This is a genomic window from Rugamonas rubra, from assembly GCF_900114705.1.
GTDB lineage: Bacteria > Pseudomonadota > Gammaproteobacteria > Burkholderiales > Burkholderiaceae_D > Rugamonas > Rugamonas rubra.
In genome coordinates this window covers 337,733-428,045 of record NZ_FOTW01000006.1, presented here as the reverse complement: position 1 = coordinate 428,045, position 90,313 = coordinate 337,733, and the positions used below count along the sequence as shown (strand labels likewise).

Annotated in this window: 65 protein-coding genes and 1 pseudogene (1 of these 66 only partly in view); 35 read left to right on the top strand and 31 right to left on the bottom strand. The window is 68.6% G+C overall.

Going from position 1 to position 90,313, the window contains the following annotated elements:
• Nucleotides 1-380, top strand: a 380-nt coding sequence (locus tag BM252_RS06305; protein ID WP_139236318.1) for a transposase, incomplete at its 5' end; no start/stop codon positions are given.
• A gap of 692 nt (nucleotides 381-1,072) precedes the next feature.
• Nucleotides 1,073-1,232, top strand: a pseudogene (locus BM252_RS31605) (IS630 family transposase); the annotation flags it as partial.
• Nucleotides 1,233-1,481: 249 nt separating this feature from the next.
• Here the strand turns inward: BM252_RS31605 and BM252_RS06300 are convergent.
• Nucleotides 1,482-2,630, bottom strand: coding sequence for a branched-chain amino acid ABC transporter substrate-binding protein (locus BM252_RS06300; RefSeq protein ID WP_093385112.1), 1,149 nt, complete (start codon nucleotides 2,628-2,630; stop codon nucleotides 1,482-1,484).
• Nucleotides 2,631-2,948: 318 nt separating this feature from the next.
• On the opposite strand from BM252_RS06300, the gene BM252_RS06295 reads away from it, so the two are divergent.
• From BM252_RS06295 to BM252_RS06280, 4 genes are all read left to right on the top strand, one after another.
• On the top strand, nucleotides 2,949-3,296 hold the full coding sequence (locus BM252_RS06295; RefSeq protein WP_093385110.1) for a hypothetical protein: 348 nt from the start codon (nucleotides 2,949-2,951) through the stop codon (nucleotides 3,294-3,296).
• 133 nt (nucleotides 3,297-3,429) lie between these two features.
• On the top strand, nucleotides 3,430-5,061 hold the full coding sequence (locus BM252_RS06290) for an MFS transporter (RefSeq protein ID WP_245774114.1): 1,632 nt from the start codon (nucleotides 3,430-3,432) through the stop codon (nucleotides 5,059-5,061).
• Entirely contained in the window at nucleotides 5,058-6,368 is a 1,311-nt protein-coding gene (locus BM252_RS06285; protein WP_093385105.1) for an HlyD family secretion protein, read from the top strand. The genes BM252_RS06290 and BM252_RS06285 overlap by 4 nt, the downstream gene beginning before the upstream one ends.
• On the top strand, nucleotides 6,365-7,876 hold the full coding sequence (locus tag BM252_RS06280; protein WP_245774113.1) for an efflux transporter outer membrane subunit: 1,512 nt from the start codon (nucleotides 6,365-6,367) through the stop codon (nucleotides 7,874-7,876). Before BM252_RS06285 ends, BM252_RS06280 begins: the two co-directional genes overlap by 4 nt.
• A gap of 157 nt (nucleotides 7,877-8,033) precedes the next feature.
• On the opposite strand, the gene BM252_RS06275 is transcribed toward BM252_RS06280, so the two are convergent.
• Genes BM252_RS06275 through BM252_RS06255 form a run of 5 tightly spaced genes read right to left on the bottom strand, consistent with a single transcriptional unit; the run spans nucleotide 8,034 to nucleotide 15,153 of the window.
• Nucleotides 8,034-8,498, bottom strand: coding sequence for an AraC family transcriptional regulator (locus BM252_RS06275; RefSeq protein WP_093385102.1), 465 nt, complete (start codon nucleotides 8,496-8,498; stop codon nucleotides 8,034-8,036).
• A 25-nt stretch (nucleotides 8,499-8,523) separates the two neighbouring features.
• Nucleotides 8,524-11,688 carry an efflux RND transporter permease subunit gene (locus BM252_RS06270; RefSeq protein WP_093385100.1) on the bottom strand — a complete coding sequence of 1,055 codons (3,165 nt, stop codon included), beginning with the start codon at nucleotides 11,686-11,688 and terminating at the stop codon, nucleotides 8,524-8,526.
• 9 nt (nucleotides 11,689-11,697) lie between these two features.
• On the bottom strand, nucleotides 11,698-12,867 hold the full coding sequence (locus BM252_RS06265; protein WP_093385097.1) for an efflux RND transporter periplasmic adaptor subunit: 1,170 nt from the start codon (nucleotides 12,865-12,867) through the stop codon (nucleotides 11,698-11,700).
• A gap of 47 nt (nucleotides 12,868-12,914) precedes the next feature.
• A complete protein-coding gene (locus tag BM252_RS06260) occupies nucleotides 12,915-14,435 on the bottom strand; it encodes an efflux transporter outer membrane subunit (RefSeq protein WP_093385095.1) in 1,521 nt (506 codons plus the stop codon).
• Between the two features lies 1 nt (nucleotide 14,436).
• Complete coding sequence (locus BM252_RS06255; RefSeq protein ID WP_093385092.1) at nucleotides 14,437-15,153, bottom strand: CerR family C-terminal domain-containing protein; 717 nt, start codon at nucleotides 15,151-15,153, stop codon at nucleotides 14,437-14,439.
• 253 nt (nucleotides 15,154-15,406) lie between these two features.
• Here BM252_RS06255 and BM252_RS06250 point away from each other — a divergent pair, with 253 nt between their 5' ends.
• Together BM252_RS06250 and BM252_RS06245 are read left to right on the top strand one after the other, a co-directional pair.
• A complete protein-coding gene (locus tag BM252_RS06250; protein ID WP_093385090.1) occupies nucleotides 15,407-17,029 on the top strand; it encodes a lipase family alpha/beta hydrolase in 1,623 nt (540 codons plus the stop codon).
• Nucleotides 17,026-18,360 (top strand): T6SS immunity protein Tli4 family protein, encoded by a 1,335-nt coding sequence (locus tag BM252_RS06245; RefSeq protein WP_174900436.1) that lies wholly within the window; start codon nucleotides 17,026-17,028, stop codon nucleotides 18,358-18,360. Before BM252_RS06250 ends, BM252_RS06245 begins: the two co-directional genes overlap by 4 nt.
• Before the next feature lie 333 nt (nucleotides 18,361-18,693).
• Here BM252_RS06245 and BM252_RS31390 read toward each other — a convergent pair whose 3' ends face one another.
• The 4 genes from BM252_RS31390 to BM252_RS06225 all read right to left on the bottom strand — a co-directional run bounded on the left by BM252_RS31390 (nucleotide 18,694) and on the right by BM252_RS06225 (nucleotide 22,396).
• Nucleotides 18,694-19,530 carry a response regulator gene (locus tag BM252_RS31390; protein WP_093385085.1) on the bottom strand — a complete coding sequence of 279 codons (837 nt, stop codon included), beginning with the start codon at nucleotides 19,528-19,530 and terminating at the stop codon, nucleotides 18,694-18,696.
• A gap of 56 nt (nucleotides 19,531-19,586) precedes the next feature.
• Entirely contained in the window at nucleotides 19,587-20,939 is a 1,353-nt protein-coding gene (locus BM252_RS06235; RefSeq protein WP_093385082.1) for a hybrid sensor histidine kinase/response regulator, read from the bottom strand.
• Between the two features lie 130 nt (nucleotides 20,940-21,069).
• Nucleotides 21,070-21,825 (bottom strand): 2OG-Fe dioxygenase family protein, encoded by a 756-nt coding sequence (locus BM252_RS06230; RefSeq protein WP_093385080.1) that lies wholly within the window; start codon nucleotides 21,823-21,825, stop codon nucleotides 21,070-21,072.
• 82 nt (nucleotides 21,826-21,907) lie between these two features.
• Nucleotides 21,908-22,396, bottom strand: a complete 489-nt coding sequence (locus tag BM252_RS06225) for a MarR family winged helix-turn-helix transcriptional regulator (RefSeq protein WP_093385196.1) — start codon at nucleotides 22,394-22,396, stop codon at nucleotides 21,908-21,910.
• Between the two features lie 164 nt (nucleotides 22,397-22,560).
• Between BM252_RS06225 and BM252_RS06220 the strand changes: the two genes are divergently transcribed.
• Both BM252_RS06220 and BM252_RS06215 read left to right on the top strand, forming a co-directional pair.
• Nucleotides 22,561-23,658, top strand: coding sequence for an HD-GYP domain-containing protein (locus BM252_RS06220; RefSeq protein WP_093385077.1), 1,098 nt, complete (start codon nucleotides 22,561-22,563; stop codon nucleotides 23,656-23,658).
• Between the two features lie 10 nt (nucleotides 23,659-23,668).
• Nucleotides 23,669-25,666, top strand: coding sequence for a CHASE domain-containing protein (locus BM252_RS06215; RefSeq protein ID WP_174900435.1), 1,998 nt, complete (start codon nucleotides 23,669-23,671; stop codon nucleotides 25,664-25,666).
• 64 nt (nucleotides 25,667-25,730) lie between these two features.
• On the opposite strand, the gene BM252_RS06210 is transcribed toward BM252_RS06215, so the two are convergent.
• Both BM252_RS06210 and BM252_RS06205 read right to left on the bottom strand, forming a co-directional pair.
• Nucleotides 25,731-26,558 carry a sugar phosphate isomerase/epimerase family protein gene (locus BM252_RS06210; protein WP_093385075.1) on the bottom strand — a complete coding sequence of 276 codons (828 nt, stop codon included), beginning with the start codon at nucleotides 26,556-26,558 and terminating at the stop codon, nucleotides 25,731-25,733.
• 7 nt (nucleotides 26,559-26,565) lie between these two features.
• Nucleotides 26,566-27,405: a phytanoyl-CoA dioxygenase family protein gene (locus BM252_RS06205; RefSeq protein WP_093385072.1), complete on the bottom strand. Its 840-nt coding sequence runs from the start codon at nucleotides 27,403-27,405 to the stop codon at nucleotides 26,566-26,568.
• Between the two features lie 116 nt (nucleotides 27,406-27,521).
• Between BM252_RS06205 and BM252_RS06200 the strand changes: the two genes are divergently transcribed.
• The gene (locus BM252_RS06200) at nucleotides 27,522-28,448 is read left to right on the top strand and encodes a LysR family transcriptional regulator (RefSeq protein ID WP_245774112.1); all 927 of its coding nucleotides are present in this window, start codon (nucleotides 27,522-27,524) and stop codon (nucleotides 28,446-28,448) included.
• A gap of 1 nt (nucleotide 28,449) precedes the next feature.
• Here the strand turns inward: BM252_RS06200 and BM252_RS06195 are convergent, their stop codons facing one another.
• Nucleotides 28,450-29,547 carry a M29 family metallopeptidase gene (locus BM252_RS06195; protein ID WP_245774111.1) on the bottom strand — a complete coding sequence of 366 codons (1,098 nt, stop codon included), beginning with the start codon at nucleotides 29,545-29,547 and terminating at the stop codon, nucleotides 28,450-28,452.
• A gap of 303 nt (nucleotides 29,548-29,850) precedes the next feature.
• Here BM252_RS06195 and BM252_RS06190 point away from each other — a divergent pair, with 303 nt between their 5' ends.
• The 10 genes from BM252_RS06190 (at nucleotide 29,851) to BM252_RS30880 (ending at nucleotide 41,480) form a co-directional block, all read left to right on the top strand.
• Nucleotides 29,851-30,300, top strand: coding sequence for a hypothetical protein (locus tag BM252_RS06190; protein WP_093385067.1), 450 nt, complete (start codon nucleotides 29,851-29,853; stop codon nucleotides 30,298-30,300).
• Nucleotides 30,301-30,495: 195 nt separating this feature from the next.
• On the top strand, nucleotides 30,496-30,966 hold the full coding sequence (locus BM252_RS06185) for a cache domain-containing protein (protein WP_093385065.1): 471 nt from the start codon (nucleotides 30,496-30,498) through the stop codon (nucleotides 30,964-30,966).
• A 28-nt stretch (nucleotides 30,967-30,994) separates the two neighbouring features.
• Entirely contained in the window at nucleotides 30,995-31,795 is an 801-nt protein-coding gene (locus BM252_RS06180; protein ID WP_093385062.1) for an AraC family transcriptional regulator, read from the top strand.
• A gap of 89 nt (nucleotides 31,796-31,884) precedes the next feature.
• Nucleotides 31,885-32,028, top strand: coding sequence for a hypothetical protein (locus BM252_RS30885; RefSeq protein WP_174900434.1), 144 nt, complete (start codon nucleotides 31,885-31,887; stop codon nucleotides 32,026-32,028).
• Complete coding sequence (locus BM252_RS06175) at nucleotides 32,025-32,636, top strand: LysE family translocator (RefSeq protein ID WP_093385060.1); 612 nt, start codon at nucleotides 32,025-32,027, stop codon at nucleotides 32,634-32,636. The genes BM252_RS30885 and BM252_RS06175 overlap by 4 nt, the downstream gene beginning before the upstream one ends.
• Nucleotides 32,637-32,856: 220 nt before the next feature.
• Nucleotides 32,857-34,380 carry a hypothetical protein gene (locus tag BM252_RS06170; protein ID WP_093385057.1) on the top strand — a complete coding sequence of 508 codons (1,524 nt, stop codon included), beginning with the start codon at nucleotides 32,857-32,859 and terminating at the stop codon, nucleotides 34,378-34,380.
• Entirely contained in the window at nucleotides 34,377-35,885 is a 1,509-nt protein-coding gene (locus BM252_RS06165) for a hypothetical protein (protein ID WP_245774110.1), read from the top strand. The genes BM252_RS06170 and BM252_RS06165 overlap by 4 nt, the downstream gene beginning before the upstream one ends.
• An 18-nt stretch (nucleotides 35,886-35,903) precedes the next feature.
• On the top strand, nucleotides 35,904-36,431 hold the full coding sequence (locus BM252_RS06160; RefSeq protein ID WP_093385055.1) for a hypothetical protein: 528 nt from the start codon (nucleotides 35,904-35,906) through the stop codon (nucleotides 36,429-36,431).
• 18 nt (nucleotides 36,432-36,449) lie between these two features.
• The gene (locus BM252_RS06155) at nucleotides 36,450-40,133 is read left to right on the top strand and encodes a tubulin-like doman-containing protein (RefSeq protein WP_093385052.1); all 3,684 of its coding nucleotides are present in this window, start codon (nucleotides 36,450-36,452) and stop codon (nucleotides 40,131-40,133) included.
• Nucleotides 40,134-40,487: 354 nt separating this feature from the next.
• Entirely contained in the window at nucleotides 40,488-41,480 is a 993-nt protein-coding gene (locus BM252_RS30880; protein ID WP_174900433.1) for a hypothetical protein, read from the top strand.
• A gap of 13 nt (nucleotides 41,481-41,493) precedes the next feature.
• On the opposite strand, the gene BM252_RS06145 is transcribed toward BM252_RS30880, so the two are convergent.
• From BM252_RS06145 to BM252_RS06135, 3 genes are read right to left on the bottom strand one after another with little or no spacing between them, the layout of a single operon-like run.
• On the bottom strand, nucleotides 41,494-42,888 hold the full coding sequence (locus BM252_RS06145) for a hypothetical protein (protein ID WP_093385049.1): 1,395 nt from the start codon (nucleotides 42,886-42,888) through the stop codon (nucleotides 41,494-41,496).
• The gene (locus tag BM252_RS06140; RefSeq protein WP_093385047.1) at nucleotides 42,885-43,730 is read right to left on the bottom strand and encodes an ABC transporter ATP-binding protein; all 846 of its coding nucleotides are present in this window, start codon (nucleotides 43,728-43,730) and stop codon (nucleotides 42,885-42,887) included. The genes BM252_RS06145 and BM252_RS06140 overlap by 4 nt, the downstream gene beginning before the upstream one ends.
• The gene (locus tag BM252_RS06135; protein ID WP_093385044.1) at nucleotides 43,717-44,118 is read right to left on the bottom strand and encodes a GntR family transcriptional regulator; all 402 of its coding nucleotides are present in this window, start codon (nucleotides 44,116-44,118) and stop codon (nucleotides 43,717-43,719) included. The genes BM252_RS06140 and BM252_RS06135 overlap by 14 nt, the downstream gene beginning before the upstream one ends.
• Before the next feature lie 254 nt (nucleotides 44,119-44,372).
• Between BM252_RS06135 and BM252_RS06130 the strand changes: the two genes are divergently transcribed.
• Together BM252_RS06130 and BM252_RS06125 are read left to right on the top strand one after the other, a co-directional pair.
• Nucleotides 44,373-45,314, top strand: a complete 942-nt coding sequence (locus tag BM252_RS06130; protein WP_093385041.1) for an ABC transporter ATP-binding protein — start codon at nucleotides 44,373-44,375, stop codon at nucleotides 45,312-45,314.
• 10 nt (nucleotides 45,315-45,324) lie between these two features.
• Nucleotides 45,325-48,915: a M1 family aminopeptidase gene (locus BM252_RS06125; RefSeq protein WP_093385038.1), complete on the top strand. Its 3,591-nt coding sequence runs from the start codon at nucleotides 45,325-45,327 to the stop codon at nucleotides 48,913-48,915.
• A gap of 207 nt (nucleotides 48,916-49,122) precedes the next feature.
• On the opposite strand, the gene BM252_RS06120 is transcribed toward BM252_RS06125, so the two are convergent.
• Together BM252_RS06120 and BM252_RS06115 are read right to left on the bottom strand one after the other, a co-directional pair.
• A complete protein-coding gene (locus BM252_RS06120; RefSeq protein WP_139236314.1) occupies nucleotides 49,123-49,857 on the bottom strand; it encodes a hypothetical protein in 735 nt (244 codons plus the stop codon).
• A 61-nt stretch (nucleotides 49,858-49,918) separates the two neighbouring features.
• Complete coding sequence (locus tag BM252_RS06115; protein ID WP_093385033.1) at nucleotides 49,919-52,153, bottom strand: molybdopterin-dependent oxidoreductase; 2,235 nt, start codon at nucleotides 52,151-52,153, stop codon at nucleotides 49,919-49,921.
• Between the two features lie 159 nt (nucleotides 52,154-52,312).
• Here BM252_RS06115 and BM252_RS06110 point away from each other — a divergent pair, with 159 nt between their 5' ends.
• Nucleotides 52,313-52,693, top strand: coding sequence for an apolipophorin (locus BM252_RS06110; RefSeq protein ID WP_093385030.1), 381 nt, complete (start codon nucleotides 52,313-52,315; stop codon nucleotides 52,691-52,693).
• 117 nt (nucleotides 52,694-52,810) lie between these two features.
• On the opposite strand, the gene BM252_RS06105 is transcribed toward BM252_RS06110, so the two are convergent.
• The 4 genes from BM252_RS06105 to BM252_RS06090 form a co-directional block, all read right to left on the bottom strand.
• Nucleotides 52,811-54,904 (bottom strand): GGDEF domain-containing protein, encoded by a 2,094-nt coding sequence (locus BM252_RS06105; protein WP_342742461.1) that lies wholly within the window; start codon nucleotides 54,902-54,904, stop codon nucleotides 52,811-52,813.
• 256 nt (nucleotides 54,905-55,160) lie between these two features.
• Nucleotides 55,161-56,957, bottom strand: a complete 1,797-nt coding sequence (locus tag BM252_RS06100) for an ABC transporter ATP-binding protein (protein ID WP_093385183.1) — start codon at nucleotides 56,955-56,957, stop codon at nucleotides 55,161-55,163.
• The gene (locus BM252_RS06095; protein ID WP_093385028.1) at nucleotides 56,947-58,698 is read right to left on the bottom strand and encodes an ABC transporter transmembrane domain-containing protein; all 1,752 of its coding nucleotides are present in this window, start codon (nucleotides 58,696-58,698) and stop codon (nucleotides 56,947-56,949) included. The genes BM252_RS06100 and BM252_RS06095 overlap by 11 nt, the downstream gene beginning before the upstream one ends.
• Nucleotides 58,699-58,884: 186 nt before the next feature.
• On the bottom strand, nucleotides 58,885-59,583 hold the full coding sequence (locus tag BM252_RS06090) for a phasin family protein (RefSeq protein ID WP_093385025.1): 699 nt from the start codon (nucleotides 59,581-59,583) through the stop codon (nucleotides 58,885-58,887).
• 341 nt (nucleotides 59,584-59,924) lie between these two features.
• Here BM252_RS06090 and BM252_RS06085 point away from each other — a divergent pair, with 341 nt between their 5' ends.
• The 6 genes from BM252_RS06085 to BM252_RS06065 all read left to right on the top strand — a co-directional run bounded on the left by BM252_RS06085 (nucleotide 59,925) and on the right by BM252_RS06065 (nucleotide 65,331).
• Entirely contained in the window at nucleotides 59,925-60,173 is a 249-nt protein-coding gene (locus tag BM252_RS06085; protein ID WP_093385022.1) for a DUF2164 domain-containing protein, read from the top strand.
• Nucleotides 60,174-60,198: 25 nt separating this feature from the next.
• Nucleotides 60,199-61,479, top strand: a complete 1,281-nt coding sequence (locus BM252_RS06080) for an amidohydrolase family protein (RefSeq protein WP_093385020.1) — start codon at nucleotides 60,199-60,201, stop codon at nucleotides 61,477-61,479.
• A gap of 22 nt (nucleotides 61,480-61,501) precedes the next feature.
• Nucleotides 61,502-62,026, top strand: a complete 525-nt coding sequence (locus BM252_RS06075) for a GNAT family N-acetyltransferase (protein WP_093385017.1) — start codon at nucleotides 61,502-61,504, stop codon at nucleotides 62,024-62,026.
• A 40-nt stretch (nucleotides 62,027-62,066) separates the two neighbouring features.
• Complete coding sequence (locus BM252_RS30875) at nucleotides 62,067-62,234, top strand: hypothetical protein (protein ID WP_174900432.1); 168 nt, start codon at nucleotides 62,067-62,069, stop codon at nucleotides 62,232-62,234.
• Between the two features lie 41 nt (nucleotides 62,235-62,275).
• Nucleotides 62,276-63,925, top strand: coding sequence for a methyl-accepting chemotaxis protein (locus BM252_RS06070; RefSeq protein WP_093385014.1), 1,650 nt, complete (start codon nucleotides 62,276-62,278; stop codon nucleotides 63,923-63,925).
• A gap of 302 nt (nucleotides 63,926-64,227) precedes the next feature.
• Entirely contained in the window at nucleotides 64,228-65,331 is a 1,104-nt protein-coding gene (locus BM252_RS06065; protein ID WP_093385012.1) for an EAL domain-containing protein, read from the top strand.
• On the opposite strand, the gene BM252_RS06060 is transcribed toward BM252_RS06065, so the two are convergent.
• The gene (locus tag BM252_RS06060; RefSeq protein ID WP_093385009.1) at nucleotides 65,252-67,102 is read right to left on the bottom strand and encodes a glycoside hydrolase family 13 protein; all 1,851 of its coding nucleotides are present in this window, start codon (nucleotides 67,100-67,102) and stop codon (nucleotides 65,252-65,254) included. The two genes, BM252_RS06065 and BM252_RS06060, sit on opposite strands and share 80 nt — an antisense overlap.
• A gap of 565 nt (nucleotides 67,103-67,667) precedes the next feature.
• Here BM252_RS06060 and BM252_RS06055 point away from each other — a divergent pair.
• A complete protein-coding gene (locus BM252_RS06055; RefSeq protein ID WP_093385007.1) occupies nucleotides 67,668-70,388 on the top strand; it encodes a TonB-dependent receptor in 2,721 nt (906 codons plus the stop codon).
• Between the two features lie 139 nt (nucleotides 70,389-70,527).
• Here the strand turns inward: BM252_RS06055 and BM252_RS06050 are convergent, their stop codons facing one another.
• From BM252_RS06050 to BM252_RS06040, 3 genes are all read right to left on the bottom strand, one after another.
• Nucleotides 70,528-70,809 carry a helix-turn-helix domain-containing protein gene (locus BM252_RS06050; protein ID WP_093385004.1) on the bottom strand — a complete coding sequence of 94 codons (282 nt, stop codon included), beginning with the start codon at nucleotides 70,807-70,809 and terminating at the stop codon, nucleotides 70,528-70,530.
• Nucleotides 70,810-70,973: 164 nt separating this feature from the next.
• Nucleotides 70,974-72,791 carry a M2 family metallopeptidase gene (locus tag BM252_RS06045; RefSeq protein ID WP_245774109.1) on the bottom strand — a complete coding sequence of 606 codons (1,818 nt, stop codon included), beginning with the start codon at nucleotides 72,789-72,791 and terminating at the stop codon, nucleotides 70,974-70,976.
• Between the two features lie 114 nt (nucleotides 72,792-72,905).
• Entirely contained in the window at nucleotides 72,906-75,326 is a 2,421-nt protein-coding gene (locus BM252_RS06040; RefSeq protein WP_093384998.1) for a glycoside hydrolase family 31 protein, read from the bottom strand.
• Nucleotides 75,327-75,574: 248 nt separating this feature from the next.
• Here BM252_RS06040 and BM252_RS06035 point away from each other — a divergent pair, with 248 nt between their 5' ends.
• From BM252_RS06035 to BM252_RS06025, 3 genes are all read left to right on the top strand, one after another.
• Nucleotides 75,575-76,876 carry an MFS transporter gene (locus BM252_RS06035; RefSeq protein WP_245774108.1) on the top strand — a complete coding sequence of 434 codons (1,302 nt, stop codon included), beginning with the start codon at nucleotides 75,575-75,577 and terminating at the stop codon, nucleotides 76,874-76,876.
• Between the two features lie 207 nt (nucleotides 76,877-77,083).
• Entirely contained in the window at nucleotides 77,084-78,715 is a 1,632-nt protein-coding gene (locus BM252_RS06030) for an alpha-D-glucose phosphate-specific phosphoglucomutase (protein WP_093384993.1), read from the top strand.
• Between the two features lie 27 nt (nucleotides 78,716-78,742).
• The gene (locus tag BM252_RS06025) at nucleotides 78,743-80,449 is read left to right on the top strand and encodes an alpha-amylase family glycosyl hydrolase (RefSeq protein WP_245774107.1); all 1,707 of its coding nucleotides are present in this window, start codon (nucleotides 78,743-78,745) and stop codon (nucleotides 80,447-80,449) included.
• A 91-nt stretch (nucleotides 80,450-80,540) separates the two neighbouring features.
• On the opposite strand, the gene BM252_RS30870 is transcribed toward BM252_RS06025, so the two are convergent.
• From BM252_RS30870 to BM252_RS06000, 5 genes are all read right to left on the bottom strand, one after another.
• Nucleotides 80,541-81,215 (bottom strand): PKD domain-containing protein, encoded by a 675-nt coding sequence (locus BM252_RS30870; protein WP_174900431.1) that lies wholly within the window; start codon nucleotides 81,213-81,215, stop codon nucleotides 80,541-80,543.
• A 72-nt stretch (nucleotides 81,216-81,287) separates the two neighbouring features.
• On the bottom strand, nucleotides 81,288-84,038 hold the full coding sequence (locus BM252_RS06015) for an alpha-1,6-glucosidase domain-containing protein (protein WP_093384988.1): 2,751 nt from the start codon (nucleotides 84,036-84,038) through the stop codon (nucleotides 81,288-81,290).
• Between the two features lie 133 nt (nucleotides 84,039-84,171).
• Nucleotides 84,172-86,397 (bottom strand): DUF262 domain-containing protein, encoded by a 2,226-nt coding sequence (locus BM252_RS06010; RefSeq protein ID WP_093384985.1) that lies wholly within the window; start codon nucleotides 86,395-86,397, stop codon nucleotides 84,172-84,174.
• A complete protein-coding gene (locus tag BM252_RS06005; RefSeq protein WP_093385181.1) occupies nucleotides 86,394-87,770 on the bottom strand; it encodes a sigma-54-dependent transcriptional regulator in 1,377 nt (458 codons plus the stop codon). Before BM252_RS06005 ends, BM252_RS06010 begins: the two co-directional genes overlap by 4 nt.
• Complete coding sequence (locus BM252_RS06000; RefSeq protein ID WP_093384983.1) at nucleotides 87,751-89,556, bottom strand: sensor histidine kinase; 1,806 nt, start codon at nucleotides 89,554-89,556, stop codon at nucleotides 87,751-87,753. The genes BM252_RS06005 and BM252_RS06000 overlap by 20 nt, the downstream gene beginning before the upstream one ends.
• A gap of 376 nt (nucleotides 89,557-89,932) precedes the next feature.
• Here BM252_RS06000 and BM252_RS05995 point away from each other — a divergent pair, with 376 nt between their 5' ends.
• A protein-coding gene (locus tag BM252_RS05995) for a sugar ABC transporter substrate-binding protein (protein ID WP_245774122.1) crosses the window boundary here: on the top strand, nucleotides 89,933-90,313 show its start. It continues 531 nt past the right edge of the window; 381 of the gene's 912 nt are visible here — the first part of the coding sequence; the start codon lies at nucleotides 89,933-89,935; its stop codon lies off the right edge, out of view.

Sequence of the window (90,313 nt, the reverse complement as noted above, 5' to 3'; positions counted from 1 at the left end):
AGGCCCTGACGCCCTGGGCGCGCCTGGCTGTGGCGCCGGGAAGCTGCGTCTTGTCCGACGGGCTGCTGGGTTTCGAAGTGCTCGAAAAGCTGGGCTATACGCATAAGGTGGTGCTGGCGCCGCGCGGTAAGGCGGGCACGGAGATCGAGCCGTTCAAATGGCTCAACGTCTTGTTGGGGAACCTGAAAACGGCCCTGTCCGGGACGCACCACGCGTTTAAATTCGCGAAGTATGCCCGGCGATACCTCGCCGAGGTCCAGTATCGCTTCAACCGCCGCGCCGACATGGCCGCCATGGTGCCGCGATTGGCGGTCGCGCTGGCACAGACGAGGCCGTGCCCGAAATGGATGGTGCTGGGAAAGGCTGACGTAAGAACATAATCAGGTGGCTATAAGTTAGCTCATTCAAATATTTTAGAAGTTATCAGACCTTATGTTCATCTAGATAAGGTCGTTGAACTATTAGGTCAGCCACATCAATGGGAAGAAGATCGCGCCGGTTATCGATTTGCAAACGCACTCTTGCAAGTAAATTATCTTGAAAATTCAGTTCGCAGTGTATGTTTAGTGCTGCTTCGCCATCGCTGGCCTAATAGGTTTAGTATTTTCCCAATTCCCCTTTCGTTAGGTGCATCTACATTTGCGGATGCGTGTGCACATGATGTTAGTGATGGTAGACTGGCCCTTAGGTTGAATTTCAGTTCGAAGTTTTACTGTCTTTGGAGTGAGCAGTACTTTGGAAACCCTGGCCGATATTTTTACTATTCATTTGCATTGCTGGAAGCCGACACTTTTCCTGTTACGATCATGCCGAAATGCGACTATACGAACCACGAGCTAGGACATGTTGAGCAAGGTGCAATTCTTAATGACGTTAAAGTGAAATTTAATGCGGTAAGTATTTCTAGATGTGAAGGTGAGTATTTCTGTTTTGATTTTACTTTATTCAGATGAAATATTTTAATGGTAAAAATAATTAAGTAATTTTCTCGGAAATATATAAATCACGGTTTTCTACTAGGTGAATTGCTAACCTTCTAGAAAGTAATTCCAGCCCGTAATATAATGCATGCATGAAATGCAAACGAACTTCTCACGGCCGCAAACTGGATCACCACACGCTCCAGGTGTTGCGCCAACAAGGGGGGGGAAGCTGTGCGCGAAGGCTAGGCGGTCGCCGACCTAGCCAACGCTTTCGGTCTGAACATTCGCACGGTGTTTGACTGGTTGGCGATTCGAGGTGGCCTACTGCTGTTCGCATGAGATTCAGGAACGGCTTTTCTTTTTGCGGCTGAGAAGTGGCACGCCTGTGCTCGACGCGGATTGTTGCTGACGGGCAAGCTTATGGGGCGATCATGTCGACTGTCCTCCCGCCAACCGGTCGTCCCCGTCCCGCCATCGAGTACCGGCCCGCGCAGTGTCCGTTTAAGATCGATCGACGGAAGCCCGCGCTTGCCTCTCTTCGGATAGCGCGGTCCGCGCCTAGTAGCTGCTCAGCGGCAGCGGCTGGCCGTTCTTGAAGGTGAAGATGGTCACCGGCGACTGCTTCATGTCGCCCTTGGCGTCGAAGGAGTAGGTGCCGGCCACGCCCTGGTAGGCGCCGGCGCTGACGGCCGGGCCGACCTTGGCCGGGTCGGTCGAGTTGGCCTTCTGCATGGCCTGGGCGTACATCAGCGTGGCGTCGTAGTAGGAGGCGGCATAGACGTCGGCGTCCTGCTTGAAGCGGGCCTTGAACTTGGCCTTGAAGGCAGGGCCGGCGCTGGCCTTGTCGAGCAGGGCGCCGCCCTGCGAGCACAGCACGTTGTCGCCGGCGGCGTCGCCGGCCAGCTTGCCCATCTCGGCGGTGCAGATGGTGTCGCCGCCGAGCAGCTTGGCGTGGATGCCCAGCTGGCGCATCTGGCGCGCCATCGGCGCGGCCTGCGGCGCGTAGCCGCCGAAGAAGATGGCGTCGGGCTGCTTGGTCTTGAGCTTGGTGAGGATGGCGCTGAAGTCGAAGGCCTTGTCGGTGGTGAACTCGTGGCCGGCGATCTGCATGCCGGAGGCCTTGGCCTGCTTCTTGAACTCCTCGGCCACGCCCTGGCCGAAGGCGGTGCGGTCGTCGATCACGGCGACGTTCTTGAACTTGAGCTCCTTGGCGGCGTACAGCGCCATCTTCGAGCCGAGCTGGGTGTCGCTGGCGTTGATGCGGAACAGGCCGGCGTAGCCCTGCTGGGTCACCTTGGGGTTGGTGGCCACGGTGGCGAGCAGCACGCCGGCGTCGTTGTAGGCGCGCGAGGCGGGGATGGCGACGCCCGAGTTGTACGGCCCGACGACGAACTTGACGCCCTTGTCGATCAGCTTCTGCGCCGCCGCCATGCCGCTCTTGGGATCGCCCTGGTCGTCCTCGGAGAGCAGCTCGAAGCGCAGCTTTTTGCCGCCGACGGTGATCGGCTTGGCGTTGAGCTCCTCGACGGCCAGCCGCACGCCGTTCTCGTTGTCCTTGCCGGAGAAGGCCTGGGCGCCGGACAGCGGGCCGCTGTGGCCGATCTTGACGAGCAGGTCCTGCGCGCCGGCGGCGCCGGCCGCGCCCAGCAGCGCCAGGGCGGCGGCGCTGTGCTTGACGATGTGCTTGAGGATGGGCTTGAGAGTCATTCGGTCTCCGATATGTGGTGGCCGCCCCGGCCGTGCGTGGCGGGGCGTGCCCTGAATTATCGCTAAAAATGAAAAATATTAATGTGTGACTTGGGCCGCGACGGGGTGTATTTTTCGCCCCTTCGGGCCGCAAACGGCGGCGCGGCGGAATAATATTCGGTTTCGCGCCGGCGCCCCGGCCACGCCAGGGCTGGCGGAACGCCGCAGGCGGGGTGGGCTGCGCCATTTGGTTCGCTGGCGCACGGTAGGCGGGCGGCGGCGGGTCTATTGTAGGCGCTGCAGTTCCCCTATTCCGTTCAACCACATTAGGAAACCACCATGGGCAACCATCTGGAAAACAAAATCGGCGCTAGCCGCGACGGCGTCACGCAAATCGGCAAGGACCTGCGGGCGGACGCCCACAGCGTCATCGACAAGGTGGCCGAGCAGGTGCCGCCGCTGACCAACCGCCTGGCCGAGCGCGCCCACGGCGGCGTCGACGCGGTGGCCGACCGGGCCGACGGCGCGGCCGACGCGGTGGCCGCGCGCAGCCGCCAGCTGGCCGACTCGTACAAGCGCTTCGCCGAGAGCGGCCGCGGCTACGTGCGCAGCAGTCCGGTCGCCTCGGTGCTGCTGGCGGCGGCGGCCGGCTACGGCCTCTCCAAGCTGTTCGGCCCGCGCAAATAAGGCGGCGCCGGGCGCCCCGTTTAGTGGTGTTTTTAGCAGCACCGGCGTGCTATGCTGGCGCCGTTAGCGCTAACCTACACCACCACGCATGAACGAGTACGCCCCTAGGACCTGGCTTCCGCATGAACGGCCTATGCTGCCGGGCTCGCCATCGACGCCGCTGCACTCGGACCGGCGCCGCTACGCCTACCTGGTCGTCGGCCTGATCGTCGCCCTCACCGGCGGCCTGGGCAACGCGCTGGTGACGGTCAACCTGCCGTATCTCCAGGGCTCGCTGGGCGTCTACTCGACCGAGATCGCCTGGCTGCCGGCCGCCTACGTGATGGCCAACGTGTCGATGAACCTGCTGCTGGTGAAGTTCCGCCAGCAGTACGGCCTGCGCCTGTTCACCGAGCTGTTCCTGGTGCTGTACGCGCTGGCCACGCTGGCCCACCTGTTCGTCCACGGCCTGGGCTCGGCCATCGCCGTGCGCGCCGCCAGCGGCATGAGCGGCGCGGCGCTGACGGTGCTCGGCCTGTACTACACGCTGCAGGCCTTCCCGGCGCGGCACCGGCTCAAGGCGGTGGTGCTGGGGGTCGGCTTCGCCCAGTTGACCATGCCGCTGGCGCGGCTGTTCTCGTCCGAGCTGCTCGAGCTGGGCGAGTGGCGCGGCCTGTACTTCTTCGAACTGGGCCTGGCCCTGCTGGCGCTGGGCTGCGTGCTGCTGCTCAAGCTGCCGCCGGGCGACCGCGTCAAGGCCTTTGAAAAACTCGACTTCCTCACCTTCGCCCTGTTCGCCCCCGGCGTGGCCCTGCTGTCGGCCGTGCTGGCGCTGGGCCGCAGCGTCTGGTGGCTGGAGGCGCCGTGGCTGGGCTACAGCCTGGCCGGCGCCATCGTGTTGATCTGCGCCGCGCTGCTGGTCGAGCACAACCGCGCCGCGCCGCTGCTCAACACGCGCTGGCTTAGCAACGGCAACATGCTGCGGCTGGCGCTGTCGGTGCTGCTGATCCGCATCGTGCTGTCCGAGGCCACCGGCACCGTCGGCTTCCTGCAGGCGCTGGGCCTGAACAACGACCAGATGCAGACCCTGTGGCTGTGGGTGCTGCTCGGCAGCGTGGCCGGCCTGGCCGCCAGCGCGCTGACCATCACGCCGGCGCGCATCCCCGCCTCGCTGATGTTCTCGCTACTGTTGATGGCCGTCGGCGCGGCGATGGACTCGCGCGCCAGCAACCTGACGCGGCCGGCGCAGATGTACCTCAGCCAGTTCCTGCTGGCCTTCGGCGGCGCCTTCTTCCTCGGCCCCACCTTCGTCTCCGGCTTCGGCGCGGTGATCGCCGCGCCGAGTAACCTGATCAGCTTCTCGCTGATGTTCACCATCTCGCAGAACATCGGCGGCCTGCTCGGTTCGGCCCTGGTCGGCACCTTCCAGGTGCTGCGCGAGAAGTACCACTCGAGCCAGCTGGTCGAGCACCTGACCCTGCTCGACCCGCAGGTGGCGGCGCGCATCCAGGCCGGCGGCGCCGCGCTCGGCGGCGTCCTCGGCGACCCGGCCGCGCGCAACGCCAAGGGCGTGGCGGCGCTGGGCGCGGCGGCCAGCCGCGAGGCCAACATCCTGGCCTACAACGACGTCTTCATGGCCATTGCCGTGCTGGCGCTGCTGACCATGGCCTGGCTGGCGGCGCGCTACCTGTGGCACATCTGCACCGTTTGCAAGGCGGTGCCGGCGGCGCAAAACGCGCAGACCGGCATGGCCAACGTTTCGCTTAACAATTCTGGAGCCACATGAGCAACAACACCCCCGACACGTCCGCCAGCCCAACACCGGCCGCCGCCCCGACAGCGGCCGCCGCCCCGACGCCGTCCGCCGCCGCCCCGGCCGCAGCACCTGCCGCCGCTCAGGCCGCTCCTGCTGCCACCGCCGCCGCTGCGGCGCCGGCGCAGCCGGAGCGGCGCAACCAGATCATCAGCGCCATCGCCTTCGCGGCGGTGGCGCTGATCGGCGTGCTGGTGGTGCTGTACGCCTGGCGCCTGCCGCCGTTCAGCAGCGCCGTCGTCTCGACCGAGAACGCGCTGGTGCGCGGCCAGGTCACGCTGGTCGGCACCCAGTTGTCCGGCTACGTGGTCGAGGTCAGGGTGCAGGACTTCCAGCAGGTCAAACAGGGCGAGCTGCTGGTGCGGTTGGACGACCGCATCTACCAGCAGCGCTACGAGCAGGCCCAGGCCCAATTGGCGGCGCAGCAGGCCGCGTTGGCCAACTGGGAGCAGGCGCGCCGCAGTGCCGAGGCGGGCGTGGCGCTGAACCAGGCCACGCTGGCCAACGCCGAGGCGCAGGCGCGCAAGGCGGCGGCCGACCTGGGCCGGGTCAACCAGCTGGCCGCCGACGGTTCGCTGTCGCTGCGCGAGCAGGACGGCTCGAGGGCGGCCGGCGCGCAAAGCGTGGCGGCGGTGGCGCAGGCGCGCGCCAGCCTGGACATCGCCCGCCAATCGGTGCAGACGGTGACGGTCAACAAGCTGTCGCTGGAGGCGGCGGTGGCCAACGCCCAGGCCGCGCTGAAGGCGGCCAAGGTCGACCTGGACAACACCCGCATCAGCGCGCCGGCCGACGGCCAGCTGGGCCAGGTGATGGTGCGCCAGGGCGCCTACGTCAACACCGGCGCGCAGTTGATGGGCCTGGTGCCGCGCCAGCTGTGGGTCATCGCCAATTTGAAGGAGACCCAGATGGCCAATGTGCAGGTGGGGCAGGGCGCCACCTTCAAGGTCGACGCCCTCGACGGCGCCACGCTGACCGGCCAGGTCGAGCGCATCTCGCCGGCCACCGGCTCCGAGTTCGCCGTGCTGCCGGCCGATAACGCCACCGGAAACTACGTCAAGATCGCCCAGCGCATCCCGGTGCGCATCCGCATCGACGCCGGCCAGGCGCCGGCGCGCCGGCTGCGGCCGGGCATGTCGGTGGTGGTCAGCATCGACACCTCGGCGGTGCTGAACGACGCCGATCCCGACGACGTCGCCAGCGGCGCGCCGGCGGCGGCGGCGTCCGCGCGTGCGCGCGCCTCCGCGCCCGCATCGGCCGCGCAGGGCGGAGCCAAGCCGTGAGCGCGCGCGGCATCATGCGCGAGCTTGTGGGCGGCACTCTGCGCACGGCGTTGTCGCTCGCGCTGCGGCCAGCGAGCGGCGCCGGCATGGCGTCCACACCGCAGTTGCCGACCGCCGGCATGGCGCTGACGCGGCGGCCGGCCAGCGTGCTGGCGGCGCTGGCGCTGCTGTCCGGTTGCGCCGCCACGGTGGCGCCGCCGCCAGCGGCCAGCCTGCAAACGCCGGCCGCCTGGCGCGGCGCGGTCGGTCCGCTGGCCACCGCGCCGGCGCCCGAGCGGCAGTGGTGGCAGAGCTTCGGCGATCCAGCGCTGAGCGCGCTGGTGGAGACGGCGCTGGCGCACAACGGCGACCTGCGCGTCGCCCGCGCCCGCGTGGCCGAGTACCGCGCCCGCGTCGGCGTGGCCGGCGCCGCCCAGCGTCCGGCCGTCAGCGTCAACAGCGCGCCGACCCGCGTGCGCCAGTTGGCCTACAACGGCGTGCCGTATGTGACCAACGTCTACCAGGCCGAGTTCCAGGCCAGCTACGAGATCGACGTATGGGGCCGCCTGGCGGCGCAGACCGACGCCGCCGCCGCCGGCTACCACGCCGAGCAGGCCAACGCCGACGCGGCGGCGCTGGCCGTGGCCGCCAGCGTGGCCAGCGGCTACCTCAACCTGCGCGGCCTGGACGCCCAGCTCGAGCTGACCGAGGCCACGCTCAAGCTGCGCGGGCAGTCGCGCGCGCTGGCGCAGCGCCAGTTCGAGGTGGGCTACAGTTCGCGGCTGGAGTGGTTGCAGGCGCAGGCCGAGTACCAGGCGGCGGCCGAACAGGTGCCGCAGCTGAAGCGGCAGATCTTCGAGTTGGAGAACGCGCTGTCGATTCTGAGCGGTGGCAATCCCGGCGCGGTGGCGCGCGGCGCCGCGCTGGCCGAGTTGAACCCGCCGCCGGTGCCGGCCGGGCTGCCGTCCGACCTGTTGCGGCGCCGGCCCGACATCGCCCGCGCCGAGCGCAACCTGGTGGCGCTCAACGCCAGCCTGGCCGCCACGCGCGACCAGCTGCTGCCCTCGTTCAAGCTGACGGCGGTGGGCGGCGTGCAGTCGCTCAAGCTGCACGATTTCCTCAACGCGCCGACGGCGCTGTGGCATTTTACGGGCTTGGTGGCGGCGCCGCTGTTCGACGGCGGCCGCGTGCAGGCGCAGACCGACGCGGCGGCGGCGCAGCGCGACCAGGCCGTCTACGCCTACGAGAACGCGGTGCGCGCCGCCTTCGCCGAGACGGAGAACGGGCTGGGCGCGGTGCGGCGTTTGCGCGAGCAGGCGCTGGAGAACGACGCGCGCCGCGCCACGGCGGCCGAGACGCTGCGCATCGCGCACAACCGCTACCGCAACGGCTACGCTTCTTATCTTGAGGAGCTCGACGCGCAGCGCACGCTGTACAGCGCCGACGTCGGCCGGCTGCAGTTGCGCACGCGGATACTGGTGGCCTCGGTCGACCTGTACCGCGCCATGGGGGGCGGCTGGGCGCCGTAGTGATGCGTTGTGGTTTGGATGTGAAAACGCCGCGATGATCGCGGCGTTTCTGTTTTGCTTGCTGGGATTCAGCGGCCGGCAGCGACTAGGGTCAGACCCTAGGGTCTGACCCTTGATTTTTGCCTCGGGGTTCGGTCCCGGCGCGGCGCGCTTCAGCCTATTTGACCGGGATGCACAGCTCGCATTCAAACACGCCGGTGTCCGGCTCCATCGCGTAGTCGGCCGGATAGCGCTCGAAGCAGGGGCGGGCGTCCATCTGCAAGCCGCTGGCCGGCAGCCACTGGCCGAAGAGCTCGCCCCAGGCGGCGGGCATCTGGTCGCCGGTGCCCTTGAAGGCGGCCACCGCGCAGCGGCCGCCGGGCAGCTCGGCCAGGCGGGCCGGCGCCTGCGGCTGGTAGCCCGGCTCGATCTCGACGCAGGCGTCGTAGCGGCACTCCTCCGGCGCCGTGGTGGCCGGGTCGTCGACGGCGACGCCGTAGGTGGTGCGGCCCTGCAGGCCGGCGGCCTGCTGCCACGGCGCGAACACCTCCATCCAGAAGTCGCCGATGGCGGCGCCATACGGCCCCTTGTAGCGCAGGTAGGCCACCGGCACCGCCGGAATATCGATTACTTTCACATCCATGCTGCTGGTCCTTTCAAGTGCTGCTTCAGGGTTGGTCCAGATTGGCGACGGCGGCCGGCTTGGCCGGCTTGGCCACGATGTGCGGCACCGGGTGCGGCACCGGGTGCGGCGCGTGCGGATGGCGGCGCAGCTTGTCGCGCAGGCGCTTGAGCAGGTGCTCGAGGTCGTCGATGTAGGTGAACACGGCCGGCACCACCAGCAAGCTGAGCAGCGTCGAGGTGATCAGGCCGCCGATCACGGTGATCGCCATCGGCGAGCGGAAGCTCGGGTCGGCGCCCCAGCCCAGCGCCAGCGGCATCATGCCGGCGCCCATCGCGATGGTGGTCATCATGATCGGCCGGCTGCGCTTGTGGCAGGCGTCGACCAGGGCGTCGAAGCGGCTCATGCCGGCCTGGCGTGCCAGGATGGCGTAGTCGACCAGCAGGATCGAATTCTTGGTGACGATCCCCATCAGCATGATCAGGCCGATCATCGACGGCATCGACAGGGCGCGGCCGGTGATCAGCAGCGCCACGAAGGCGCCGCCGATCGACAGCGGCAGCGCCGCCAGGATCGTCACCGGCTGCATGAAGTCCTTGAACAACAGCACCAGCACGCAGTAGATGCAGATCACGCCGATCAGCATGGCCAGGCCGAAGCTGGCGAACAGCGCCACCATCTCCTGGGCGTCGCCCAGCTCGGCGATCTTGACCGACGGCGGCAGCGCCTTCATGGCCGGCAGCGCGCGCGCCTCGTCGTTGACCTCGCCCAGCGTGCGCTTGCCCAGCTCGACGCTGAGGGTGACGTTGCGGCTGCGGTTGAGCCGGTCGATCTGCGCCGGGCCGCTCTCCATGCTGATGCTGGCGACGTTGGCCAGCATGACCGGGCCGTTCTTGCCCGGCACGGTGAGGCGGCCGATGGCGTCGAGGTCGGCGCGCACGGCGTCGGGCAGTTTGACGCGGATCGGCACTTGGCGTTCCGGCAGGTTCATCTTGGTCAGGTCGGTGTCGTAGTCGCCGGCGGTGGCCACGCGCACGGTCTGGCCGATGGCCGCCGCCGTCACGCCCAGGTCGGCCGCCTTGGCGAAGTCGGGCCGCACGATGATCTCCGGGCGCACCAGCGAGGCGCTCGAGCTGACGTTGCCGATGCCCTTCATGCCGCGCATCTCGCGCTCGACCTTCTGCGCCGCCTCGACCAGGGCGACCGGGTCCTCGCTGCGCAGCACCAGTTGCATCTTGACGCCGTTGTCGGCGGCGCCGACGGTGAAGCGGGCGCCCGGCACGTCGTCGAGCTTGTGGCGGATCTGCGCCTCCAGGTCGGCCATCGACTCCTTGCGCTCGGTGCGGTGCACCGTGGTCAGGGTCAGCACGGCGCGGCGCGCCTCGGCCGCCGCGCCGGGGGCGAAGGCGTCGCCGCTGGAGCCGCCGCCGATCGAGCTGAACACGCCGGTGATGCCCTTCACCTGCATCGCCGCGACGCGGGCGCGCTCGGCCACGACGCGCGTCTCGGCCAGCGTCGAGCCGGGCGGCAGCTCGAGGTTGATCTGCGTCTGGCTGCGGTCGGCGGCCGGCACGAAGCCGGTCGGCAGCAGCGGCACCAGCAGGATCGAGCCGACGAAGAAGCAGGCCGAGGCGATGCCGGTGACCAGCCGGTGCGTCAGGCACCAGCGCATCACGCGGATATAGCGCTGCATCATCCAGCCGTCCTTCTCCTCGCCGTGCTTGGCCGGCTTGAGGATGTAGGCGGCCATCATCGGCGTCAGCAGGCGGGCCACCACCAGCGAGGCCAGCACGGCCAGCACGGCGGTCCAGCCGAACTGCTTGAAGAACAGGCCGGGCACGCCGCCCATGAAGGCGGTGGGCAGGAACACGGCGACCAGGGCGAAGGTGGTGGCGATGACGGCCATGCCGATCTCGTCGGCCGCCTCCATCGCCGCCTCCATCGGCGTCTTGCCCATGCGCAGGTGGCGCGAGATGTTTTCGATCTCGACGATGGCGTCGTCGACCAGCACGCCCACCACCAGCGCCAGCGACAGCAGCGTGACGGTGTTGAGGGTGTAGCCGAACCAGTAGATGCCGAGGAAGGCCGGCATCACCGACAGCGGCAGCGCGGCGGCCGCCACCAGCGTGGCGCGCCAGTCGCGCAGGAACCACCAGACCACCAGCACGGCCAGCAGCGCGCCCTCGTACAGCAGCTCCATCGAGCCGTGGAAGTTCTCCTCGACCGGGAAGGCGTTGTCGATGCTCTGCTTGAGCACCACGTTGGGGTGGGCCTGCTGCAGCTCGGCGATGGCGGCGCGCGCCCCTTCGGCCACGGCCACCTCGCTGGCGCCCTTGGTGCGGAAGATCTCGAAGCCGACCACGTTCTTGCCGTCCTGCTCGGCCAGCGAGCGCGGCTCGGAGACCGTGTCGCTCACCGTGGCCACCTGGTCGAGGCGGACGTGGCGGCCGTCCGGCAGCGGCAGGTCGATCTGCGCCAGCTCGGCGGCCGTCTTGACGGTGGCGATGGTGCGCACCGATTGCTCGGCGCCGCTGACGTCGCCGCGCCCGCCGGGCGCCTCCTTCTGCACCTGGCGCAGCTGGCGCGAGACGTCCAGCGCCGACACCTTGAGCGCCGCCATGCGGGCGTCGTCGAGCTCGACGCGGATCTCGCGGAACACGCCGCCGACCCGTTTCACGGCGCCCACGCCGGGCACCGACAGCAGCCGCTTGGCGACGCTGTTGTCGACGAACCAGCTCAGTTCCTGCTGGTCGAGCGGGCGGCCGTGGCCCTGCGCGGCGGCCGCCGTGAAGGTCAGGATGACGCGGCCGGCGGTGGAGGCCTTGGTCACGGTCGGGTCGCGCAGCTCGGCCGGCATGTCGGCCTTGACGCGGGCGACGGCGTCGCGCACGTCGTTGACCGCCTCGGCGATCGGCTTCTCGAGGATGAATTCGACGGTGATGGTGGCCACGCCGTCGAGCACGTTGGTGTAGATGTTCTTGATGCCCTGCAGGGTGGCGACCGAGTCCTCGATCTTGCGCGCCACCTCGGTCTCCAGCTGGGCCGGGGCGGTGCCCTCGAGCACGGCGGTGACGGTGACGATGGGGAGTTCGATGTCGGGGAAGTCCTGCACCGGGTTGCTGCGGTAGGCCAGCAGGCCGGCCAGGGTCAGCAGGGCGAACAGCATGATCGCCGGGATCGGGTTCTTGATCGAGAGGGAGGAGAAGTTCATGACCGTTCCTTACTTGGCCGGCTTGACGGTGGCGGTGGCGGCGGCCGCGACGGCCTGCGGCGCGGCGACGTTGCGCACCAGGTCGCCGTCGTTGAGGAAGCCGGCGCCGCTGACCACCACGGCCATGTCCGGCTTGACGCCGTCGAGCACCTCGATGCGCTCGGCCAGGCGGCGGCCCGCCTTGACCTTCAGCTGGCTGACGTGCTGGTCGGCGTTGAGGCGGAACACATAGGAAAAGCCGTCGCGCACGACGATGGCCTGCTGCGGCACGGTCAGCGCCTCGGAGGTGCCCAGCTCGAACTGGCCGCTGGCGAACATGCCGGCCTTGAACGGCGCGGCCTCATTGAGCGCGCCGGCCGGCAGGTCGACATAGACCAGCGCCGAGCGGGTCTGCGGGTCGACGGTCGGCGCGATCATGCGCACCTTGCCGCTCAGGACGGCGCCGTTGGCGGCGGTGACCACGGCGCCGGTGCCGGCGTGGATCTGCCGCAGGTCGGCGGCGACCACCTCGGCGCGCCACTCCAGGCGGCCCTGGCGGATCATGCGGAACAACTCGGTGCCGGCGCCGACCACGGCGCCGACGGTGGCGCTGCGCGCCGAGATGACGCCGGCGTCCGGCGCCAGCACCTGGGTGTAGCGCAGGCGCAGCTGCTGGGTGGCCAGCGCCGCCTTGGCCGAGGCGATGCGGGCGTTGGCGGTCTGCTCGGCGGTCAAATACTGGCTGATCTGCTGGGCGCTGAGCGCGCCGCTGCTTTGCAGCGAGCGGGCGCGCACCGCGTTGGCGGCCGCCTCGGCGGCGTTGGCCTCGGCCTCCTGCAGGCCGGCGCGGGCCTGGGCCAGGTCGGCGTTGACGGCGTCGGCCGAGAACACGGCCAGCACCTGGCCGGCCTTGACCTGGTCGCCGACGTTGACCTTGACCTCGGTCAGGCGCAGGCCGTTCGACTCGCTGCCGACGCTGGCCTCCTGCCAGGCGGCGACGTTGCCGTTGGCGGCCAGCTTGATCGGCAGGCGCGAAGCCTGCGGCCGCGCGGTGGTGACGGTCAGCGCGGCTTTTTGCGGCGCGGCCTGTTTGTCGTCGGCGGCGTTGGAGGCCGGCGGGAACAGGGCGAAGCCGATGCCGGCGATGCCGCAGACGGCCAGCAGGGCGCCGGCCAGGGGTTTGATTGGGTAGCTTTTCATGGGGTATCCGTCGTGGTTCGGTGCGGCTGTCGGTTATCGGTTATCGGTTATCGGGTGGCGGCGGTGGTGGCGGAGGCGGTGGCCGTGCCGCCGGTTTGGCTAGTGGCGGGGTTCCAGCCGCCGCCGGCGGCGCGGTACAGCGCCACCCAGGCGCTGCTGCGCTCGCGCTGCAGGCTGACCACGGTGTCCTCGGCGGCCAGGCGGCTGCGCCGCGCGTCCTCCAGTTCGAACAGGCTGGCCAGGCCGTTCTTGTAGCGCTCCTCGACGGCGACGAAGTTGGCGCGGTAGCCGTCCAGTGCGGTGCGGGCGTCGCCGGCGCGGGCGCCGCTGCTGTCCAGATTGACCAGCGCCTCCTCGACCTCGCGCACGGCCTGGCGCACGCTGGCGCGGTAGGCGGCCACCGCGCTGTCGTAGCGGGCGGCGGCGGCCACCACGTTGGCGCGGCGGCGGCCGCCGTCGAAGATTGGCAGGCTCAGCGCCAGCGGGCCGATGCTCCAGGTGTCGGCCTTGGTGTTCTGGCCGTCGCTGCGGAAGTTGGCGACGCCGACGGCGCCGCTCAGCGTCAGGCGCGGATAGCGCTGCGCCTGGGCGCCGTCGACCTCGGCGCTGGCGGCGGCCACCTCGCGCTCGGCGTTGAACACGTCGGGCCGCTGGGCCAGCGTTTGCGCCGGCAGCGCGGCGATGGCCAGCGCCGGGCCGGCGCCGCCGGTTGACGCCGCGCCGTTGCTCGGCGTGGCGGCGTTGGCGGCGGCCGTGCCCGAGGCGGCGGCCCAGCGCGGCGCGCCGTCGGCCAGGCGCTGGCGCAGCTCGGGCTCGGCGATGCCGCTCAGCGCCACCAGGGCCTTGACGCCCAGCTCGCAACTGGCGCGCTGGGCGGTGGCGCGGCTGCTGCCGTCGGCCGCGCTGGCGCGCGCCAGCGCGGCGCTGGCGGGCGACTGGAAGCCGGCCTTGGCCGACAGCTCGGTCAGGCGCGCCGTGTCGGCGCGCGAGGCGGCGTCCTGGCGCGCCACGGCCAGCAGCTGCTCGCAGGCGCGCTGGCCGTAGTACTGGTTGGCCACCTCGGCGGCCACCGAGACGCGGGCGTCGTGCCAGCCGGCGCCGGCGCCGTCGAGGCGGGCCTGGGCGGCGTCGCGCGCGGCGCGGCCGGCGCCGAACAGGTCGATCTCCCACGAGGCCTGCAACGCCGCCTGCGAGGTGGTGCCGAGCGGGATGGCCGACTGCTGGCTGCTGCGGCCGACGCTGGCGGCGCCGTCCAGCGTGGGCGCCAGCGCGGCGCCGCTGGCGACGCGCTCGGCGCGCGCCTGGGCGATGCGCGCGGCGGCGGTGGCCACCGTCGGGCTGACCTGCTGGGCGGCGTCGATCAGCTGCACCAGCAGGGCGTCGTCCTGGCGCCGCCACCAGTCGCTCAGTTCGGCCACGTTGCCGTGGTGCGGCAGCGGCGCCTGCCACTCTGGCGGCGCGAGCGCCGCGACCTGCGGCGGCGTGGCCTGGCTGGCGCAGGCGCTGAGGGCGCCGGCGGCGGCCAGCAGGGCGGTGGTGCGCAGCCCGGCGGTGCGGAGTCGTGTCATGTTAGTCCTTGCTTGGAGTGGCGGATTGCGGGGTGGGGTGGAGCAGCTCGCGTTCGGCCTCGACCATCGCGCGGGCGTAGCGCACCAGGCGCCGCTCCCACTGCTCGATGGCGTCGGCGCCGGTCAGCAGGCGCGGCGTGACGCGCTCGATGATGTCGCGCCCGACCATCAGCTGGATCGCCATGGCGGCGATGGCGTGGGCCAGCCGGTGCGTGTCGTCGTCGGGCGCGGCCAGGCCGAGGTGGCGGCACAGCACGCCGACCAGCGCCAGGTGCTCCGGCTTGATGCTGTTGTCGATCTCGGCCAGCCACAGGCCGGTCGGCTCGATCATCTCGCGGCACCACAGGCGCAGCATCAGCTCGGCCTCGTCGCCCTGCTGAAGCGGCGCCAGCATCTGCCGGTAGAAGCCCTGCAGCGACTCGGTCAGCGTGAAGTGCGGCTGGTCGAACATGGCGATGCTGTCGCCCGGGTCGGTGCAGGCCTCGGCGAAGGTGGCGCTGTACAGGCCGGCCTTGTCGCCGAAGTAGTAGCTGATCGCCGCCACGTTGGCGCCGGCCGCCAGCGCGATCTCGCGCGTCGAGGTCTTGGCGTAGCCCTGTTCGGCGAACAGGCGCATGGCGGCCAGCAGCAGGCGCTCGCGCGACTGCTCGCCGTCGGCGCGCGGCTTGCGGACGTCGTCGGGCGCTCGGGGTAAATCCGGGGTTATTTTGTCAATCATGCGGGGATTTAAACACATATCTCAAACAAACGGTATAAGTAAATCGTTTGTTTAACTTGTGCATGGAAAGATGCTTGCCGCAAACCAACTCTCGGGCAGGCCGCGCTTGCTGTTGTGTGAGTATTTCGTGATTTGTCGCAAGTGCCGCTTTGGGATCGTCGCAAATACTTGTCGATGATTCACGGCTCGGGAAAGTACCGCACCACATGCGTCCCTAGCCATTCCGCATGAACACACCACGGAGACATTCCTTATGAGTGAACCGACGCGGCGCCTGCCCAATCCCACCGTGGACAGCGACGGCACCCTGCGCACCAAGAGCATGACCACGCCCAAGAGCTGCAAGATCATCGGCGCGGTCGCGGACTCCATCCAATTCGTGATTCCCGTCATCGTCGTGCCGGGTGTGATGGGGAGCAATCTGCGCGCCACGACCAACCCGTCGCGGCCGCAGAACAAGGAGGTCAAAGCGGGAGCGCCGGTCTGGCGCCCGCCCAACAATCTACCTGAACTGCAAAACCAGGCTGCCACATGGGTAAACTACAAACCTGGACAGCGTCAACAGATGCTTGATGCAGCCACGCTGGAAGTCGACGACAGTGGCCATGTTCCTGTCTACGAGGACGCCCAGCGGTTCGGCATCAATGAAAGCCACATGCGCGACCGTAAGTGGGGCGAGATCCATTCGATGAGCTACGGACTCTTGCTATACACCTTGGAACGGCACTTGAATTCGACATTCATCGATGACCACAGCGGGAAACAGACCTTCAGGGAGCACTGGTCGGCGATCAACCGCTTCGACCGCAAGCGTTGGAACGCGCCCGACATGGCCCCCTTGACGAAGCAGGAACTGGAGAAGCTTGCCCACTACCAGTACCCCGTCTACGCCTTCGGCTACAACTGGCTCGAATCGAACGAACAGTCCGCAGATCATCTCAAAACACGCATCGAGGAAATTTTACGCTACTGGACCGCTTGCAAGCACACCTGCAAACAGGTCATTCTGGTCACCCACTCGATGGGGGGGCTGGTGGCGCGCGCCTGCGCCCGCAAGATACCGGACAGTATTGTCGGCATCGTGCATGGCGTGATGCCGACGCTGGGCGCGCCACTGTCCTATCGCCGCATAGCCTGCGGCACTGAAAAGGGCGGACTCCGCTATTTCTCAGAGATAGCCGGCAATTCCACTGAAGCGACCACCCCGGTCATGGCGGTCTCGCCGGGAGCGTTGGAGCTGTTGCCGAACCACCTTTATCCAAAACCCTGGCTGTTCGTCTCGATCAAACGCGGCGGTCAAGCGGTCGAAAACATCCTATCCCTACCGATGGGAAATACCTACGACCTGTACCGGGACATGACGTCATGGTACCGACTGATCGATCCGACGATTGCCGATCCGGCTGGGAAATATGACGACAAGGATGGAGGCCTGACGCTTGCTATCACACAAGCCATAGGTCAGGCCGAAAAGTTCCATACCACAGTGCTCGGCACTTACTACCATCCAAACAGCTATGCGTTTTACGGCAACGACGCCGGCTACCCCTCATACGCAGCATGTCGCTGGACGGCAAACGTTACAACGGGCGAGGTGGGCGCCGACGCGCTTCGGAAGGCGAAAACCATAGGGCACACGCTTACCGGCGGTCGAAGCGTTATGGTCGATGGCAGGGGAAGCATGTACTTCGAGCTAGCAACACCAGACGCTCAAGGCGACGGCACCGTGCCAAGCAAGTCAGGCGCCGAGCCTCGCGGGAAGGTTTTGGGTGCATTCGCCACAGAGCGCTTCAGCCACCAAGGTTGCTACAACGACGAGGCCATGCTGAACCTGACGCAGCACCTTATCGTCAAGATCGTACAGGCCGCGAAATGATATTCCTTCAACGATATCTATCAACTACGGCGCTGGCGTTATTGCTCTTAGCTACCAACGATAGCGTGAGGGCTGAAACGAAGGCAAACGGCAAGCAGCACTCCGAGGAGGCGAAACACATGCTTGAAAAAATGAAGACAATGTGCGTCGGACGGTTTCTGATCGATGTGCCGGAAGTGGCCGAGACATCGTTCCGGCCAGCCTTCCTGTCTGGGTGGGATATCTCCTCCATCCCGGACCAAACCGATCAAGAGTTCACCGACTGGATGAACGAGAAGGAGGCTGCACTCAAGATTGCCAAAGGCAAAGATGGTGAGCCCAATCGATATACGATAGAAGCAGTCACCGTCGCCGGATTTTCAGGGAAATTCTTCATCTCTGGTCGATATTGGCATACGTGGAACGAGGGGGAGAAGAAGATCACTGCTGAGTCGGCTGAAATTCTTGCCCTGGTTCGCAGTGGAGGAGTCAGTTTTTCTCTTTTCGCCACTGAGCGAGGACCAGAGCAAACTAGTAAGCTTGCACAAATCATCAGTCAGATCAGACCATTGGCGGATGGCGAGATTCCATCCGAGCCTGGCTTTTGCGTCGAACGCGGCATCATCCGCGAACCGCTGACAGCCAAGCAGCGCGAAAGAGTCACGATGTTTGTCGGCTTCAACGACCACCGCGACATTTCGATCGCATTCGACACCGAGGCCGGCCTGAAAGGCGATCTTCCGTTGCTGGAGCGGTCCGCGCAAAACAGCGTCAGGCTCGCCAATCCCAGCGCCTTCCACCTCCTCCGCCGACGCGTCAGAAATATCGGCGCCATCGAAGGGCAGGAGTATCTTGAGCGAGTGCGCGAAATCAACGGTGTGGAGAGCCACAGCTTGACGTGGGAATCGATCAACTACGATAGGAATGACGTCTACAAGCCGGAACTTATGCTGAAGTTGGCTGATGGCTTCGGTAGGCCCGGCGAACAACTCAACGCCAGCCTTTCCGACAAGGCGGTGCTGGAGTTGTGGGACAAAATGCTGTCGAGTCTGCGCGTGCGGCCGACCACTATTCCCAAGCCCGTCGTCCCCGAACCACCGCCACCGGCCACGCAAGCCTACGCGGGAACGGCCTGCCCGCAAACCGGCTGGTGGCGCTGTTTTGACGGCGACGACAAGGTCAAGGTGTTCCGCGGCCGTACCCAGTACTACCGGAAGGGAGAGGGCATGGATCAGGCCACGCTGCTGTTGCCTCGCACGCTGTGGCAGGTCGTCAAGCGCGAGCAACCGACCTTTCAAAGCGAACTCCCGACGTTGTGGAAACTGGTAGAAAAGAAGGAGATCCAAAAATGAGGGTCGCCGTCCACAATAGCGGTGGCGCAGTACCCAATCGTTCAAGCAACGGGCAACTGTCGAAGACGATAGCCGGTCCTGTCGATTGCAACCTTAGCGTTAATGTTTGTTTTGCCGGCCGTGGCGGCGACATCGTTCCATCCCGCCTTTTTGTGATTTTCTTGGATTGCCGGGGAAGAACCCAAAAAAATGCCCGCGTACCTTGCGGCGCGGGCTGAATCCAATGTTCGGGGAACGTTTGGAGGAGACAGGTTCAATATAGGCCGATTTATATTGCACCGCAATACGGTAAAACTACTATGACGAAGCGGCCATGATGGCAGGATTGCAAACTTATTCTTTCGCCGCGCCGGCGCCGGAGGCCGCCAGGCAGGCGGCGACCACCTCGATCAGCAGCGGCGGATCGAGCGGATGGTTGAGCAGGTGTGCCGGCGCCGGATGGTGCTCCAGCAGCGCCGCGATGCCCTGGCCGGCGTCCGGCCGCAGCACGATCAGCGGCAGCGCGGCGTGGGCGCGCAGCAGCGGCGCCAGGAAGCCGCGGGCGGCGGCGTCGACCGGGTCGTAGTCGCACAGCAGCAGGTCGAAGGGGCCGCGCGCCGCCGCCGCCGTGGCGGCGGAGTCGACCACCGTCAGCGTGTGGCCGACATGGCCGAGGATGGTGGCCAGCAGGCCGTGGTTGAGCGGCGCCGTGTCGAGCAGCAGCAGGCGGGCGGCGCCGGCGGGCGGCGCGGGCGAAGCCACGGCCGGCGCCAAACCGGCCGGCGTGGCCGTGCCGGCCGGCGCGGCCGGCACGGCGGTGCGCAGCTCCTGCGGCAGGTGGGCTTGCAGCGCCGCCAGCAGCAGCTCCGGCTCGCAGCTCTTGCTCAGGCAGCCGTCGAAGCCGGCCAGCCGGGTGGTCTCGCCCAGTTCGCCGGGCGCCAGCGCGCTCGAGGCCAGCACCGGGATGGCGCGCGTGGCCGGATGGGCGCGCAGGGCCAGCAGCACGCCGTAGCCGTCCAGGCCGGGCAGTTGGATGTCGCACAGGATCAGGTCGGGCCGCTCGGCGCGTGCCAGCGCCAGGCCCTGTTCGCCGTCGACCGCCGCCAGCGGCTGGTGGCCGAACGCCGCCAGCAGGTAGACCAACAGCTCGCGGTTGGGTTGGTTGTCCTCGATGATCAGGATGCGTGCCATGCTCTTGCTCCTTCGTCCCGCCGGCGCGCCGGCGCGCGTGTTCGCTTGCCTAGTGCCTAGTGGCGGCTCTTGAGCGCCAGGGTGAAGGTGCTGCCGTGGCCGAAGTCGCTGCGGAAGAACAGCGTGCCGCCGATCAGGTTGGCCAGGTTCTGGCACAGGTACAGGCCCAGGCCGGCGCCCTCGACATGCCGGGTCGAGGTCGAGTCGAGCTGGGAGAAGGCCTGGAACAGCTTGGCCTGGTCCTCCTCGCGGATGCCGGCGCCGCTGTCGGCGACGGCGAACTCGGTGACCAGCTGGCCCTCCTCCTCGCGCTGGCCCAGGCTCAGGCGCACCGCGCCGCGCTCGGTGAACTTGATGGCGTTGTTGGCCAGGTTGATCAGGATCTGGGTCAGCGCGCGGCGGTCGGTGTCGACGCTGATCGGCTGCGCCGCCAGCTCGACCTCGAGCGCCAGGCCCTTCTGCGCCGCCAGCGGGCGCAGCGTGTCGGCCACCTCGGCCACCAGCTCCTGGCAGCGCACCGGCTCGACCAGCAGGGTCACCTTGCCGGCCTCGATGCGGGCCACGTCGAGGATGTCGTTGATCAGCGAGAGCAGGTGGCGGGCGCTGCCGCGGATGGTGTTGAGCTGCTTGTCCTGCTCGACGGTGAGCGGGCCGGGCAGCTTCATCAGCAGCGCGCCGGTGAAGCCGATGATGGCGTTGAGCGGGGTGCGCAGCTCGTGCGACATGTTGGCGATGAAGGCCGACTTCATCCGGCTGGCCTCGGCCAGCTCGAGGTTCTTCAGGGCGATCTCGCGGTTGATGGTCTCGAGCTCGCCGGCGTGGTGGGCCAGCCGCATGTTCAGTTCGATCACCTGGCGCTCGCGCGCCTGCAGCTCGCTGTTGACCTGCACCGCCTGCTCGTAGGTGGAGATCAGCAGGTCGAGGATCTGCTGGCGCTCGGCGTTGATGAAGTGCTTCTGCTCGCCCAGCACCAGGGCGATGCCGACCTCCATGTTCTGCCCCTGGCGCAGCTTCTGGTTCATCAGCATGTGGCCGATGCGGTTGAGCAGGTAGTCCTCGGCGTAGGGCTTGCGGATGAAGTTGTCGGCGCCGCACTCGATGCCGCGGATGATGTCCTTCGGGTCGTTGAGCGAGGTGACCAGGATCACCGGGATGTGGCGCAGCGCGGCGTCGGCCTTGATCGAGCGGCACAGCTCGTAGCCGTCCATCTCCGGCATGACGATGTCCGACAGCACCAGCTGCGGCGGGCGGGCGCGGATCGCCTCGAGCGCCAGGCGGCCGTTGCCGGCCACCCGGGCGCCGTAGCGCATCGACTGGAGCAGGCGGCGCAGGCGCTCGGCCTGGGTCGGGCTGTCCTCGACGATGAGGATCTCGATCTCGTCGGGTCGGATGTCGTAACTGCTGTCCACGGGCCGTCTCCTGGAAAGCCGGCGGGCCGCGGCCGTGCGCCGCCAACACCCCCCCGCGTCTTGCTCAATGAGTTCTCCGACTATAGCGGATTTGCCCGCCGGCGGGTGGGTTTTTGTTGCCGTGCGGATTCTAGCGCGCGCTCTCGTCCTGGCCCTGGAAGGCGCCGGCGCGGTAGGTCAGCACCAGCGTGTCGCGGTGGCCGTGCGCGCCGAGCGGCTGGATCGGCGTCGACTCGTGGATCACGCTGGCGTCGTCGAGCAACAACAGGCTCCACGGCTCGCTCAGCGTGAAGCGTTTGCCGTTCGGCCCGGCCGCCTCGAAGATGCGCGTCTCGCCGCCCTTGATGGCGTGGCGGCCGACCAGCAGCACGGCGACGAAGTCGACGCCGTCGCGGTGGGCGCCCTCCGGCGTGGGCCGGCCGATGCCGTCGGTGGTGTCGATGCGGAACTGGTGCGCCTCGATGTACCAGGGGCGGGCGGCGCCGCCGCGCGCCGCCGTGCACAGCGCGCCGACGCCGGCCAGCAGGGCGCTCCAGGCCGGCCGCGCCACGGTCTCGGCCAGCACCGGCTCGAACAGCCGGTGCATGCCGCCGTGCAGGGCGTTGTATTCGAGCGGCTGCCAGTGGGCGCGGTGGGGCACCTGGCGCAGCGCGCCCGTTTCGTCCTGGACGAAGCAGGCGTGGCGGCGGCGGCGGTAGCGGCCGCCGTCCTTCAGGTAGTTGTCCGGCGCCAGCTGGTCCCAGCTGGGCTCGAGCGCGGCCAGCGCGGCGGCCGGGCAGCCGGCCAGCGCGGCCAGGTCGTGCGGGCGCAGCAGCGCGTAGCCGTCGCCGCGCAGGGCCGCGCTGACGTGGTCGGGGGAGGTGAAGATCGGTGCGGAGGTGCTCATCGTGGCCGGGGTGCGTGGGTGGTCCGGCTATTCTACGACGCGGCGGCCATCTTTGCCGAGCCCGCCACGCGGCGGCGCCCGGTCAGACCGCCTGCACCAGGCTGGCGCGCAGCGCGTTGAGCTCCTCGCGCAGCGCCACCACCTGCGGCAGGCTGCACTTGGTGGCGCCGATGATCGCCTCGGGCAGCTTGGCCGCCTCGGTGCGCATGGCGTCGCCCTGCGCGCTCAGCGAGATGATCACCTGGCGCTCGTCGCTGGCGGCGCGGGCGCGGGTGATCAGCTCGGCCGCCTCCATGCGCTTGAGCAGCGGCGTCAGGGTGGCCGAGTCGAGGAACAGGCGCTCGCCGACCTCGGACACGGTCAGGCCGTCGCGCTGCCACAGCACCATCATCACCAGGTACTGCGAATAGGTCAGGCCCAGCGGGCGCAGCAGCTTGCGGTACAGCTTGCTCATCGCCAGCGAGGTCGAATATAGCGCGAAGCACAACTGGCCGTCGAGCTGGGGCACCTGGCGCAGCGGGTGGGCGGTATCGAGGGCGGGCGCGGGATTGCTTGGGGACGAGGGGGACATGGCGGGCGTGGGCTGGGCGGGGTTCATTTTCCGCAGTATAGGTAGCGTGCTATTGAGTTGCAAGCTATTTCCACGAAAAAATGTTTTGCGTGCAAGAACGCTAGCGTATGATGATTGTCGGAAACTCGCACAGCCCAGCACCGCACCGCCCGGAGAAGTCGTCTATGAATCCCCCCAGCAAGGCCTTGATCCTGATCGTCGACCCGCTGCCCGAACAACTGGTGCGGCTGGGCGCGCTGTTGCAGGAGCGCTACGACGTGCGCCTGGCCGACAACGGCGCCGACGGCCTGCGCCTGGCCGGCCAGCTGCCCCGGCCCGACCTGGCGCTGCTCGACGCCGGCCCGGCCGGCGCCGACGGCGCCGCGCTGTGCCGCCAGCTCAAGGCCAGCCCGGACACCGCCGCCATCCCGCTGCTGGTGCTGCACGCCGCCGGCCAGGAGGACGCCGAGCGCGCCAGCTTCGCCGCCGGCGCCGCCGACGTGATCCGCCGCCCGCTGCTGGCCGAGACGCTGCGGGCGCGCGTCGCCGGCCAGCTCGAGCTGGCCCAGGCGCGCCGCCTGCTGCGCCACCAGGGCACGCTGCTCGAGCACCTGGTCGAGGAGCGCACGCGCGAGCTGGGGCAGACGCTCGACGCGGTGGTCTGGGCCATGGCCTCGCTGGCCGAGACGCGCGACTACGAGACGGCCAACCACATCCGCCGGGTGCAGCACTACGTCGCCGCGCTGGCGCGCCAGCTGCAGGGGCAGCGCCGCTTCGCCGGGGAGCTCAGCGACGCCAACATCGCGCTGCTGTACAAGGCCGCGCCGCTGCACGACATCGGCAAGGTGGCCATCCCCGACGCCATCCTGCTCAAGCCGGGCCGCCTCAGCGACGAGGAGTTCGCCGTCATGAAGCTGCACACGGTGTACGGCCGCGACGCCATCGCCGGCGTCGAGCAGCACCTCGGCCACAGCAACACCTTCCTGCGCTACGCCCGCGAGATCGCCTACTCGCACCAGGAGAAGTTCGACGGCTCGGGCTATCCGCAGGGCCTGAGCGGCGACGCCATCCCCATCTCGGCGCGGCTGATGGCGGTGGCCGACGTCTACGACGCGCTGATCTCCAAGCGCGTCTACAAGCCCGCCTTCACCCACGAGACGGCGCTCGAGCTGATCCGCCAGGGCAGCGGCGAGCACTTCGACCCCGACGTGGTCGACGCCATGCTCACCGTGGAGGAGGAGTTCATGGCCATCGCGGCGCGCTTCGCCGAGCCGGTCCACTAGGGCGCGCGGCATGGCGGACGCAGCGGCCCCCAGCCCCGGCAAGCACGCGCCGGCCATGCGCGCCTACGGCTACCTGGCCTTCATCGTCGGCCTCTGCCTCACCGTCTGGGTCTGCCTGTACGTGGCCGACGCGCAGCAGCAGCAGATCGCCCTGCGCTTCCAGCGCGACTGCGACAAGGTGCAGCGCGACACCGAGGTGCGCCTGCAGACCTATTTCGACATGCTGCTCAGCATCAAGGGCATGTACGCGCTGGAGGACCGCATCGAGCGCGGCCAGTTCCGGCGCTTCATCGGCCAGCTCGACCTGGCCCAGCGCTACCCCGGCTTCCAGGCCATCCAGTTCGTCCGCCGCGTGGCGCCGGACGGCCTGGCCGGCTTCGTCGAGGCGGTGCGGCAGGACCGCAGCGACGGCGGCGACGGTTTTCCGCAGTTCCGCGTCCACCCGGCCAACGCGCGCGGCGAGCACTACGTGATCGAATACACCGAGCCGCTGAAGGGCAACGAGAACGCCTTCGGCCTCGACCTGGCGGCGCTGCCGCCGCACCTGCGCGCGCTGCGGCTGGGCGCCGACAGCGGCGCCATCGTCGCCACCGAGCGCATCACCCTGGTGCAGGACGCCAGCGGCCAGCCCGGCTTCGTCGCCCGCGCGCCGGTCTACCGCAACGGCGCGGCGCTGCACACGGTCGAGCAGCGCCGCGCCGCGCTGGTCGGCTTCGTCGCCATCGTCTTCCGCGTCAACACGCTGATGCGCGAGGTGGTCGAGCCGGCGCTGCTGCAGCACCTGCGGGTGCGCGTCAACGACGCCGGCTACCTGCGCGACGGCGGCGCCGCCCCGGCCAGCCAGGACAACCTGATGTTCGACAGCGCCGGCCAGCTGGGCGCGAAGGCGACGGCGTCGGCGCCGGCCGCGCCGGGCCTGAGCACGCGGCTCGAGCTGAGCATGGGCGAGCGGCGCTGGGTGCTGCGCTTCGAGGGGCGCGGCGGGCCGCGCTACAGCCGCGACCCGGCCGCCGTCGGCCTGATCGCCGTGGCCGGCTTCATCATCAGCACCCTGATCGCCGCGCTGCTGGTGGCCTGGCAGCGCCGGCGCGAGCTGAGCGGCCAGCTGGGGCAGGCGTTGGACGAGCAGCGCGCCCTGCAGGAGAGCCTGATCACGGCCGAGAAGATGGCCTCGCTGGGGGCGCTGGTGGCCGGCATCGCGCACGAGTTGAACACGCCGATCGGCAACAGCCTGCTGACCGCCACCGCGCTGAGCGACATGGCCGTCGAGTTCGAGCGCAAGCTGAGCGGCGAAGGCGGCGTCAAGCGCTCGGTGCTGCAGGCCCACCTGGGCGACGTGCGCCAGGCCTGCGCCATCATGGCCGGCTCGCTGGCCCGCGCCGCCGAGCTGATCACCTCGTTCAAGCAGGTGGCGGTCGACCAGGCCAGCGGCCAGCGGCGCCGCTTCCGCCTCGACGAGCTGCTGCACGACACCCTGGCCACCTACGCGGTGCAGCTGCGCCGCGCCAACTGCACGGTGCGGCTCGACGTGGCGCCGGAGTTGGAGTTCGACTCGTATCCGGGCAGCCTGGGGCAGGTGCTCAGCAACCTGCTCAACAACGCGCTGCTGCACGGCTTCGAGGGACGCGCCAGCGGCCTCATCACCATCAGCGCGCGGCGCGAGGAGGGCGGCATGGTGCGCTTGGCGCTGCGCGACGACGGCCGCGGCATGACGGCCGAGACGCTGCGCCGCGTGTTCGACCCCTTCTTCACCACCAAGATGGGGCAGGGCGGCTCCGGGCTGGGCATGAACATCGTCTACAACATCGTCGGCGCCGTGTTGAAGGGGAAGATCAGCATAGACTCGGCGCCGGGCGCGGGCACCACCGTGGTGCTGACCCTGCCGCTGGCGCTGCCGGCCGCCGTCCAGCCGTCCCCCCCGCCGGGGTCAGCCCCGCCGGGGGCCGCCGCCGCCGGGGTCAGCGCCGCCGGGGTCAGTGCCGACATTCGGACACGGACTCAGCAGTAATGAGGCTCGGTGGCATGGGAAATGGTTGAGGTCGTGTCCGAATGTCGGCACTGACCCCGCTTGCTCAGGCGCGGTCGCGGCCGTAGCGGGCGCGCAGCAGCTGCAGCATCGCCACGTTGAGCTCCCAGGCGTTGGAGACCTCCTGGCCGTTGTAGGGTAGCGTCTGGGTGTAGGGCACCGGGCCGAACTCGGGCGTCAGCGTGATCCGCTCGGCGCCGGCGGCGTGGCGCAGCGCCACCACCTCGTCCCACCAGTGCAGGTGCCGCGCCAGCGCCTGCTGCGCCTCGGGGGCGCGGAAGTCGGCCACCTGCGGCCCCTGCGCGTGGCCGACGCGGGCGTGGATGTGGCGCACCCGTGGCAGCACCGCCGCCAGCGTCTCCGGCTGGTCCTCCAGCAGCGACTCGCAGGCGCAGCACCAGTGCGACAGGTCGGCCGTCAGGCGCAGCCCGGGCAGCCGCTCCAGGTAGGGCAGCAGCAGCATCGGGTGGCCGCTGAAGCGGCTGCGGTGGATCTCGTGCAGCACCGTCACGCCGTACTGGGCGCCGATGGCGTCGGCCAGCTCGATCAGTTCGCGGTTCTGCGCCGGCGTGAAGTAGTCCTTGCCGGTGTGCGAGTTGACCAGCAGCGGCCGCGCCGAGCAGGCGTTGTGCAGCAGCTCGGCCAGCGCGCCGCGCTGCGCCTCGAAGCCGGGGTGGAACACGGTCTCCCACTGCTGGGCGATCAGGCCCAGGCCGGCGCCGGCGATGCGCTGCAGCCAGTCGGCGCGCGCCACCGGCTCCTGCGGCAGCGACATCTCGATGCCGTCGAAGCCGGCCTCCAGCACGCGCTCGATGAAGGCCTGCGGCGCCAGTTCGTTGCTGCCCCAGTGCGGGGCGAAGATCAGGATTTGCATGGCGGCCTTAGATGAAGCCGCGCGCCGGGAAGGCGGCGTCGCGCTGGATCCAGTTGCGCGCCGAGTAGGCGGTGGCGCCGTCGGTGGCGTGCAGCGTGTAGGCGTGGCGCGACACCGGCGAGCGGTTCGGCGCGCTGTAGTGCGGCAGCAGGCCGTGGAAGCAGACCAGGCTGCCGGCCTTGCATTCGAGCGGCACGGCGGTGCTGTCGTCCGGCCAGGGCGTGCCGTCGAGCTTTTCCACCGCCACCTGGTCGCCGTGGCGCACGAAGCGCTCGCGCAGCGGGCCGCGATGGCCGCCCGGCTCGGCCCACAGGCAGCCGTTGTCCAGGGTGGCGTCCTCCAGCGCGAACCAAAAGGTGGTGACGCTGATCGGCGTGGTGTCGAAGTAGGTGGCGTCCTGGTGCCAGCGCACCTCGCCGCCAATGCCGGGCTGCTTGAAGATGTACATCGACTGCCAGACGCGGGCGTCGGCCAGGCCCAGGTCGCGCGCCACGGCGGCCAGCCGGGCGTCGGCCGAAAAGGCGCGGAACACCGGGTCGAGGTCGTGCATGGCGTGGCCGATCTTGTTGATCGACAGCGACTTGTCCTGTTTCAGCTGGCCGTCGGCGCCGAAGGCCTCCTCCTCGAAGAAGCAGCGGATGGTGTTGTCGGAGCCGAGGAAGTAGTCGTCGGTACTTTTTTCCTGCTCGCGCGTGGTGAAGATGCCGGCCGCCTCGGTCGGATCGAATTGGTTGACAATCTGCGCGGCGCGGGCGCGCAGCAGGGCGATCTCGTCCAGGCTCTTGAAGCCGGGCAGCACCAGGTAGCCGTCGCGTTGATAGTCTTGTTTTTGTTGGTCGGTCAGCATGGCGGCTCCAGGGGGCGGGTGGGGAAGGGGGCAGGTGGCCATTGTAAGACGCCGCGCCGGGCCGGACAATCGCCAAACGGTTGACACATTGTCGCAAAATTGGCGACAATCGCCGCATGGACCAACTACGCGCAATGGAGATTTTCGTCGAGGTGGCGCGCTTGCGCAGCTTCAGCGCGGCCGGCCGCCGCCTGGGGCTGACCCGCGCCATGGTCAGCAAGCAGGTGATGCAGCTGGAGGAGAAGCTGCAGGCGCGCCTGCTGCACCGCTCGACCCGCGAGGTCAGCCTGACCGACGCCGGCCTGGCCTATCTGGAGCCGTGCATGGCGACGGTGGCGCAGGCGCAGGAGGCGGCGCGGGTGCTGACGCACGCCGGCACCGAGCTGGCCGGGCCGCTGCGCATCCAGGCGCCGTCCAGCTTCGGCAGCGCCTGGCTGGCCGACGCGCTGGCCCGCTTCAGCCTGCCGCATCCGCAGTTGACGCCGCAGCTGTGCGTCGACGACGCCCTGCTCGACCCGATCGAGCACGGCTTCGACCTGACCATCCGCGTCGGCGGCATCCCCAACAGCCGGGCGCTGTCGATGCGCACGCTGGCGCCGTGCCGCGCGGTGTTGTGCGCCAGCCCGGCCTACCTGGCCAAGTGGGGCCATCCACAGACGCCGCAGGAGTTGCAGCGCCACCGCTGCCTGCACTTCAGCCACCTGACCGACGGCCCGCGCTGGCACTTTACGCGCGGCGAGGAGAAGCACACCGTGCGTGTCACGCCGGCCTTCACCGCCAACAACGGCCTGGTGCTGCAGCAGGCCGCCGAGCGCGGCCTGGGTATCGTCTACAACACCAGCTTCCTGGCCTGGCGCGCCCTGCTCGACGGCACGCTGGTGCCGGTGCTGGGCGACTGGCAGCTGCCGTTGAACCATCTGAGCGCGCTGTATCCGGCCAGCCGCCAGCCCTCGCCCAAGGTGCGCGCGCTGATCGATTTCCTGGTGGCCGAGTACCAGCCGCTGCCGCCGTGGGAGCGCGCGCTGCAGGCCGCCGGCTTGTAGTCTACTGCGCGACCTGCCAGGCGCCGTCCTGGTAGACCCGCTCGTCGTCGAGATACACCGCCTCGGTGACGGCGAACACGTCGACGTGGTAGCGGGTGTCCTTGCGCTTGAACTGCGGCTTGGCGTAGATGCCGTGCTTGGCGCCCAGCGACAGGTGGATGCCGCACATGCGCTCGTAGGTGCCGATGTCGTCGACCAGCCGGCTGCGCGAGAACGCGCGGTTCATGCCGAAGCCCAGTTCGCGCAACCAGACCTCGCCCTCGTGGGCGCGGATGATGGCCAGCATGTTGTCGAACTCCGCCGTGCTGTTCTCGGCGCCGGCGACGCGGCCCTTTTCGACGATCAGGGTGATCGGCGCGGCCGGCCGGTTGACGTGGAAGGAGGTGTCGCCGAAGATGAAGATGCGTACCCGGCCGTTGACGGCCTCCAAATCCTGCGCCTCGGTGAACACCTCGCCCAGCGGGAACTGGCCGCCGACGTTGTTCATACCGCTGTAGTCGCCGATGTTCAGCTTGGCCGACTCGAACGGCGAGCCGAACACCAGCTGCTCGCCGCCGCTGTCGACCCGGCCCGACCGGGCGCGGTCGATGCGCGCCTTCAGCGCGTGGCCGACGCCACGGTAGTAGGCCGGGTCGTAGGCCAGCGAGTCGATGTAGTACTCGCCCTGGGCGCCCGGCATGCGCGACAGGTGGACGTGCTCGATCACCTTCAGGCCGCGCTTGAACAGCTCGATGCGGATGCGGAAGGCCTCCAGCCGGAAGCTGGTCGACTGGATCAGCACCACCAGGTCGGACGGCGCCATGGCGGCGAAGGCGGCCAGCACCGCTTCCGGCGTGACGCTGTCGAAGTCGACGAAGGTCGCCTCCGGCGCGGCGCGGCGGTAGGCCTCGGTCAGCGCCAGGTTCAGGTCGCAGCGGGTGTCGTAGACGATCAGCGCGGCATGGCCGGGGCCGTGCTCGACGGCCAGCGCCAGCAGGTCGGCGACGTGGCGCGCGGCGCGCGCGACCTCGCTGTCGGCGATGGCGCCGTAGCGGCCGGCCGGCGGGGCGGCGGAAGATTCGGCGGAAAGGGCGGCGGCGGCGGTGGCGGTCTGGCTCATGGGCGGATTCGGGCAAAAGGGGGCGGCAAAATGGCGGCGCGGCCGGCGCCGCAGGGCGCGCCGGACCAGCCCGCCATTATACGGCCCGCAACAGACGGCTTCCATGTCTGTGCTTTCTCCTTGTACAGGGCAGGGGTGCGATGTAGAATTCAATCAAATATAGCCTAAGGGCAACTTGACCCGGGTCAGACGCCCGGCCGCCACCTTGGACCAAAGCAATTCCGCCGCGCGCCCACGCGGCCCCGTCGCCGGGGCACGCCGGGGCGCGTTGACGTCAAAAACCGATAAGAATGGGATGCTTCGATGAGTTTAATGCTCGGACAGGATTTACCACTGGGCCGGCCCGATGCCGACAGCAGCCGTTCGGCGCTGTTCGTCCCCAGCCAGAGTATCAAGGAAGAGCTGCTGCAGACCATCCGCAAGGGCGCCGCCGTGGTCGGCTTCGGCAACCACGACCGCACGCTGACGATCTACTTCGAGAGCAACCGCTTCAACGATCCGGCGCTGGCCAGCTGGGCGCAAAAGGCGCGCAAGGCCTACGACCGCCTGGCCGAGAACCTGCCGACGGTGTCGAAGATGGTGTGCGACCCGGAGAACTTCGAGCAGGTCGGCTACATCAACGGCAAGTCGATCAACGTGCGCCGCATGCCCTCGCTGCTGCGCTGGCTGGAATACTCCGACGCGCTCGACAGCGCGCCGGCCGAGGAGGTGGTGTTGTGGACGCCGCCGCCGCCGCCGAAAAAGATCGGCTGATCGGCACACACGCGCCCGGCCGCGCGCCGCGCGCCCGCGGCGCTGTTGTGCCGAGAAGTAATATTTTTCCGGAGAAATGAAATCGCCGCCTGCGCCATGGTATGGTGGAAAGTAGCGGCGCGCCACGCGCCGCCTCGCGGCGACCACACGGTCAGCAGACCGGAGCGCCCCCATTTCATCCTGGAGACACGCACCATGAAAAACCTGATTCGATTCCTCGGCCTGACCCTGTTCGCACTGAGCCTTGGCGGCGGCGCCGCCATGGCCGAGGACGCGCCCAAGCGCGGCACCGCCGACGAGGCCGTGGCGATGGTCAAGAAGGCCGGCGCCTTCCTGCAAAAGAACGGCAAGGACAAGGCGGTGGCCGCCTTCAACGATCCGAAGGGCGAGTTCATCGCCGGCGACCTGTACGTCTTCATGTTCGACAAGGAGGGCGTGGCGCTGGCGCACGGCCAGAACGCCAAGATGGTCAACAAGAACCTGATGGAGCTGAGCGCCGGCGGCGTCTTCCCGATCAAGGAGTTCCTCAAGCTCGGCAACAGCCCGGCCGGCAAGGGCTGGGTCACCTACGTCTGGCCCAACTCGATCAGCAAGAAGCTGGAAGAGAAGAACACCTACGTCGAGAAGGTCGGCGAGTACGTGATCGGCGTCGGCATCTATAAATAAGCGAAGAACCCCGGCGGCCGGCGGCGCGATGGACGGCAAACGAGTCAGCTTGTTGCGCAGCCAAACTCCGGGCATCGAAGCGGTGGCGGCGGACACCACGCTCACCTTCGGCCGCCACACCCACGAGCAGTTCGGCGTCGGCCTGATCCTGCGCGGCGCGCAGAAATCGGCCAGCGGCCGTGGCGTCGTCGAGGCCGGCGCCGGCGACATCGTCACCGTCAACCCCGCCGAGGTGCACGACGGCGCGCCGATCGGCGACGCCGGCCGGGCCTGGCGCATGCTCTACCTGGCGCCGGCCATCGTCGCCGAGCTGGCCGCCGACATCGGCCTTCCCCCCAGTTGCGAATTCACCGCGCCCACCTTCAGCGAGCGCCGCATGGTGCCGCTGTTCGGCCGCCTGTTCCGCGCCGTCACCGCGCCCGACGCCGGCCGCGACGGCTTGGCCACCGAGCAGGCCTTGCTGCTCATGCTGGGCGCCGTGCTGCAGCCCCGCCGCGGCGGCCTGCCGGCGGTGCCTGCCGGCATCGCCTCGGCCCGGGCCATGATCGACGACGATCCCCTCGCCGCGCCGACGCTGGCGCAGCTGGCCAGGGAGGCCGGCCTGAGCCGCTTCCAATTCCTGCGCGGCTTCGCCCGCGCCACCGGCCTGACGCCGCACGCCTACCTGGTGCAGCGGCGCCTCCACCGGGCGCGCCAGTTGATCGGCAGCGGCGTGCGGCTGGCCGACGCGGCCGCCGCCAGCGGCTTCGCCGACCAGAGCCACATGACGCGGTTGTTCGTGCGCAGCTTCGGCATGGCGCCGGGCAGCTACGCCAAGGCGCTAGCCTAGCCTGAGGCGCCGGCCTGCAATTTCATTCAAGACGGCGGCATCCCGGGCGGCGAGGATGGGGGCTCATCCCCCCAACCGAAGGAGCCACCTTGAGATCCCCCAACACCCACAGCGCCAGCATCCGCATCGCCCCCAGCGACAGCGTGCGCAGCGCCGCCGGCCGCGCCGGCGGCCAGCCCGGCACGGCGCAACCGCCGCGCGCCGGCAAGACCGCCGGAGGGCCGGCCCGATGACCCTCGAGTTCCTGCTCACCTCGCTCGTCGTCGTCGCCTCGCCCGGCGCCGGCGTGCTGCTCACCGTGGCCACCGGTCTGTCGTCCGGCGCGCGCGCGGCCCTGTACGCGGCCGTCGGCTGCACGCTCGGCATCCTGCCGCACATGCTGGCGGCGATCACCGGGCTGGCCGTGCTCCTGCACAGCAACCACACCGCCTTCGCGGCGATCAAGTACGCCGGCGCGGTCTACCTGCTCTACCTGGCCTGGAGCACGCTCAAGGCGCACGGCCCCTTGAGCATCGAGGCGGACGGCCCGGCGCGCTCCGCCGGCGCGGTGGTGTGGCAGGCGATCTGGGTGAACATGCTCAACCCCAAGCTGTCGATATTCTTCCTCGCCTTCCTGCCGCAATTCGTGCCCGACGGCGCGGCGCGGCCCACCGAACTCATGCTGGAGCTGTCGGCCGTCTTCATGGCGATGACCTTGGTCGTCTTCGCCGGCTACGGCGTCTTCGCGGCGCGCGTGCGCGAGCACGTGCTGTCGCGCGCCCCCATTCTGACCTGGTTGCGGCGCGGTTTCGCCGCCGCCTTCATCGGCCTGGGGATCAAGCTGCTGCTCGTGCAACGCTAGTCAGCACCCACGCCTTCGCACCCGGCCGCCACGCCGCAGCCGGGGGCAAAGCCGGCGTCGCGCCGGATCGCAAAGAAGCCCGCTTTTTTGTCCCGTCCCCTTGGCCACTTGCGCTATTATTCGATGGGCAACTGCCGCCGGCCCCCGTGCGCAGCGACAGTGCCGGCACGAAAACTTTGTAATCATCCGACAACGGAGTGGCTCCGGATTGAGTAGCGACATGGCATATCGATGGGAAACGGCGGACAGCGTCTGGCTGGAACGGCAGGACGGCCAGTTTGAACTGGCCGACAGCAGGGACCTGGGGCCGCTCGACTCGAGCGCGCAGGCGCCCGGCCGCCTGGCCGATCTGGCGCAGCTGCTCGGCGCCGCGCTGCCGGCGGCCTGCGCCCACGCCGCCGTCTACCCCGAGGGCTTCGCCTTCTGCCCGCAGTGCGGCCAGGCCTTGCGCCCGGCCGCGCCGGCGGGCGCCGGCGCGCGCCAGCCGGCCTGGTGGGGCGCCAGCAGCAAGGCGCTGGCGGCCGCCGACTCTCCGCTGCCGCGCCATGTGCCGCACGGCCTGCCGATCAGCGCGTTGCCGCTGGCCGCCAGCCTGGAGGCGCGGCCGGCCGAGCCGGCCGTCGGCCAGGCCGAGCGCAAGCTGCCGACGCCGCCGAACGCGCTGTGCGTGTTCGCCGCCGCCCATTTCGGCTTCGCCGCGCCGCGCCTGCTGGCGCTGGCCTACAGCCGCAACGTGCTGCAGTACTGGGACCCGCTGGCGGCGCGCTGGCTGGTGCTGGCGCCGCAGCGGGACGCCGCCGACCTGTCCTTCATCCGCTCCGACTACGCCTGGCTGCCGCTGTCGTCGAGCGCCGCCGCGCCGGCGCGGCGGGGCGACGTCGCCGTGGTGCCGTCGGCGCAGGGCCTGCTGCGCCTGCGCATCAACCCGTTCAACGAGAGTTATAGCACCGAGCTGCTGTACGCCGCCACCCTGGTCGCGGCGCCCGGCGCGGTGGGCCGGCAGATCGCCTGCCTGCTCGAGGGGCCGGCCGGCGTGCAGCTGTGGAGCGCGCTGCCGGACGGCGCCGATCCGGAGCTACAGGACTGCGCCGGCGGCGCCGCGCCGCTGGCCGGCTGGTCGCGCCCCTTCAGCTACGACGGCAAACTGATCTGGCTGCACGCCGAGGGCCACCTGGTCTGGCTGCCCGGCACCGATCCGCAGTGGCTGGCCTGGCCGCAGGGCTGGCAGCCGCGCCTGCAGTTCGGCGGCCCGGTGAAGAGCCGCCACGGCCTGCTGTGGCTGATCGGCCACGACGGCCACAGCTACTGCTTCCTCGAACTGGGCCGCGCCGGCGGGCAGATCGAGCGCATCGGCGGTGCCCGCCTCGGCTTCGGCACGCTGCTGTTCCGCCGTGGCCACCAGGTCAAGGACGAGCCCTGGGAGCCCGAGCACGTCGAGGACCAGACCAAGGGTGAGGCGCTGGTGCTGCCGCTGCTGGAGAACGTCAGCAGCACGCGCAGCCAACCCTGCGGGCTGGTGCTGCGCATCGAGCACTACCCCGGCACGGCCGAGGCGGCGCTCGACGGCGACGTGCTGCCGCGCACCTTCATCGAATGGGTCGGCCAGCGCAACGTCATCCTCGACGAGGTGGCGCGCCTGAGCCATCCGGGCGACTGCGTGCCCTTCGTCTACGACGGCTGCCTGTGGTTGCACCATCCGAAGTGGAACGAGATGCGCGGCTGGCATTTGAAGGCGCCGGCGTGACGCGGGCCTTCGCTGGCGCCGGCCTGCTGCTGTCCGTCGCTCTGGCGGCGTTGGCGTCCGCCGCGCCGGCCGCGCCGGCGCCGACCGCGCACGTCTTCCTGGTGCAGAACTCCGGTTGGATGGACCCGTTCTACAGCGACCCGGCCTCGCAGTACAAGGCGCTGGTGGCCGAGGTGGTGCTGGCCGTCACCCAGCCGGGCGACGCGCTGGTGCTGGCCGCCTTCAACCAGAGCCTGCCCGGCGCGCCGTCGCCGCGCGCGCTGCTGGCCGCCAAGGTCGAGGCCGAGCCGCCCCGGCGTCAGGTGGCGCAGGCGCTGGCCGCGCTGCAGACGGCGCACAAGCCGGGCAGCGCCGCGCTGGCCGACACCGACTTGGGCGAGGCCGTCGGCGCCGCCATCGACACCGCCCTGGCGCGCCAGCCCGGCCTGGTCTGGCTGTTCACCAACAACAAGAACAGCCCGAACAACGACCAGGCCACGGCGCAGCGCAACCGCGAGTTCTACCAGCTGATCCACCACGGCGCGGCGATCCGCACCGCGCTGGCCTTCCCGTTGAAGATGCCGGTGCACGCCGGCCGCTACAGCGCCAACGGCCTGATGGTATACGTGTTCGCCATCCACGAGCAGGGCGCGCGCCAGCTCGACGCGCTGCTGCGCTCGGGCCGGCTGCAACGGGTCGTCACCGAGCCGCCGGCGCGCCTCAAGCCGCTCGACCGCGACACCGTGCGCCTGGCCCCGGTCAAGGTGGACAACGCGCCCGGCGTGGCCTTCTCGATGACGCCGGACGGCTCGCTGCGCGCCGACATCGACGCCGGCGCCACCGCGCCGCGCGCCAAGATCGCCTGGCGGCTGGAGAACACCATCTACCCCTACACGATCAGCAGCGCCACGCTGGCGGCCCGTTCGCGCCTGGCCGGCGAGGACAAACCGATCAGCCTGGGCACCGACAGCGTGCGCGCGCTGGCGCCCGGCCAGGGCCAGCCGCTGGCGTCCGAGATGCAGCTGCCGGTGGCCCAGCTGCCGGGCAGCTGGTCGCTGGCCGCCTTCAAGTCGGCCGGCTCGGCGTACGTGATGCCGGGCCAGATCGAGGTACAGCTCAGCGAGCAGAAACTGGAACTGTCGCAGGCCTTCCGCCAGCGCATGGCGGCGCTGTTCCCCGGCGACCCGCTGCCCGACATCTTCACCCCGCCCCGCCAGGTGCAGGGTTCGCGCGCCGTGCTGCCGCTGGACGTGCGCGTCCACTTCGGCCTCGGCCCGCTGCTGGCGCTGGGCGGCGCCATGCTGGCGTTGCTGGCCGGCGTGGCCGCCGCCGTGCTGGGCCTGACGCGCATGCGCAAGGTGGCGCTGACGGTGGAGGGCGAGCCGCGCACCATGCACAGCAAGGCTGGCATGCAGACACCGATTTTCGACAAGGCCGGCAACAAGGTGGCCGAGTTGCGCACGACCCTATTCGGCCACACATTGACGCAGTTGCGCGACGGCGCGCAGGTGCGCCTGGGCCATTGAACACATCAGGAAAAGAACATGCAAAACACTCAGCAAGGCAGCACGGAGCAACCGATCCTTCTGGCGCAGGCCAACACCGACCCCGGCTTCAAGGTGCCTGGCGCCAGCGCGCCGGCCTCGGCTTCGGCCGCGTCGTCGGCGGCCGGCAAGCCGGTCGACATCACCACGCCGTCGCCGGCCGCCGGCACGAATGGCACGAGCGGCACCAACGCCAACGGCATCGAGGTGGCGCCGGTGCAGGGCGCGCCCGCCACCGACACCTCGGCGCGCGACCAGCTGATCGCCGGCGCCGTCTTCTTGGTGCTGCTGCTGGTGTTCTTCTTTGCCCGCAACGCCTTCAGCAACCACCTGGTGCGCCGCCGCGTGGCGCCGTCCTCGGCCGACACCTCCGGCTGGCTGCTGTTCTGCGGCCTCGGCTTCGTCAGCGCCGCCGTCGTGCTGGCGGTGATGAACGCGAGTAAATTCCTCAGCGGCGCCATCACCGGCACCCTGCTGCTGCTCGGCGTGGCCGCCCTGGTCGGCGCCTGGCTGACCGGCCGCCGCTAACCTTTTCGAGAGAACGCCATGGCAGAATTCCCCAGCTCCAGCAGCATCCTCGGCGGCGCCGACAAGAAGGCCGAACTGAAGGTCGACCTGCGGCCGACCCTGTTCATCGGCGCCGGCGGCACCGGCATGGAAGTGATGATGCGCATCCGCCGGCGCATCCTGTCGGCGGTGTGGAACCGCCACAACCCGGCCCGCGTCGAGTCGATCGGCCAGTTCCCGGTGGCGCGCTTCCTCCACTTCGATCTGGACAGCGGCGCCGTCATCGACGAGGGCAAGTCGCAGCGCAGCGACCCCTGGTACGAGCTGGTCAAGCTGAGCGACGAGGAACGCCTGGTCGAGCACATCGACCTGCAGCAGTACCACGAGTCCGACGACAGCCTGGCGCGCTTCCCTCTGATCGAGCAGTGGATGCCGCTGCGGCCGAAGAAGCTGCGCTCGCTCGGCATCGACCCGTCCAAGGGCGCCGGCCAGATCCGCGCCGTGGCGCGCCTCTACCTGTTCGACAAATACCCCAAGCTGCGCGGCCGCATCAAGGGCGCGCTGAACTTCCTGAGCTCCAACGCCGGCAACGAGCGCAAGGAGAACTACCAGCGCCTCGGCCTGACGGTGGACACCTCCAAGTTCCGCATCGTCGTCATCGGCTCCAACGCCGGCGGCACCGGCGCCGGCAGCCTGATGGACCTGGGCTGGATCGCCAAGGCCATCGCCCGCCAGGAGGTGTCCGACAGCCAGGTCGACCTGGTGATGTTCATGCCCTCCGGTTACGCCAAGGCCAACAAGGAGCGCACCGAGGCCAACGCCTACGCCACCATGATGGAGCTGGAGACGGCGATGCGCGACATGAACGCGCAGGTGCGTTGGGCCGAGCCGGACAGCCTGGTCGGCAAGGGCGCGCCCTTCGACGACGTCTACTTCGTCGACACCGCCAACCTGGCCAACAAGGCGACGCAGGACGTCAAGGACGTCTACCAGATGGTGGCCGACTCGCTGTTCGAGGACTTCGCCTCGGCCGACTTCGCCAACCGCAAGCGCTCGGTGGCGGTCAACCAGCAGCAGCACAAGCTGGGGCCGTTCAATCCGCGCGTGCCGGAGCAGCGCTTCGGCGACATGCGCTTGTCCTACTCGAAGGTCTACTCGGCCTTCGGCCAGGCCGTGCTGGACACCCAGCAAAGCCTGCGCGAGGACATCCGCGCCTACGAGCTGGCCGCCTTGATGGTCAAGGCCTTCTTCGGCATCGTCGGCAGCGACGGCGCGCCGGCCCGCCGCGCCGGCGACCAGGAGCGCGACATCTTCATGCGCGAGCAGATGGCGATGGCCGAGCACCCCTTCGACACCTTCCCCGACTTCAAAAAAGGCACGGTCGACGTCACGCCCTTCCAGGAATACGCGCTCACCGACCGCCTGTTGATGGACAAGGACGAGCGCTCGCTGCTCGAACGCGTCGAGAGCAAGGTGCAGCTGGAGATCGACCGCATCATGGGCGCCTACGAACTCAACGTCTGGCGCGAGAAGGTCGCCGAGCTGCTGCCGCAGCTCGAGCGCGACGCCATCCGCGAGGCCGGCGCCACCGCCGAGACCAGCGAGGACCGCATCAAGCGCCACACCGCCGAGCTGCTGCTGCGCCTGAAGGGGCGCTGCCGCGAGCAGCTGTACGCGCTGCTGGACGACCGCAAGCAGGGCGGCCTGGAGTTCGTCCTGTCGCTGCTCGAACAGATCAAGTCGCGCGTGGCCCAGCGCGACCTGGCCTGCGCCGAGCGCAACGGCAAGCGCTACCGCGACATGCGCGACGCGCTGCGCACCCGCCAGGTCGAGGAGTCGCTCAACAACCTGTCGCAGGCGGCCGGCAAAATGTTCGGCCGCGACGCCCAGGCGCGCGAGGTGATGAGCCACCTCAAGCGCGACATCGCCGACTACCTGCGCTTCCACCTGCTGGCCGTGGCCGCGGGCCAGGCGATGGAGGTGCTGCGCGCCATGTCCACCTGGCTGGGCGACGCCACCTCGGTCGACGAGCAGGGGCAGCCCGTGTGGAGCGGCATCGCCGGCGAGTTCCAGGATGGCCGCCGCTGCGTCGAGGCGATGCTGGGCGCGGTCGACCAGCGCATCGAGCAGCTGCGCGCCGACGCCCAGCACGAACACGCCACCTACATGAAGCTGGCCAGCGACACGCTGCCCGAGCCGGTCAAGCTGACCGGCGACATCAGCAGCTGGAGCGAGGAAGTGCTGCTCGAATTCGGCGGCTCGGCGCGGCTGTTCCCGCAGCTGGGCGACGAGCGCCTGCGCGCCTCGCTGCTGCTCAAGCTGTTCCGCCGCGCGCAGACGCAGCTGAGCCGCGAGCAGGCGGTCGACGGCGAACCCGTCGATCCGCTGCTGGAGCGCCTGGCGGCGATGTCGGCGCCGGAGCGCCAGCGCACCTTCAACGAGTGGATCAAGAGCGCCATGCCGTGGGTGAACGCGCGCTTCTCGGCCGAGTTCACGCCCAAGGCCGACCAGTTCAAATGCTTCATCGGCGTCGGCGACGCCAACGCCTGGCGCAAGATGGAGGCCGAGATCAAGGCCGCCGTGCCGACCGGCTTCTTCCACGGCGACCTGGTCAGCATCGTCAACACCGGCATCGTCGGCAAGGCGGTCTGCTACATCGAGCTGTCCGGCTTCCCGATGACGGTGCTGCGCGGCCTGCCGACCTGGCGCACCTCCTACCAGATCGAGAACCCGAAGATCCCGACCCATTTGCATTTCGACTCGACCCGCTTCCGCCATCCGATCGCGCCGTCGATGGACGAGTTGAACCGCCTGGCCGACGACTACGAGTGGTTCCTGCAGGCGATCGCGCTGGGCGTGGTCAAGCGCAAGCCCGACCTGTCCGACCGCGAGGCCAGCTTCCAGCCGCGCGGCCAATATTTGTTCGAGGTGGAGGCCGGCTCCGGCGAGTGGCTCCAGATCGGCAACGAGTTCGCCATCCGCTCCAACGGCCTGCCGGCCTACTACCGCGAGCAGGTGGTGGCGGCGGTGCAGCAACGCCTGGCCCGCGCCGGTGCCAGCCAGCTGCTGCTGTTGGCGGCGCTGATGCGCCATTACCAGCTGAAGGTCTACCAGCCCAAGCTCGACGTCGACGAGACCGGCGCCGAGCTGCCATCGCCGTCGCTGCCCAACATCACCGCCAAGCGCCTGTACGACGCCTGGCTGCGCCGCGCCCAGGGCTTGAACCCGGCGGTGTCGGCGCAGGCCGTCGAAACGGCGACGGGGCTGTTGGCGCAGTGGAGCGAGCAGGTGGCCGACTCGGCCAGCGACGCCTACAGCTGGGAGGTGCAGCAGAGCGCGGACAAGCGCGTGCTCAAGCCCGAGTACCTGGTCAGCGAGACGCAGGCGGCCGGCGTGTTCGGCGCCGCCCAGCCGCCGGGGCCGTCGCTGCACAAGGCGGCGGTGGAGCAGGCCGCCCAGGCGATGCAGTACCATCTGCCGGTAACCAAGCGGCCGGCCAGCTACAAGGTGTTCCTCAACAAGGTGCAGCACGGCCCGTACTCGCTGGAGGAGATCGGCCAGCGCATCGTCCACGGCGAGATCGACGCCGCCACCAAGGTGTGGAACATGTTGTGGGTGCCGCGCGTGGACCAGTGGAAGGCCGCCGGCGACATGGCCGAACTGGCCGCCCTGTTCGAGGCGGTCATTCCCGACCCGGAAGACGACATTCCCGATCCGGAATAACAGCAAGGTGAAGAAGTGGCTGAAGTGATTTATCGTTGTATCAACCAGGGCTGCGGCAAGGGCTTCCCGCGCGCGGTGGCGTTCTGCCCCTACTGCGGCACGCGCCAGGCCGCCGAGGCGGGGCGCGCGCCGGCGCCGGCGCCTGCTCCAGTTCCGGTAGCCGCGCCTGTGCCTGCTCCGGTTCCGCTGGCCGCGCCAGTTGCCGCACCTGCACCTGCGCCGGCACCGGCACCCGCGCCCGCGCCAAGCCCGGCGCCGACTCCCGCGCCGACACCAGCGGCGGCGCCCGCACCTGTACCAGCACCGATACCCGCGTCGGCATCGCGGCCGAAGGTCGATCTGGGTCCCAAGCCGATGCGCATACCGCCCGCCGCCCCCGGCTCGGGCGAGCGGCGTCTCGGGCCGCCGTTGCGCAAGCCGATCGGCAAGGGCACCTGGCTGGCGGTGATGCTGGCGCTGTTGGGAATTTGGATCGTCGCCAAGCCGACCGATCCGCACAAGAAGCTGGCGGCGCGCATCGAGGCGGCCACCGCGCTGGCGGCGGAGTGCAAGCTGGACGACGCCCGCGCCGCGCTGGTCACGCTCAAGGCCAGCAAGGCCAGCGCCAGCGAGCTCAAGCCACTGCAGGACGCCATCTTCGGCGCGGCGGCCACCTGCGAGAAGAAGCGCCTGCGCGTCAAGGCCTGGAACGACGCCCGCCCGCAAATCGACGACGCCGTGCGCGCCGGCCAGCTGGACAAGGCCGCCGCCCGCCTGGCGGCCTTCCGCAAGAAGTGGGGCGACGACGCCGACACGCGCGAGCGCGACGAACGCATCGACGGCCAGCGCGTCATCCAACTGCTCGACGAGGCGCAGGCCTGCCTGAACCGCAGCGACCGCGTCTGCCTGGAGAGCAAGCTGTTGGCGGCCGAAAAGCTCAAGCGGCCGGAGGCCGAGGCGCGCATCAGAACGCTGCGCGACGCCTTGTCGCGCTTGTTGGAGGCGACCTTGCTGGGCCAGCCGTCGGCGCAGGAATCAGGGCAGGGTGGCGCGGCCGCCGGCAACGCGGCGGCACTGAAGGCCGCCGCGCCGGCCCGCGTCGAGGCGCCCCGCTCAACGCTGTTGACGACCTCGCCGGCGGTGGCGCAGAACGCGCAGACGGCGCGCCGCTTCCTCGCCGAGGCCGAGCGCGACATGGGGCAAAACAATTACAAGGCGGCGCTGGACAAGGCCGACAAGTGTCTGGCGCTGGCGGAGACCGGCAACCGCGATTGCCAGGCGCTGCGGCAGAAGGCCGAGCGCCTGCAACGCGAGCTGCAACGCTGCCTGGCCAGCGGCGCCGATTGGGTCGACGACCACTGCCAGTAGCCAGTTCGGCTGCTCAACCGGCGCGGCGGCCGCCTTGCAGGAAGGGCGCCAGCCGTTGCGGCGTCCAGCGCCGTTTTGCCACCGCCAACAAGGCGAGGCTGGCGGCCAGCAGCGCCAGCGCGTAGCCGGGGCCGGCATTGAACAACAGCGGCATCTTGTCGTAGCCGAAATGCAGAACACTGGCGCATCCCAAGGCGAGTATCGCAAGGTACACCAGGACGAATATCCATGATCGAATCACCAGCGTGCGCAACATCAGACCGGCGCTGGTGACGAACAACAGCTCGATCAAAATGGGTGTGTGCTCGCCGATCGCACGCAGGATGGCGGTGGCTGGACGCTCGTTCCAACCATACTGGAGCAGCGCATAGGCCAGCACGCCGGCTAGCAGCGTCGCCAGCTGCACGTCAAGGTTGGGCAGCAGCAGCTGATTGGCCAACAGGCCGCCGCGCCCCCCGCCCGGCCGCAACATGTATCGCCAATGCAGGTCGCGCGCGACCAGCGTGGAGACCTTAAACCCGCTGACGTAGCCCAGCGCCAGCAAGTGCTGCAGGCGGAGCGGCTCGCCCCAACTGGCCGGCGTGGTGAGCAGTAGCAGCACAATGGCGGGCAACGCCGTCCCCAGCAGCGCCACGGCGCGCATGACGGCGCCGCCGCCCTGCGGTGCCATCGGCTGGCCCTGCTGGTTCCATTGCAGCACCTGGTAGCGTTGCAGATGGCCGCCGAGGCGCCGCGCCAGCCCGCCCGGCGCTTCGCGCGCGCGCCGTCGCGGGCGCGGCGGCAGCCGGCCCCAGCGGTGCTTCATCCACAGCGCCAGCGCCGGCCAGCACAGCAGCATGGCCAGCAGCTGCGGCGCCGGCAGGGTGCCGATGGCGTCGAGCGTGGCGGCCAGGCCCTGGCGGACGGCGCGCGTGGCCAGCGCCGCCAGCAGCGCGCCGGCGCCGGCGTAGCAGAGCAGCGCCAGCGGCCGCGCCAGCCAACCGGCCCGTGCCAACGAGAGCAGCACGCTCAGGGCCAGCGCCAGCGACAGCAGGGCGGCGCCGCTGGCCACGTGCATCGACGTGCCGGGCAGCGCCAGTTGGATGGTCAGCGCGGTGAGCAGCAGGCTCCAGGCGCGCATGCTGCCGCGCATCGCCTCGGCGAACCAGAGGCGCCATACCAGGTCCGGCGTGCGTAGGCCGCCCAGCACGGCGGCGCCGCGCGCCAGCGCCGCCACGTGGGCGCGGCCGAACAGCGCCATCACGACACAGGCGAAGACCAACAGCAGGCTGACGCCGGCGGCGCCGGCCGGCTGCGCCGCGGTGGTGAAGGGCAGCAGGCAGACCCAATACACGCCGCCCATCGCCAGCAGCAGTTTCAGGCCGAGGATTTTTTGCGGCGGGTGGAGCGCCAGGCGTTCGGTGTTCATGCGTTGAGCTCCGCGAACAGTTCATCGAGCGTCATGGCGCGGCCGGCGCCGGCCCAGGCGGGCGCGCGCCGGCTGTCGATCACCAACTGGCGCGTCGCCGTGTTGCGGCTGACGAAGGCCGCCTGCGGCGGCGCGGCCGCGTCGTCGGGCAGCAGGCGCAGGTGCTCGAGCAGCGCATCCCAGGCGTCGAACAGTTGCAGGCGGCCGTCGCGCAGGAAGGCGACGTGCGACACCACCCGTTCCAGGTCGCTCAGGATGTGGCTGGAGATGACGACGGTGCGCGGCTCGGCGTCGTCGCGGCTCGGCGCGGCGAACAGGGCGCGCATGAACTCGCGCCGCGCCAGCGGATCGAGGCTGGCGACCGGCTCGTCGAGCAGCAGCAGGTCCGGCTCGTGGGCCAGGGCCAGCAGCACGGCCAGCTTCTGCTGGTCGCCGCCGGACAGCTCGGCCACCCGGCCGTGCAGCGGCAGGTCGAGCCGCACCGCCAGCGCCAGCGCGCGGTCCTCGTTCCAGCGCGGGTAGGCGCGGCCGATCAGCCGTATGTGTTGGAGCACGTTCATCCAGTCGAACAGGTCGGGCGTCTGCGCCACGTAGCCGAGCCGGCGGCGCACCGCGTCGTCGAGGGCCAGCGCGGCGCAGCCGAGCAGCAAGGCGCTGCCGCTCTCCGGCTCTTCCAGGCCGACCAGGCAGCGCAGCAGCGAGGACTTGCCGGCGCCGTTGCGGCCGACCAGGCCGACCACGGCGCCGGCGGGCACGCGCAGCGTGACGTCGTCGAGCACGGTGTGGAAGTTGTGGCGCTGTGTCAGGCGCAGCGCCTCGATGGCGTAGTCAGTCGTGCTCATACGGTGCTTTCGAAGAGGGGTCTTGCAGACAGGCCTGGAACAGTGCCTGCGCCTCGGCGTCGCTCAGGCCCAGCTGCTTGGCCATGCGCGCGGCGCCGGCCAGCGCGGGGCGCAGCAGGGCCGCCTTGTCGCCGGCGGCGGCCGGCGTCGCCGCCTCGGCCAGCACCATGCCCAGGCCGCGCCGGCGCTGCAGCAGGCCCTCGGCCTCCAGCAGGCTGTAGGCCTTGCTGACGGTCATCGGGTTGATGGCGTGCTGCTGCGCCACCGCCCGCACCGACGGCAGCTCGGCGCCGGGTGCCAGCTGGCCGCTGGCGGCCAAGCGGCGCACCTGGTCGACGATCTGGCGGTAGATCGGGGTGGCGGCGGCGGGGGCGATGTCGAAGTTCATGTGAATCACTGTATCACTACTGTAATACACGTGGCAAGACCGTTCGCCTTGAGCGGGAACAAGGAAACGGCGCGACTATCCGCCACAAATCCGCCGTCCATTCCGCCAAAGCGACCGCTTGTCGCAAAAACAATGCCAATTTCGCATGGCGGGCTAGAGTGTCGCCAGCGCGCGGTGCACGCCGCCGCGCCCATAAGGAACCGCCGACCAGGCGGTCGACCACCGCGTCCCAGGACCATCAGGAGAGTGGCCGCATGCTAACCATTCAACGGCTGAACAAGACCTACGCCAACGGCGTCAAGGCGATCAACAACGTGAGCCTGGAGATCCCGAACGGCATGTTCGGCCTGCTCGGCCCCAACGGCGCCGGCAAGTCCTCGTTGATGCGCACCATCGCCACCCTGCAGGACCCGGACAGCGGCAGCATCCACTTCAACGGCCTCGACGTGTTGGCCGACAAGGAGGGGCTGCGCCGCCAGCTGGGCTACCTGCCGCAGGACTTCGGCGTGTATCCCAAGGTCAGCGCCGAGAAGCTGCTGCACCACTTCGCCGTGCTCAAGGGCCTGGCCGGCCGGGGCGAGCGCAAGGAGGCGGTCGAGGCGCTGCTGCAGCAGACCAACCTGTGGGAGGCGCGCAAGCGCGGCCTGGGCACCTACTCGGGCGGCATGCGCCAGCGCTTCGGCATCGCCCAGGCGCTGCTGGGCGCGCCGCGCCTGGTGATCGTCGACGAGCCGACCGCCGGCCTCGACCCGGACGAGCGCAACCGCTTCCTCAACCTGCTGGCCAAGATCGGCGAGCAGGTGGTGGTGATCCTGTCGACCCACATCGTCGACGACGTCACCGACCTGTGCCCGCGCATGGCGCTGATCGTCAAGGGCGAGGTGCTGATCCAGGGCGAGCCGCAGGCCGCCATCGACACGCTCAAGGGCCGCGTCTGGCGCCGCAGCGTGGCGGCCGAGCAGCTGGCCGGCTACCAGAGCCGCTTCAACGTGCTGTCGAGCCGCCTGGTCGGCGGCAAGCCGCAGATCAACGTCTACGCCGAGAGCCAGCCGGACGACGGCTTCGTCATGGTCGAGCCGGACCTGGAGGACGTCTACTTCCTGCAGGTGCGCCACGCCGCCGCAGCGGGCGGCACTGGCCGCGCCGCCGCGCCGGCCGCCGCGCGCGCCGCCGCCGCCGACATTGTGTCGGTTTAAGGAGCGCGCCATGTGGAGGGAATTTTTCAAGTTTGACCTGGACTACCAGCTGCGCCAGCCGCTGCTGTGGGTCAGCGCGCTGCTGCTCGCCGCGATGGCCTTCGGCGCCACCACCAGCGATGCGATCCAGGTCGGCGGCGCCATCGGCAACGTCAACCGCAACGCGCCCACCGTGGTGGCACAGCTGCTGGGCAGCTTCAGCGTGATCTCGATGTTCATCGTCACCATCTTCATCGCCGGCGCCGTGCTGCGCGACAGCGAGGTCGGCATCTCCGACATGCTGTTTGCCACGCCGATGCGCAAGCTCGACTACCTGTTCGGCCGCTTCGCCGCCGGCCTGGTGGCCTGCCTGCTGATCTTCGTGGTGATCGCCGCCGGCGCCATGCTCGGCCCGCTGATGCCCTGGGTCGACCAGGCCCGCGTCGGCCCCTTCCCCGGCGCCGCCTACCTGTGGACCTTCGCCGTGCTGGTGCTGCCCAACCTGTTGTTCATCGGCGCGCTGCTGATGCTGCTGGCCGCCACCACCCGCTCGATGATGCTGGTCTACGTCGGCGTGCTGGCCCTGTTCGTGCTGTGGGTGGTGGCCGGTGTGTTCACCCGCGACATCAACAACGAGTGGATCGCCGTGCTGATCGACCCGTTCGGCGTGCGCGCCTTCGGCCGCATGACGCGCTACTACTCCGCCGCCGAGGCCAACAGCGGCCTGCCGGCGCTGGGCGGCTACCTGCTGGCCAACCGCGCGCTGTGGAGCGGCGTCGCGCTGCTGATGTTCGGCGCCACCGTGGCGCTGTTCAAGCCGCAGCGCGCCGGCACCGGCCGCCGCCTGTTCGGCCAGGCCAAGCCGGCCGCCGCCGCGCCCGTCGCGCTTGTCGCCACGGCGCCGCTGCTGCTGCCGCGCATCGAACCGCGCTTCGGCGCCGCCACCGGCTGGACGCAGTGCTGGCGCATCTTCTGCTTCGACGCCGGCGCCGTGTTCAAAAGCGTACCCTTCCTGGTGCTGCTGCTGCTCGGCGTGGCCAACCTGATCGGCAGCGCCAGCGCCGCCGACGCGATGTTCGGCACGGCGCTTTACCCGAGGAGCTACCTGATGCTGCGGACGATGAACAGCAGCTTCAACTTCATGTTGATCATCGTCGTCACCTTCTACGCCGGCGAACTGATCTTCAAGGAGCGCCAGGCCAAGATCGCCGACGTCAGCGACGCCATGCCGGTGCCGAACTGGGCGCCGCTGCTGGCCAAGAGCCTGGCCATGGTCGGCGTGGTGCTCGGCTTCCTGCTGGCCGGCGTGCTGGCGGCGATGGCCTTCCAGCTGTTCAAGGGCGGCGCCCCGGTCGAGCCGCTGCTGTACCTGCAAGGCAGCCTGCTGAGCGCCACGCCGTTCATCCTGATGGGCCTGATCGCCGTCTGCTTGCAGGTGCTGACCAACAACAAGTTCATCGGCTACCTGTTGATGATCGTGCTGATGGTGGCGCAGATCGTCATGGGCGTCATGCACTTCGACCACAACCTGTACAGCGTCGGCGCGCTGCCGGCCAGCCCGTATTCGGAGATGAACGGCTACGGCCACTTCCTCACCGGCTGGTCCTGGTTCGCCCTGTACTGGGGCCTGTTCACGCTGGCCTTGCTGATCGTCGCCCAGGCGTTCTGGGGGCGCGGCCTGTCGGTCGACTGGCGCTCGCGCGTCCGCCTGGCCGGCCGCCGCCTGCGCGGCGGCGCCGGCGCGGCGCTGGCGCTCAGCCTGGCCGCCTTCGCCGCCACCGGCGGCTGGATCTTCTACAACACCAACGTGCTCAACACCTACCGCGCCTCCGACGCCCAGATGGACCTGCAGGCGCGCTACGAGAAGCTGTACCGCCAATACGTCGACCTGCCGCAGCCGAAGATCACCGACGTGCGCGCCGACGTCGACATCTTCCCGGCCGAGCGGCGCGTCGCCGTGCGCGGCCACTACGTGTTGGAGAACAAGACCAACGCGCCGCTCGACACCCTGCGCATCCAGGAGAATCCGGACGAGCGGACCCGCTGGGAGAACCTGCCGGCGCACCAGCTGACCTTGGACGACAAGCAGCTCGGCTTCAAGATCGTCAAGCTGGCGCAGCCGTTGGCGCCCGGCCAGCGGCTGGCGCTCGACTTCAGCGTCGAGGTGCGCCGCGCCGGCTTCACCAACAGCGGCGCGCCCGACACGTTGAACCTGAACGGCAGCTTCTTCAACAACCAGGAGTTCTTCCCGCACTTCGGCTACGACCGTGGCCGCGAGCTGGTCGATCGCAACGAGCGGCGCAAGCGCGGCCTGGGCGAACCGGAGCGCATGCGCAAGCTGGAGGACACGGCCGCCTACGTCGACGCGGTGTTCGGCGGCGAGGCCGACTGGATCAACTTCGACACCACCGTCTCGACCAGCGCCGAGCAGATCGCCATGGCGCCCGGCTACCTGCAAAAGAGCTGGGAGCGCGACGGCCGCCGCTACTTCCACTACAAGATGGACCAGCCGACGATGCCCTTCTTCGCCTACCTGTCGGCCAAGTGGGAGGTCAGGAGGGCCGAGTGGAAGGGCCTGCCGATCGAGGTCTACTACGACAAGAAGCACGGCTACAACACCGGCCGCATGGTAGAGTCGGTGCAGAAGTCGCTCGACTATTTCTCCACCCAGTTCACGCCCTACCAGCACAAGCAGGTGCGCATTCTGGAGTTTCCAACCTACTCCCAGTTCGCCCAGTCGTTCGCCAATACCATCCCGTTCTCCGAGGGCATAGGCTTCATCGCCGACCTGCGCGACAAGGACGACATCGACTACGTCTTCTACGTCACCGCGCACGAGATGGCGCACCAGTGGTGGGGCCACCAGGTGGTCGGCGCCCAGGTGCAGGGTTCGACCATGCTGATGGAATCGCTGGCGCAGTATTCGGCCATGATGGTGATGGAGAAGGAGTACGGCCGCGAGAAGCTGCGCCGCTTCCTGCGCTTCGAGCTGGACCGCTATCTGCGCGACCGTGGCGGCGAGCTGGTCGAGGAGCTGCCGCTGTACAAGGTGGAGGGCCAGCAGTACCTCCACTACCGCAAGGGCAGCCTGGTGTTCTACCGCCTGCGCGACGAGATCGGCGAGGCGCCGCTCAACCGCGCGCTCAAGCGCTACCTGCAGGACAAGGGCTTCCAGCAGGCGCCGTTCACCACCTCCAAGGAGCTGCTGGCCTACATCCGCGCCGAGGCGCCGGCCGACAAGCAGGCACTGATCACCGACCTGTTCGAGAAGATCGTCTTCTACGACAACCGGGTGGTCGAGGCGAAGGCGGTCAAGCGCGCCGACGGCCAGTGGGACGTGACGATGAAGCTGCACCTGGCGAAGATGGAGGCCGACGGCAAGGGCAGGGAGACGCCGCGCGCCTACGACGAGCCGGTCGAGATCGCCGTCTTCGCCCGCCCGGCCGGCGCCAAGGAGAAGGACGAGCGCGTGCTGTTCAGCGACAAGCGCCTGCTGTCCGGCGCCGAGCCGAGCGTCACGGTGACGGTCAAGGACAAGCCCTTCGACGTCGGTGTCGACCCATACAACAAGATGATCGACCGGGTCTCGCGCGACAACCGCAAGGAGGTCAGCTTCGATTGAGGGCCCGGGCGGGGCGGCGCGGAGCAGGGAGGGGCGCCGGCGAGGCACCCTGGCGCATCGAATCGGTTGGCTCCTGAATGGCCAAAGTAAGGTTCACCATCCGTATAGGCACTGATCCTAAAGAGCTTGTCGGGCGAGAGGTATGTTACAGGCTGCTTGTCTGTGGAAAGAACCGTTGGCGGTAAGCCAAGAGGTTTCGCCGTCAAGTTAGCGCCCCTTGAAACCGGAGGCCGCAGCGAGGACGCGCTGTAAATCACCTTCTGCCACTGCCGCAACCGGGCTGCGGCCGCCCAAGGAAGTCTTTGGCGTGATGAAGAACTCCCACTTGCTCGGACCGGGCATATCGCCCAAGGCTTGGGAAACTTTTTCCAATTCGCGGCGCTCCGGTTTATCGCTCGCAAAAAAAGCCGGATACAGCTGGGAGTTCGACGGTCCCTCGATCGAGAAGATGCGGAATTCCTTAACAGCTTTACTCAGCGCTTGGCGGCTGAACGCGAGACGCTGGCAAATATCGGACGAGGTCAACAAGTTACCTTCTTCCAGGTGCTTCTGCCTGGATAGCAGGCTCTGACTATTGAGCTTGGCGGTGAATTCATCGTTTTCACGATTGTCAGCGAGGCGCAAGACCTTCGCGGGGACGGCATAGCGTTCCAGCAAGCCTTTGACCTTGCTGCGCGGGATTTTCGGGAAACTCGTGTCAAGAAGCTCTATCGGAGTCCCCGGCATGCTTTGGCTGCGCAGCTTGGCGGGCCGCGAGTCACGAAACTTGACAATCACGTAACCTCCGCCGAGGTCGGCGGATCGTTCCACGTCTGCGGCTGAAAAAACCGAGTGTTCTCCGGCCCGATGCGCCGCAAAGGATTTTTCGGCTGCGCTAAGCTCTTGCGGAGCACGTTTCTTCCGCTGGACTGTAGGACTTTTTTTTACACTCGCTGCAGACATGATGGACTCCAATCGATACAACAGAGTTTACACCGCCGAGAACCCATGTCAACCGCGTCAACTACAGGGGCCGCATCTGCACCGCCACGCCGGACAGCACGGCGTTGCCCGACAGCGGGTCGCGCAGCGTTTCGTCGAGCAGGGCGTTGAGGTTGGCGCCGGGCCGCTCGGCCGCCACGCCCAGCTTCGCGCCGGGCAGGTCGTGGCCCCAGCCGTGCGGCAGGCTGACCACGCCGGGCATCATCTCCTCGCTCAGCTCCACCTGCGCCTCGATGCGCCGCGCGCCGTTGCTGATCTCGGCGCGCGCGCCGTCGGCCAGGCCGAGGCGCTGCGCGTCGGCCGGGTGCAGCAGCGCGGTGCAGCGGAAGGCGCCCTTGGCCAGCACCGGCAGGTTGTGCATCCAGCTGTTGTTGGAGCGCAGCTGGCGGCGCCCGATGATGACCAGCGGCGCGGTCGGCGCCGGCGCGGCCAGGTCGGCGGCGACGCGGGCCAGGTCGGCCAGCAGCGCGGCCGGCGCCAGCTCGATCTTGCCCGACGGCGTGCGCAGCAGCTCGGGGACGCGCGGCGCCAGCGCGCCCAGGTCGATGCCGGACGGCGCCGCCTTGATCTTGGCCAGCGTCAGGCCGCCCGGCTGGGCGCCGAACTGGTCGCCGTAGGGCCCGCTGCGCAGGGCCAGGTCGAGCACCCGCTCGACGCCGGACAGCGGCGCCAGCGCGGCCAGCACCTGCGGCGCGGCGGCGCCGGCCGCCTTGGCCACCTCCTGCTCCAGCGCGGCCTGGTCGAGCGCGGCGATGTCGGCGTTGCAGCCGTGGCCCTGGACGATGGCGGCCAGGCGCAGCATGCTGTCCCACTCGTCGGGCTGGCCGGCCGGGCGCGCCAGCACGGGCGCGCTGTAGCGGGCGTGGTTGCGGTGCGAGAACTGGGTGAAGCTGACGTCGTAGTGGCCGTCCTCCAGCGGCGAGACGCCGGGCAGGATGACGTCGGCGTGGCGCGAGGTCTCGTTGAGGTAGATGTCGAGGCTGAGCATGAAGTCGAGGCCGTCGAGCGCGGCGGCCAGGCGGGCGCCGTTGGGCGCCGACAGCACCGGGTTGGCGGCGATGGCGATCAGCGCCTTGATCTGGCCGGGGCCGGGCGTGTCGATCTCCTCGGACAGGCAGGTCAGCGGCAGCTCGCCGGCCACCTCGGGCGCGGCCGAGACGCGGCTGCGGTAGCGGCCGCTGACCACGCCGCGTCCCGTGCCCGGCTTGCCACGGGTGTTGGCGGCGAAGGCGGCGGCGCGCGGGAACATGGCGCCGCCCTCGCTGTCGAGGTGGCCGCTGAGGATGTTGACGACGTCGATCAGCCACGAGCACAGCGTGCCGTACTGCTGGGTGCAGGTGCCGATGCGGCCGTACACGGCGGCCCGTTCGGTGCCGGCCAGGCTGCGCGCCAGCTCGCGCATGGTGGCGGCGGCGATGCCGCAGCGCGCCGCCATTTTTTCCGGCGCATAGGGCAGCAGGGCGGCGCGCAGCTGGTCCAGGCCGGCCAGGTGCTCGGCCAGCCGGCCGGGCCGCGCCAGGCCCTCGTCGCACAGGGTGTGGGCCAGGCCGAGCAGGAAGAACACGTCGGCGCCGGGGCGGATGAAGTGGTGGGCGTCGGCCGCCTGCGCCGTCTCGCTGCGGCGCGGGTCGACCACGACGATCTTGCCGCCGCGCGCGCGCAGCGCCTTGGCCTTGCCGCGGTAGTCCGGCACGGTCCACAGGCTGCCGTTCGACACCATCGGATTGGCGCCGAGGATCAGCAGGAAGTCGCAGCGCTCGATGTCGGGCACCGGCACCGACAGCCAGCTGCCGAACATCAGGCCGACCGAGAGCATCTTCGGCACCTGGTCGACGCTGGAGGCCGAGTACATATTGCGCGTGCCGAGCGCGCGCGCCAGGCGCGGGAAGGCCAGCGACAGGCCCATCTTGTGCGACACCGGGTTGCCCAGCACGGTGGCGACGGCGTCGGCGCCGTGGCGCGCGATGATGGGCAGCAGGCGCCGTTCGATCTCGGCGTAGGCCTCGTCCCAGCTGGCCTCGACGAACACGCCGTCGCGCTTGATCAGCGGGCTGCGCAGGCGGTCGGCGTCCTCGTGCAGCTCCTTCAGCGCCACCGCCTTGGGACAGAGGAAGCCGGCGCTGAAGACGTCGGCCTCGTCGCCGCGCACGCGCAGCGGGTGGACGCCGTCGTGTTCGACCAGCAGGCCGCAGGCGGCCTCGCAGAAGGGGCAGATGCGGTGCGCGCTGCGGCTGTCGGCGGCGGTGTGCTGGGTCATGGCCTGGCCTTGTCGAAAAGTGAACGGTCGTGCGATTGTCGGGATTCGCCGGCGCGCTGTCAATCGACATTTTCCATGCTGTTGTGCGCTCGCAGCGGGCGGCGGCGGTGTATGCTGTGGGCGGAAAGTTATCGTCGTGCCAACCCATAGGAGAACACCATGCGCACCATTTCGCAAGCGGTATTGCCGGCGGCCCTGGCCGTCACCCTGGCCCTCGGTTTGGCCGGGCTGGCCGGCTGCCAGAAGAAGGAAGACACCATCGGCGCCGGCCCGGCCGAGCAGGCCGGCCGCAAGCTCGACCAGGCCACCGACAAGGCCGGCCACGAGCTGACCGAGGCGGCCAAGCAGGCCAACCAGCAGATCCAGGACGCCGCCAAGGAGACCAGCGACAAGATCAACAAGGCCACCGGCGCCGCCGGCGAGGAGCTCAACAAGGCCACCGAGGCGGCCGGCAAGAAGCTCGAGCAGGCCGGCGAGAAGCTGCAGACCAAGGCGCAGGAGGCGCGCGAGCAGGACGCCGCCGGCAAGGCCGACAAGTAGCCGGCGGCGAAGCCCACGGGGCAGGGCCAGGGTCAGACCCTAGGGTCTGACCCTAAGTTGCGCCGTTGCGCCGTTGCGGCTTGGCGGCGTCCTCGAAGCGTGCGGGCGCGGGCCGGCTCAGCCGGCGCCGCTGCGCAGCGCCGCCGGCGCCCCGGCCGGCGACACCTTGTCGGCCGGCGCCGGCTGCTCGGCCGCCGGTTCGCCCGGCGCGCCGTCGGCGCTGGCGCCGAGCACCACGGTCAAGTCGACGAAGCCGGCGCGCCAGGCGCGCTCCAGGTCCTGCTCGATGGCCTCCATCGAGGTCTGCGCGAAGTTGTGGAAGCCGCGCACGCCGTAGGCGCGGTTGCGGCCGTGCGCCTTGGCCAGGTACAGCGCCATGTCGACCAGGTTGACGGCGCGCTCCCACGGCAGCGCGGCGCCGTCCTCGCCCGGCACCAGCGGGAAGGGGGAGAAGCCGAGCGAGACCTTGACCGAGATGCTGCGTCCCTGGTAGAGCACGGCCTGGCTCGAAATGCTGCTCAGGATGCGCCGCGCCACTTCGTCGATGCCGTGCCGCGGGATGGCCGGCAGGAAGGCGAGGAACTCCTCGCCGCCCCAGCGCACGATCATGTCGGTCTCGCGCAGGGCGATGCGCAGGTGCTCGGCGATCATGCGCAGCACGGCGTCGCCGGCGGCGTGGCCGTAGGTGTCGTTGACGTGCTTGAAGTGGTCGACGTCGAGCAGGAACAGGGCGCCGACGATGTCGTCGCCGTGCGCCTTGCGCAGCTCCGGCTGGTGCGCCGCCGGCAGGTGCTGGCTGCGCATGAAGTCCTGGAAGTGGCGCCGGTTGTACAGCGAGGTGAGCGGGTCGAGCGCGCTCTGCGCCTTCAGCTCCAGATTCTTCACCTCGAGCTGGGCGTTGGCGTGGCGCACCTTGCGGTACAGCAGGCCGACGATCACGGCGGCCAGCGCGAACACCAGCGCCAGCAGCCACCAGACGCGCTGCTGCAGGCGCCGGTTGTCCAGCTCGGCGCCCTTGACCTGGTTCTCGCGCCGCAGCAGCTCGATCTGGCGCTGCTTCTTCTCGGTCTCGTACTTCTCCTGCAGCTCGAGCACGGCCTGCTGGCGCTGGCGCTCGAACAGCTGGTTGGAGATGGCGCGCTCGCGGTGGTAGGCGGCGACGGCGCCGCGCAGGTCGCCGGCGCGCTCCAAGGCCATGCCGTACTCGATCAGCACGGCCTGCAGGTCGGGCTGGCTGTTGGCCCGCTCATAGAAGGCCAGGCCGGCCTCGAAGCTGCGCTTGCCGTCGGCCAGGCGGCCCATGCCGAGGTAGGCCTGGCCGATGTTGACCAGGGCGGTGGCCTCGGTGGCCGAGTCGTTGCTGCGGCGCGAGACCTGCAGCGACTCGTTGGCGTACTGCAGGGTGCGCGCGTAGTCCTGCTCCTTCAGGTAGCTGTCCGACAGGTTGACCAGGGTCACCGCGATCATGCGCTGCGCCCCCAGCCGGCGCTCCAGCTCCAAGCCGTCCTGCAGCGCGCGCAGGGCGCGGCGGGTCTGCCGCGACTCGATCGCCAGGCCGTACTCGGTGCTCTTGGCCATGGCCAGGCGGCCGGGCGACTGCAGCTTGCCGGCCACCGCGATGAGCTCGTCGAGCGCGGCGAAGCCCTGCTCGTATTCCTTCATCTGGGTGTACAGGCGGGCCTGGGAGTTGAGCGCGGCGGCCAGCGGCACCAGGTCGTCGAGCCGGCGCGCCAGCTCGACGGCGCCCTGCATCTTGCCCAGCGCCGGCGGGAAGTTGCCCTGCTCGGCGTAGGCCTGGCCGGCCGACAGCGCGGCCTGCACGCGCAGCGCCAGGTCGCTGGTGGTCTGCGCCAGGCGGTCCGACTCGAAGGCGAACTGGTGGGCGCCCTTGACGTCGGTCATGGCGAACAGCACATAGGCCTTGGCCAGCAGGCCCTTGGCGATGATGGCGTCGCTGCGCTGTTGGCGGCCGAAGGCGATCAGCTCGTCGGCCAGCGGCAGCGCCGCCTCGTTCTGGCCCAGGCGCATGCGCGCCAGGCTGAGTTGGTTGATCAGCTCGGCGCGGGTGGCGGCCGACTCGTTCTGCGCCTCGCCCTGCAGCTTGAGCAGCTGGGCCAGCGCCTTGTCTGGCACGAAGCGGCTCTGTTCGCGGATCTCGGCCAGCTGGCTGTCCACCGCCGTCTGCGCGCCGGCCAGCGCCGGCAGCAGCAAGCATGCCGCCGCCAGCCGGCGCAGTCCTAGTGATACCGAAGAATCCCGTATGCCTGCCAATGCGCCGCCCCTTGTCCCGCACTGCACAATTTTTGCGCAAAGTGTCTAGACAATTATATTCTTGTTGCAAGCGAGAAATCCCGCCGCCGCGGGTTTTTTTTCCACAAAAAAAGCGCAATCAACTGTGCGTTTTTAGCAAGCAACGGGCGGCGCGGCCATCTGCCGGCGCCGGCCGCGCGGCCGGCGCCACCGGCTGTCACGCCGCCAGTTGTTGCAGCAGGTAGAGCCGCTGGTACAGGCCGCCGGCTATGCGCATCAGCTGCTCGTGGCCGCCCGACTCGGCGATGCGGCCGTGGTTGAGCACGACGATGCGATCGGCCGCGCGGATGGTCGACAGGCGGTGGGCGATGGCGATGATGGTGACGCGGCCGCGCAGCTCGTCAAGCGCGCCCTGGACGATCTGCTCGGTGGCGCTGTCGATGTGCGAGGTGGCCTCGTCGAGCAGCAGGATGCGCGGGCTGCCGGCCAGCGCGCGGGCGATGGCGATCAGCTGCTTCTGGCCCACCGACAGGCGCGAGCCGCCCTCGCCGAGCGGCGTGTCGTAGCCCCGCTCGAGGGCGGCGATGAAGTCGTGGGCGTGGGCGGCGCGCGCCGCCGTCTCCACCTCGGCCTGCGACAGGCCTCGGCCCATGTCGATGTTTTCGCGCGCCGAGGCGGCCAGCAGGAAGGGGTCCTGCGGCACCAGGCCGACGTCGGCGCGGAAGCGCTCGTTGGGAATCTCGGCCAGCGCCGCGCCGTGCAGCGTGATGGCGCCGGCCGGCACCGGGTAGAAGCGCAGCAGCAGCGACAGCAGGGTCGACTTGCCGCTGCCGGTGTGGCCGACGATGCCGACGAAGTCGCCCTGGGCGATCTCCAGCGACAGGTCGTGCAACACCGGGTGGCCCGGCTTGTAGGCGAAGTCGAGGTGGCGGATGGCCACCGCCGGCAGGCTGGCGTCGGCGCCGGCGCCGGCGGGCGTGGCCAGCTCGGCGCGGCCGGCCAGGTGCTCGGCGGCGCCCGGCTCGGCCAGCAGGGCGGCGACGCGGGCGCTGGCCACCACCGATTGCTGCAGTTGGCTGAATTGCATGGTGATCTGGATCAGCGGCTCGATCACGCGGGCGATGTAGCTGATGAAGGCGTACAGCACGCCGACCTCGGTGGCGGTCATGTCGCGCTGGCCGAAGACGAAGATGACGGCCGCCAGCAGCACGATGTTGAGCATGTCGAGCGCCGGCCGCAGCAGCCAGGCGTTGGCGCGCAGCTCGGCCATGCGGGCCTGGTAGTGCTGCCCGTTGGTGGCGCCGAAGCGGGCGGCGAAGCGCGCCTCGGCGTTGCAGGCCTGCAGCACGCTCATGCCGCCGATCGACTCGGCCATCTGGCCGTTGATGTCGCTGCGCAGGGCGCGCGCGCGCGTCACCGCCGGCGCGCTCAGGCGCTGGTACAGCCAGACGATGGCCAGCACCGCCGGCAGCAGCGCCAGCACGATGACCATCAGGTGCCAGTCCAGCCAGGCCATCGCGCAGACCGTGCCGATGAGGACGATGGAGCTGTCGAGCATGACGAACAGCACCTGCACGTACAGCGTCTTGACGGCCTCGGTGTCGTTGGTCACGCGCGACACCAGCTGGCCGGTGATGGCGCGGTCGAAGAAGGCCATCGGCAGGCGCAGCACGTGGTTGTAGACCTGCTCGCGCAGGCGCTGCACCGAGCGCATGGCCAGGCCGGACAGGCGCACCAGCTGCAGGTAGCGCAGGCCGCTGGCGATCCAGCCGCTGAGCAGCAGGCCGCCCAGCAGCAGCGCCATGCGCGGCCAGTCCAAGTGGCGCGGCAGCAGGTGCTGGTCGATCAGCGCCTTGCCCATGATCGGGCCGGTGACCTCCAGCGCGGCCGCCAGCACCAGCCACAGCAGGGCCCAGTACAAGTGGCGCAGGTCGGGCCGGGCGGCGCGGCGCAGCAGGGCGAAGGCCTGCCAGGTCTGCCGGCGGGCCGAGGTGTCGTCGGGTTTAGTCAGCATTCAGGCTGGCCTCCAGTTGTTGGTAGCGCCACTGGCTGGCGTACCAGCCGTCGCGCGCCAGCAGCGCCTCGTGGCTGCCGCTCTCGCTGACGCGGCCCTCGCGCAGCACCACGATCAGGTCGGCGCCGACCACCGCGCTGAGGCGGTGGCTGGCGATGATGGCGCTGCGCCCGGGGCGGGCCAGGCGCAGTTGTTCCAGGTGGCGCAGGATCTGCGTCTCGGTGCCGGTGTCGACCGCCGACAGGGCGTCGTCGAGCAGCAGCAGGTCGTTGTCGGCCAGCAGGGCGCGGGCGATCGCCACGCGCTGGCGCTGGCCGCCGGAGAGGGTGATGCCGCGCTCGCCGACGGCGGTCTGGTAGCCCTGCGGGAACAGCAGGATGTCGTCGTGGATCGCCGCCAGGTCGGCGGCGCGCTCGATCTCGGCCTGGCTGGCGCCGGGCCGCGCCAGGGCGATGTTGTCGGCGATGCTGGCCGAGAACAGGAAGGATTCCTGCGGCACCCAGCTGATCGCCGCGCGCAGGGTGGCCAGGCGGTAGTCGGCCAGCGCGGCGCCGCTCCACTGCAGCCGGCCGGACTGCGGCGTCAACTGGCGCAGCAGCAGGCGCAGCAGGGTCGACTTGCCGCTGCCGGTGGCGCCGACCAGGCCCAGCGTCTGGCCCGGCCGCAGCGTCAGCGTGATCTCGCTCAGCGCCGCCACGCCCTGGCCGGGGTAGCGGTAGCCGACGCCGCGCAGCTCGATGGCGCCGGGCGCCAGCTGTTCCAGCGTGCCGTCGTCCTCGATGGCCAGCGGCATCTCGAGCATCGGCTGCACGCGCGCCCAGGCGGCGCGGCCGCGCTCGATCAGCGACAGCACCCAGCCGGCGGCGAACATCGGCCAGATCAACTGGCCCAGGTACATGGTGAAGCTGGTCAGCGCGCCGATGGTCAACTGGTCCTGCCAGACCAGGTAGCCGCCCAGGCCCAGGGTCAGCGCGCTGGCGGTGGCCAGGGTCAGGCCGACGGCCGGCTCGTAGGCGGCCTCCCACACCTGCGCGCTCAGGCTGGCCTTGGCGGCGTGGCCGGCCAGCTCGGCGAACTGGGCGCCGCTGCGCTGCTCCAGGCCCAGCGCGCGCAGGGTGCGCACGCCGGCCAGGGTTTCCTGCACGTGGTCGTTGAGGGCGCTGAAGCGCTGCAGCGAGTCGGTCGAGGCGGTGTGGATGTGGCTGGAGATGCGCCAGAAGGCCAGGCCCATCAGCGGGAAGGGCAGCAGGGCGATCAGCGCCAGGCGCCAGTCGACGCCGAGCAGCATGATGCCGAGCACCATCAGCAGGGTCAGCGTGCCGTCGAAGCCGGCCAGCATCGCCTCGCCGGCGGCCATTTCGATGGCGTCGATGTCGTTGGTGGCCAGCGCCATCAGGTCGCCGGTGCGCTGGCGCTGGTAGAAGCCGGGGCCCTGGCGCGCCAGCCGCTGGTACAGGCGGGTGCGCAGCGACACGCCGAGCTGGTAGGCGGCGGCGAACAGGGTTTGGCGCCAACCGACGCGCAGCAGGTAGATGGCGACGCCGATCAGCAGCAGCGTGCCCAGTTCGAGCAGCAGCTCGCCGCCGCCGAGGCGGTGCGCGGCCAGGCCGTCGATCATGGCGCCGACCTTGCGCGGCACCCAGACGCTGAGCGCGGCCACGCCGGCCAGCATGGCGCCGGCCAGCAGGTAGGCTCGGCTGTGCTGGCGCACGAAGCCGATAACCAGCCGGGAAAGACTCATGGAATATCCTTGCAAACGATGCCTGCCGGCGCGGTCGCGGCGGGCGTGAAGCTCGCTAGGATACAACAAGCGAACACATCGCGTAAAAACGCGCGGAAACGCAAAACGGGCCGAGGCCCGTTGGTTTTTTTGCTATTGGCGGCGCCGCTCGGCCCTCGGCCGAGCCGCTGGTGCGCGGCGGGAAGCCTACTTCTTGGTCGAGGCAGGCTTGGCGGCGCTCTTGGCCGGCGCGGCCGGTTTGGCGTCGGCCACCGCCGGGGCGGCCGGCTTCGGCGCGGCGGCGACCACCGGCTTGGCGACAACTTCCGGTTGCACTTCCTCGTACTCGTCCTCGTCTTCCTCTTCGTCCAAGTTGTCTTCCAGCTTGGGCTCGGCAATGGCCTTGGCCTCGACCTTGGCTTCAACTTTTGCCACCGGCTTGGCTTCGAGCACCGGCGCGGCCTTCACCTCGGCCACGGTCTTGACCTCGGCCTTGACCTCGGTCTTGACCTCGGCCTTGGCGGCCGGCACGACGACGGTTTCGCTCAAGGCGGCGAGCAACAACACCGGCTTGGCGTCCTTGATCTGTTCGCGCGCGCTTTGCAGCAGGATCGCCTGGGCGTCCGAGGCGATGGTGAACAACTGGCGGCCGTAGGCCAGCAGGTGGTCCAGGCTAGGCGTCTGGCTGGCGCTCAGGCGGAAGAACTCCTGGCCATCCTTGGCGCTCAGCAGTTGTTGCGCGGCGCTGGACGACTTTTCCACCGTCGCCTTGGTGGTGCTCAGATTCAGGGCGATGACCTTCTCGGCGCTTTCGACGGCCTTGCTGGCGAAGTTGTTGATGAGGTTGAGCTGTGCTTCCAACTGCGATTTCGTGGCTGCGGAAAACTGTTCGGTGATCGAAAACATGGTTTCTCCTGGGACGATTAAAATGCTGGCTGGCGCCGCATCCAGCGCCCTGCGCCGAGGTCGGTCGCGGCGCCCAAATGCGGGCGAAGTAAGTTTATGATGCGCTGCAATAAACCCATTCTAGCGGCGATTCGCCGCCTTGGAAAGTTATTTTTTGAGCCACGCCGAACAGTCAATTCCAGCTTGCAAGCCATGCCCCGCAATGGCACGGGCCGTCGCGGCGGCGGATCGGACGGCGCAAACGTTGCCGCGGCGCGACGCGGTCCGGCGGCGGAATCGGCGCTGAATTAATGCGATGCAACATAAATCCCAACAATATTAATCTGACGAAGCCATCCACCATGTCCATCAAACTCAACAAAGAAGTCGAACAGCGCCTGCTCGGCTCGATCCAACGCTATTGCGCCGCCAACCTGGACGAGGAGGTGGGCGAACTGAAGGCCAAGTTGCTGCTCGATTATTGTTTGCGCGAAATCGGCCCTTCTGTCTACAATCAAGCCATTCTCGATGCGCAAGCCGCGATGCAGGACAAGATCGCCGAAATCGAACACGTTTGCTACGAAACCGAATTCGCCTACTGGAAAAAGTAGGCGGGCGATCACTGGGGAGTCCGGCATGGATGTAGTCATTCGCAACGCCAACCTGGCGGACGGCCGCCGTGGCGTCGACATCGCCATCGCCGCCGGCCGCATCGCCGCCGTCGGCGCCGCGCTGCCGGTGCGCGGCGCACGCGAGATCGACGCCGCCGGCGACCTGGTCACGGCGCCGTTCGTCGACGCCCACTTCCACATGGACGCCACGCTGAGCTACGGCCTGCCGCGCGTCAACCAGTCCGGCACCCTGCTCGAGGGCATCGCGCTGTGGGGCGAGCTCAAGCCGCAATTGACCCAGGACGCGCTGATCGCCCGCGCCCTGCAGTACTGCGACTGGGCGGTGGCGCGCGGCCTGCTGGCGATCCGCTCCCACGTCGACATCTGCGACGACCGCCTGCTGGCCGTCGAGGCGCTGCTCGAGGTCAAGCGCCGCGTCGCCCCCTATCTCGATCTGCAACTGGTCGCCTTCCCGCAGGACGGCCTGCTGCGCAGCCCGAGCGCGCTGGCCAATTTGAAGCGCGCCATCGGCATGGGCGTCGAGGTGGTCGGCGGCATCCCGCACTTCGAGCGCACCATGGCCGACGGCGCCGAGTCGGTGCGCATCCTGTGCGAGTTCGCCGCCGAGCGCGGCCTGCGCGTCGACATGCACTGCGACGAGTCGGACGACCCCATGTCGCGCCACATCGAAACGCTGGCCTACCACAGCAACCGGCTGGGCCTGCACGGCCGCGTCACCGGCTCGCACCTGACCTCGATGCACTCGATGGACAACTACTACGTCAGCAAGCTGCTGCCGCTGATCCGCGAGGCCGGCGTGGCGGCGGTGGCCAACCCGCTCATCAACATCACCCTGCAGGGCCGCCACGACACGTATCCGAAGCGGCGCGGCATGACCCGCGTGCCCGAGCTGCTGGCCGCCGGCGTCGACGTCGCCTTCGGCCACGACTGCGTGATGGACCCCTGGTACAGCCTGGGCTCGGGCGACATGCTGGAGGTGGCGCAGATGGGCCTGCACGTGGCGCAGATGACCGGCCAGCAGGCCATGCTCGACTGCTTCGCGGCGGTGACCACGACGCCGGCCCGCATCCTCGGCCTGGACGGCTACGGCGTGGCCGTCGGCTGCCACGCCGACCTGGTGCTGCTCGACGCCGCCGACCCGGTCGAGGCGATCCGCCTGCGCGCCGCGCGCCGCCTGGTGCTGCGCCGTGGCGAGGTGGTCAGCGAGGCGCCGCGCGCGGCCGCCACGCTGAGCCTGCCGGGGCGGCCGCCACAGGTCGACTTCCGCCTGCGCCGCGCCGATTAATCCTCCCCATCCCCTTTCCTTCATGCACATACTCGACACCGAACGACTGACCCTGCGCACCATCGAGGTGGACGACGCCGCCTTCTACCTGGAACTGGTCAACGACCCCAGCTGGCTGCGCTACATCGGCGACCGCAACATCCGCACCCTGGAGCAATCGCGCGCCTACATCGAGCAGGTGCCCTGCGCCATGCAGCGCGAGCTGGGCCATTCCATGTATGTGATCGAGCTGAAGGACGGCGGCGCGGCGATCGGCATGTGCGGCCTGATCAAGCGCGACACCCTGCCCGACGTCGACATCGGCTACGCCATCCGGCCGGCCTGGTGGGGCCGTGGCTTCGCCTACGAGGCGGCCGCCGCCGTGCTGGCCTACGGCCGCGACCGGGTCGGCCTGAAGCGCCTGCTCGGCATCACCAATCCGGACAATATCGTCTCGAACCGGCTGCTGCAAAAGCTCGGCCTGGCGCTGGTCGAAACGACCATCTTGGGTGCGGAGCAACGGCCGACCAACCTTTACCGGCTGGAGTTCGCCGCCGCGCCGGCCTGAATGTGAATGTGAATGTGAATGTTGCAGAGGTGGGAATTGGATGGATTTCTTCGTGGAAATTGCTGACTTTTTCCACGTGCAAGCGCATGATGTTTTTCAAGTCGTTGTTTTTCATCGCTTTGTCCTGTCGCGCCGCCGGCGCCCAAAAGACGCATGCACAAAGCCCGGTTCGACCGCCGCCCCAGCACGCGCGGCGGAACAGTTCTGATCGCATTTTTCTCGGATGAATGCTGGAACAAGGGGGATGTCATGCAACTCGCCAATCTCAAAATCGGCGTACGCCTGGGGCTGTTGGGCGGCTTCTTTTTCGCCGCGCTGATGGTGGTCGCCGCCGGCGGCTGGAGCGCGCTGAGCAGCAGCAACGCCCGCAGCGCCGCCGCCATGGCCCGCGCCGACCTGCTCGGCGAGGCCGTCGACACGGCGCGCGGCGCCCAGGTCGAATTCAAGATCGAGGTGCAGGAGTGGAAGAACACCCTGTTGCGCGGCAACGACCCGGCCAACTTCGACAAGTACTCGAAGGCCTTCGTCAAGACCGGCGAGAGCACCCGGGCCGAGCTGCAGAAGCTGGCCGCCATCCTGGCCAAGCTGCAACTGGCCACGCCGCTGGTGGACCAGGCGCTGCAGACCCAGAGCACGCTGATGAGCAAGTACCTCGAGGCGCTCAAGCAGTACGACAGCGCCAACCCGGCTAGTGCCCATGTCGTCGACAACCTGGTCAAGGGCATGGACCGCGAGCCGACCAAGAAGATCGACGACATCGTCGCCTTCATCAACAAGGAGTCGCGCCGCGTCACGCTGGAGATGGGCGCGGCCAACGCCGCCGAGCACAGCAAGGCGACCATGACCATGGCCGCCACCGTGCTGTTGACCCTGGTGGTCGGCGCGCTGACGGTGGTCTGGCTGATCCGCAGCATCACCGTGCCGCTGGGCGCGGCGGTGGGCATGGCGCAGACGGTGGCCGCCGGCGACCTGCGCAGCGAGGTCAAGGCCGGCGGCCGCGACGAGATCGGCGACCTGCTGCGCGCCTTGAAGCTGATGCAGGGCAACCTGGCCAGCATCGTCGGCCGGGTGCGGCTGGGCACCGACACCATCGCCACCGCCACCAGCGAGATCGCCACCGGCAACCTCGACCTGTCCTCGCGCACCGAGCAGCAGGCCAGCTCGCTGGAGGAGACGGCCGCCTCGATGATCGAGTTGACCACCACCGTCAAGCAGAACAACGAGAACGCCGAGCAGGCCTGCAAGCTGGCCGACACCGCCTCCAGCGTGGCGCAGCGCGGCGGCGCGGCGGTCGACCAGATGGTGCAGACCATGGGCGCGATCAACGAATCGTCGCGCAAGATCGTCGACATCATCAGCGTCATCGACGGCATCGCCTTCCAAACCAATATTCTGGCGCTCAACGCGGCGGTCGAGGCGGCGCGCGCCGGCGAGCAGGGCAGGGGCTTCGCCGTGGTCGCCTCCGAGGTGCGCAACCTGGCGCAACGCTCGGCCGCCGCCGCCAAGGAGATCAAGGAGCTGATCGGCGACTCGGTGCTGCGGGTCGAGGCCGGCAGCCGTCTGGTCGGCCAGGCCGGCCAGACGATGGACGAGGTGGTCAGCAGCGTGCAGCGGGTCACCGCCATCATCGGCGAGATCTCCATCGCCAGCGGCGAGCAGCGCGACGGCATCGAGCAGATCAGCATCGCCATCAGCCAGATGGACAGCGTGACCCAGCAGAACGCCGCGCTGGTCGAACAGGCCGCCGCCGCCGCCGACGCGCTGCAGCAACAGGCCGCCAGCCTGGCCGAGGCGGTCAGCGTCTTCAAGCTGCACGAGCACGAGCACGAGCACGGCGGCGGCGCGCCGGCGCGCCTGCCGGCGGCGGGCCGTCCACAGCGGGCGCTGGCGCGGGGCTGAGCGCAGCGGGAGGAGGCGTGATGTGACGTGACGCGACCTGACACGGCCGCCGGCGCTGGCGGCGGCCGGCGTCCTCTGCCGTGGACACCCGCAGCTTAGACCGATTTTATCCACCGGAGTTCAGCTCCGGCGTGTCCGATTCGAACTCCGACGCGGCATTTTTGACTCCCCGCAAACTGCTGAGTGAACGCTGCCGTGCGGCCCGCACGATCGGCTACCATGCTTGCTCCTGCCCCGGGTCCCTCGATCCCCGCCGGCGCCGGTGCCGGCGCCGCGCGGCCAGTCAGGACGGAAGGGGAAGCATGCGTCTCGCCGCCATTCTCAACATCGCCGTCGCCGTCGCCGCGCCGGTCCTCGTCGCCGCGGCCCGCCGCCCGGTCCTGCGTTGCCTGCTGAGGTGGCGCGCGCGCGGCCGGCGGATGGTCGGCCCGCTGTCGATCGAGGGCAAGCTGGCGCCGCGCGGAGCGTTCGACCGGCGCGGCGAACTCGACCAGTCGGACGTCCCCGACCGGCGCTCCATCCCTCCCTTGCCGCCACTGCGCCAAGCCGCGTCCTTGTGCCGCGCCGCGCTGCGCGCCTTGGCGCAACAGGAGTTCGCGCTGTGCTACCAGCCCATGCTGGACTTGCGCTCGGGGCGCGTGGTCGGCGCCAGGGCGCTGTTGCGCTGGCGGCATCCCGAGTTGGGGCTGCTGGCGCCTGCCGAGTTCATCGACGAGTTCGAGCAAAGCGGATTGACGCTGCCGGTCGGTGCTTGGGCGCTGGCAACGGCCGCCGCCCAAGCCGCGCGCTGGATCGAGCAGGGTTGCTCGCTGACGGTGTCGCTGCCCTTGTCGGCGCGCCAGTTCTTTCAGCCGGACCTGGCCGTCGACTTCGCCGCCCTGCTACGCCAAGCGGGGCTGCCGGCCTGCCACATCGAATTGGCGCTCGATCGCGCCATGTTGATCGACAAGCAGCAGGACTGCGAGGCGATCCTGGACCGCCTGCGCCAGTGCGGCATGGGGCTGGCGATCCGCGACGCCAGCGGCCGGGGGCCGTTCAACTACCTGCGCCGCTTCGCCGTCGATGCCTTGTGGCTCGACGCCGCGCAGGCACAGATGGCGGCGGACGAGACTGAGGCGGCCGAGGCGCAGGCGCCGCTGCGCGCCGCCATCGAGCTGGCGCACGCGCTCGGCCGGCGTGTCGTCGCCGGCCCGGTGGCGACGCCGGCGCAGCTGGCCCGGCTCGCCGCGCTCGGTTGCGACCAAGCCTATGGCGACGCGGTCGGCGCCGCCGTCTCGGCCGAGGCGCTGGTCGCGGCGATCCGCGCCGGCGGCCCGGCCTGGCAGCTCAGGGCTGCAACTCCAGCACCAGCACCGAGCGCGGCGGCAGACGCAGTTCACCGGCCAGCGGATAGCGCTTGCCGCTGACGACGTCGACGCCGGCGGCCACGCCGTCCAGCATCTCGGCGAAGCGCGCCGTCGGCAGCGCCGTCTCGCTGCGGTTCTTGTTGATGGCCACCATCACCTTCTTGCTGTCGTCGTAGCGGAAGTAGACATAGGTGTTGTGCTCCGGGCCGAAGTGCATGGTCTTGCCGTGGTGGATCACCGGCTGCTGCTTGCGCCAGTTCAGCAACTTGCGCAGGTAGGCCTGCGCCGACAACTGCGCCGCGCTCAGGCCGGCGCCGCTGAAGGCGTCGACCTTGTCGCCGGCCCAGCCGCCGGGGAAGTCGCGCCGGTACGAGGCGTCGTCGCGGCCCTTGACGGTGCTGCTCATCTGGATCTCGGTGCCGGCGTAGATCTGCGGGATGCGTGGCGCCGTCAACACGTAGGCCAGCGCCATGCGGTACAACTGCTGGTCCTCGTGCAACACGCTGAACAGACGGGCCATGTCGTGGTTGCCCTCGAACAGCACCAGCTTGCCGGCGTCGCCGTACAGGTGGTCCTGCGACAGCGTCTCGTACAGCTCGGTCAGGCCGACCTCGTCGCCTTCCTTGGCGGCCAGCGCGCGGCGCAGGCTGTCGGCCAGCGGAAAGTCCATCATGCTCGGCATGTGCGAAACGTAGCCGTCGGCGTTGCGCGTGCCGGCCTGCCAGTGCGCCACCACCGCCGTGTGCGGACTCCACTCCTCGCCCACCAGGTTCAGCTTGGGATACTCCTGCATCAGCCGGCGCGACCATTCGCCCAGGAAGGCCGTGTCCGAATAGCTGTAGGTGTCGACCCGCAAGCCGGCCAGGCCGGCGTACTCGATCCACCAGATGGCGTTTTGGATCAGGTAGTTGGCGACGTAGGGGTTGCGCTGGTTCAGGTCCGGCATGCCCTCGACGAACCAGCCGGCGGTGAAGTTGCGCTTGTCCTCGGCCGCCGCGTACGGGTCCTGCACGGCGACGCGGTGGTGTTGGGTCGGCACGAAGTGGCCCTGGTGGTTGATCCAGTCCGGCGTCGGCAGGTCGGCCATCCACCAGTGCGCGCTGCCGATGTGGTTCAACACCACGTCCTGGATCACGCCGATGCCGCGCGCGCGCGCCTGCGCCACCAGCCGCAGATAGTCGTCGTTGCTGCCGTAGCGCGGGTCGACGCGGTAATGGTTGGTGGTGGCGTAGCCGTGGTAGGAGCCCTGCGGCATGTTGGACTCCAGCAGCGGCGTCGGCCACAGCATGGTGTAGCCCTGCGCGGCGATGTAGTCGAGGTGCTTGATGATGCCGGCGATGTCGCCGCCGTGGCGGCCGGAGCCGCCCTTGCGGTCGGCCCGCTCGCGCATGTCCGGCAGGTTGTCGTTGGCCGGATCGCCGTTGGCGAAGCGGTCCGGCATCAGCTGGTAGATCACGTCGGCGGCGGAAAAACCGGACCGCTGCGCCGAGCCTTCGGCGCGCGCCAGCAGCCGGTAGTCGTAGGCCAGCACGCGGGCGCCGCGTTGGAAGCGCAGCGTGGCCGTGCCGGGCGCGACGTCCGCCGCCAACTCCAGCGTGATGAATAGGTAGTTCTGGTTGGCCACCCGCGCCACGTCGACGATGCGCGCGCCGGGGTAGCTCAGGCTGGGCTCCAGCTCGGCGATCTGGCGGCCGTGGACCATCAACTGCACCCGCTTGTGCGCCATGCCGGTCCACCAGAAGGGCGGCTCGACCTGCTCGATGCGGTAGTCCTGGGCGCCGGCCAGCGCGTGACAGGCCGCCAGCAGGGCGGCGGCGAGGAATCTTCTCATGGGGTCTCCGTGGTGAGTATTTTTGGTAGCCGTACTACAAAACGGGTGGCGACATCGCTTGTGGTGTGAATGCCGCAGTTTTCGCGCTTACCGGGAAGATTACTATGAAAACATGGGCTTATCAAAAATATGCTTGATCTCATCGTCATGGAAATCTAGTGAAGTTACATAAACTTGGCGTGCGCGCAGGCGGAGTTGGCCCGGATCGCCGGCTTTTCCCGCCTTGGCCTGCATGGTGGCTTGCCGTCGGCCCTAATTGCGTTGCGTAGCAGATAATGTTTTACATTGTTATGTAGTTCTACTACAACTCCTGTATCAGCCTTCTGTAGCTTGAATACAACGAGATTGCCCCTGTCGCTAGGAGAGCGCCTCCCCGCTGCGCTAGCAAATCCGTAGGTAAACTGAACTTTCATTGACACCCAATCTAGTTTTAGTACAAAATTCTTGCATAACGTCATGTAGAGCGTTGCATTTCCTTGGATCCCGTGTAGTTGAAGCGAGCTGCGCAAGCAGAGCGGCCGATGGTGGCGGGAATTATTTTGGTGTCGTTGTGAGGGGACATTTCATGAGTATTTTCGCAAACAAGCGCAATAGCGCAGCTTTCCAACTGAGTCCGGTCGCCGCAGGCTGTGCCGTATTCGTCGCCGCCCTGGCCAATCCGGTCTACGCGCAAACCGCGCCGGCGGCCGAGGCCGCGCCGATGGCCCGCGTCACCGTGTCGGGCATCCGCCGCGGCATCGAGGACGCCATCTCGGTCAAAAAAGACGCCAGCTCCATCGTCGAGGCGATCTCCGCCGAGGACATCGGCAAACTGCCGGACATCAGCATCGCCGAATCGATTTCCCGCCTGCCCGGCCTGGCCGCCCAGCGCGTCGCCGGCCGCGCCCAGGTGATCAGCGTGCGCGGCCTGTCGCCCGACTTCTCGACCACCTTACTGAACGGCCGCGAGCAGGTCAGCACCGGCGACAACCGCAGCGTCGAGTTCGACCAGTACCCGTCCGAACTGATGAGCGGCGTCACCGTCTATAAAACCCCGGACGCCGGCCTGGTCGGCCAGGGCCTGTCCGGCACCATCGACATGCAAACCGTGCGTCCGCTGTCCTTCCCCGGCCGCACCATGTCGGTCAATGTGCGCGGCGAGAAGAACTCGCTGGGCAGCATCGCCAACGCCAAGTCGACCGGCAACCGCTTCAGCGCCAGCTACATCGACCAGTTCGCCAACCGCACCATCGGTATCGCGCTCGGCTTCGCCCACATGGAAGCGCCCGTGCTGGAGCAGCAGACCGGCATGTACGAGCCGTGGAAGACCGACGCACGTTCCGGCCTTCCAAGCGGCAGCTTCGCCGCCGACGGCATCAAGGCCGTGGCCAAGAGCGGCGTCACCAAGCGCGACGGCTTCATGGGCGTGCTGCAATATCGTCCGACCAAGCAGTGGACCAGCATCGTCGACGTCTACGCCTCCCAGTTCAAGAGCGAGGACACGGCCAACCAGCTGGAAATCAACCTGAACGGCTGGAACGGCGGCTTCAAGCCGGAGGTGAACTACGTCAACCCGGTCATCGTCGACGGTTCGCTGAGCGGCGGCACGGTCACCAGCGTCTACCCGCTGGTGCGCGGCATGTACAACAAGCGCAAGGACGAGATCCGCGCTGCCGGTTGGAGCAACACCTTCAAGTTCGCCAACTGGTCGCTGTTCGCCGACCTCAACTACTCGCACGCCAAGCGTGACGAGCTGAGCCTGGAGAACAACACCCAGCTCAACCCGCTGGGCGGCTCCGCCTTCCTCGACTCGGTCAACCTGCGCTACGCCAGCGGCGGCTACCCGACCATCAAGACCGGCCTGAACTACAGCGATCCGAACACCCTGTTCGTGCGCGACACCATCTACGGCTCCGGCTACGGCAAGGTGCCGAAGGTCGAGGACGAGCTGACCGGGTTCAAACTGGTGGCCAGCCTGCCCGTGCCCGACATGTTCGAGAAGGTCTTCTCCGGCGTCGACATCGGCTTTAACTACACCGACCGCTCGAAGAAGAAGCGCCAGCCGGAAGGCCCGACCCTGATCGCCAACCCGACCACCATCTCCAGCGACCTGCAATACGCCCCGGTCGACCTGAGCTTCGCCGGCGTCGGCATGATCCCGGCGTGGAACGTGCCCGGCGTGGTCGCAAAATACATGACCTTCAAGCCTGTCGACGATCTGGACTACCTGATCACCAAGGCCTGGGACGTCAAGGAAAAGATCAGCACCAGCTTCGTCAAGGCCAACATCGAGGCCGAACTGGGCACCGTCAGCGTGCGCGGCAATGTCGGCGTGCAGGTGCAGCGCACCGAGCAGTCGTCGCAGTCGCGCTATGTCGACAAGTCGGCCGCCGCCGGCAAGCAGTTCAAGGACGTCGACGATGGCAAGAGCTACACCGACGTGTTGCCTAGCATGAACCTGGCGTTCGGCTTCGACCACCAGCAGACCCTGCGCTTCGCCCTGGCCAAGCAACTGGCCCGTCCGCGCGTCGACCAGCTGCGTTCGGCCTTCGAGTTCGACATCGACAAGACCTCCTTCAAGCCGAGCGCGACCGGCGGCAACGCCAAGCTGGACCCGTGGCGCGCCAACGCCTTCGACGTCTCGTATGAAAAATACTTCGACAAGAAGGCCTACGTCGCCGTCGCCGGCTTCTACAAAAAGCTGACCAGCTACATCTTCACCCAGTCGAAGGACTACGACTTCTCGGCCTTCACCTCGGGCACCATCGCCAAGCAGGTGACCGGCAACTACACCGCGCCGTACAACGGCCAGGGCGGCACCTTGAAGGGTCTGGAATTCTCCGGTTCGATGCCGCTGGAACTGCTGTCGAAATCGCTGAGCGGCTTCGGCGTGCAAGCCAGCGCCACCTTCAGCAGCAGCGACATCAAGATCAACGACCCGACCAGCAGCCTGGGCACCAACATCACGCTGCCGGGCCTGTCCAAGCGCGTCACCAACCTGACCGCCTACTACGAGAAGGACGGCTTCGAGACCCGCGTCAGCCAGCGCAAGCGTTCCGACTTCGTCGGCGAGATCGGCAACTTCTCCAACGACCGCGCGCTGCGCTACGTGGTCGGCGAGAACGTCATCGACTTCCAGGTCGGCTACGCCTTCAACGAGGGCAGCATGAAGGGCCTCGGCCTGCTGCTGCAGGTCAACAATCTGACCAACAGCGCCTACGAGACCTACACCGGCGTGCGCAGCCAGCAACTGGAATACCAGAAATACGGCCGCACCATCCTGATGGGCGCGAACTACAAGTTCTAAGCCGTCCAGGTAGTGGAAACACAAAAGCCCCGGCGCTCGCGCGACGGGGCTTTTTCACATCCCACCTCGCTGCCGCAGGATATCAATGCACTTGGATCATCTCAGCATGCGTTTGGCCAGCACGTGTCTCGAGAGCTGACTAGGCCGCGCGCTGTACGCGCATCTCGATGTGCAAGCCGGCCGCTGCTGCCATGTTCACCAAGGCGTCAAGGGCGAACAGATTGATCTTGCCGCGCATTAAGTCAGAAATGCGGGGCTGCGAAACATTCAGCAGCTTGGCCGCATCTAGCTGACTCATTTTAGTGCGTAGGATGTGCTCTTCTAGCGCCATCATCAATACTGAGCGAAGCTTCATGTTCTCCGCCTCAGCAGGGGTATCCTCGATGGCGTCCCAAACGCTGGAAAATTTTTGATTGCTCATTTCCCCAACTCCACTGTTTTTTTGGGGGGAGGGTGTTCACGGTTTGAGTATATAGAATTTTTACATCGACACAATCGGCGGTTTGATTGCGTATTGAGGAGTGCAAGATAGCTTGCGGTAAGGAGGCGAATGGGGCGGCGCTCGGCCGCCCCGTTTGTTGCGGCTTACTTCTTGTCAGCGGCGGCGAACTGGCGGTTCTGCGCGTCGAGCCAGGTTTTCAGCGGGGCGAAGTAGTCGAGCAGCGCGCCGCCGTCGATCTTCTCCTCGCCCGAGATCGCCTTCAGCGCCTCCGGCCACGGCTTGCTCGAACCCATCGCCAGCATCGCCTGCAGCTTGGCGCCGGCCTTGGCGTTGCCGTACACCGAGCAGCGGTGCAGCGGGCCGGTGTAGCCGGCCTCGCGGCACAGCGCGCGGTGGAACTGGAACTGCAACATGTCGGCCAGGAAGTAGCGCGCGTACGGCACGTCGGCGGCGACGTGGTACTTGGCGCCGGCGTCGAAACCACCGGCCGCCAGCGGCGCCGGACGCTGCATGCCCATCATCTGCTCGCGCAGCTTCCACCAGCTGGCGTCGTAGTCGGCCGGCTTGGTCTTGCCGGAGTAGACGTCCCAGCGCCACTTGTCGACCGAGTAGGCGAACGGCAGGATCGCCACTTTGCTCAGCGCGCGGCGCAGCAGCTGGCCCACTTCGGCGTCGGCGCCGCCATTGTCGGCCTGGTTGGCGTCCATCAGGCCGACCTTTTGCAGGTAGTCCGGCGTGATCGACAGCGCGACGGTGTCGCCGATGGCCTCGTGGAAGCCGTCGTTGGCGCCGGTGCGGAACAGCAGCGGCTGCTTGTTGTAGCCGAGGAAGTAGTAGATGTGGCCCAGCTCGTGGTGGATGGTGGTGAAGTTCTCGGCGGTCGGCGTGATGCACATCTTGATGCGCACGTCGTCCTTCTCGTCGATCGGCCAGGCCGAGGCGTGGCAGACCACGTCGCGGTCCTTCGGCTTGGTCAGCAGCGAGCGCTCCCAGAAGCTCTCCGGCAGCTTTTGCATGCCCAGCGAGGTGTAGAAGCGCTCGGCGTAGGCGGTCATGTCCTTGGCGCTGGTGCCGCGCGTTTCGAGCACCTTGCTCAGGTCGTAGCTGCTTGCGCCCGTGGCCGGCTTGAGGATGGGGTAGAGGTTGTCCCAGGTCTGGCTCCACATGTTGCCGAACAGGTGGGCCGGGATCGGGCCGCTGGCCGGCACCACGTCCGGGCCGTAGGTCTGACGCAGCTTGTGGCGCGTGTAGGTGTGCAGCGAATCATACAGCGGCTTGACCTGCTGCCACAGCCGTTCCATCTCGGCCTCGAAGGCCTCGGGCGGCATGTCGTACTGGGCGCGCCACATCAGGCCGGTGTCGGCGAAGCCCATTTGCTTGGCGCCCTTGTTGGACAGCGCGACGTACTCGGCGTAGCGGTCCTTGTAGGCGGGCGACTGGGCGTGCCAGCCTACCCACATCTCCTTCAGCTTGGCCGGGTCGCGGCTCTCGGCCAGCACTTTTTCCATCTCGCCCAGCGCCAGGCAGGTGCCGACCGTGCCGTCGGCGTTTTTCGGGCAGTACTTGCCCTTGCCGTAGGCGCCCGTCATGGCGGCCTGGATGGTGGTGTAGGCCTCGCGTTCCTTGGCGTCGGAGAACACCAGCGTCTGTTGCAGCAGCTTGAGCTTGCGCGCCGATTCTGGTTTCAGCTTCAGGTCGTTGTAGCGGCGCGCGGCGATCGCCACCTCGCCCGAGGCGGTCAGGAAGCGCTCGGCGAAGAAGGAGCTGATGGCCTCGGTGTCGTCGGTGATGAAGTTGGCGCCGACCCAGGCGCCACGGGCTTGTTCGTTGTTGAGCTTGTTGAGGCGCTGTTCGGCGTCGGCGAGGAATTGCTCGGCTTCGGCGACGCTCGGTTTGCCCTTGGCGGCGGCGTGGGCTTGGACTGGACTGATGGCAACGCTTATGGCGGATGCCGCCAGCAATGCACTAAGAATTCTTGATGACACTGTTGTCTCCTGAAGTGATCTGGCCACCGAATCGGTTGATTCGATGGCCAGTAATATACACCGTCAGTCAGGCAAAGTTGTCAAAGATACTCAGCCGGCGTCGCCGCCGGCCAGGGTGATGGCGACGGCGCTGGCCGCGCCCGCCTTGGCGGCCACGGGCACCGTCAGCAACTGCCGAGCGCCGTCCCACTTGAAGCCGGCCGGCTTGCCGTCGACCCGCACGGCGGCCGGCTTGGCGTTGATGTTGTGCACCCGCAGGGCGATGCTGCGCGCCTTGCCGGCGTACTGCTTGCCCAGCTCGCTGTTGACGCTGATCGCCAGCTCCTTGCCGGCCAGCTTGCTGGCGAAGGTCAGCAGCTCGTACTTGCCCTGCTCGTAGGCCTGCGGCGTGGCGCCGTCGTCGTCGTAGAGCTTGCCGCTGCCGGCGGCGACGCTGCGGTCGTGGTAGTAGTGCAGCGTCAGCTTGGCGGTGCTGTAGTCGCGCGTGGTCTGCACCGGTTCGACCATCGGCAGGAAGGCGCCGGCGCGCACAAACACGGGGATGTGGTCGAGCGCCACCGGCACCACGGCGGTGATGCCGCCGTTGTAGCGGCGCCCGCTGTTGAAGTCGAACCAGGCGCTGCGCTTGGGCAGGTAGACTTCCTTGCGGCGCGCGCCGGGTTCGGTGATCGGCGCCACCAGCAGTTCGTTGCCCCACAGGTAGGCCGAGGCCACCGTGCGCATCGCCTCGTTGTCCGGCTCCTCGTACAGCATGGGCCGCATCAGCGGCAGGCCCAGCTGGTTATTGTCGAAGGCCAGGGTGTAGTTGTAGGGCAGCAGGCTGTAGCGCAGGCGCACGGCTTCGCGCGCCAGGCGCTTGGTGGCGTCCTCGCGGAACACCGGCTCGGAGGCCACGTCGTCCTGCGCGTGCGGGCGGAAGATCGGCTGGAACACGCCGTATTGCAGCCAGCGCGTGTAGAGCTCGTCGTCGAGCATGGCGCCGGCGAAGCCGCCCAGGTCCGAGTGCATATAGCCGGCGCCCTGCATGCCCATCTGCAGCGCGATCTCCGGTTGCGACTGCAGGCCGCCCCAGCTGCGCTCGACGTCGCCCGACCAGGGGATCATGCCGAAGCGCTGCGAGCCGGAGTAGCCGGCGCGCATCAGGATGAAGGGGCGCTGGCCGGGGATGTCCTTGCGGTAGCCGTCGAAGATCAGCTTGGCCCACTCGTGGCCGTACAGATTGTGCACCTGGTCGGCCGTGCCGGTGGCGTGCCGCATGCCGGCCGGATGCACTTCCGGCTCGCCCAGGTCGCCCCACCAGCCGGCCACGCCCTGTTGTTGCAGGCCCTTGTAGATGTTCCAGAACCAGTCGCGGCCGGCCGGGCTGAACACGTCGATCAGGCCGGTGTTGCCGAAGTAGAAGTCGTAGGTCAGCGGCTTGCCGGCCGCGTCCGTGCCCAGCACTTTCTTGTCGACGGCTTCCTGCCACTTCGACGAGGTGGTCAACACGAAGGGCTCGGTGATCAGGATGGTCTTCACGCCATCCGTTTGGAAGTCGGCGATCATCTTTTTGGCGGTTGGGAAGGTGTCTTGGTCGAAGGCCAGGTTGCCCATCGTCCCCTTGACCTCCTTGCCGAACCAGTACAGGTCGAAAATGATGGCGTCCACCGGCACCTGTTCGGCGCGGTACTTGGCGATGGTGGCGCGCGCCTCCTGCTCGCTGTGGTAGCCGAAGCGGCTGGCGAAGTTGCCGAAGGCCCAGCGCGGCGGCATCGGCTGCTTGCCGGTCAGGCTGGTGTAGTTGCCCACCACGTCCTGCCAGGTGTCGCCGGCGATCACCTGGTAGGTTTTGCGGCCGCCGATGGTCTCGTAGGCCAGACTGTTGTTTTTCTTGCTGTCGAAGTCCAGCGTGCCGATCTGGCCGTTGTCGAAGTGCAGCGCGTACAGCTTGGACGACATGGCCAGCGGCATCGTGTAGTTGAGCAGCTCGGAGCGCGTCGAGTAGCCGTAGTGCGCCTTGTTGTACAGCGTGAAGCGGTTGCCGCGCCGGTTCATGCCGACCGCGCGCGCGCCGGCGCCGTACAGCGCCTCGCTTTGGTCGAGGGCGAACTCGATGCTCTCGGTGGCGCCTTGTTTCAGGTAGCCGGCTTTTTCCGCCACCAGCGCCTTGCCCTTGTAGCTGTAGGCGATCTGGAAGGGCGACTTGGTGATCGTCACCACCAGGCCGGCGGTGGCGTACTCGATGCTGTTGGCGTCCTGCTTGAAGCTGACGGCCGGCGCGGCCGGCGCCAGCACCACCGCGTGCGAGGCCGGCTCGAAGCGCTCGCCGCGCGGCACGAAGGAGGTCTCGACAATGCTGCTGGAATAGGGTTTGATCAGGTACAGGCCGTCGTTGGTGGTGATTTCCAGGCGGTCGGCGCGCTGCACCACGTCCTGCACGCTGCGGCCGGCGTTCTGGGCCGAGGCGAGGGGACTGAGGGTGGTGCCGCAGGCGAGCGCGCAGGCGGCGGCGAGCAGATGGTTTCTTGTCATATTCAAAGGTCTCTGTTTTTTGTTCTTTGACTACATTTGACTACACGGCGATAGGCCGCAAAGCCGCTAATTCGCTTTATTCTACTATGAAGTTGTTTCCATTGACACTCATGTTTTCGCGTGTTATTTTGCTACAAATTCTGTAGTTTTTGCTCAATCCGGCACCAAGTTCGGACACCTAATCGGGGACACGCGGCATGCAACCTTCATCCTTCAAGCCCAGACTGTCGTTTTGGCAGCTCTGGAACATGAGCTTTGGCTTTTTCGGCATCCAATTCGGCTTCGCGCTGCAAAACGCCAACACCAGCCGCATCTTCTCGACCCTGGGCGCCAACCAGGACGACCTGGCGCTGTGCTGGCTGGCCGCGCCCGTCACCGGCCTGCTGGTGCAACCGATCATCGGCTACCTGAGCGACAACACCTGGCACCCGTTCTGGGGCCGCCGCCGACCCTTCTTCTTCATCGGCGCCATCCTCGCCTCGATCGCGCTGTTCCTGATGCCCAACTCCAGCATGCTGTGGATGGCCGTCGCCGTGCTGTGGATGATGGACGCGGCGATCAACGTCTCGATGGAGCCGTTCCGCGCCTTCGTCGGCGACAAGCTCGACCCCTCGCAGCAGACCGCCGGTTTTGCCATGCAGACCTTCTTCATCGGCTGCGGCGGCGTGATCGCCTCGCTGCTGCCGACCTTCTTCGCCGACATCATGGGTGTGAGCAATGTGCCCGTCAACGGCGCCATTCCCGACACGGTGCGCTACTCCTTCTACTTCGGCGGCGCGGTGTTCCTGCTGTCGGTGATGTGGACGGTGTTCTCGTCGCAGGAGGCGCCACCGGAAAACATGGCCGTGTTCGAGGCCGAGCGCGCCAAGTCGAAGGGCCTGGGCCACGCGCTGCGCGAGATCCTGGGCGGCTTCGGCAAAATGCCCAAGACCATGGTGCAACTGGCGGTGGTGCAGTTCTTCACCTGGATCGCCCTGTTCGCCATGTGGATCTACACCACCTCGGCCATCGCCGACAACGTGTTCGGCACCGTCGACGCGCAGTCGGCCGCCTTCCAAGAGGCCGGCAACCGCGTTGGCGTGATGTTCGCCGTCTACGGCGGCGTGTCGGCGCTGGCCGCCTTCGTGCTGCCGGTCTTCGCGCGCATGACCAGCCGCAAGTTCGTCCACATGAGCTGCCTGATCGTCGGCGGCCTGAGCCTGATCAGCATCTTCATGATCCACAACATCAACTACCTGTACCTGCCGATGGTCGGCGTCGGCATCGCCTGGGCCAGCATTTTGACTATGCCGTATGCCATCCTGGCCGGCGCGTTGCCGGCCAACCGGATGGGCTACTACATGGGCGTGTTCAACTTCTTCATCGTCATCCCGCAGATCGCCAGCGGCTTCCTGCTCGGCTACATCACCAAGCACTTCCTCGCCGGCCACGCCGTCATGACCCTGGTGCTGGGCGGCGTGTGCATGGTGCTGGCCGGCCTGTTGACCCTGTTGGTCAAGGACGAGGCCGCGCCGGCGGCGAAGGCCGTGGCCGTGCCGGCCGCCGCCTAAGCTGCGCCAAATTGGGCTAATTTTCGCCAATTTGCGCGCCGCCGCGGCGTCCCGACCCCGGCGTTTGTGCGGCATGGGTTAGTATTGCTCCTGTGACAATGCATTCGTGCGCCATCTTCCTGCCCGGCAGGGTATAAGCGTGGCGGCGAAATGGCGGCCGGTGTCGGCCGCCGCTTGGTCGCAATTGTTTATCCATGCGGAGCGAATATGACGATATTGACGGTAGCAAGCACCCCCTTCCCGGGCCAGCGGCCTGGCACTTCCGGCCTGCGGAAAAAAGTCACCGTGTTCCGGCAGGTCGGCTATCTGGAGAATTTCGTGCAGAGCGTGTTCGACACGCTCGGCGACTGCAGTGGCAAGACCCTGGTGCTGGGCGGCGATGGCCGCTTCCACAACCGCGCGGCGGTGCACACCATCCTGCGCATGGCGGCCGCGCACGGCTTCGCCAAGACGCTGGTGGGGCAGGGCGGCATCTTGTCGACGCCGGCCGTCAGCTGCGTGATCCGCAAGCACGGCGCGCTGGGCGGCATCGTGCTGTCGGCCAGCCACAACCCGGGCGGGCCGGACGGCGACTTCGGCATCAAATACAACATCGGCAACGGCGGCCCGGCGCCGGAGCAGGTCACCGAGGCGATCTACCGCCATACCGAAAGCATCACGCGCTACCGCATCAGCGACGGCGCCGACGTCAACCTGAACCGGCTCGGCGCCGACCGCATCGAGCAGATGCAGGTCGAGGTGATCGACCCTGTGAGCGACTACGCCGGCCTGATGCAGGACCTGTTCGACTTCGACGCCATCCGCGCCCTGTTCGCCGGCGGCTTTCGCATGTGCTTCGACGGCATGGGCGCCGTCTCCGGCCCCTACGCCACGACCATCCTTGAGGGTATGCTGGGGGCGCCGGCCGGCAGCGTCATCAACGGCGTGCCGCTGGAGGACTTCGGCGGCCACCACCCCGACCCCAACCCGGTCAACGCCGCCGAGCTGATCGCGCTGATGGCCGGCGCCGACGCGCCCGACTTCGGCGCCGCCTCCGACGGCGACGGCGACCGCAACATGATCGTCGGCCGCCGCTTCGACGTCACGCCGTCCGACAGTCTGGCCATCCTGGCCGCCAACGCCGGCGTGGCGCCGGGCTACCGCGCCGGCCTGAAGGGCATCGCCCGTTCGATGCCGACCTCGCGCGCGGCCGACCGCGTCGCCGCCGCGCTGGGCGTGCCCTGCTACGAGACGCCGACCGGCTGGAAGTTCTTCGGCACCCTGCTCGACGCCGGCAAGGCCACGCTGTGCGGCGAGGAGAGCTACGGCACCGGCTCCGACCATATTCGCGAAAAGGACGGCCTGTGGGCCGTGCTGTTCTGGCTCAACCTGCTGGCCGCGACCGGCAAGCCGGTGCGCCAGTTGGTCGAGGAGCACTGGGCCCGCTTCGGCCGCAACTACTACTCGCGCCACGACTACGAGGCGATCGACAGCGCCGCCGCCAACGCCTTGATGGCGGCGCTGCGCGAACGCCTGGCCGGCTTGGCCGGGCAGACTCTGGGCGCGTACACCGTCGACTTCGCCGACGACTTCGCCTACACCGACCCGGTCGACGGCGCCGTCTCGACCCAGCAGGGCGTGCGCGTGGTCATGCGCGACGGCTCGCGCGTGGTGTTCCGCCTGTCCGGCACCGGCACCGACGGCGCCACCCTGCGCGTCTACCTGGAGCGCTACGAGGCCGACCCGGCGCAGCACCACCTGCCCACCCAGCAGGCGCTGGCCGGCCTGGTGGCCGTCGCCGAGCAGCTCGCCGGCATCGCCGCGCGCACCGGGCGCGCCAGCCCGAGCGTGATCACCTAACCCCCCCCACCAACAGGAAGCAGACGCATGAAGCAGACCCCACTTGCAATGACATTGGCGCTGGCCTTGGCCGGCACGACCCTGGCGCCCGCCGCCAGCTCGGCCGCCGCCAAGGCCGCCGTCCAGGCGCCCACGGCGCGCGCCGCCGCCAAGCCATTTTTGTGGGAGAGCGCCACCGTCTACTTCCTGCTGACCGACCGCTTCAACAATGCCAACCCGGCCAACGACCTGGCCTACGGCCGCCGCGCCGACGCCGCGCCGCAGCGCGGCTACATGGGCGGCGACCTGGCCGGCATCACGGCCAAGATCCGCGACGGCTACTTCGACCGGCTCGGCGTCAACGTCATCTGGCTGACGCCGCCGGTCGAGCAGATCCACGCCGGCACCGACGAGGGCACCGGCCTGTCCTATGGCTTCCACGGCTACTGGGCGCGCGACTGGAGCAAGGTCGACGCCAACCTCGGCACCGAGCAGGACATGCGCGACTTCGTCGCCAGCGCCCACGCCCACGGCATCCGCGTACTGCTCGACGTGGTGATGAACCAGACCGGCCCGGTCACCGGGCTGGACCCGGCGTGGCCGGCCGACTGGGTGCGCACCGCGCCGCAATGCAGCTACAAGGACGTGGCGACGACGGTCGAATGCACGCTGGTGAAGAACCTGCCCGACCTGCGCACCGAAAGCGACACGCCGGTGGCGCTGCCGCCGGCGCTGGTGGAGCAGTGGAAGGCCGAGGGCCGCTACGAGCGCGAGGTGGCCGAGCTGGACGCCTTCTTCGCCCGCACCGGCCACCCGCGCACGCCGCGCTACCACCTAGTCAAATGGCACACCGACTGGATCCGCAAGTACGGCGTCGACGGCTTCCGCGCCGACACCGTCAAGCACGTCGAGCCGGCCAGCTGGAAGGCGCTGAAGACCGAGGCCAGCGCCGCCTACGAGGAATGGAAGCGCGCCAATCCGGGCAAGCTGCCCGGCGCGCAGGCTTTCTTCATGACGGCCGAGGCCTACGGCTACAACATCGCCGGCGGCCCGCTGTTCACCTACGACGGCGGCCAGCAGGTGAACTACTTCGACAACGGCTTCGACAGCATGATCAACTTCGGCCTGAAGTACGATGCGCGGCAGGACTACGAGACCTTGTTCAGCAATTACTCGGGCCTGTTGCAGGGCGCCCTCAAGGGCCGCTCGGTGCTCAACTACCTGTCTTCGCACGACGACGAACAGCCCTTCGACGCCGCCCGCGGCAAGCCCTTCGAGAGCGCCACCAAGCTGCTGCTGGCGCCCGGCGCCGCGCAGATCTACTACGGCGACGAGACGGCGCGCCGGCTCGACGTGGCCGACGCGCTGGGCGACGCGCGCCTGCGCTCCTACATGAACTGGGACGAGCTGGCGCGCAACGCCGCGCGCGACGGCTACCACATCGCCGACGTGCAGCGCCACTGGGCCAAGCTGGGCTTGTTCCGCCAGGCCCACGTGGCCGTCGGCGCGGGCGTGCACCAGCAGTTGCAGGCGCAACCCTACGTGTTCAAGCGCACGTACGAGCGGAACGGTGTCAGCGACAAGGTGGTGGTGGCGCTCGACCTGCCGGTGGGCGAGGCCCACGTCATCGATGTCGGCGGCGTGTTCGCCGACGGCCAGCGCGTGCGCGACGGCTACTCCGGCGCGCGCGCCGTGGTCAAGCACGGCAAGGCGCGCTTCCCGGCCGGCTCGTCGATCGTGCTGATCGGGCAGTAGATGCCCGTGCCGCGAATCGCGTAAATTGAGGGTCAGACCCTAGGGTCTGACCCTGCTCTACGCCACTGGGATCCGGAAAATCCCGGCGCGATCAGAATCCGACCGCGTAAGTCTGCTGAACGGTGTGGCCGCCACCCAGCCCCAGATCGGCCTTGGCCGGATTGGCCAGGATGGTCTTCATCATCTCCAGCGCCGTGTTGTTGGTACAGGAAAGCGCGCCGGAGACGCCGCCGGCCGTGCACAGGCGCACCGCCAACGTGCTGTCGTACAAGCCGTAGCTGTCGGAGTCCGAACAGCTGTTCGAATGGCTCTCGGTGTAGACCAGGCGCTGGTCGATGACCACCACGCGGCGCCGGCTGCTGCACTGGTCGCCGTCCCACAGTTTGGCGAAGCTCACCGCCGGCACCACGACGGTGAGGTTGATGGTCTGCGGCGCGCTGTAGAGCTTACCGTCGTCGACCACCAGCGTGGCCGTGTAGCTGCCGGCGACATCGACGATGAAGACCGGATTGGTCACCTTGGGATTGAGCAGCGTGGCGTTGCTGCCGGCCGGCTTGACCAGCGTCCAGACGTAGTTGATCAGGTCCGATTCGGGGTCGGTGCCGCTGCCGTCCAGTGTCACCTTGCTGCCGGCGTCCAGGGTCTGCGCAGGGCCGACCTTGGCCACCGGCGCGGCGTTGACGGGCGGCTGATACTCGCCGCCGCCACAGGCGGCCAGTGCCAGCGCGATTGCCGGCAGGGCCAGCCAAGCTGCGGGAGATGTCATTGCTGTCCTTTGCGGAAAAGAGCTGCCCAGTGTAGCGGACAGCTTCCCGAGGACGCCCTCTAATCTTGCCAATTAATCCACAAAAACAACAGCGCTGCGGGCCGGCACGGTGAAGCTGCCGCTGGCCGCGTCGTAGCGCGCCGACTGCGCCGGACGCGGATCGGCGGCGCCGGTGCGGCTGTGCACCGGATGCAGGCGCCAGCCCTTGTGCGCCTGCGCCGGCACGCTGATGCGCTGCTCGTCCAGGCCGACGTTGATCAGGTAGGTGATGCCTTTGTAGCGCGCGCCCGGATAGCCCACGCCGTCGAGGTGGGCGACGATCACCGTCGGCACCTGCTGCGGCCCGGTGTTGGAGAAGCTCAGGCGGCGCTGCACGTCGGCCGCGCTGCGCAGGCGGAACAGGGTGCTGCTGGAGCGGATCGCCAGCAGGTCGCGGAAGGCGTCGCGGGCGAAGGCGATGTCGGCCGGCGCCGGCTTGATGGCGGCGTTGGCCAGCAGCGGGCGCAGCAGCGCGTAGTCCTTGCCGTTGTCGGCGGCCGGCGGCAGGCCGACGCCGTAGTAGTTGTCGCGGTAGCTCCAGTCGAGCCGGTTGAACCAGTCGCCCGACTCGAAGCTGTTGCGGTCGAGCGACTTGGAACGCAGGATGTCGAAGCCGGCGTGGAAGTAGGCCACGCCCTGGCTGAAGGCGTTGATGGCGGCGGCCAGCATCTGCACGCGGGCGCGCTCGGCGCCGCTGGTGGCCGGCGGCAGCTTGAAGACGTTGATGTCGAACAGGGTCTGGTTGTCGTGGTTCTCGACGTAGTTGACCACCTCGCCCGGCTCGCTGGCGTAGCCGGTCGGCTGGCCGCCGTAGTCGATGTCCCGCAGCGCCTTGCTGGCGCCGTCGGCGGTGGTCATAGTGTAGCCGCGCAGCGAACCGGCCAGGCCGGCGCGCACCATGTCGGCGGCGTGCAGCAGCTCGCCGGCCGGACGCTGGCCGGCGTAGGCGTTGGGCGCGTAGACCAGGCCGTTGATGTAGCCCTGCTTGCTGAACAGCTCCGTGCCGGAGTCGCCGGCGCCGCCGCCACGCACGAAGTCGCGCGCGCGGTCGCTGAAGGTGCCGATGCCGCTGCCGTTGAGCGACAACTGCGAGGCCTGCACGAAGCGGGCGCCGTCGGCCACCTCGCCGAAGTTCCAGCCCTCGCCGATCAGGTTGACGTGGCGGCCGCTGTCGCGGTCCACACGCGCCTGCAACTGCTCCATGGCGGCGCGCGGCTGGTGGCCCATCAGGTCGAAGCGGAAGGAGTCGATCTTGTACTGCTTGGCCCACAGCGCCGCCGAGTCGATCATCAGCTTGCCCATCATGCGGTGCTCTGTGGCGGTGTTGTCGCAGCAGGTCGAACGCTCGATCTCGCCCTTGGCGTTGAGGCGGTGGTAGTAGCCGGGCACGACGCGGTCGAGCACCGACTTCTCGTTCTGGCCGGCGATGTAGGTGTGGTTGTAGACCACGTCCATGCCGACCCGCAGGCCGGTGCGGTGCAGCGCCTGCACCATCTGGCGGAACTCGACGATGCGGCGGGCGCCGTCGGCCGGGTCGCTGGCGTAGCTGCCCTCGGGCGCGCTGTAGTGGTAGGGGTCGTAGCCCCAGTTGTAGCAGTCGCGCGCCTGGCTGGCGGCCACCAGCGCCTGCTGGGCGTCGCTGTCGGCGGCGCCGCTCGGCGCCGGCGTCACGCAGCCTTGTTCGGGCACGCTGCCGATGTCGTAGACGGGCAGCAGGTGGATGTCGGTCATGCCGGCGCGGCTCAGCGCGGCCAGGTGCTTCATGCCGTTCGAGCCGGCCTCGGTGAAGGCGGCGTACTTGCCGCGATGCGCCGCGCTGACCGTGCTGTCGTTGATCGAGAAGTCGCGCACGTGCAGCTCGTAGACGGTCATGTCGGGCTGGGCGGCGACCTTGCGCGGCAGCGGCGTCTTATCCCAGCCGGCGGGCTTGAGCTTGGCCGAGCCGAGGTCGGCGATGTAGCTGCGCTTGGAGTCGGTGGTCAGGCTGATGGAGTACGGGTCGGTGACCAAGTTGCGCACCACCCCGCTGTTGCGGGCGAAGACGTCGACGACGTACTGGTAGTAGTGGCCGGACAGGTCGGCGCCGGTGGCGGTCGACCAGATGCCGCTGGCGGCGTCGAACTGCATCGGCGTGATGGCGGCGGCCTTGCCGGAACCGCTGTCGTAGGTGCAGACGGCGACTTGCTGCGCGGTGGGTGCCCACAGCTTGAAGGCGGTGCCGGCCTTGCCGACGCTGACGCCGAGGTCGGTGGCGTTGGCGGCGGCCGCGTACAGGTCGTCGAGCGCGCCGGCGCTTTGCAGCGAGGTGGCGTCAAGCACGTTGCCGTCGGCCGCCTCCAGCACCAGCAGCAGCTGCTGTTTGTGCAGCGCGCCAAGGACGGCCAGCGCTTCGGCCGGCAGGGACAAGGTCGGGCCGCTGCCGACGAACTTGAAGCGTTGCGCGACGTCGGCGGGCAGGGCGCCGTTGAAGGCGCTCAGCGCCAGCGCGCCGTCGGCGCCGCTGACTGGCGCGCCGGCCGTGGCCTTGAGCTGACCCGTGGCCGAGTAGTAGAGTTTGAAGCTGCCGGCGGCGTCGGCGCCGGGCCAGCGTATCAGTTGGCGGTTGAGCCAGTAGCCGCGCGCGTCGCTGGCGCTGCTGGCCCGCAGCACGGTGGCGAAGGGGGCGGTGCAGCTGTCCAGGCCGGGTGCGCTGGCGGCGTGCGCGGTCGTGCCACCGATTGCCAGCGTGCCGCCCAGCGACAGCGCCAGCGCGCGCTTCCAAACCGCATATTCGTTGCCACTCATAAATTTGTCTCCATTACCGGTTTCTTAGTAGTCGGGTTACAAATTTATGTTGTAAGCCCGTAATTGTGCGGTATATGGTAATTCAATTTATGTAGTTTTCATACTAAATTGAATCGACGGAGAGTGGCTAAGGCTATAGCAACTGGTCGATGCCCAATCGATCGAACCACTCGGCGTAGATGCGTATCGAGCGGGCGCGGGCCGTAGCGGCGAAGCGCAGGGCCAGCTCGGGCTGGTTGACGTCGGCGCGGGCGACTTCGTAGGCTCGATGCTGGTCCTCGTTCAGGAGGCTGGGCGCCAGATCGGCCGGTGCGATCGTGCCCAACGCGTCGGCCTTGCTGCGGTTCTCCTCCATCGGCCAGGCGCGCAGGTTGCCGGTGCTGTTGAGCCACTCGCGGAACAGGGAGGTGCTGGCGTTGGCCTTGGTGTAGTACAGCGTGGCGGACGGCAGGATGTGGTCGAAGTCCCACGGCCGGTTCGATTGCTTCCAGGTGTCGGCGTTGGCCGGGTCGTAGTCGGGAAAGCGCTGGGCGAGGAAGGCGCGCTGCGCGTACAGCAGCAAATTGCGGTCCTTCAGGGCGCGTTCGATGAAGGGCCAGTCGTCGCGCTCGCGCGCCTCGGCGTCGGCGTGGCGCTCGACGGCGACGTGGCGCAGGGTCCAGCGCGGCTTGTGCTGCAGGTCGGCGGCCTGCGCCTCGGGAACGCAGGCCGCCAGCTGCGCCGGCGAACGCAGACCGAAGCCCAGTTTGCAGTCGCGCAGCGCATGTTGGAAGCAGGAGGGCGACAGCGTCCGGCCGGCGAAGCGCTGGCCGAACAGTTTGTCGACCGCGTTCGCCGGGTTGTCGCTGAACCAGCACAACGCCGTGGCCAGGCCGAGTATCGACGGCCGCAAGGACTCGCTTTGCTCGGGCGTGAGCGCCTGCCGGCGCGCGCACTGGGCGAAATACAGCAGCAGGAGGAACAGCTCCGGCGTGCGCCGCGCCATGCTGGTGCGCAGCACCGGCGGCAGGCCGCAGTCGCCGTCTTGCTCGGGGCGGTACAACAGCCAGTGGTCGACTTGTGCGAGGTCGCCATGCAGCGGCGCGCTGCGGTAGTCGTCGCCGCCGGCCTGCTCGTTGGCGATGCCGAGGTAGTTCAGCAGCTGGTCGCGTTCGTCGGCCGCGCTCGACAGCGCGCGGATGCGGCTGATCGAGAGCGGCGCGGGCAGCTTGGCCATGTCCGGCTTGGCGTTCATCAGCGCGGCGCGGACGGCCAGCGACGCCAGGTGGGAGCCCGGCATTGGCTGCTGCTTGCGCTGGTGCCGGTCGCGGATGGCGTCGAAGGATTCCTCGATGCGCGGCCAATACGCCTTGATCATGGAGAAGGCCAGCTCCTCGCCGCGCAGCACGGTGCCGGCGCTGTTTAATCGTTGAAACAGCTGCTCGACGGCGGCGATGCCGCCCGTCTCGTCGCCGGCCGGGCCGGAGGTCTGGACGGTGCCGTCGGCCAGCACCTCGGGCTGCACCTTGAGCGCGATGACGCGGCTGGCCCGCAGGTTCTCCAGCGCCTGGTCCAACGGCGCCAGGTCCACGCTCCGCTTGTCGATGGCGTCGGCCACCGACACCGCCCAAGGCAGGTCGGCATGCTGGCGGCAGCGCCGCGCCAGTTCCCGCCACAGCGAGTCGCCGCGCATTTGGCGCAGCAGCAGCGGGTGCAGTATCCAGGCCAGCGGAACGGCGAGCTCGCATTGCGTCGGCCAGGCGTGTTTGAGCTGCGGCCTTTGTCCCGGTGCGCAGGCGAGCTTGGCGCAGGCTTTGCGGATGGCGTCGACGCCGAGCGTGTCGGCGCTGTCGTTGCTCTTGTAGCCCCAGGGGTGGGCCTTGCTCAGCACGCGGAACAGGAACTGGCGGGTGCTGCCGGCCTTGCGCTCGGTGTCGGCCAGGTCCAGCCACAAGGTGGCCGGCAGGTCGGCCTCGGCGAGCTTGGCGTCGAGCGGATCGAGGAAGCCGAGGGCGATGGCGTTGCAGCGTTGCTGGCCGTCGAGCAGGTGGTAGCCGATCTCCTCGCCGCGCCAGCCGCTGTCGCGGGTATGCCGGCGCGACGACTGCGAGGGCAGGGTCCGGCACAGCACCAGCGAGCCGACCGGGAAGCCGCGCATCATGGAGTCCCACAGCAGCTCGACCTGGCCGGCGTCCCACACGGCGCCGCGTTGCAGCGACGGGATGCCCGCCACGAAAGGCGGCGCTTGCGGATCGGCCAGCTCCCTGGCCTGCCACGCCGCGATGGCGCGCAGGCTGAGGGCGGCGAATTGTGCGCTGTCGATCAGCTCGGGCGCGGCCGGGCTCCTTGCGTCGTCCATGCGCGGGTCTGCTTCGCTCATTTGCGGCCGGTGCCTATCTGGTACTTCTTGAGTTTGTCGTACAGGGTTTTGCGCGGCACCATCAGGTTGTCGGCGGCCTGGGCGACGTTGCCGTCCACGCTGGCCAGCGCCTGGATGATCAGCTCGCGCTCGTAGTGGTCGACCTGTTGCGGCAGCGGCAGCGGCTCGGCGCCGTCCTGTGCCGTGTGGGCCGGCGCTGGTGCGGTGGGTGTGCTTGCCGTCGGCGCGCCCGCGCCGGCCGCCGCCATACCGGCGCCGGCCACGCCCAGCACCAGCCGCTCGGCGAAGTTGCGCAGCTCGCGCACGTTGCCGGGCCAGTCGCCGGCCTGCCACTGCGCCATCTGCTGCGCGGTCCAGTCGGGGATCGGGCGTTGGTAGCGCAGCGCGGCGTCGCGCACGAAGTCGGCCAGCAGCAGCGGGATGTCGTCGCGCCGGTCGCGCAGGCGCGGCAGCTCCAGGCTGACCACGCCGATGCGGTAGTACAGGTCTTCGCGGAACAGGCCCTGCGCCGCAAGCTGCAACAGGTCGACCTTGGTGGCGGCGACGATGCGGCAGTCCAGCGCCACGCCCTCATTGCCGCCCAGGCGCTCCAGCCGGCGCTCCTGCAGCACGCGCAGCAGCTTGACCTGCAAGGCCATCGGCATGCTCTCGATCTCGTCAAGGAAGACCGTGCCGCCCTGGGCGTATTCGAGCTTGCCGATGCGCCGCTTGTGGGCGCCGGTGAAGGCGCCGGCCTCGTGGCCGAAGATCTCGCTTTCGAACACCGACTCGGGCAGGGCGCCGCAGTTGATGGCGACGAAGTTGCCCTTGCGGCCGCTGGCGGCGTGCAGCAGGCGCGCCACCACCTCCTTGCCGCTGCCGGTCTGGCCATGGATCAGGATGTCGACCGCCGCCGGGGCGACGTTGCGGATCACCAGCTTCAATTCCTCGATGGCCGGCGAGCGGCCGATCAAGTCCGGCATGTCGGGATGCCGGGCGCGCGCGGCGCGCAGCTGGCGGTTCTCCAGCACCAGGGCGCGCCGCTCCTGGGCGCGCCGCACGGCGTCGAGCAGGCGTTCGGCGGCGAAGGGTTTTTCGATGAAGTCGTAGGCGCCGCCGCGCATCGCCGCCACCGCCATGCCGACGTCGCCGTGGCCGGTGACGACGATCACCGGCAGCTCGGCGTCGAGCGCGGCGGTGTCTGCCAGCAGCTCCAGGCCGGAGCGGCCGGGCAGGCGCACGTCGGTGACGACGACGCCGGCGAAGTCGGCGCGCAGCAGGGCCAGCGCCTCCTCGGCGCTGGCGCAGGCCTGCACGGAAAAGCCGCCCAGCTCCAGCGTTTGCGTGGTGGCCAGGCGCAGCGGCGCCTCGTCTTCAATCAGGATGGCTTGCAACGATGACTCCTTGGTGTGAGAGCGGCAGGCGCAGCTCGAAGCGGGCGCCGCCGCCGGCCGGGTTGTGCGCGCTGAGCCGGCCGTTCATGGCCTGCACGATGGACGAGGAGATCGCCAGGCCCAGGCCTAGCCCCTTGCCCGACGGCTTGGTGGTGAAGAAGGGTTCGAACAGGTGCGCCGCCACCTGCTCGGGGATGCCGGCGCCGCTGTCGCTGATGCAGACCAAGGCCTCGTCGCCGTCGCGCGCCAAGGTGATGGCGACGCGCCGCTCGGCGGCATCCTCGACGGCGTCGAGCGCGTTGCGCAGCAGGTTGATGAGCACCTGCTCGATGCGCACCGTGTTGCCGGTCACCTGCAGCGGCCGCTGCAAGGCGTCGGCCGTGGCCTCGAACGTCAGCGCCACGTCGTGGCGGCGGAATTCGCTGTCGAGCAAAAAAGTCGAGGCGCGGATCGAGGCGGCCAGGTCGACCGGCGCGATGGTCTCGTCCTTGCGGGCGAAGCCCTTCAATTGGCTGATGATGGCGCCCATGCGCGCGCTGGCGGCGGCGATGTGGCCCAGGTTGGCGCTGGCCTGCGCCGGCTGGTCGCGCTCCAGATAGGTGCGGGCGTTGTCGGCGAAGGCGCGGATGGCCGCCAGCGGCTGGTTCAACTCGTGGGTGACGCCAGCCGCCATTTGCCCCAGCATGGCCAGCTTGCCGGCTTGGACCATCTGGTCCTGCGTCGAGCGCAGCAGGTGTTCGGCCTCCTGCAGCTTGGTGTACTTGTGTTCGAGGTTCTGGTTGGTCAGGCGCAGCTGCTGCGTGCGTTCGACGATCTTGTCGTCCAGCTCCAGCGCGGCGCGCTGCAGTGCCACGCGCGAGGCCAGTCCCTCCTCCAAGCGGCGGCGGCGTTGGTACAGCGCCCAGCTGGACACGGCGGCGCACACCAGCAGCAGCGCCGCCGCCAGCGCCCACAACAGGCCGACTCGCAGCACCCGCGCCTGGCCGGGGAACAGCATCAACTGCCAGCCCAGCTGGCCCACCGGCTGGGTGACGAAGTAGGGCGAGTGGCCGGCCAGCGGACGCACGGTTTGGCCCATGTACTGCTGGGTGCTGGCCAGCTCGCGCTCGGCGGCGGCGTCGAGCTTGCCCAGGCTGTGGTAGATCCAGTCCGGCCGGTTGCTGAGGAAGATGACGCCGCGGCTGTCGGCCAGCACGATGGGGTCGTCGCTGCTGCGCCAGGTACGTTCGAACTCGGCCAGGCTGATTTTGACGGCCACCACGCCGGCGACGGCGCCGCGCTTGCTGCCGTCGCGGTAGACCGGCTGGGCGATGAAGTAGCCGGCCTCGCTGGTGCTGGTGCCGATGCCGTAGAACAGGCCGGCCTTGCCGCGCAGCGCGGTGTGGAAGTAGGGACGGTAGGAGAAGTTCTTGCCGACGAAGCCGAGCGGCTGGTCCCAGTTGCTGGCGCCCAGGGTCATGCCGTCGCGGTCCATCACGTAGATGGCGCCCACCTTGGCCTGCTGCTGGATGGTTTGCAGCGTGCTGTTGAGCCGGGCGATGGCGCGCGCGTCGATGGGGTGGGCCAGCGCCTCGATCAGGTCGGGCTGGAAGCCCAGCACGAAGGGCAGGGTTTCGAATTTTTGCAGCACCGACTGCAGGTCCGGCGCCATAAGCTGCAGCTGGCGCTGGCCCTGGGCCATCAGCTCGGCGCGGGCGCGCTGCGCGCCGAGCAGGCCGGCGGCCGCGATCAGGCCGCCCGCCAACAGCAGGCCCAGCAATATCAGCAGTGATTTTTTAGCGCGCATAGGCTTCCACGGTCAGCAAGGGGGATTCTACTGCACGTGGGCAACATGGGACAGGGCGGTTTGGGAGGGGGCGGCGTTTGGTGTTGGTTCATTTATGGATGGGCGGGACGCTTGCAAACCCCAGCGGCGCAACCCTAGGGTCAGACCCTAGGGTCAGCCCCTGGCTCTTTGCCGCTGGGGTTTGCCGGCATGCCCGGCGCCTTGGCGTCCCAAATTTTTTGTTTCCGATGTGCCAGGCGTGAAAAATTGCGCTATGATTTCGAGCGCGCAAACGTTTGCGCGCACCAAATTGCATCGAAAAGATGCTTAAAATCAATATATGGAGACACAGATGACTCGTCGCACCCAATTGAAACTGCTCGCATCCGCCGCCCTGATGTCCCTGCTGCCGGCGCTGGCCACCAGCGCCAACGCCGCCGATGCGGCCAAGCCGAAGGTGGCGCTGGTGATGAAGTCGCTCGCCAACGAGTTCTTCCTGACCATGGAGAACGGCGCCAAGGAGCACCAGAAGGCCCACGCCGCCCAGTACGACCTGGTCGCCAACGGCATCAAGGACGAGCAGGACACCGCCGCCCAGATCAAGCTGGTCGAGCAGATGATCGTCTCCAAGGTCAACGCGCTGGTGATCGCGCCGGCCGACTCGAAGGCCCTGGTGCCGGTGCTGAAGAAGGCCGTCGACGCCGGCATCCTGGTGGTCAACATCGACAACAAGCTGGACGACGCCGCGCTGAAGGAAAAGGGCTTCCTGGTGCCTTTC

What these genes read in the sequence shown, in the direction of transcription:
- BM252_RS06290 (WP_245774114.1), top strand. Translation starts at nt 3,430, where the DNA reads ATGCTGCCGGGCTCGCCATCGACGCCGCTGCACTCGGACCGGCGCCGC.
- BM252_RS06055 (WP_093385007.1), top strand. Translation starts at nt 67,668, where the DNA reads ATGAGTATTTTCGCAAACAAGCGCAATAGCGCAGCTTTCCAACTGAGT.
- BM252_RS06175 (WP_093385060.1), top strand. Translation starts at nt 32,025, where the DNA reads ATGACCCTCGAGTTCCTGCTCACCTCGCTCGTCGTCGTCGCCTCGCCC.
- BM252_RS06085 (WP_093385022.1), top strand. Translation starts at nt 59,925, where the DNA reads ATGTCCATCAAACTCAACAAAGAAGTCGAACAGCGCCTGCTCGGCTCG.
- BM252_RS30870 (WP_174900431.1), bottom strand. Translation starts at nt 81,215, where the DNA reads ATGACATCTCCCGCAGCTTGGCTGGCCCTGCCGGCAATCGCGCTGGCA.
- BM252_RS06285 (WP_093385105.1), top strand. Translation starts at nt 5,058, where the DNA reads ATGAGCAACAACACCCCCGACACGTCCGCCAGCCCAACACCGGCCGCC.
- BM252_RS06255 (WP_093385092.1), bottom strand. Translation starts at nt 15,153, where the DNA reads ATGATTGACAAAATAACCCCGGATTTACCCCGAGCGCCCGACGACGTC.
- BM252_RS06210 (WP_093385075.1), bottom strand. Translation starts at nt 26,558, where the DNA reads ATGCAAATCCTGATCTTCGCCCCGCACTGGGGCAGCAACGAACTGGCG.
- BM252_RS06185 (WP_093385065.1), top strand. Translation starts at nt 30,496, where the DNA reads ATGAAAAACCTGATTCGATTCCTCGGCCTGACCCTGTTCGCACTGAGC.
- BM252_RS06035 (WP_245774108.1), top strand. Translation starts at nt 75,575, where the DNA reads ATGAGCTTTGGCTTTTTCGGCATCCAATTCGGCTTCGCGCTGCAAAAC.
- BM252_RS06200 (WP_245774112.1), top strand. Translation starts at nt 27,522, where the DNA reads ATGGACCAACTACGCGCAATGGAGATTTTCGTCGAGGTGGCGCGCTTG.
- BM252_RS06010 (WP_093384985.1), bottom strand. Translation starts at nt 86,397, where the DNA reads ATGAGCGAAGCAGACCCGCGCATGGACGACGCAAGGAGCCCGGCCGCG.
- BM252_RS06065 (WP_093385012.1), top strand. Translation starts at nt 64,228, where the DNA reads ATGCGTCTCGCCGCCATTCTCAACATCGCCGTCGCCGTCGCCGCGCCG.
- BM252_RS06245 (WP_174900436.1), top strand. Translation starts at nt 17,026, where the DNA reads ATGATATTCCTTCAACGATATCTATCAACTACGGCGCTGGCGTTATTG.
- BM252_RS06075 (WP_093385017.1), top strand. Translation starts at nt 61,502, where the DNA reads ATGCACATACTCGACACCGAACGACTGACCCTGCGCACCATCGAGGTG.
- BM252_RS06160 (WP_093385055.1), top strand. Translation starts at nt 35,904, where the DNA reads ATGCAAAACACTCAGCAAGGCAGCACGGAGCAACCGATCCTTCTGGCG.
- BM252_RS30875 (WP_174900432.1), top strand. Translation starts at nt 62,067, where the DNA reads ATGGATTTCTTCGTGGAAATTGCTGACTTTTTCCACGTGCAAGCGCAT.
- BM252_RS06270 (WP_093385100.1), bottom strand. Translation starts at nt 11,688, where the DNA reads ATGAACTTCTCCTCCCTCTCGATCAAGAACCCGATCCCGGCGATCATG.
- BM252_RS06250 (WP_093385090.1), top strand. Translation starts at nt 15,407, where the DNA reads ATGAGTGAACCGACGCGGCGCCTGCCCAATCCCACCGTGGACAGCGAC.
- BM252_RS06265 (WP_093385097.1), bottom strand. Translation starts at nt 12,867, where the DNA reads ATGAAAAGCTACCCAATCAAACCCCTGGCCGGCGCCCTGCTGGCCGTC.
- BM252_RS06100 (WP_093385183.1), bottom strand. Translation starts at nt 56,957, where the DNA reads ATGCTGACTAAACCCGACGACACCTCGGCCCGCCGGCAGACCTGGCAG.
- BM252_RS31390 (WP_093385085.1), bottom strand. Translation starts at nt 19,530, where the DNA reads ATGGCACGCATCCTGATCATCGAGGACAACCAACCCAACCGCGAGCTG.
- BM252_RS06090 (WP_093385025.1), bottom strand. Translation starts at nt 59,583, where the DNA reads ATGTTTTCGATCACCGAACAGTTTTCCGCAGCCACGAAATCGCAGTTG.
- BM252_RS06025 (WP_245774107.1), top strand. Translation starts at nt 78,743, where the DNA reads ATGAAGCAGACCCCACTTGCAATGACATTGGCGCTGGCCTTGGCCGGC.
- BM252_RS06115 (WP_093385033.1), bottom strand. Translation starts at nt 52,153, where the DNA reads ATGACCCAGCACACCGCCGCCGACAGCCGCAGCGCGCACCGCATCTGC.
- BM252_RS06070 (WP_093385014.1), top strand. Translation starts at nt 62,276, where the DNA reads ATGCAACTCGCCAATCTCAAAATCGGCGTACGCCTGGGGCTGTTGGGC.
- BM252_RS06050 (WP_093385004.1), bottom strand. Translation starts at nt 70,809, where the DNA reads ATGAGCAATCAAAAATTTTCCAGCGTTTGGGACGCCATCGAGGATACC.
- BM252_RS06080 (WP_093385020.1), top strand. Translation starts at nt 60,199, where the DNA reads ATGGATGTAGTCATTCGCAACGCCAACCTGGCGGACGGCCGCCGTGGC.
- BM252_RS30880 (WP_174900433.1), top strand. Translation starts at nt 40,488, where the DNA reads ATGCGCATACCGCCCGCCGCCCCCGGCTCGGGCGAGCGGCGTCTCGGG.
- BM252_RS06275 (WP_093385102.1), bottom strand. Translation starts at nt 8,498, where the DNA reads ATGGATGTGAAAGTAATCGATATTCCGGCGGTGCCGGTGGCCTACCTG.
- BM252_RS06170 (WP_093385057.1), top strand. Translation starts at nt 32,857, where the DNA reads ATGGCATATCGATGGGAAACGGCGGACAGCGTCTGGCTGGAACGGCAG.
- BM252_RS06145 (WP_093385049.1), bottom strand. Translation starts at nt 42,888, where the DNA reads ATGAACACCGAACGCCTGGCGCTCCACCCGCCGCAAAAAATCCTCGGC.
- BM252_RS06135 (WP_093385044.1), bottom strand. Translation starts at nt 44,118, where the DNA reads ATGAACTTCGACATCGCCCCCGCCGCCGCCACCCCGATCTACCGCCAG.
- BM252_RS06300 (WP_093385112.1), bottom strand. Translation starts at nt 2,630, where the DNA reads ATGACTCTCAAGCCCATCCTCAAGCACATCGTCAAGCACAGCGCCGCC.
- BM252_RS06180 (WP_093385062.1), top strand. Translation starts at nt 30,995, where the DNA reads ATGGACGGCAAACGAGTCAGCTTGTTGCGCAGCCAAACTCCGGGCATC.
- BM252_RS06030 (WP_093384993.1), top strand. Translation starts at nt 77,084, where the DNA reads ATGACGATATTGACGGTAGCAAGCACCCCCTTCCCGGGCCAGCGGCCT.
- BM252_RS06230 (WP_093385080.1), bottom strand. Translation starts at nt 21,825, where the DNA reads ATGAGCACCTCCGCACCGATCTTCACCTCCCCCGACCACGTCAGCGCG.
- BM252_RS06260 (WP_093385095.1), bottom strand. Translation starts at nt 14,435, where the DNA reads ATGACACGACTCCGCACCGCCGGGCTGCGCACCACCGCCCTGCTGGCC.
- BM252_RS06295 (WP_093385110.1), top strand. Translation starts at nt 2,949, where the DNA reads ATGGGCAACCATCTGGAAAACAAAATCGGCGCTAGCCGCGACGGCGTC.
- BM252_RS06130 (WP_093385041.1), top strand. Translation starts at nt 44,373, where the DNA reads ATGCTAACCATTCAACGGCTGAACAAGACCTACGCCAACGGCGTCAAG.
- BM252_RS06220 (WP_093385077.1), top strand. Translation starts at nt 22,561, where the DNA reads ATGAATCCCCCCAGCAAGGCCTTGATCCTGATCGTCGACCCGCTGCCC.
- BM252_RS06195 (WP_245774111.1), bottom strand. Translation starts at nt 29,547, where the DNA reads ATGAGCCAGACCGCCACCGCCGCCGCCGCCCTTTCCGCCGAATCTTCC.
- BM252_RS06095 (WP_093385028.1), bottom strand. Translation starts at nt 58,698, where the DNA reads ATGAGTCTTTCCCGGCTGGTTATCGGCTTCGTGCGCCAGCACAGCCGA.
- BM252_RS06000 (WP_093384983.1), bottom strand. Translation starts at nt 89,556, where the DNA reads ATGCGCGCTAAAAAATCACTGCTGATATTGCTGGGCCTGCTGTTGGCG.
- BM252_RS06225 (WP_093385196.1), bottom strand. Translation starts at nt 22,396, where the DNA reads ATGTCCCCCTCGTCCCCAAGCAATCCCGCGCCCGCCCTCGATACCGCC.
- BM252_RS06015 (WP_093384988.1), bottom strand. Translation starts at nt 84,038, where the DNA reads ATGAGTGGCAACGAATATGCGGTTTGGAAGCGCGCGCTGGCGCTGTCG.
- BM252_RS06125 (WP_093385038.1), top strand. Translation starts at nt 45,325, where the DNA reads ATGTGGAGGGAATTTTTCAAGTTTGACCTGGACTACCAGCTGCGCCAG.
- BM252_RS06190 (WP_093385067.1), top strand. Translation starts at nt 29,851, where the DNA reads ATGAGTTTAATGCTCGGACAGGATTTACCACTGGGCCGGCCCGATGCC.
- BM252_RS06060 (WP_093385009.1), bottom strand. Translation starts at nt 67,102, where the DNA reads ATGAGAAGATTCCTCGCCGCCGCCCTGCTGGCGGCCTGTCACGCGCTG.
- BM252_RS06205 (WP_093385072.1), bottom strand. Translation starts at nt 27,405, where the DNA reads ATGCTGACCGACCAACAAAAACAAGACTATCAACGCGACGGCTACCTG.
- BM252_RS06140 (WP_093385047.1), bottom strand. Translation starts at nt 43,730, where the DNA reads ATGAGCACGACTGACTACGCCATCGAGGCGCTGCGCCTGACACAGCGC.
- BM252_RS06215 (WP_174900435.1), top strand. Translation starts at nt 23,669, where the DNA reads ATGGCGGACGCAGCGGCCCCCAGCCCCGGCAAGCACGCGCCGGCCATG.
- BM252_RS06120 (WP_139236314.1), bottom strand. Translation starts at nt 49,857, where the DNA reads ATGTCTGCAGCGAGTGTAAAAAAAAGTCCTACAGTCCAGCGGAAGAAA.
- BM252_RS06110 (WP_093385030.1), top strand. Translation starts at nt 52,313, where the DNA reads ATGCGCACCATTTCGCAAGCGGTATTGCCGGCGGCCCTGGCCGTCACC.
- BM252_RS06155 (WP_093385052.1), top strand. Translation starts at nt 36,450, where the DNA reads ATGGCAGAATTCCCCAGCTCCAGCAGCATCCTCGGCGGCGCCGACAAG.
- BM252_RS06040 (WP_093384998.1), bottom strand. Translation starts at nt 75,326, where the DNA reads ATGACAAGAAACCATCTGCTCGCCGCCGCCTGCGCGCTCGCCTGCGGC.